Source organism: Sphingobium sp. SYK-6, from assembly GCF_000283515.1.
Lineage (GTDB): Bacteria > Pseudomonadota > Alphaproteobacteria > Sphingomonadales > Sphingomonadaceae > Sphingobium > Sphingobium lignivorans.
Map to the genome: position 1 here is coordinate 1708813 of NC_015976.1, position 111847 is coordinate 1820659.

A 111847-nucleotide genomic window follows, 5' to 3' on the forward strand; every position below is an offset into this window, starting at 1 on the left:
GTCGCCCTCGATCTGGCTGAGCTTGCCGGCCGTGCCGACCGTCATCAGCAGGTCGGCACCGTGACGGGTGTGCAGCCGGGCCGCGGCCTGCCACATAACCGGTGGCGAGGCGGCAGACTGCAAAGCATATGAGGCCCGGTCGTCCCGCCGGATGCTCTACTTGGACAAAGGCTATAAGATGCCAACGCGATCGGTGCCGACCTCGCCAAACGGCAGATCGAACCCGTCATTCCGGGCGCTCAAGCCGCCGGGGCGACGCGGCCTTCGACTGGGGGCTGGCGTTCGGGCCTGCGGATCAGCACCGAGATGGCGATGATCGCGAGGAACAGGATGAACGGACAGATCGCCGCGATGGCATAGGTCCGCACGGCGGGAATGCCGCTGGCGAGGATCGCGCCGCCGATCAGCGGGCCGACGATGCCGCCGATCTTGCCGATCGCCGAGGCCCAGCCGCCCGCGCTCGCGCGGATGGCGCTGGGATAATAGAGCGCCAGCTGGCTGATGATCGCGGCATGGCAGCCGCCCACCAGCATGCCCTGCACCACGATGGTCGGCAGCAGCATCGCGCGGGGGATCCATTCCATGCCGACGGCGACTGCCATGGGCACGATGAGCAGCGTGCAGGTGGCGGCAAACTTGAGACCATAGCGGGCTGACAGGCGCATGATCACCACGCCGGAAATGGCGCCCAGCAGCGCACCGATCGCCGAGACATTGGCGGCCGTCTCGCGCGCCACGTCCATCCGCTCCAGCACCAGCGGGCCAAAAGCGGACTTGAAGAAGATGCCGAGCGCGCTGGCGCCATAGCCGATCCAGATGATCGGCGTGAGCAGCCGCAGATTGCCCACGAACAGATCGCTGAAGCGGAAATTGCGATCCTGCTTCTTCTCGTCGCCGAGCACGAAGCGGTCGCCGGGCTGCACATCCATGGCAGGGTCCAGCCGCTTGAGCGTGGCGCTCACCAGCTCGGGCTTGATGCCCTTGCTCACCAGGAAGCGCGGCGACTCGGGCAGGAAGATGGCGATCGCGATGGCGCAGACCACCGAACCGATGCCGCCGGCGAAATAGACGCCTTCCCAGCCATAAAGCGGGCCGAGCCAGTTGGTGAGCGGGGCCGCGGTCGCACTGCCGATGCTGAAGCCCATCATGATGAAGGCCACCACTGTCGCCCGCATCTTGGGCGGGACGAACTCGACATTGAGCGCCCAGGCCAGCGGCAGCGCGCCGCCGATCGCCAGCCCATCCAGAAAGCGCAGCGTGAGCAGCGCGGGATAATTTGTCGCGAAGCCGGTGAGGAACGTGAGGATGCCGAAGGCAAGCGTGCACATGATGATGGTGGGGCGGCGGCCGATCCGGTCACCGACATATGTGAAGATGAGGCCGCCCACCACCATGCCGAGCGTGCCGGCCGAGAAGGCATTGCCGATCTGCACGTCCGACAGGAGCAGCTCTTCCTGCATATAGGGCGCGGTGAACGACATCATCATCATGTCGAGCCCGTCGAACAGGGTCACGAGCCAGGAGAGGCAAATCAGCAGATAATTGAATGGTGTGAGCTTGCGACCGTCCAGCAATGTCGCCAGATCAATCGTGCGAGCCGGTCTTGTCATGGCTCTCTGGTCTCCCTCTCCGCGCATGGCAGCCTGCGCATCGAAAACGATAACAGGCGGCTCGTGCATTTGGCTACAGAAATAGCTAAGCTTGCTCTAATGATTAGCAAGCTTTCTAATAGGGCTGCAGGCGCGAGTCGAGTCGCGTGATCGGAGGGGAAACGAATGGCCGAGGAACAGACGCCCAAAATCCGTGAAGTCCGCCAGTCGGAGGATCGTTTTCTGGCATCCGACGTCTTCGAGACGGGCGGCCGGGTGCTGCCGCGCGCCAATGGCACGGGAACGTGGATGGAGCCAGCGCGCGAGATCCCCGTCTACCACACATGCGACGTGCTGGTGGTGGGTGGCGGGCCGGCAGGCACGGCGGCGGCCTGGGCGGCGGCGCAGGCGGGCGCGGACGTGGTGCTCATGGAGCGCTATAATCATCTGGGCGGGCTCTCGACCGGCGGGCTGGTGATCTGGATCGACCGGATGACCGACTGGACCGGCCGGCAGGTCATCCAGGGCTTCGCCAATGATGTGCTGGGGCGCTTGCCCACGGCCGGCCTGGCCGGACCGCCGCGCGCCGACTGGGGTTCGCGCGATCCCAGGAAGGCCAGCTACTGGGGCCAGCGCACCGCCGCCTTCCACGGCACGGTCTGCTGGTCACCGACGCTGGACCCCGAGCGGCTCAAGCTCATCAGCCAGGAAATGCTGCTGGGCGCGGGCGTGCGGCTGGTGTTCCATAGCTGGGCCGCCGTGCCGATGGTGGCCGATGGCAAGGTCGAGGGCGTGGTGTTCGAATCCAAGGCCGGGCGTCAGGCCCTGCGCGCCAAGGTGGTGGTGGATACCACTGGCGATGGGGATATCTTCGCGCGCGCCGGGGCCGAGTTCGACACCGACATCGAGGAAGGCGACGTCCATCACAGCGCCAACACCGGCTTCATGCTGGGCGGGGTGGACATGGATCGCTGGCTGGCGTTCCGCGGCAACGAGCCCGAGCAATATGCCGAATTCGCGAAGCTGGGCCGTGAGCGGCTGGGCTTCTTCCAGCCGCCTTATGTCTCGTGGCGCAATGACATCGCGCTGTTCCTGGGCCCCCGCCAGTCCGGCCTTTCGGCGCTCGACGTGGACGACCAGACCGAGCTGGAGATCCGCTCGCACCGCTTCATGCAGACGCATTGCGAGTTCTTCCTGGAGCATGCGCCGGGGTTTGAGCAATGCTACATGCTGCAGAGCGGCTCGCAGCTCGGCGTGCGGCACACGCGGCGTCTGGGCGGGGTCGGCAAGGTGCTTCGCAGCCAGTGGGCCGATGGCATCGCGCTGCCGGACGAGATTGGCGTCAGTCCATCGGTCAGCCTCAAATATCCGGTGATCTCCGTGCCTTATGGCGCGCTGGTGCCGCGCAAGCTGGATGGCCTGCTGGCCGGCGGCAAGCACATCAGCTGCGATGCCAATTCCCACGGCTTCATGCGCGAGATCCCGCAATGCTGGCTCACCGGGCAGGCCGCAGGCGCCGCAGCCGCGCTCTCGGTCGGCGCGGGCGTCCAGCCGCGTGCACTCGATGTGCGGGCCCTCCGCAAGGAATTGCGCCGGCAGGGCGTCTTCCTCCATGATGAACCCGATGCGATGGCGCAGCCCGCGCAAGCGGAAGCCGCGGCCGTCGCGCGCTGAGGCGCGGACAAGAAGAGAGGCGAAGAAGACCATATGGCGGATATCGACGCGGCGATCGAGCGGCCGGGAACGGACTGGACCAGGCTGGGGGAACCCTCCGGCGCCTGGACGTCCGAAAGCGGCGGCGGGGCCGAAGGCCTGACGCGGCGGCTGAGCCCGGCGCAGATCGACGCGCTGGACGCGGCAGTGCGCGCGACCGAGGGCCGCGCCGCGACGGACGTCACGGCCGATGATTTCGGCGCGCCGGAGCTGCGCGCGCTGATGGCGGCGGCGCGCTACGACATCATGGCCGGGCGCGGCGCGGTGCTGCTCTCCGGCATCGACATCGGCCGCTATGACCTGGAGCAGTTCAAGCGCCTGCATTTCGGCCTCGGCACCCATCTGGGCATGGCCGCCGAGCAGAGCCCGCGGCACGACCGCATCGGCCTCGTCCGCAAGGAGCCCAATCCCGACCGGCGCGGCTATCTGACCGACACCGAACTGGGCCCGCACACCGATTATCACGAGATACTGAGCCTTGCCTGCGTGGTCGCATCGGAGGAAGGCGGGGTGAGCGGCTTCGTCAGCGCTGCCGCCGTCTACGAGGCGCTGCGCCGGGAGCGGCCGGACCTGCTCGACGCGCTGCTGGAAGGCTATCATTATCCCACCAGCCTGGAGACGGTGACCGACTACAAGGTGCCGACCTTCTCGGTGGTGGATGGTCATGTCGCCATCTACAATTATGTGATCTACATTGCGCAGGCGGCGCAGATCCGGGGCGAGCCGGTGCCGCCCCGGCTTGTGGAAGCGCTGCGCTGCCTTTTCGCCATCGCCAAGCGACCGGAATTCATGATCTCCTTCACGCTCCAGCCGGGCGAGATCGTGTTCTGGCATAATTTCCGCGTGATGCACTCGCGCACCAGCTTCAGGAACAGCCCGGGCCGGGAGCGGACTCTGCTGCGCCTGTGGCTCCACGCCCACGAGACATTCCCCATGGCGCGGGGCTATCACGAGATCGGCCGCATTCTCGACCGCCAGCATGGCGAGGGCTGGTCGATGCTGGTGAACACGGATGAGAGCCTGCGCGCCGTCTATGAGCTGGTGAACGGCTAAGCGGTTTGCCGGAACGGATGGGTGGCGCGGCCCTGAGGCACCGCGCCGGCCTGGGGTGAACGCGGCAGGAAGTGTGGCAGCGCCGCAGATCGCCCGGTTCAGGCCTGCCTCTCGCGCAGGATATGTTCGAGGTCCTTGAGCGCGGCGGCCGCAGTGGCGCGCGGCGCCGAGCCGCCGCCGCTCACCATCAGCGTGCCCAGATCGTCCGTCTCGACGCGGATCGCCTTCTCGCTGCCCTGCACGCGCGCGAAGGGATCGTCCCCCGGCAGCGCCTGCAGCGTGACGCCGGCGCGCCACATGTCGCCATCCCGCCGGGCATGGCCGATGAGCTTGGGAACGAGCCCGGCCGCGCGCCAGTGGCGGACCTGCGCCTGATCGACATGGCGGATGCCGGTGACTGCCATGTCATCGATCGAGAGGCGGGCATCGAGGCCGAACAGGGCCATGATGAGCAGCTTGGCGGCGGTGTCCCACCCGTCGATGTCGAGGCTGGGATCCGCCTCGGCGATGCCGGCCGCCTGCGCTTCGATCAGCGCCGCCTCCAGGCTGATATCGCGCGCCATCATGGCGCTCAGCAGATGATTGGTCGTCGCGTTCAGGATGCCCTCGATGCGCAGCACGCGCGCCCCGGCCAGCGCATGGCGAATGACGTCGACGGTCGGCAGGGCGGCCGCCGCCGCGCCGCTGACGGCAAGCGCGACACCACGCGATGCCGCAAGATCCCGCAGCGCCACGCCCTCGCGAACCAGCGCGCCCTTGGACACGGCGATGACATGCAGGCCGCGCTCCAGCGCCGTGCGAATATAGGCCAGAGCCGGGCCGCCGGTGCGGATGTCCGAAGGGCTGGCCTCGATCAGAGCATCCGCGCGCGCCGCCGCGAGGAAGGCCGGGAAATCCGGCGCCGGGGCGAAGGTCGCGGGCTGCGCCGGCAACCCCTCGGCATCGATTGCGGCACCCTGCGCGCGCAGGACGCCGGTGAGGCGCACGTCCAGCCCATGACGATCGCGATAATGATCCCGCCGCTCCAGCAGCAGTGCGGCCAGCGCCGCACCCACGGCGCCGAAGCCGGTCATGGCGATGTTGAAGCGTTTCATGGGAGCTCCGGGGGGCAGGGGGATTTTGCTGCGGAATTGGGCGGTTATTCTTGTTGGCCGAGAATGGCGCCTTCCGCCAGATAAGCGTGACGAATATATCTCGCCGTTTGCACAATCGTAGAGCCGCCGCCAAGCGATCGTGGGCGCTAGAACCCGCAATGGGTCGCCACTGCTGTTTCGCGATCGGCCAAGCGAAAGCGACCAACCTCCACGCTGAGGCAGAATGGCTGTTGCGACGGGCATTACTTCGATCCAAGATGTCGCATGGATTTCATGAAGTGGCTCAACTCGATCGGCGAGCTTCTTTACGAAGTGATGAGCTGGCTGGTCTTTTACCCGATCACGCTGTGGCGCACGATCAGAAACCCTGTGACGATGATGAGCTATGCCGATGACGAGCTGCGTGACCGTAAGGACGAGCAGTTCACGGACACACTAAATCCACCACTGTTTCTCGTCCTGTCGCTTGTGCTCGCTCACCTTGCGGAAAATACTTTCGGCGGGGGCACCAATCCGATCATCGTCAAGCAGACGGGGCTCGCTGCGTTGATCAGCGACGACACCAGCCTGTTGGTGTTCCGCATGATCCTGTTTTCGCTATTTCCGCTGATGATGTCCGCCCGTTTCCTGCGCGCGCGCGGCGTTGCGTTGACGCGCCAGCGGCTCAAGCCGCCTTTCTACGCGCAATGCTATGCCTGCGCGCCCTTCGCGCTGTTCCTGGGCCTGGGAACGGCCGTCGGGCACACCGGCTTTGCAGGCGCATCATTCCTGGGGACGGTGCTTTCGGTCGGCGCCGTGCTGAGCTATCTCGTTGCAGAGACACTGTGGTTCTCAAACCATCTGGGCCAAAGCCGCTTGCGGGCATTTCTGAACGCCATGCTTGCTTTCCTCGAGGCCACGGTTGCAGCGCTTGCGATCGGCGCGCTGATCCTCCTTCGATAGCCGCCCGCCAGTCTTCGATAGATCGCATTGTCGGGCCAGCGTATAGTAGCGGCAGCGATAAAGGCATGAGTCTCTACGAAATGGAGTCTCCCAATGCGTTTTACTCGGGCAAGTTTGCTGCTTTTCTTTTCCATCGCACCGATTGATGTCGCGCTGGCACAGTCGACGGGTCTCGATGACCTCGTCGGCGCGCGCGCCGGCCAGGCCGAAGGCGAGCTGCAACGTCGCGGCTATGTTTACGTCGGTGGTTCCGAGGGGGACGACCGCAGCTACACGAATTGGTGGAGCGCCAGCCGACATCAATGCGTGACGATCGCGACGATGGACGGGCGCTATTCCTCGATCACGCCGACGACGGCGCCCGATTGCCGTCAGCCCGCTTCAGGACGACCACGGCCCGATTACGATGCTCCCGCGACAAGACCTCGGCCAGGCTACCAAACCGATCCGGGTTTCGGCCAGGCGTCACCACCGGACTATTCCCGCCCTGACTACCCGCCGCCGACCGTCGATGGCCGGTCCGTGGATCTCGGCCTCGTCTGCTTCGGCGATGGCGCCCGCACCGGCCTGTCAACTGGCACGCGATGGACCTGGAATCGCGATCGGGAGCGCTACGAGTACGGCCAGTATACGGAAACGAGGCCCGAGTTCTTCGATGCAACGCTAATGATTCAGATCTGGGATGGCGGCGGTCGCATCAGGCTGCCACGCAAGCTGATCCCGCCGATCAACTCGCGTGGGGACAATGGATGGTGGGATCTCTACGACGTATCGGTCGGCTCCGATGCCATCCGCGCCACCTACCGCCTGAACGGGCTGAACAAGCCGCGGGTCGACATCGATCGGCGCAGTGGGCGTGTCACCGTCGAGGGCTTAGCTGATTATGGCTTTCGCGGCACCTGTGATCTCATTGGACATGAGCCGCACCGGTTTTGAGGACAGAATGCGCCTGTTGCTGAAGATCGCCGGTCTCTGGCTGTTATAAAACAATAGCTGCCGGCATCGGCTCCGCTGCAACGCCGATGCGCCTAGCAACTGCCCTTGGGCAATGTCCCCACAGCGAACATGCGGCGATGCAGGGAGTTTTAGCAGCCCGTCGCTGTTACGGTCCGGAAACTGGCGCGCCCGGCAGGATTCGAACCTGCGACCATTCGCTTAGAAGGCGAATGCTCTATCCAACTGAGCTACGGGCGCCCGGCCACGCCCTTAGATCATTTTCCGGTCGGATGGAAACATCTGACGGGGTGGAAAGATGCCGGGGGATGAAGTCGGGGCGATGGCGGCAGCAGCGGCGTTTCCTTGAGCTGCGCGTGCCGGGAAACCGCCGCCTGCGCATGATTGCTCCCGGGAGCGAGACGCGGCATAGATGGGGGATGGCTGCCGATCCATCCATGCACCGCCCTGTCCATGTCGATGCCAGCGTGCTGCATGGGCGACAGCTGCGTTATTATGACGTGGTGATGGCGGCGTTCGTCGCCATCCTGCTGCTTTCCAACGTGATCGGCGCGGCCAAGCTTGCCACCCTGGGCGGCTTCACTTTCGGCGCGGGCATCCTCTTCTTTCCGCTCGGCTATGTGATCGGCGACGTGCTGACGGAAGTCTATGGCTATGCGCGCGCGCGGCGCTGCATCTGGGTGGGCTTCGGCGCGATGGTCTTCATGGCGTTCATGAGCTGGGTCGTGGTCTCGCTGCCCCCGGCTGACGGCTGGGAAGGGCAGGGCGCTTATGACGCGGTCTTCGGCCAGGTGCCGCGCATCGTGCTGGCGTCCATCCTCGCCTTCTGGGCCGGCGAGCTCACCAACAGCTTCGTGCTCGCGAAGATGAAGATCCTGACGCGCGGGAAGCATCTGTGGACCCGCACGATCGGCTCGACCATCGTGGGGCAGGGCGTCGACAGCCTGATCTTCTATCCGCTCGCCTTCCTCGGGATCTGGACGAGCGAACAGGTGCTGCTGGTAATGGTGACAAACTGGGCCCTCAAGGTGGGTTGGGAAATCGTGCTGACGCCCGCGACCTATTTCTTCGTCAATCTCTTCAAGCGCGGTGAAGGGCTGGACGTGTTCGACGAGCGCACCGCATTCACGCCGTTCAAGACCGGGGTCTGAGAAGGGCAGGATCAGCCCTCCGCTCACGGACGCTCGGGCAGGCCCCTGGCGAGGACGCGCTCCGAAAGGGCGCGGCAGTTCGAGGGGCCGCTCGCGTCCACCGCCGGCCCGCGCTTGTCGACCAGGCCGAGCGCACCGCCGATCGAGCGGACCACCGCGCCGGCCACGCCCCCGCCGTCGCCCTTCCGTCCAGCAGCGAGATCGAGCGAGGGCGCGGAGAGCGTGCCTTCCAGGCCGAGCGGATCGACCATGGGCAATCCGCTGGACTCGCGGGATGCGCCACCGATCCTCAGCGCGATGCGCTCGCCATCGAGATTGATCGTGCCTTCGCCCCGGCTGCGCGAGACTTCGGTTTCGACAAGGAAGGGCGCCGCGGTCAGCATTCCGCCGCGCGCCCGGAAGCCGATCGCGATGCAGCGCAGCGGCACGGGCGCGTCGCCATCGCCGAGCGCGGCGCCGATCGCCTTGCCCATGTCCTGTGCGAGAACGGCCGCGATGGTGCGGGAAATCCGCCCTTCGCCGGCAGCGAGGCCGACATGCCCCGTGCTCTTCGAGAGCGCGGCGCGGATGGTATCGCCCCGGCCGGAGAGCGCGATCCGCGCATTCACCGGCGCATCGATCTGCTCCGTCATGTCGAGCAGCGCGCCCAGCCGTCCACTACGCAGCCTGAGATCGAGATCGAGCCGGGGGGATTCGCCCTCGCGATGGTCCACGAGCAGGCGCCCGGTCAGGCGGCCACTGCTGAGCCCCGCCTCGACATCATCGAGCCGCAGCACCTTGCCTTGCAGGCTGATCTTGCCGCGCAGGGAGCGGAAGACGGAGGGGGACTTGAACAGCAGCCGAGCGGCCGTGAAGCGGATCGTGCCATCCGTGGGGCCCACCTTGGCGAGATTGATGCGGGTGTTCGGTAGCACGCGCGGGCCGATGCGGGCCTCCAGCGCGGCCTGTGCGGCGAGGCCGGCATCATCGGCGAGATCGTCGAAATCAAACTGGCTGAACGCGATGGTGGCGTCGATCTTCGAGCGGCCCTCGCGCTTCAGAATCTCGGCCCGGCCCGTGAGACGCGAGCGGCCCACGCTGCCGCTCAGCCGATCGAGGAACCAGTCCTGCCCCTGCCGGCGCACGCTGGCGCGCAGGTCGATCGGCTGCGTGCCGAACAGGCCGGCCTCGATGATGTCGTCCAGATATTTGAGCGTCGGCGCGCGCGCGGACATGGTCATGGCCATGTCGCTCGTGTTGAGCGCGCCTTTCATGGTCCCGCGTGCATCGAGTTGCAGCAGGGGAGAGGAGAGAGCGAGCTGGAAGGGATAAGCCGCGCCCGCCGGGCGGCCCGCGATCGCCGCGCCCTTCACGCTCGCCTCGATGGGCTCGCCATGGAAGCGGCCGGTCGCCCGGGCGGCAAGGCCGGTGGTCGCATTTGCCGCGATGGTGCCGGCGATCTCCAGGCCCCGCCTTGCGTCCCGCAGGGTGAAGCGGCTGTCTGTGATGACGAGATCGGCAAGATCGATGGACGATGCGCCGCCGCTGCCCGTGCGCGCGTCATCGCGCTCGCCGCTCCAGTTGCTGCGGCGGTTCTCATCCCGCACCAGTGCGAGCAGAGCGCCCCGGGCGTGAATGCCCCGGATCGCGCGGCCGCTGCCGGTAAGCGCGGGAATGAGCGCGACGCGGACCCGCACATCCTGCGCGCGCAACAGCTCGCCCGGGCCCGCCCAGTCCGGCTGTGCGATCCGCAGGCCGCGCACGACGAGCGTAGGCGAGAAGGAGAAGAAGGGCTCCCGGCCAAGGGACTCGATGCTGACCGGCGCATTCAGCTCACTGGACAGTTTCCGCTCCAGCCAGCCCTTCGCCATGCCGACCGGGAAGGCGCCGAGGAGAAGAACGAGCAGCAGGAGCAGCGATGCCGAGGCGATGGCGATCCATCGCACCCGTCGTGAGCGCGTCATGCGGCGCCAGCCTTCACGCCCGGAAGAGACGAAGCGGGCGGTGAAAGCGTTGAAGTCCATGGCCCTACAATGCCATGTGGGTTCGCATGGTTCCGCGAAGGCTGCGCTTGCCGTGGCGCGGGCCGAAGCTCAGTCGCTCGCGCGGCGTTCGTAAAGCGGTCGGATCTCGATCTCGCTTGGCACCGGCATGGGATTGGGACAGCGCTTCACCCAGGCGACGGCCTCGTCCATGTCCCGGACCTCCCACAGCCAGTAGCCGGCCACCAGCTCGCTCGTCTGCGCGAATGGCCCGTCGATGACGGTGCGGTCCGCGCCGTCGAAGGCGACGCGCTTGCCATGCCGGGAGGGTTGGAGCCCCTCGGCGGCGAGCAGGATGCCGGCTTCGCGCAGGTCATCGTTGAAGCGGCCCATCGCCTGCATCATTTCGGCTGTCCATTCGGGTGGCGCGCTTTCCGCCTCGCTCTCGGTGGTTGCCTTGACCAGCACCATGACACGCATGCTTCCTCTCCCCGATCGCGCTTCCGGCCGGTCCCCTATGTGTCGAGGACGAACCGCGCTCCCGCCTCGGCGTGAATGATCGTGCTGTCATAGATGGGCAGCACATTGGCATGGACGTCGACGACGAGATCCAGCTCGGTGCAGGCAAGGACGACGGCCTGCACATCCTCCTTCGCGATGTCGGTCAGCTCCGACTTCATGTAGCGCTCGGCATCGCGCGTCACCTTGCCGGCGGCCAGCTCCTCATAGACCATGCGGTCGATCCGCTGCGCCAGCTCCGCATCGGCGGGAAGCAGGCTGACGCCGCCCGCAGAGACGAGATGCTGGCGATAATCCCGGTCCATCATCACGTTGCTGGTGCCGACGAGCGCGACGGACTTCGCCGCATCCGCCTTCAGCCGGGCGCCGATCTCGTCGATGATGTGGATGATCGGGATATCGACCATCTCCTGGATCTGCGGCACGACCTTGTGCAGGCTGTTCGCGCAGATCATCAGCGCCTGCGCGCCGCCCGCTTCCAGCCGGCGAGCCGCGCCCACCATATGGCCCGCACCGCAGGCCCAGTCATTGGCCGATGCGCAGCGCGCCACATCGGCGAAATCCAGGCTGTCGATCAGCAAGGTGGCGCTGTGCAGCCCGCCCAGCTCGCGCTGCACGGCGCGGTTGATGAGGTCATAATAGCGGGCGGTGGACGTCCAGGAGATGCCACCGATGAGGCCGAGTTTCTTCATGGCGCCCATTGTTCGACGAAAGCAGGCGGAATGGCAAGCCGCGCGGGCATGCCGCCGGTCGCGCCTGTGCCGGCGTTGGCCGGTCCCTCAGTGGCCCAGCGCTTTCACGATATCCTCGACCATCTTCTTGGCGTCGGCGAGCAGCATCATCGTGTTGTCCATGTAGAAGACGTCATTGTCGACGCCGGCATAGCCGACGCCGCCCATGGACCGCTTCACGAACAGCACGGTTCTGGCATTGGCCACGTCGAGAATCGGCATGCCGTAGATCGGCGAGGACTTGTCCGTACGGGCCGCGGGATTGGTGACGTCGTTCGCGCCGATGACGAAGGCGATGTCGGTCTGGGCGAAAGCGCTGTTGATATCCTCCAGCTCGAAGACTTCGTCATAGGGCACGTTCGCCTCGGCGAGCAGGACGTTCATGTGCCCGGGCATCCGGCCGGCGACCGGGTGGATCGCATAGCGCACGCTCACGCCTTGCGCCTTCAGCATGTCGGCCATTTCCCGCAGCGCATGCTGGGCCTGGCTGACCGCCATGCCATAGCCCGGCACGATGATGACGCTTTCCGCCTGCTTCATGAGGAAAGCGGCATCCTCGGCCGATCCGCGCTTCCAGGGGCGCTGCTCCTTTGCCTCGCCATCGCTGCCGCCGGACGCTTCCGCGCCGAAGCCGCCGGCAATGACGGAGAAGAAGCTGCGGTTCATCGCCCGGCACATGATGTAGCTGAGGATCGCGCCTGAGGAGCCGACCAGCGCGCCGGTGATGATCATCGCGCTGTTTTCCAGCGTGAAGCCCATCGCAGCCGCTGCCCAGCCCGAATAGCTGTTCAGCATGGAGACCACGACCGGCATGTCCGCCCCGCCGATGGGGATGATGAGCAGGAAGCCGATGACGAAGGAGAGCGCGAGCACGAGCCAGAAATCAACCGGATATTGCCCGTGCCAGAAGCCGAAGGCGAAGACGCCGATCGCCAGCAGGATCGCGAGATTGATGAGATGGCGCCCGGGCAGCAGGATCGGCTTGCCGGACATCGTGCCGGCAAGCTTCAGGAAAGCGATGACCGATCCCGAGAAAGTGATCGCGCCGATGGCGACGCCCAGCACCATCTCGATCCGGCTGGCGCTCTGGATCGCGCCTGTCGCCTCGTCGATGATGCCGAAGGACGCGGGGTTGAGAAAAGCGGCGACGCCGACCACCACCGCAGCCAGCCCGACCAGGCTGTGAAAGGCCGCGACGAGCTGAGGCATCGCCGTCATCGCAATCCGTCGCGCAACTACGAAGCCGATGGCGCCGCCGATGACGAGCGCGAGGCCGATGCGGGGCAGGGCGACGGCATCATGCGTGGCGATGGTGGTGCCGACCGCGATGAACATGCCCAGCATGCCGAAGCGATTGCCCGTGCGGCTGGTCTCCGGGCTGGAGAGTCCGCGCAGCGCGAGGATGAACAGAACGCCCGAGATGAGATAAGCGAGCGCGACCAGCGGCTCGATCGGCAATCCGGAGAGCATCACTTGCGCTCCTTCTTCTTGTACATCGCGAGCATGCGCCCGGTGACCGCGAAGCCGCCGAAGATGTTGATCGACGCCAGCACCACCCCGACGAAACCGAGCCATTGCCCGACGGGGCTTTCCGCCTCGGCCGCGGCGATGAGCGCGCCGACGATGATGACCGAGGAAATCGCGTTGGTGACCGCCATCAGCGGCGTGTGAAGCGCGGGCGTGACCGACCAGACCACATAATAGCCCACGAAGCAGGCCAGTACGAAAATGGAGAGGATGGCGATGAAATCCATGGGCAATCTTCTCCTTGCTCGTCCATCGCGCGCCCTTCGCGGCGGCTTGTCTCCTGTCCGGCGGCGCGCGTCAGGCTGCGCCGGCCGGTGAATCCCTCAGTTGCCGGCCGCCGCCGCGCGGTTCAGCCCAACAACCGCTCGTTGACGATCTGGCCGCCTCGCGTCAGGCGGATGCCCTTCACGATCTCGTCCTCGTCCGGCAGGTCCGGCGCATTTCGCTCCTTGTCCCAGTAAGCCGAAAGGAAATTGTAGAGATTGCGCGAGAACAGGGCGGCGGCATCCGCGGCGAGGCGGCTCGGCACGTTGCGATGGCCGACGATCTTCACGCCGTGCCGCTCGACGATCTCGCCCGCCACGGCGCCCTCGACATTGCCGCCTTGCTCGACCGCGAGATCGACGATCACGCTGCCGGGTCGCATCGTGGCGATCTGCGCGTCCGAAACGAGGCGCGGGGCAGGGCGACCGGGGATCAGCGCCGTGGTGATGACGATATCCTGCCGGGCGATATGCGCGGAGACCAGCTCGGCCTGCGCCTTCTGATAGGCGTCCGACATTTCCGAGGCATAGCCGCCCGATCCCTCGCCCTCGATGCCGGCCACCGCGTCCACGAAGACCGGCTTGGCGCCGAGCGATTCGATCTGCTCCCTCGTGGCGGCACGCACGTCCGTTGCACTGACCTGCGCGCCCAGGCGCCGCCCCGTGGCGATCGCCTGCAGACCCGCCACGCCGACGCCCATGACGAACAGCCGGGCGGCCGAGATCGTGCCGGCCGCGGTCATCATCATCGGAAAAGCGCGGCCATATTCGCTCGCGGCATCGAGCACTGCCTTGTAGCCGGCAAGGTTCGACTGGGAGGACAGGATGTCCATGGACTGGGCGCGCGTGATGCGCGGCATGAACTCCATCGCCAGCGCTTCCAGCCCGGTGGCGGCATAGCCATCCACCCGTGCGCGCTCACGAAGCGGATCGAGCGCGCCGACCAGCAGCGCGCCCGGCGCCGCGCCGGTCAGCGTGGCGGCATCCGGCCCCTGCACGCACAGCACGATGCCCGCGCCCGTGACGGTCGCGGCGCGATCGCCGAGCGCGGCCCCGGCCGCCTCATAATCCGCATCGGTGATGGAAGCCTGGAGGCCGGCGCCGGTCTCCACCATGACCTGCGCGCCCAGCGCCGCGAACTTGCGGACGGTTTCCGGGGAAGCGGAGACGCGTTTTTCCCCCGGAGCCGTCTCGCGAAGAACGGCGATCTTCATGAGCGAAGCGGCTGGGCCGACGCGATCAGGAAATGATCAATATGACGAGGAGCGCCAGAATCGCGGTGATGATCGAGCCCCACTTCATCAGGGAGACAAAGCCCGTGAAGGTGGAGTTTGCCTGAGTCATGTCCTGCTGTGCCATATGTTCGGTCATCCCTGTTTCATCTCTCCGGACCTGTCTTAGCGGCAAGAATTCGCGCTCTCAAGCCGATTGAGGAGCCGTTTGCCGGCTGACGAAATGCCCCGATCGGCTTGCGCTTAATCCGCTCTTTACCTGCCGTCTTTATCAGCAGCCCCGGGGCACGTGCAGGAAGAGAGAATGAGCGACGCGGAAAATCCACTTCTCTTGCTGGTCGATGACGAGCCGGCGCAGCGGCGCCTGAACGTCGCGATGGCCGGTCGCGCCGGTTGGCGGACGATCTGCGCGAACAGCGCGGAGGATGCGCTGGCCGCGCTCGGCACGCGCGAAGGCATGCGTCTCTCGGCGGTGATCGTGGACGACTGGACCGAAGGGCTCGAGGCGACGGCACTCATCCGCGCCATTCACGAACGCCGGCCGACGCTCCCCGTGCTCATACTCACCGCCAATGGCTCGGCCGCCAAGGCGGTGGAAGCGATGCGCGCGGGCGCCCATGATTTCCTCATCAAGCCAATCGCGCCGGACAGTCTCCTTGCCGCGCTGCAGGCCGTGCTCAGCCATCCCACCTCGGCCGGCGAGTTGCGCCCGCTCACCGAAAAGATCCGAGCCCCGCTCGGCTTTGACGAGATCGTCGGTTCCTCGCCGACGTTCCGCGCGGCGCTCGCCATCGCGGCCAAGGCAGCGCGCGCCCGCGTGCCGATCCTCATTGAAGGGGAGAGTGGTGTCGGCAAGGAAGTGATCGCGCATGCGATTCATGCCGCAAGTCCGCGCGCGCGGCTGCCGCTCGTCACGGTCAATTGCGGCGCCATTCCGGCAAATCTCGTCGAATCGGACCTGTTCGGCCATGAGCGCGGTGCGTTCACGGGCGCGTTCGACCGGCATGTCGGCAAGTTCAGCGTCGCCAATGGCGGCACCATCTTCCTTGACGAGATCAGCGAACTGCCGCTCGAAGCGCAAGTGAAACTGCTGCGCGCGCTGCAGGATGGCGAGATCCAGCCTGTGGGCGCGCGCATGCCGAGCCAAGTGGACGTGCGCGTGATCGCCGCGACCAACAAGCGCCTGATCGACGAAGTGGAAGCGGGGCGGTTCCGCGAGGACCTCTATTACCGGCTCAACGTCGTCCAGCTCACCATCCCGCCGCTGCGCGAGCGCGCTGGCGACATTCCCGCCCTTGCGCGCCACCTGCTGGACCGCATCGGGGCGCAGCCCGGCATGCGCAGCCTCGGCATCACGAGCGATGCGCTGGGCCTGCTCTCCCGCCATGACTGGCCCGGCAATGTCCGGCAGCTCCACAACACCCTGTTCCGCGCGGCCGTGCTGTGCGAGGGCGATGCGCTGACCGCAGCCGATTTCCCCCAGCTCGCGGGCCAGATCGAGAATGTCGCGGCCCGGAGCGACCGCCGGGGCGTGACGCCCATCGTGCGCAATGCGCAGGAAAACGGCATCGGGGTGACGCTGTACGAGGCCAACGGCCATCTGCGCGCGCTGGCCGATATCGAGGCGGACGTCATCCGGCTCGCCATCGGCCATTATCGCGGCCGCATGACCGAAGTCGCGCGGCGCCTCGGTATCGGACGCTCGACGCTGTACCGCAAGCTCGCCGAACTGGGGATCGACACGGCCGCCTGACGGCCGGCCGGCCGCTCAGGCGTCGATCACGTCCTCGTCGACCTGCGCTGCGTTCTCCTGGATGAAGGCGAAGCGATGGGCCGGGTTGGTGCCCATCAGGCGATCGACCAGATCCTTGACGCCCGCGCGTTCCTCATATTCCTGCGGCAGCGTGATGCGGATGAGGCTGCGCTTTGCCGGGTCCATGGTCGTCTCGCGCAATTGCTGGGGATTCATCTCGCCCAGGCCCTTGAAGCGGCTGACCTCGACCTTCTTGCCCCGGAGCGGCCCGGCAATCAGTGCCTCGCGGGCAGCGTCGTCCGCCGCGTAGACGCTCTTGCCGCCCGAGACGAGCCGGTAGAGCGGGGGCTGCGCCAGATAGAGATGGCCGCGCTTCACCAGATCGGGCATTTCCTGGAAGAAGAAGGTCATGAGCAGCGTGGCGATATGCGCGCCATCCACGTCCGCGTCGGTCATGATGACGATGCGCTCGTAGCGCAGATTGTCCGGATTGCAGTCCTTGCGCGTGCCGCAGCCGATCGCCTGGATGAGATCGGCGATTTCCTGATTGGCGAGGATCTTCGCCGAGGTGGCGGAGGCGACGTTCAGGATCTTGCCGCGGATCGGCAGGATGGCCTGTGTCTTGCGGTCGCGCGCCTGCTTGGCGCTGCCCCCGGCGCTGTCGCCTTCCACGATGAACAGCTCGGTGCCCTCGGGATCGTCGGACGAGCAATCGGTGAGCTTGCCGGGCAAGCGCAGCCTGCGGCCCGAAGTCGCCGTCTTGCGCTTGATCTCCTTCTCTTGCCGGCGTCGCAGCCGCTCGTCCATCCGCTCCAGCACATGGCCGAGCAGCGCCTTGCCGCGATCCATGTTGTCGGTGAGGAAATGGTCGAAATGGTCGCGCATCGCCGCTTCCACGAGGCGCGTCGCTTCCGGACTGGTGAGGCGGTCCTTGGTCTGGCTCTGGAACTGGGGATCGCGGATGAAGACGCTGAGCATCAGCTCGCAGCCCGACATGATGTCGTCGGTCTGGATGTCCTTCGCCTTCTTCTGCCCGACCAGCTCGCCGAAGGCACGGATGCCCCGGGTGAGCGCGGCGCGCAGGCCCGCCTCATGCGTGCCGCCATCCGGCGTGGGAATGGTGTTGCAGTACCAGCTCGTCGAGCCGTCCGACCAGAGCGGCCAGGCCACGGCCCATTCGACGCGCCCGAGGCTGAGGCCATTGGGCCCTTCCGGGAACTCCTGCATGCCCCGGAAGAATTCGGCGGTGGCGCATTCACGCGTGCCGAGCTGCTCGCGCAGATGATCGGACAGGCCGCCGGGAAACTGGAACACCGCCTCGACCGGCGTATCGTCGGTGATGAGAATCGGATCGCATTTCCAGCGGATCTCGACGCCCGCGAACAGATAGGCCTTCGACCGGGCGAGGCGATAAAGCCGCGCCGGCTTGAACTTCAGCTCGTGGAAAATCTCGCTGTCCGGCGTGAAGCTGACGGTGGTGCCACGCCGGTTGGGCGCCGCGCCGACCTTTTCCAGCGGGCCGAGCGGCAGTCCGCGCGAGAAGCGCTGGCGATACAGCTCCCGGGCCCGCGCGACTTCGATCTCGGTATCCACCGATAGCGCATTCACCACGCTGATGCCGACGCCGTGCAGGCCGCCAGACGTGGCATAGGCCTTGTCCGAGAATTTGCCGCCCGAGTGGAGCGTCGTCAGGATCACTTCCAGCGCAGACTTGCCAGGGAATTTCGGATGCGGATCGACCGGGATGCCGCGGCCATTGTCGCTGATCGTCAGGCGATTGCCGGCACCCAGCGTCACCTCGATCCGGGTGGCATGGCCGGCGACGGCCTCGTCCATCGCATTGTCGAGCACTTCGGAAGCGAGATGATGCAGCGCGCGCTCGTCCGTGCCGCCGATATACATTCCGGGGCGGCGGCGGACGGGCTCGAGCCCCTCCAGCACCTCGATCGCGGAAGCATCATAGGTTTCGGGTGTGCGCGCGCCCTGGCCGCCGAACAGATCGTCTGACATGGCCGAGCTATAGGAGGAGCGGAGTCACCAGCGCAAGCGCCGCGGTCATAGAGACGCAAGGAAGGCCGGCGGGTGCGTATCCTCTCTCTCCCGGCAGACCGGGCTACACGTCTCGGCGCAAAACAGCCTCAAAATTGCGTTAAGCGCAAGTTATTGTGTTTCCGGCCGAAACTCTCCGCGCCGATGGTCGTTTCGCTCTCGCCCAACATATGGAGGGAGCATATTATCATGAAGACATCATTGTTTGCGTCATTATCGGCCGTGCTGATCGCTGGCGCGGCCGTGCCGGCGCTTGCACAGCAGGGAGACGCGACCCGGGACTGGACCGGGCCATATGTGGGGGGATCTCTGGGACTAAGCTGGCAACCGAATTTCGACCGTGACACGCTGGAACGCCTGACCTTCGATACGAATGGCGACGGCAATTTCGGCGACACGGTCTTCACGCCCACGGGTGGCGATGCGTTCAGCCCCGGATTCTGCCGCGGCAGGGCCTATGGCGCGACGCCCGGCTCCTGCGGCGGCGACAAGGACAAGCGCGTCGCCTGGTCGATCCATGCCGGCTATGACATGCAGTTCGGCAACATCGTGGTCGGCGGCATCGTCGAAGGTGGCCGCTCCATGATCGGCAATGCCGTCAGCGGCTTCAGCACGACGCCCGCCAGCTATGTGATGGCACGCCGGATCGACTGGGACGCCAATGCCCGGCTGCGCGCCGGCTATGCGCTCGGCACCGGCACGCTCGTCTACGGCACCGGAGGCCTCGCTTATGCCAAGGTGAAGAACAACTTTGCCACCAGCAACACGTTCAACAGCTTCACCGAGAGCAACACCAGCGCGGATGAATGGGGCTGGACGGCCGGCGGCGGCGTGGAACAGCGCATTACCGACAATTTCTCGCTCGGCGTGCTGTATCGCTACACGCGCTTCAACACCGACGGTCACACGGTGCGCGCGGGTCAGGGCTCGCCGGCCTCGACCACCAATCCGTTCGTCATCACGCCGGCGGGTTATACCGACATCCAGCGCACGAACGACGTGTTCGATCACCAGACCGTGCGCGTGACGGCGAGCTATCGCTTCTGAGGCAAGCCGCGCCATGAGGGGCAGGTGGAGGGCTGAGCCTTCCACCTCCTCCAGCCAGGCAAAAGAAAAGGGGCCGTCCAGCGGCCCCTTTTTCATGTTCAGATGCCGTCGCGCATCAACGCACGCGCGGGCCACCATAAGGCAAGGGCGGGGGCGGGCGGCGCGTGCCGCGCGGCAGCTGCGCCTGATAAGCGCGACCGCAATGCTCGACGCAATAAGGGAATCCCGGATTCACCTTTTCGCCGCAGAAATGGAAGTCCGGCTCGCCCGGATGGCCGAGCGGCCATTTGCAGATCCGCTCGTTGAGATCGAGCAGGCTGGTCTTGTCGGCGATCTCGGCGCTGGGCTTGGCCGGCACGAGCCGGCGCGGGGGAGCGGGCGGGATGGGCTGCTGCATGTCGCCCGGGCCCTGACGCAGGAAGCCGCCGGGGCCCACGGACACGATTCGCGGCTGGGGCGGCGGCGGCGGCGCTTCGGCAGCGGCGACCGGCGCGGGGGCAGCAGGCTGCGGCGCAGGCCGCGCTTCCACCACGGGGGGGGCCTTGGGCTGGGGCCGCGCGGCGCGGCTTTCCTCGACCGGCGCGGGCTCGACCTTGGCAGGCGCTGCGGCGGCCTTGCGGGCCTGCGGCGTCGCGGCGGGCTTGGCCGGATCAGTGGCCTTGACCGGGGAGGGGCGGGCCTGAAGCCCCAGGCGATGGGCCTTGCCGATCACGGCGTTGCGGCTCACGCCGCCCAGTTCCTCGGCGATCTGACTGGCGGTCATACCGCGTTCCCACATCTGCCTGAGCTGCTCGATGCGTTCGTCTGTCCAGGACATGACTATTCCTTCTCGTGAAGCAGGCCATATGGGGGCGACCCGCCAAAAGGTCAAATGACCAGTGCATGGCGGATGCCAGAAGGCTCGCGGGACCTGCTCACCACCCAGTGCGCCGCCCGCTGACCGGTTGCCGATCGAAACGGGACGCGATAGGGGCGGTGCATGGCCGACCAGAACCCGCTGCCCCCGTCCGCATCCCTCATCCGGCACGAGCCCGGCGTTCCGGTGATCCGCAACGTCAACTGGGCCGGCATGAACGCGCTCTACATGAAGGAAGTGCGCCGGTTCATGAAGGTGCAGCTGCAGACCGTCTGGGCTCCGGCGCTGACGACACTGCTGTTTCTGGTGATCTTCACGGTGGCTCTGGGACGCGGCGGCATCCAGGTGATGGGCGTGCCCTTCGCCGATTTCGTGGCGCCCGGGCTCATCATCATGGGGATGGTGCAGAACAGCTTCCAGAATTCCACGACTGCCCTGCTCTCCGCGAAAGTGCAGGGCACCATCGTGGATTATCTGATGCCACCCATCTCATCGGGCGAACTACTCTTCGCGCTCGTGGCCTCGTCGGTCACCCGATCGCTGTTCGTGGGCTTCACCATCTGGGTTGCGATGATGTTCTGGCCCGGCGTGCATGTCATGCCCCATCATCTCTGGGCGGTTCTCTTCTTCGGCATCGCCGGATCGGCCATGCTCGCGCTGCTGGGCATCCTGACCGCCATCTGGGCCGAGAAATTCGATCATGCGGCCGCCGTCGGCAATTTCGTGGTGGCGCCGCTCTCGCTGCTGTCCGGCACATTCTATTCCATGGATCATGTGGCGCCGGTCTTCCGCGCCATCAGCCATGTGAACCCGTTCTTCTACGCCATTTCGGGCTTTCGCTACGGCTTCCTGGCAGCGGCCGATTCGCCGCTGCTGGTCGGCGTTGCCGTTATGCTGGGGCTCAATCTCGCGCTGACGCTGATCTGCTATCGCGGGCTGAGTCAGGGCTGGAAGATCAAGGCCTGAGCGCAGCCCGCCATCGCCCGCAGCGGGCGGCGCTTCATCCCTGACGAATCAGTGCCAGCGGCTCGCGCCCAGCGCATAGCCTCCGTCGGCCTTCCGCTCGAACAGCGCATCGATCGCCGGATGATCGATCGGATCCCCGGTCTCGTCCGCCACCAGATTCTGCTGGCTGACATAAGCGACATAGCTGGATTCGCCGTTATCCGCGAACAGATGATAGAAAGGCTGGTCGCGGGGCGGACGGGCGGCCACCGGAATCGCCTCATACCATTCCTCGCTGTTGGCGAAGACCGGATCGATATCGAACACCACACCGCGAAAGCCGAACATGCGGTGCCGCACTGTGTCTCCGATGCGGAAACGGGCATGCGCGATGCGTGGCGCCGCGCCGAGCGCGCCCGGAAGGGCCGCCGCAAGCTCGGGAGGAATGGCGTTGCGCTTGTCGTTGGGCGATTGCTTCATGTGACATGATTTAGTGCGGCTTCGACCAAGCGCAAGTTTTACCGCGCGGGGCGCTTGGCAAAGCGAAGATCATCCGCTAACAGCGCGCGCTCAGCATCCGCCGGACGGGCCGCCAGGCGCGTCATTCACGGCAACATGCCTCTGCGGAGAGGTGGCTGAGTGGTCGAAAGCACCGCACTCGAAATGCGGCATACGGGCAACTGTATCGAGGGTTCGAATCCCTCCCTCTCCGCCAACCTTCTTGTAAATATCTGACATTAAAGGACATGTTCTGCAAAGGCGGGCTTCCGCCCCCTTTTTTCGCTCATTTACACCAGGCGGACAGCCCAATGACGGAATCCTGGCATTCCGGTCCGGTCTTCTCTCCAGGCTTCGTACGTGCTGCCGGATTTTCCAAATGGCGAAAGGCTCGGAAATCAGCGCGCCTTGCGGCGAGCACTGGCTTTTAGGATTTCCTCCATCTCAGTGATGCAGTCCCGCCCCCTGATGCCGTCCCCGGTTTTGCCCTCGGGATCGGCTTCAAAATGCGCCCGCATCTTGTCAGACAGCGCGACGAGAGCCTGATAATTCTCCTCACCCACTTTCTTGCGAATGGATTTCAGACCCTCGTTGAGCGCGAAGAACTCGGTTTCAATGTTGCGATCTGGGAAGTATCCGGTCTTGTCCTTGAATGTCGGCGCTGAGAGCATCATCGCTCCCAGAAAGTCCCATATTTCACTGACGCCCTGAGGAATGTAGGGCTTATCGGATCTGTAGCTCGAGCTAAACATATCACTTCCTCGGCCTGGAAATGGCGTACGTGCTATTCGGACCAAGTTGGGTTGGTCTAACGATCAACACTACGTCCGGCTTGAAATCGCTGTTAAAAAATCCCCGGACTTGTGGAGTCGCGAGAGTCTTGCGACTGATCGTGACATCGAACGCGACATTGCCGACGCGCACATCTGGGATCCTATATGTGGGATCACTCCCGGAGGTGTCATATTCCCTGCCAATCACCCTGATTTGCTGCCCCTTGGAATAATCGATTCCTCGAATGTTATATAAGTCGCGCAGTTCACGCCGTACCGCGCGATCTACATAATTGCCAATCGCCTCCTCGCGAGAAAGGCGCGGCTGCAGGCGCCCGGCATCGAAAAGAGCCTGGCCTTCAATATAGGCACTGTCCGCGCGCTCCTGCATCATACGCAGTGTTTCAACCTGTAACGGCCTCGTCTCGCCCTTCACACTATAAAAGGCCACGGCTCGATCAAGGCGGAGCTGACGTATCAGATTCGTCTGACCTCCGAGCGTTGCCGGGAACGCAAGCGAGTCCACCCGATAGCCGGGATCGATAGTTCTGATCTGCCCTATCAACATGTTGACATGCCCTTCCGCCAACCCGGCGGTCAACCGGTTGGCAGGACCGGTCAGATCGAGGATATTGTCGGCAAGCGCCACCAATGAACCACCTGGTGCAGTGGCCAAACCCGGGAACGTCCGTTCGAGAGTCAGCGGGTCGTTCAGCGGCGGACCGCCGTTGTCGCCCATGCGCGCTCGCGGGTTGGCGCGGTATTGCGCCGGTTGGATAGTTGTCGAAACTTCGTTGGGTCTGTAGACCGCTTCGCTTGGCGAGATGGTCTGACCTGGACGGCTCGGAGAGGACGTAACGCTTGCGTTCTTCGCAACCATGCTTCCAGAAGCATGTTGCCCTGCCCGATGCAAACTTCGGCGATCCGAGATGATGACATGGCTTAGCGAGCGCGGTCCTCCCGGCGCGAAAGTGAAGCGGCCATTGCTCGGGTCATGATAAGGGTTGAACTTGTGCTCAATTCCTTGCCTCCCCGCTTGTGGTGACAAGCGCCGTCCGGTCCGAAGATAATGGTCGAAAGCGAGGCGCTCGGCGGACTTCTTTTCACTGGCGAGCTGTTGATTGGGCATGCTTGCTCCTCGACTGGCATGAAGAACATTTCATGAACATTTCCAACATGTCAACGAAAATGGCAAATAGGTTAGGTGTGATCCCTGCGGTGCCTCGAGATGCAATGGCGAAACAGAAACGACGTCGATGGCTCAATTTTCCGCTCCGTCCCCGGCATCGCCCGAAGGATATAGCTCGATAATATCGCGTGCTGCCGCTCTGAGTTAACGCTCATCGCCATGGCACCGGATCGATTCTCTCAAGCACAAGGCGAACTCTGGGCGTGCGTGGAAGCGCTTTGGGAAATGGCGGCCGCCCAGAATATGGCCTCGGTGACTGATGCGCTTCATCCTGATTATGTCGGATGGGTCACCGGGCAGCCCCGGCCGCATGATCGCGATGCGGCGATCGCCGCCATTGGCCCCTCGACACCGCGCATTCTGGCTTACCGTTTGCAGCCGCTGGGCGTCACCATATTCGAGGAGACCGTCGGCGTCGTTCATTACAGCTACGAGGCAGAGGTCGAAGCCAGTCCGGGCGTTGTCCAGGCGATATCCGGTCGCTGGAGCGAGATATACCTCCGGATGGAAGGGCGATGGACGATGATTTCGGTGAGTGGGGGGCCGGACGGCGAGCGGTAGGGGCTGGATAGCCGTCGGGCCGGCAGAGGCCCGCTGCTGCCGGTTCGGGATCGTCCTCATGACGGCACGCCCTGGCTTGCCGGGCGGGTGGGCGCGGCGGCGCGTGGTCAGTGCCCCATGCAGGGCCGCAATCCGTTAGCGGCTTTGCCGGGCCCGGGTCTTCATCCGTGACGGAAGATGATCGAAATAGGCGGAAATGACTGCCTGCTCATCGAATGAGGCTTCGGCGCGGGCGCGGGCGGCACGGCCCATCGCGATGCGGGCGTCCGGGGAGAGGGCAAGGAAGCGCTCGAGTTCCGCGACAAGCGCGTCCCGGTCCCGAGGCGCGCAGATGAAGCCGGTTCGCCCGGGGTCGACTGCGTCCCGGCAGCCCGGCATGTCGGTGGTGATGACCGGGCGACCGGTGGCGGCTGCTTCCAGCAGGACGCGCGGCGTGCCTTCCCGATACCATGAGGGGAGCACGACGCAGTCGGCCGAAGCGAGCGCCGGGCGGACGTCCTCGGTCTGGCCCAGATAGTCGATCACGCCCTCGCGCACCCAATCCTCGATCTGCGCGAGAGGAATGCCCGATCGACTGGCGGGATCGAGCGGACCCAGGAGCTGGAAACGCGCCTCCGGATGGCGTGCGCGCACGGCGCGGGCGGCCTCGACGAAGAGCCCGACGCCCTTGTCCCACAGCAGCCGGGCGACGAGCAGGAAGACGGTCGACGAGCCGCCCTGGGGCATGGGCTGCTGGGCGAAACGATGCAGGTCCACGCCCGAGCCGGGCAGAAGCCGGGCGCGATCCCCCTCCACCAGCCCGGCATCGAGGAAGATCGCGCGGTCATCGGGATTCTGGAAGAAGACGGCGCGCGCCCGTGCGAAGGCAAGGCCGTACAGGCCGCGCACCAGCCGGTTCAGCGCGCCCGTATCATTGAAGGCGGGGCCCAGCCCGGTGACATTGGGCACGAAGGATATGCCCAGCTGGCGGCAGGCGAGCCCGGCGTAGATATTGTTCTTGATCGTGTAGCCGAAGACGATGTCCGGCCGCTCGCGACGCAGAAAGCGATGGATGCGCCACAAAAGCGCCGTTTCAGCCAGGGGCGACGTGCCGTTGCGGTCCATGGGCAGGGGCTGGACACGGCAGCCCATGGCTTCCAGCCGATCGCGATAGCCATCGGGCGGCGCGAGGACCACCACGTCGCAACCACGCTCCAGCAGGGCATTCAGCAACCCCTGCCGGAAGTTCGCGATCTTGAAGCAGGTATTGCCGGTCAGGACGACGCGCAGCTTCATGTCACGCTCCGTAATGGCCGCGATACCATTCGACGAACTGCGCCACGCCCTCGCGCATGTCCGTGGCGGGCCGATAGCCGGTCAGGCGCTCGAGCAGGCTGCAATCGGCCCAGGTCGCCGGGACATCGCCCGCCTGCATGGGCAGGAGGTTGCGGATCACCTTGCGGCCCGTCGCGGCTTCCACGGCATCGATGAAGTCCGACAGACGCTCCTGGCGGGAATTGCCGATATTGACGATGCGCCATGGCGCCACCGGTGACAGGCTGTCGCCCTCCACGGCCGGCGCCGCCCCGGGCACGGCATCCATGAGCAGGCGGATGCCTCGCACGAGGTCACCAACATAAGTGAAGTCCCGCCACATCTCGCCATGGTTGTAGACGTCGATCGGATCGCCGTTCAGGATCGCCCGCGTGAACTTGAACAAGGCCATGTCTGGCCGGCCCCACGGGCCATAGACCGTGAAGAACCGGAACATGGTGATCGGCAGGCCGTGGATATGGGCCCAGGCATGGCCCATGGCCTCATTGGCCTTCTTGGTGGCGGCGTAGAAGGAGAGGGGCCAATCGGCCTGATGGTCCTCGGCATAGGGCAGGACGCTGTTGGCCCCGTAGACCGAGCTGGTGGATGCCATGAGCAGATGAGCGGGGCGCGCCGCCAGCGCGGCGTCCATCAGGTTGAAGGTGCCCACCATGTTCGCATCGACATAAGCGCGCGGGTTCTCGATCGAATAGCGCACGCCCGCCTGGGCAGCGAGGTGGATGACGACATCCGGCCGCGCGGCAGCCAGGGCCGTGCGCAGCGCCGCTTCATCTTCCAGCAATGCCTCGGTCGCCGTGAAAGCAGGGTGCTGGCGCAGGATGCGGTGGCGGCTCTGCTTGAGCGCGACGTCATAATAGTCCGTCAGCCCGTCATAGCCGCTGACTTCCCAACCTTCCTGCAGCAGCAGTTCCGCGAGATGGAATCCGATGAAGCCGGCGGTCCCGGTGATGAATGCGCGTTTCATGTGGTCTGTTCCGGATTAGTGGAGGGCCTGACGGAAGAGAGGTGCCAGCCGCAGCGAGCCTCTCGTCGAGAGATGATCCTCGTCCGAATACCAGCCCCCCTCGTCATCGCCGGCGGGGCAGTGCCCTTCGCGCTCGCAGAGCAGGGCCGTGGGATCCACCAGCACCACGCCGGTGCGTCCCTGCGTTGCCAGCTGCAGGATGCGGACGGTGTTCTGATACCAGGCGGGATGCCCGAGGCCGCGTTGCGGCAGGCATGCACTTGTGGGATGGCCGAAGCGGAGGGACCGGCCCATGCAGCCGGCGATCTCCGACTGCGCTTCAGGCCGCGGCATCGGCACGACGATGCGATCGGCACGCGGGCCCAGCGTGTCGAGCGTGCGGGAGAGTTCATGGAAGAGGAACGAGCCCCGCAGCTTGTCATCGGAGGCCGGCGACCGCCGCATGTCATCCAGCACCGAGCCATACCAGCGCGCACTGAGCACGACGGTGCTGAACCGCGCGCCGGAGAGGGACGCGGAAACATTGTCCAGAAAATGGCGGCAGAGGATGTTGACGCGTCCGTTGCGGGCGGCGCTGTCCTGCAGGAACGGTGGACAGGAGAGGCGCGCGAACACCTCGAGGTCCACGGCATTCTCTGCGGCGATCTTCCGGAGCGGCGGGATAAGGTCCGTCGCGTGGGAATCCCCCAGAAGAAGCATCGGCCCGGTCTTCCGGACGCCAGCCCCGGGCGCGGGGAAGCGACATGTGCCGCCGGGCGGCGCCGCCGTCGCCAGCACGCCATTGAGGCAATCTCCCACCTCCTCGGGATCGTCGATGCGGGCGATATGCGCGCGGGTCGCGGCATCCTGGCCCATGCGGGCCCCGGGGGCGGAGAGACCGATGATGCAGCCCAACGCAACGATGCCGAGGCCAACGAACGCGACGATGCGCGCGTTTCGCCGCCAGGCATGAGTGACCGGCGTCGTCTGAAAACCGCCCGCCCTGAAGGGCTGCTCCACGAACCGCCAGCTGAGCACCGCGAGGAGGATGGAGGCCAGCACGAGAATGGCGGCTTCCCCGGGCGAAGGGGCGCGCATCGCCACGTAGACGAAGAAGGACAGGAGCGGCCAGTGCCAGAGGTAGAGCGAATAGGAAATCTTGCCGAAGAACACCATCGGCCGCGCCGCCAGCACGGACTTGACCGCTGACTGGATCCTGCCGCCGCCCAGGATGATCATGGCGGTGCCTGCGCAGGCCAGGACGAGATTCGCATTGGGCGTCCGGCCCGCGATGCCCGGACTGAAAACCGCCCAGAGCACCAGTCCAAGGCCGGTGAGCAGCAGGCTGTGCCCAAGCCGGGAAGGAACAGTCCATCGCAAGCCAATCAATGCCATGACGGCGCCGAGGAGCAGCTCCCACGCGCGGAAGGGCAGGAGGAAGAAAGTGTGGCTGGCGCCAAAGGGCACGAACCGCACCACCAGCTCGGCAGCGGCCAGCGAAATCAGCAGGGACCCGACGAAGACCGGCAGGAGCAGGGATGGGAAGCGCCGCTTCAGAAACAGGAAGAGCAGCGGAAAGAAGATATAGAATTGCTCTTCGACCGCGAGCGACCAGGTGTGAAGCAGGGGATTGAGCGCCGCTTCGCTCTCGAAATAGCCCGAGCGCGCCCAGAACACGAAATTGGCAAAGAAAGCGGAGGCGCCGGCCAGGCTCCAGCCATAGTCCTGGAAATCGAGCGGCAGGAGAATGAACCAGGCGGCCAGCGTGGTCGCCAGCAGCACCGCGAAGAGCGCGGGCAGCAGCCGCAGGACACGGCGAAGATAGAATGCGGCGAGCACTTGTCCCGTCGGCCGATCGTCACCCGTCAGAATGCCGGTGATGAGATAACCCGAGATGACGAAGAAGATATCGACGCCGAGATAGCCGGAGGCGAAGCCGGGCAGATGCGCGTGATAGCCAACCACGGCCAGCACCGCGATCGCCCTCAGCCCGTCAATTTCCTTTCTGTACTTCATATCCTCCGCTCCAGGCGCGACGCGCCACGGCTTCCTGACCGGTCGTCCGGGTGATTGTTTCGGGGTGTGATCCGCGCCGCGTCTCGCAGGCTTCGCGGAGGTCCGTCGGGAGCGGACGTGTCGTCAGGCAGTCAGGGGCTTGCGGAAAACCATTTCGAAGCTCTCGCAATAATCCTTGTCCGCGACATATTGGACGGTACCGACAAGCCGCCACAGAAGGTAGAAGGGCAGGAAGAAGCTGAAATAGGTGGACCGGTAGGTCCGACGCTCGGCGATGACTTCCAGCCCTTGCGCGAGCGCTAGCCGGCGGATCTGCGAGGGCAGGCAGCGGTCATAGAAGGCAGGAAAGCCGTCGCCTTTCTTGTGAGGAAACACCGCATGCATCATCCGGCGCTTGGCCTCGTTGGGCAGGCGAAGATTGAGCTGCGCGAAGGCGGCCCTGCGGCACGGAAGCCGGACGAAGCACTTGCCTCCCGGCGCGAGCAAGGCGGCAAGGCCGGCGATGGCGGCGGCGTTGTCGGTCACGTGCTCCAGCGTGCTCCGGCACACGATCAGATCAAAGCGCCCGAACTGTGCCGCGTCCGGCGCGCAGATGTCGAGCACAGCCGTCTCCGAATAAGTCGATGGCGGGGCGTTTTTCAGTTCTTCAGCGTCAAAGTCGAGCCCGACATAGACCTTCCCGCCGGCATCGAGGCCGGCGATATAGGCATAAGGCTTCTTGCCGCCCCCCACATCGGCGACGCTATGGGCTTCCTCGAACATGGGCTTGAGTTCGTTCGGCGCGAGCGTGCCGATCTGGCGCGGTGGGTAAGGAACCAACCGATCGAACTGCCGGGCGAGCCACGAATTTGCCGCGGCAAAACGCGAAATGATGCTTGCCATGGGAATGCTCCTTGAATTCAGGTCCGGTTTCCGGCGGCGCAGGATGCCGCGAACTGCGCCCAGAAGATGGCGCGACGCTCCTCGAGCAGGCCGGCTTCATAATCCTGCGCCGTTTCCCAGTTGGTCCGCGCACTGCGGGCCATCCATGCCGTATCGCCGACGCGGCGGCGCAGAAGGGTGGCGAGTGCCGGGACATCGCCGGGCGCGATGAGGTCTTCACGGGGAAGCAGTTCGGGAATGCCTGCCACGGTCGAGGCCAGCGCCGCGCATCCCCGGCTCATCGCTTCGATCAGCGCTCTCGGCAGGCCTTCCTGCAGTGAGGGCTGCAGGTAGATGTCGATATCGTCCAGCCAGCGCCGGACGGGCTCTCCCGACGGCAGGGTTCCCTCGAAATGCACGATGTCCTGGACGCCGACCCGCGCGGCCTCTGCTCGCCAGGGTGCGGGGTCACCGCCTCCCAGGACATGCAGGGACAGGGGCGGCAAGGCAGTACGCGCCTGGGACAGTGCGGCCATCAGGGTCTGAATGCCCTTGAAGCGCCCGCGCAGGGTGCCGATCAGGCCGAGCCGGAGAGGACGCGTCCCCGCTGCCCCGATGCGGGCCAGCCGCCGTGCCAGCACCTCTTCGGACAGGTCGGTCAGGATCACGTTGGAGGCGGCCACCACATGCGCTGCTCGCGTCGGGTAGCGGCGCTGGAGAAAGTCCCGCGTCACGTAGAGCGCATGGTCGGCCTGCCGGACGACCCGCTTCGTGCGCGCCCAGGCGACCGGGGCATAAGCGCGCCCCGCCAGATTGCCATAGTTCCACAAACCATCCCAGGGACACGCGACCATCTCGACAGCCCAGGGCTTGCCGAGCGCGCGCGCGGCGGCAATGGCCATGAGGCCGATTTCACTCGGCAGCCTCGCGATCACGGCATCGTGGCGAGCGACGAGCGCACGCATGCGCCGGCGCGCGGCGGGCCGTGCCAGAGTCAGGCCCCGGGGGCTCGAGAGGTTCGGAAACAGCTCGAAACCGACGCGCGGAGCGGACGAGAGCTCCAGCTGGGAAAGGGTCTTGCCAGCCGGGATGTCACCTTGCCGTGCAGCCACCGTGAGCATGTGGAAATGCCCCAGATAACGCTGCCAGAGGCTGGCTTCGAACTGGCTCTCCGACCACACGTTCTCATCGGCGACGATGAAGCGGTGATCATGCGCAAAAATGGCTTTCATGCGGTTCGACGCGCGGCAAAGAGATAGACGAGGCAGAGGAGCGCGAGCCGCTGGCTCCCGTCCACCAGGCTGATCGAGTTGGGTTGCGTCATGCTGAAGGCGATCACCACGAGGGTCGTGACCGCGAAGGGATTGCCGGGGTCGCGCATGATCCACCGGGTGAGAGCGTGCAGCATCATGCCGAACAGGAGGTAGACCAACACCACGCCGGGCACGCTGAAGTTCCAGTAAGCCTCGGCGACGCCGTTCACCGGATAACCGACGCCGCTATAGCCCTCCATGCTGCCCTGATTACCGAACAGCAGGGCGGCGGCGTAAGCGCCGGCGCCGCGGGGCTTGTCGGGCCAGATGGCGCGCGGCACCCAGAATGCGGCCGCCGAGACATAGGTCGCGCCCCACAGATGATCCTGGACGGTCGGCACCAGCGCCGCGACCGCGAGATCCGTGTCGCGATCGCGATTCTCCCGCTCCTGCGCGGACATCGCAAAAGCGGTGTCCGGATCGAATTGCGTCAGGGAGGAAAAGTCGACCTCGCCCCGGTTCCCGCTGCGGCGGATCTCGCCAAGCACGCCGAGCAGCAACAGGGCGGCGAGGCCAGCCAGCAGCGCGCCGGTCTTGGGGAGCTTGTGATTGTGATAGATCCAGACGGCAAGCAGCATCGCGACGGGCGCGAAGAGCCCGGACCGGCTTCCCGTGGCGACGAACTGCATGACTGCCGCCAGCGCGAAGGCCGCGATGAACAGCGGCTTGCCCAATGTCTGCGGGCGATAGGCATACCACAGGATGAGGATGATCGGCAAAAAGGCATTGAGCACCAGATAATGGCCGACTTCGCTCCGCATCCCGAAGCGGCCCCCGGCCAGCGTCGACATGTGCGCCACGATCCCGCCCTGCAGCTGGAGGAACAGGAGCACGATCGCCAGGCCCAGGCAGAACAGCAGGGCGATCTTCCATCCCTCGATGCGCAGCGGGCGGGACATGCGAGGCCCGGGCCGTCCCCGCGCCACCAGCGCAAAGCCGGCATAGGCACTGACGATACCCAGCAGGTGGAGAAGGCTCAGCTTTACCCGGGCTTCCATGACATGCGTGTCGGACCAGCCGACCAGCAGGGGATGATCCAGCGCCGTGATGTCCGGAAACCACATGGCGACGGGCGCGAGCAGAGCCTCCGGGCGGCCCAGGATCTCGAAGAGGATCATGACCGTTGCGGTGAGGACAAGCGGGTGCAGCCAGCCGACAGGCGTGCCGGCGAAGCGGCGCACCAGGAAGGGCAGGAGCATCAGGGTCTGGGTCAGGAAGTGCGCGAAGGCGATGGTCAGGGCGAGTGCGGGGAAAGCGATGCTCTGCCCGGCAGGCGCGGCGAGGGCGGGGAGCATTCTCCAGAAGATGAAATAGATCATCACGAGAAGCCGCGCCGTGTTGGAAATTGGCACGAACGGATTCTGCATGGGCGCATGCGCTGCCGCCCCCGGCATGGCCGGCATGGCCAGACTTGTCATGCGCTCCGCACCGCCGGTTTGGCGATGCTCCAGGCCGCAAGGTCGAGGCCGGTCAGTGCCGCGAGGGCGGCGTTGTCAGCGGCGAGCCGGCCCCGCAGGGACTCGATCGCGCGCGCGTCTTCCGCCGGCATCCCGCGCGACGTGCGGTACTGAAGCGCACCATATCCGCGCTTGAGGACGTCCCGGAGCGCGGCGGGGGGGCGTATCCGCGCGTTGAGATAGCGCGCCGCCGCCTGCACCCGCGACATGCGGATGCTCTCGGTGCGATTGCGCGCGGCTTTCTCCATCCGTGGCATCGCCGAGGGATCGAGGCCCAGCCAGTCCAGCAGACCGTCCACCGTGCCATTCGGATCCCTGACCATGTCCTCCATGACCAGCAGCTTCAGCCGGTCCGGGCCGAGCGCTTCGAGCCATGGGGCGACGTGGAGGATGTAGCGGCTGTACGTCACCTCGCGGTCGAGCACATAGGCGCTGCCCGGGTGCCTGCACCAGTCCGGCATCAGGGACGTGCCGGCGTCCATCAGTTCGAGATACCGCGCAAAGGACAAGCCCGGGCGCAGCCGCGCGAGATTGTTCAGCGTATATTGAAAGGAACTGTACACCCGCATCGCCGGCTCGCGCAGGACGATGATGGCGCGCGCGTCCGCCATTCCCGCGATGACGTCCCGTGCCACGGGGTCGAAGACATAATGGGTGGTGCCTTCCATCCGGATCGGGGCGTCCGCGTCCGCAGGGGCGAACAGCGTCTGATAGGCGTCCATGCCGTCCGCCGCCGCATTGGGCCGCCTGGACAGGGGATGGGCGGGATCGGTGAGGAAGAACGGCTCCTTGACGCGGCTTCCGCGCACGTCGGGATGCCGGGCAAGCCAGTCGAACAGGGAGCTGGTGCCGCATTTGGGCGCGCCAAGGATGAACAGATTGGGCCTCATCTCGACGCTCCCTCTCGCCGCGCACGCGCCGCGATGTCCCGGAACAGGCCGGCATAAGCCGCGCCGATCCGGCTCGCGGAGAAATCCTGCGCGCGCGCTTCACCTGCGCTTCCGAGGTGAATGCGCAGGGCGGGATCGTCAACGAGGCGCTGCAGGGCGGCAGCGAGGGCCTCCGCATCTCCCGGCGGCACGAGCAGGCCGTTCCGACCGTCCGTGATGATTTCCGCCGGGCCGTGCGGGCAATCCGTCGACACCACCGGCGTGCCCATTGCCATGGCTTCGACAAGGACATTGCCGAACCCTTCCCACCGCGAGGAGAGGACGAAGATGTCGGCCTGCCGCATGTGGATGAACGGGTCGCGCTGAAAACCGAGGAACGTCACCCGATCGGCGATCCCGAGGTCTCTCGCCATGTTTTCCAGAGTCGCGCGCAGCTCGCCCTGACCGAGCACGTTCAGCTGGATGCCTTCTCCCCGCAGCTGCGCGAAAGCCCGCAGGAGCGTGGGATAATCCTTCTGCCGGGTCAGCCGCCCGCAGGCGAGAATGGTGCATACCGGCCCCGGCGCATGACGCGGCCAGGCCAGCGCGGACGCCATCTGCGCCGGCAGAGGTAAGCCCACATTGGGAACCACATCGATCTTCTGCGCGAGCTGGGGGACGATGCGCCGCAGCTCATCCGCAACGCCCTGCGACAGGGAGATGACGCCATCGAAAGCAGGAAAACGCCGACGGATGAGTGCCAGCTCGAGCCGATCGCGCAAGGCGGCGTCCTGCTCGTGCGAGACGGCGAGGGAGTTCTGGATGGACAGCACGGCCGCCGGGCGATGCCGTGCCCGGCGCAACGCGGCGAGTGCGGACAAAGCAGGGCTGACCATGACCGGGCAGACGACATCGGGCCGCCGCCGGTCGATCAGGTCCGCGAGGGGCCTTGAAGCGCGCACGAGCCGCAAGGTGGAGGAATTGATCCGGCCGGTATCGAGCACGACGACCTCCGCGCCCTCCGGCAGGAACTCGGCATAGCTGCCGGGCCCACGCGCGACGGCATAGACCGGCCTGATGCCGGCCGCGAGCAGCCCCGGCGCGAGACGCACCGCGTTCATCTCCGCCCCGCCGCCGCCGAGCTGCGGGAGGAAGAACAGGACCTCGAAGGGAGTGGTTTGGTGGTTCATGGGATGATTGCTGCCGTTAGCGGGCGAGGCCCAGGTAAAGCTGACGCCAGGCCTGCGCGACCTGAGCGGAGGAGAAGCGGGCTTCGGCTGTCGTACGTCCCGCCTGGCCCATGGCCGTGCGCCTGTCGGGATCAGCGGCAAGCACGCGGAGCGCCTGCGCGAGGCCCTGCCAATCGTCGGCACCGGACACCAGGCCAGCGCCGGTACGTAAGAGCATCTCGTGCGCCGAGGACACATCGACGGACACAACCGGGGTGCCGCAGGCCATCGCCTCGATCATGCAGCGAGCCAATCCCTCGCGCTCAGAAGCGACCAGGACGATGTCGGCGGCCGCAAGCCAGTCGGCGACATCGGGCCTGAAGCCATGGAACAGGACGCGCTCCGAAAAGCCAAGCTCGTCCACCGCTGCGGCGCAGGTCCGGGCGTAAAGCTCGGTTTCGGGCGCAAAGTCGCCGACCATGTGAAAGCGGGCCGGAAGATCCAGGAGCTGCGGAACGACGAGCCTTATCACCTCGAGCTGGCGCTTCTTTGCGAAAATACCGGCCACCATGACGACGGCGATCTCGCCCGGAGCGATGCCCAGCTTTGCTCGCAAGGCTTCCCGTTCCTGAACGGTGGGGGGACTGAACGTGTCGAGATCCACGATACTGCCGATCGTGTGGCGCCGATCCTGGGTAATCGGGAGCCGGTCACCCACGAAGCGGGCCATGTCGTCCGAAAGAGTCACCAGCGCATCCAGCTTGCGCACGGCGCGATGCCAGTGGCTCGGATAGCGCTCCTCGGGAGGCTTGGTGTCGCGGAGCGTGAAAGCGAGGGGGCGGCGGGTCATTTGCGCGACCGGCCTCAATATGCGGAGCGCGCGGATATCGTTTGCATGCAGGACGTCGGCGCGCCACGCCGGCGCCATGGCGCGCGCGGTCGTCAGACCGAGCTGCCACAGCCGGCGGGAAGGCCGCGCTTCTTCATCGAACGCGAAAAGCTTCACCTCGGCCCGCCCCGCGCGCCACCTTGCGGTCCGCGCGGTCTCGCGATTGGTGAGCAAGGTCCAACGGAAATCGTTTGCCAGCGCTTCGAAGATGCGGGTGGCGCTCTCCATGCCGCCATTGGACCCGCGGCCGGACTGATAGGCCGCGAACAGGATGTGTGGGGAATTCACGTCTTGCGATCCGTTATTCGGGATCAGATCCCGGCTTCATCCGGGCGCCGCAACACCGCGATGCTCACCTTGTACGGGCGGAACAACCAGAGAAACCGGTGGGCTCGGGAACGCCATTTCTTCGGGTGATAGAAAGGAAAAAGCGATTTCAGGAAGTTCTTCAGAAGGAGGGACATCTCCGCTTTGGATCGCAGGGATTCCTGGAGATAAGTCATCGACGAGACGACCTCTCCCTCCACGAGCGACAGCTCGGGAAACATCATGGCGATCTGCGCGGGGCTTGGCCGCAGACCGGTGTCGATGGGATCCTTATGGTGCGGATAGCTGTAGGGCACCGTTGCGATCAGATAGCCGCCGGGCGGGACAATGAGGCCACAGGCGCGTGAGAACACAAGTGGGTCCGTTAGATGTTCGAGGATATTGCAGCAGAGCACCACGCTCGCACCCTCGGCCGCGATCTTTTCCCGGAAGGCCTCGGACAGCACGTCGCCGACCAGATCGACGCCGGGTGCCGCCTTCATGTCGCAATGAATGAACCGGAATCCCTTGGCTTCCAGCGGAGCAATCAGGGACTCGTGCACATGCGGCTGCATGACCCTGCGGAAATAGTCAGTGGACGATCCGATGTTCAGTATCGTCCGTTCGCCGACATTCGGGAGCGCTTCGATCAGAGCGCGGACACGGTCTGCTTCTTCCGGGCGCATATCAGTGGCGCCCTTCCAGGGCGACAGATCCGGGCAATGGCGGGCTGGCGTCCAGCACGACGTTGAAATTGTTGCGACGCACGCTCATGGCGCCATGCACAAGCCGCTGGATGGCCGGCACAGGGCTCAGTGCTTTCACCAGCCTCGATCCCGTCGGCATGGGAACCAACCGGACCTGGATATCACGGTAGCCGGCACGTTTCGCCAGATTGCCGAAATTCAGCGGCGTCCATGTGTGAAGATGCTGGTAGTCATTCTCGCGCCACGACCGGTGCATCCTCCCGGTCGGCATCTCGCACGGAACCACGAGCCGAATGCGCCCATTCGGCTTCACCACCCGGGCAATCGCCACAAGCACGTCCAACGGATAATCCACATGCTCGATGGCATGGAAACTGATGGCCAGATCGAAGCTGCCGGGCGCCAGTTCATCCAGTGACGAAACCACGTCGATTCCCCGTGATCGGGCAACTTCCGCGGCGGATTCGCCAATTTCGACACCGGCGCGGTAGGAGGCCGGCAGGCGCTCCAATATGCCGCCCGTGCCGCAGCCAAAATCGACCGTGCGCGCATCGGGGCGGGCGACATCGCCGAACAGGGTGGCGCGTTGCATCTGCACCTTGTCGGTCGCCGCTTCGCCGCGCTGTGCGAGAAAGTGGTCGCCACCTTCGCCGGAATAATGTGCGTTCTTCATATTCATTCCCTTTCAGACCGGTGGTCCTTCAGGCCGCTGATCGGAAGCAGGCCCTGAGCACCAGCCAGCTGGCGCCCCAGATGATTGCGGCAGAAATCACTTGCGCCATCGCGGCGCCGACCATGCCAAGGGACGGCACGGCGACGATCAGGGTCAGCAGGAAGGCGCCGATCGCCCACAGGTAGATCTCGAGCAGCCGCGTCGGAGAAATGAAGGCCTGGACGAAGCCGCCAAATGTGGCTGCGGAGAGCATGATGGTCGAGCCGAGCACCAGGACGAGGAGCGCGGGCCCCCCAGCTGCGAATTCCGGGCCGAAAGCCAGCCCCAGGAGGAAGCTGCCGAGCAGCCAGGTCCCCAGAATGATGACACTGCCCGGCACGAGCCCCATCAGGGCCAGCCGTGTCAGCAATGCGCGGGCGCGTACCAAGTCTCTGGTTGCGGCCAGGCGAGAGGTCTCGGTGAAGGTCGCGCTGGAGATCGCGGCGATCACCTTGCTCATCGGCCCCACGACCTGACGGAGCACGCCGTAAACCCCGACTACGGCCGTGCTCCAGAAATAGCCGAGGACGAAAACGTCCATGCGCGTGCGCAGGCTGTTGATGGTCGAGGTGCCCCAGGTCGTCCAGCTGTACCTGATGAACTCCGCCATCATGGGGCTGCGCTGCAGGTCCCCGAGCCTGAAAGAGGGCAGGACGCCGTTTCGCCGCAGGAGGCGAAAGCCCAGGAAAAAATGGAGAAGGTTGGTCAGGGCCAGATTTGCAGCGAAGGCGACCAGATAGTGTTCCAGCGGCGCATCGTTCATGTAGAAAACGGCCGAGACGATCAGGTTCAGCGTGGCGCCGATCACCTGCAACAGGCTGACCTTCCCGAACGCATCGAACAGCCGAAATACGCCGTTCATGGCGGATATTCCCGAGAGAAACACGGTGAGCGTATAGGCCAGCAGGTAGTGCAGGTAAGGCGTGAGCGCCGGATTGAGTGACACGAACCACGGCAGGGCAATCAGCGCGATGATACCTCCGACCGCTCCAGCCAGAAGATCCAGCGCGATCGCGATTCCGGTCACGATATTCAGCCGCTCCGGCAGGCCATCGGACATCGCCTGCGTGCACAGCCTGATACAGGACTGCTGAGTGCCGAAGGAAACAAATCCGCCCAGGAATGCGACATAGGCCTGAATGAGGGTGAGAACCCCAAGGCCTTCCGCGCCGAGAGCCCGTGCATTCAGCCAGACGGTTGCGAAAGTGATCAGTGTGGCGGAGCCAGTGCCTCCGAGCAGTATGAGCAGATTGCGGCGGATCGTGCGGACGAGCGTCTCAACGGTCATTTGCGGTGTGGCCGGAGGCGTTCTCAGGCATTCTCCACCTCCATGATCCCGGCGAAATAGGCGACTGTCCGCGCCAGTCCTTCGTCCAGCGGGACGCCCGGTTCCCACTGCAGGGCCCGCCGGGCGAGGCCGATGTCCGGGCAGCGCTGGGTCGGATCGTCCTGGGGGAGGGGGTGGAAGGAGAGCGTGGAGCGGGAGTTGGTGAGGGCGATCACTTTCTCGGCAAGTTCGATCATGGTGAACTCGCCCGGATTGCCGAGATTGACCGGGCCGGTGAAGCCCTCCGGACTGTCCATGAGCCGCAGGAAGCCTTCGACCAGATCGTCCACATAGCAGAAGGAACGGGTCTGGGTGCCGTCACCGTAGATGGTGATGTCTTGCCCGCGCAGGGCCTGCACGATGAAGTTCGAGACCACCCGCCCGTCATTGGGATGCATGCGCGGGCCATAAGTGTTGAAGATGCGGGCGACCTTGATGTCGAGCCCGAGCTGGCGATGATAATCGAAGAACAGCGTCTCCGCGCAGCGCTTGCCTTCGTCATAGCAGGAGCGGATGCCGACCGAATTCACATTGCCCCAGTAATCCTCGCGCTGGGGATGGACGGTGGGGTCGCCATAGACTTCCGATGTCGAGGCCTGGAAGATCCGGCAGCCGAGGCGCTTGGCCAGTCCCAGCATGTTGATGGCGCCATGGACGGACGTCTTCGTCGTCTGCACGGGGTCATGCTGGTAATGGATGGGCGCGGCGGGGCAGGCGAGATTGTAGATCTCGTCCACTTCCACATAGAGCGGGAACGTGACGTCATGCCGCAGGAACTCGAAGCGGGGATTGGCATGGAGATGCTCGATGTTCCGCTTGGTGCCGGTGAACAGATTGTCGACGCACAGCACCTCGTCGCCCCGTTCGAGAAGCCGGTCGATAAGATGCGACCCGAGGAAACCGGCGCCGCCGGTCACGAGGATGCGCTTGCGGGAATCGTAAAGGCGTTTCTGGGACATGGCCTGCTCTTTGGTGAGGAGGATGATTGCGTGCGTGGGACGGGGCGGTCGCCGGGGGGCGAGCGCGTCGGTCGTGAAAAGGATGGCCGGTCAGCGGGCTTTCAGCGGCCGATGCCTTCGTAGGCGCGGAAGCCGGCCGCGATCGCGTCTCCCGGCTCATAGATATTGCGCAGGTCGGCCATCAGCGGAGTGGCCATCGTGTCCGCCAGCCGCTTGAGGTCGAGGGCGCGGAATTCGTTCCATTCGGTGAGGATCAGGAGGCAATCCGCCCGCGCCGCGGCGGCATAGGGATCATCGAACCAGGCTGCGCCCGGGAGCATGGCCGCTCCTTCCTTGCGGCCATGCGGGTCGACGATACGTACCGATGCGCCCGCGCCGACGAGGGCCGGCACGATGGTGAGCGATGGCGCGTCCCGCATGTCGTCCGTGCCCGGCTTGAAGGTCACGCCGAGAACCGCCACCGTCTTGCCGTTGACGGAGCCACCGCACAGATCGAGCACCTTGTCGATCATCCGCCGCTTGGTGAGGTCATTGACCGCGATCACCGTCTCGGTGATCCGCTGGGGAACGCCATGTTCCTGGCCGATGCGGGCGAGCGCCGAAGTGTCCTTGGGGAAGCAGGAGCCGCCATAGCCCGGCCCGGCATGGAGGAACTTGTTGCCGATCCGGCCGTCCAGGCCCATCCCGCGGGACACGGCCTTCACGTCCGCGCCGACCCGCTCGCAGAGCGCGGCGATCTCGTTGATGAAACTGATCTTCGCGGCCAGGAAGGCATTGGCGGCATATTTGATCATCTCGGCGGATTCGAGGTCGGTATAGACGATCGGGAAATCGCGCAGATAAAGGGGACGGTAGATGTCGCCCATGATCGCCCGGGCCCGCTCGCTCTCCACGCCGACGACCACCCGATCAGGCTTCATGAAGTCCTCGATGGCAGCGCCCTCGCGAAGGAACTCCGGATTGGATGCCACGTCGAACGCGGCTTGCGGGTTCGCGGCGCGGATCGCTGCCTCGACCTTGCGGTTCGTCCCGACGGGAACGGTGGACTTGGTGACCACCACGGCATAGCCGGTCAGGGCACGCGCGATGTCCTGCGCCGCAGCCATCACATAAGTGAGGTCGGCATGGCCATCGCCGCGCCGGGTGGGGGTGCCCACCGCGATGAAGACCGCATCGGCGCCGTCCACCGCCTCATCGAGATCCGTGGTGAAGCGCAGCCGCCCGGCAGCGACATTGCGGGCCATGACGGCATCGAGGCCCGGCTCGTAGATGGGGACGTCCCCATTCTCCAGCATGGCGATCTTTTCAGGAACCCGGTCCACACAGACGACGTCGTGGCCGAAATCGGAGAAACATACCCCGGAAACGAGACCGACATATCCCGTTCCGATCATCGCAATTTTCATGTCTTACCCTTGTCGTGACGTTCAGTGGCTTCCCGGCACCAGTCCGCCCCGCCGCGTGGCGCAGCGTTCATCGGACCGGGCACGGAGCCGGTGCTGGAGAAACATGTCGTGAGGCGCTCCCGGGCAGGAGAGCCAGGCAGCGGGCTGCCGGAGGGATCGTCCGCCCCTTGGGGGCGGTCTGGCAGGCGTGAAGGTTCAGTCCCCGGAGGACGGGGGTTCGCCGAACTCGCCTTGCAATTGCTCAAGCTCGGCCTTGATCGCTTCATATTCGGTCATCTTGCGCTCGATGAAGCGGACCGCGAGGTTCGCGCGATGCGCGATCCCCTCGGGAGTCAGCACGTAGACATAACCGAGCTTGTTCTTCGACGCCTTGAAGTTGGCGAGCTTGACATGGCCTTTGTCGAGCAGGGCGCGAACACAGTAATTGACCGCGCCAAGGCTGACACCCAGTTCCTCGGCGATCTCGCGTTGCGAGGCATCCGGCCGCTTCTCGATAAGGCGGAGAATCCGGAACTGCGCTTCGTCGCGTTGACGATCAGCTTTGCTATTTGGCATGGTGCGGATCAGCCAGGAGCGGAGCAAAGCTACCGCACGGCGGGTGAATGAGACCCTTCCGCAATCTGTTCGTAAAGCGAGCAGGCTGAGCCCTCTCGTTCATGCGTGAACGCTAATCGATTCGCGCGGATTCGGAAAGCCCTTTTTCGTGTGGGCGACATTTTCTGTCAGCCTGTCTCCCGTTCGCGGTCCTTGCGGTCGCGCGAACGGGGAAAGGAATATTTGCTGCGCCGCCAAAAGCAGGTCGCGGAAAAGGGGGAGCGTGGGGTCAGCGCCCCGTCCAGGTCGGCGGCCGTTTCTCGATGAAGGCGGACATGCCCTCGGCCTTGTCCTGCGTCGAGGCGAGCAACTGGAACAGGCGCCGCTCGTTCACAAGCCCTTGCGAAAGCGAGGTTTCGAAGGCGACATTGACCAGTTCCTTGTTCGCGATCGCCGCGAGTGGCGGCATGGCGGCGATGGCTTTCGCCGTCGACAGCGCTTCGTCGAGCAGATCGGCCGCCGGCACCACGCGGGCGACGAGGCCGGCGCGTTCGGCCTCAGCCGCGTCCATGCGGCGGCCGGTCAGGCACATTTCCATCGCCTTGGCCTTGCCCAGCGCGCGCGTGAGGCGCTGCGATCCGCCCATGCCCGGCGCGACGCCGAGCGTGATTTCCGGCTGGCCGAACTTCGCGGTGTCGGCAGCGATGATGAAGTCCGCCATCATCGCGAGCTCGCACCCGCCGCCGAGCGCGAAGCCGGCGACGGCGGCGATCCAGGGCTTGCGCGTCGCGCAAACGCGCGTGTTCCATTCCGCATAGAGTTCCGCAGCAAACATGTCTGCGCCGGACTTGTCGGCCATCTCCTTGATGTCCGCACCGGCCGCAAATGCCTTCTCGCTGCCCGTGACGACCAGGCAGCGCTGGCCGGGATCGGCATCATAAGCCGCCATGACATCGATCAGATCGGCGAGGACCTGGCTGTTCAGGGCATTGAGGGCTTGCGGACGATTGAGCGTGACCAGCGTGACAGCGTCGTGTCGTTCCACAAGGATCGTTTCGTAGCTCATGACTGCATCTCCCTTGGTGGCATGGGCGAGCCGGTGGCGGGGCATCTTCCTGCGACAAGCGACTGACCGGTCTTGCCCGCCGATGCAAGGAATGGATCGGCAAGGCCGGGGCCGCAAGCCCGGGAATGGATGAGCCGCCCCTGTCCTTGCCCTTGATGGCCGGACCGCGAACGCGCGCTGCCCGGCCAGCCATGAGCCCGAGGAGGCGCCTCGTTACAGGATATATTTGGAGAGGTCGGTGTCCTTCGCGATGCCGGAAAGCTGACGCTCGACATAATCGGCATCGATACGGATGCTCTCGCCCGCGCGGCTGTCCGCCTCGAAGCTCACATCCTCGAACAGTTTCTCCATCACCGTCTGCAGGCGGCGGGCACCGATATTCTCGACCTGCTCGTTCACGCTGGCGGCGATCCGCGCAATGGCCCGGATACCGTCCGGCGCGAGGTCGACCGTGACGCCCTCCGTCGCCAGCAACGCGGCATATTGCTCGGGCAGGGAGGCCTTGGTGTCGGAAAGGATCGCGATGAAATCCTCTTCGGTCAGGCCCTTCAGCTCGACACGGATGGGGAGGCGGCCCTGCAATTCCGGCAGGAGATCGCTCGGCTTGGCGACGTGGAACGCGCCGGACGCGATGAACAGGATATGGTCCGTCTTGAGCGGGCCATATTTGGTGGCGACCGTCGTGCCCTCGATGAGCGGCAGCAGGTCGCGCTGCACGCCCTCGCGGCTCACCGATCCGCCGCGCACGTCGCTGACAGCGATCTTGTCGATCTCGTCGAGGAACACGATGCCGTTCTGCTCCGCCGAGGCGATGGCGACGCGGGCGACGTCATCCTGGTCGAGGCGCTTGTCCTGCTCCTCCTCGACCAGCTTGTCCCAGGCATCGGCCACGCGCATCTTGCGGCGCTTGCGCTGCTGCTGGCCCAGCGCCTTGGACATCATGTCCGAGAGATTGATCATGCCGACATTGCCGCCCATGCCGGGGATTTCCATCGGCATGGAGGGGCTGTCGGCGACCTCGACCTCCACTTCCACGTCGTTCATCTGGTTGCCCTCGATGCGCTGGCGGAAGGAGAGGCGAGTGGCCTCGCTTGCTTCCTTGCCGGTGAGGGCATCGAGCAGGCGGCCCATCGCTGCCTCGGACGCGGCGTCGCGCACGGCCTCCCGGCGGCGCTCGCGCTCCAGGCGCACGGCTTCCTCGACGAGATCGCGCACGATCTGCTCGACGTCGCGGCCGACATAACCCACCTCGGTGAACTTGGTGGCTTCGACCTTGATGAACGGCGCATCCGCGAGCTTCGCGAGACGCCGGCTGATCTCGGTCTTGCCGCAGCCGGTGGGGCCGATCATCAGGATGTTCTTGGGCGTGACCTCGTCGCGCAGCTCGGGCGCCAGCTTCTGCCGGCGCCAGCGATTGCGCAGGGCGACGGCCACGGCGCGCTTGGCGTCGGCCTGACCGATGATGTGGGAATCAAGCGCCGCGACGATGGCTTTGGGCGTGAGATTGTCGTTCATGTCTGTCTCTTGTCTGTCGTCATTCCGACGGGTGCGGGGAGGCGGGGCGGGGATCGCCAAGGCGGCGTCGTCCGGTCCGAATGCCCGCGCACCGGGGATGCGGGGAGGGGTCAGGTGGTGCTGTCCAGCGTCTCGATGGTCAGGCTGCCATTGGTGTAAACGCAGATGTCGGCGGCGATGCCCATGGCCTTGCGCGCCAGCGTCTCGGCATCCGGTTCATATTCCTTGAGCGCGCGGGCGGCAGCGAGCGCGTAGTTTCCGCCCGATCCGATGGCGGCGATGCCCTCCACGGGCTCGAGCACGTCGCCATTGCCGGTGAGGATCAGCGTCGTCTCCTTGTCCGCGACGATCATCATCGCCTCGAGATTGCGCAAGTAGCGGTCGGTCCGCCAGTCTTTCGCCAGCTCCACGGCCGAGCGCATGAGCTGGCCGCCATGGCGCTCCAGCTTGCTTTCCAGCCGCTCGAAGAGCGTGAAGGCGTCAGCGGTGGCGCCCGCGAAACCGCCGATCACGCTGCCATCGTGCAGGCGGCGCACCTTGCGGGCGTTGGGCTTCATCACTGTCTGGCCCATCGAGACCTGGCCGTCGCCGATGACGACGACCTTGCCGGAAGAGCGGACGGAGAGGATGGTGGTGCCATGCCAGACCGGCATGGCGCGGTGGTCGGAAGCGGTCATGGTCGGCGATATGGGTGAGTGATGGCTCCAGCGCAAGCGGCCGGGCATCCGCTATCGAGGGCCGCGCCCGGCGAGCCAGCGAAATCGGGAGAGCCGCTTCGAAGGGGATGACAGGCGCGTGCCCCCACCTTATGGGCCCCGGCCATGCCGCCCGCCGATCCCAATGCGCCTCTGCGCCCCCTGCCGTTCCTGATCTTCAGTTCCCGCTGGCTCCAGCTCCCGCTCTACCTCGGGCTGATCGTGGCGCAGTGCGTCTATGTGTTCCTGTTCCTGAAGGAATTGTGGCACCTGATCCTCCACGCCTTCGAGTTCACCGAGCAGCAGATCATGCTTGTCGTGCTCGGGCTGATCGACGTGGTGATGATCTCCAACCTGCTCATCATGGTGATCGTGGGCGGTTACGAAACCTTCGTCTCGCGGCTCGGCCTGCAGGGCCATCGCGACCAGCCGGAATGGCTCAGCCACGTCAATGCCGGCATCCTCAAGGTGAAGCTCGCCATGGCGATCATCGGCATTTCGTCGATCCACCTGCTGCGGACGTTCATCGAGGCCAATGCCATCGGGACCGCCAATGCACGCGTCACGCCGGAGGGCGTGATGTGGCAGACGATCATCCATGGCATGTTCATCGTCTCGGCGATCGGCATCGCCTATGTCGACCGGATGACCCAGCACAAGCACTGAGACGCGGCGCGGGGAGAAACGAACGCTCCTCGCGACCTGCCGCCTCCATCTTCTACTCAGGCAGGCGCCAGGACAGCCGGACGTCCGTGTTCGCCGCGCTTTCGATGACCAGCCGGTCGGCGGGCACCTGCCGCAGGACCAGCGCATCGCGCACCGCTTCGGCCCGGCCGTTGCGGCCCGCGACGACGATGGTGAGCGCCTGCCTGCGCCCGGCCCAGCCTGCGAGATCGAGGTTGCGGGTGCCGGCTTCATCCGGCTCGTCGCCCGAGAAGCTGATGGCCGGGAGCGGGGCGGGCGGCGGGATAAGCACCAGCGTCCAGTCGGGGATGTCGATCGTGGCGCGCCGCTCCAGCTCCCGATAGAGATCGAGCCCCGCGCCGGCCATCGGCTTCGCGACCGCCGTCGCCCGGCGATTCCCTTGATCGACTGTCACATCCTCGCGCGTGACCCCGGCGACGAGTGCCAGCCGGTCGGCGGCGAGGCTGGCACTGCGATTGAGCGCCTGCGCCCGATCCCGCGCCTGGGCGGCCGCGACCTGGGCCGTCTCGGCATTTCCGGTGCCCACCCGCACCTGATCGATGTTGACGTCTAGATCCCGGCGCAGCCGCTCGTCGAGGCTTTCACGGACCTTCTTGTCGGCGTCGGTCGTGTACTCGGCGGTGAATACGGTCGCGACGACCTTCATGGGATGGGAGCGGAAATCCGTCTCGAGGTCGCTGATCCGCGCGGTGCTTGGAAACTGGCGCTGGATCGCATCGCGGATCTGGCGCTGGGCAAGCGTTTCCCAGGCGATCTGCCGGAGCGTGAGCGCCAGCGGCACCGCGAGCGCCGTCATGCCGACGACCATCAGGATGCTCTGCAGGCGCGTGTGCGCCGGGGAAAGATGCGATCCGAATCCATAAAGCCGGGCCATGAACGCGGCCGTGAGCGCAATCGCCACGAAGTTCGTCATGAACAGCAGGGAGGCGCCGCCGGCAATGGTCCAGTTCATCGTCGCGATGCCGAAGCCGATCGCGGCGAGCGGGGGCATGACGGCGATGGCGATCGCGACGCCGACGACCGTCTCGCCCCGGCCACGGATCAGGGCATAGCTGCCGGCGAGCGAGGACAGAACCGCCACCAGAAGATCGAACAGATTGGGCTGCGCACGCGCCGCGATCTCGGTCGTCACCGTCTGCAGCGGCGAGAAGGAGACGAAGATCGCGGAGAGCAGGATCGCCAGAACCGCGCCCGCCCCGAGCGCGATGCCGGCGCTGCGCATCTCCTTGAAATCGAATGTTGCGAGCGAGAAACCAAGGCCGATGATGGGCATCATCAGCGGGGAGAGCAGCATCGCCCCGATGAGCACGGCGCTGGACGGAAGCAGCAGCCCCAGGATGGAAATGCCCGCCGAAATCACCACCATGAAGGCATAACGCGGCGACCAGCCAGCCTCCTCGGTGATCCGCCGCACGATGGCATCATGCTCCACGGTCGCGATCGACCGCTCACGCCACCAGGTCCAGAGCGGATTGGCAGAGGCGGCATAAATGTCCGACATGCGGGGCAGGCTCCTTACGCCAGGGAAAAATTCGCCGGGCTTCCTAGCAGTGCAGCCGAGGCTTTTGCCAGCGTTCCTGTCGCGCGTCTCCCGATCCGCACAGGAACGGCAAATGCACCGGCTGACGCCGAGGACCCGCTTGACATGACGAACGTCTCTCGCCAAAGCGCTCGCTCCCGCGGTCAAGCGCCGGGCGCGTAGCTCAGTGGTAGAGCACACCCTTCACACGGGTGGGGTCGTAGGTTCAATCCCTACCGCGCCCACCACCTTTCTTCCTGAAAATTGAGTAGGTTAGAACGGTGGATTCCCCGTCTGGCGGGCAGGGATTGGTTCTGAGCAAGGACCGGCAAAGGACGGCTTTCTCTCCGACGAACTGTCCACAGCTTTTTGCGTCATGCCGTCGCGAAGGATGCGATGTTGCTATATGACGAGCCTTCCACCTGTGGCGGACGGCGAGGCAGTATGAAGCTGTATCGGCAAAAAGAATGGAAGGCTTACTGCGAGCAACAAATAAAGCTTGCCGGTGGTCGGTGCGCTCATTGCCTCCGCTCTCGCGACGAAGTTGTCCTTCAAGTTCATCATCGCCATTACGTCAAAGGACGCTTGCCGTGGGAGTATCCCTACGACGAGTGCGACGTTCTTTGCCAAGGATGCCACGCGAAGGAACACGGCATCATCATGCCGTCGAAGGACTGGGAGCTAATTGGCCATGACGATCTTGGCGCACGTGACGGCAAGTGTGACCGATGCGGTCAAGAGCTCCGATATACCCACATGGTGTTTCACCCGAGTTGGGGAACGATAATCGTTGGCGAGAAATGCTGCGATAATCTCACTGAAAGCACCGTGGGGACCGACAGCCATGCTGAATTTCTCAACTATCTGGAGCGACGTAAAACATTTGTTGGTTCGAACCAATGGAGTGTTCGCGATGACGGCGTAAGGTCCATTAAGCGCGCAGGTATAAGAATTGAGATCGCGGCGACCGACGAGGGGAAGTTTCGCGTTCGATTGGGCGGCTTCCAAGGAAAGGTTGACCACGACGCTTTTCTGGACGCTCAAATTTGGGTTTTCAACTACGTCGAGAGCGGCGAGGCCGCGACCGTGCTTCGCGGCCTCCAAGAGAAAGAGAAGAAGCGGTAAAAGGCGCTTCAGGAAGCCAAACCCGCCGCACCGGGGCATCCGATGACGATGCGAGGACGATTGTCGCGACCAACGATAGAACGCCGATGACGACGCCTATGAGCGTTCATGCGTGCGCTCGATTGAGCGCGGCGCAACCGCCTCCGGTCAGAGGGCCTGAACGCGAACAGAGCCAACTTATAATCGTGGGCAATCCGGGGGGTAGGTCGATGCCCTCTCATCCTGAACGCGTGCGTGCGCCTGAAATCTCCGCTATCGCTCTCGCGAACCTCAGCGGCAGGACAGGAGAATTCATGCCCGACGACGTGCGACAGGCCCTTGAGCGGTTCCAGCGTTTCGTGGAGCGGTTTCCCGCGGGCAGCGTCATCGACCAGCAGAGCGGGTTTTCGGTCGCGGACGGCATGTTGCTTGCCGGCGAGATCGAGATGAACGCCCGACGTTGGCGGGAGCCGGACGAGAACCCGATCGACTGACGCAGTCCGGCGCACCTGCCTGCACGGCTTTTCCACGTCGTTGCGCCTGGCGCGGTGTCGTGCCATCACCGCCCGCACATTCCTTCCGGTCCATGAGGTTTCCATGCGTCGAATGCTCCTTGCCCTCGCGTTCACGCTCAGCGGTGCCTCGATGGCGCAGGCGCAGGGCGTGCCGGTGGTGAAGGAAATCCTCATGCGATCGGTCGCCGTGCCGACGGTCGAGGGGCGAGGCAAGGTGCCTGAACTCGCTGAATATTATGCGGGTGTGCTTAAGTCCGCAGGCTATGCGGCGGGTGACCTGGCGTTCGTGCCGATGGGCGAGACCGGCTATTTCACGGCGACCTTGCGGGGCAAGCGCAGCGATAAGCCCACCATCCTGCTCGGGCATATGGATGTGGTCGAGGCGAAGGCTGCGGACTGGGAGCGTGATCCCTTCGTGCCCGTGGAAGAGAATGGCTATATCTTCGGGCGGGGCGCCGAGGACAATAAATATGACGTCGCGATGATGGTGGCCACCATGGCGCGGCTGAAGCAGGAAAAGTTCCGTCCCGCGCAGGACATCGTGCTGGTGCTCACCGGCGACGAGGAAACGCAGATGGCGACGACGCGCGCGGCCGCCCAGGCCTATCGCCATGCGGGGCTGGTGCTGAACGGGGACGCTGGTGGCACGCTGATCGAGGAGGACGGGCGGCCCGGCATGGTGTTCCTGCAGGCGGGCGAGAAGAGCTATGTCGACTTCACCGTCACCATGACCGATCCGGGCGGCCACTCGAGCGCGCCGACCGCCACCAACCCGATCTACCGGATGGCGCGCGCGCTTGCCCGGTTGGACGCGTTCCGCTTCCCCGCCATGCAGAACGAGCTGACGCGCGCCGTTCTGGCGGCGCGGGTGCCTGTCGAGGCGCCGGAGACCAGGGCTGCGATCGAAGCCTTTCTTGCGGACCCGAGCGATACGGCGGCGGCCGACCTGCTGTCGGCGCGGCCCGAACTGATCGGGCAGATCCGCACGACCTGCATCGCCACCATGATCGAGGGCGGCCATGCGCCCAATGCCTTGCCGCAGAAAGCCAGGGCCAATGTGAATTGCCGGGTTTTTCCCGGCGTGGCGATCGAGACGATCCACAAGACTCTCGTGGATGTGCTGGCCGAGCCTGCGATGGAGGTGACGGTGAGCGAGGATGCCACGGCATCGGACGCCTCTCCCTTGCGTCCAGACGTCATGAAGGCGCTGAAGGCGGCGGCTGGCCGGCGTTTTCCCGGCGTGCCGGTCGTCCCGGTGATGTCGGCGGGGGCGACGGACAGCCTGCACTTCCGGGCGCTCGGCATCCCGAGCTACGGCGTCGGCAGCCTCGCCATGCGCACCAGCGACAGTTTCGCGCACGGCCTCAACGAGCGGGTGCCCGTGGCGGGCATGGAGAGCGCGCTCGTTTACTGGCACGACCTGCTGACCGCGCTGACGAAATGAGGGGCGGGCCGTGCCCGCGTCGCGGCCGGAGCGAGACAGCGAGGCGAGCGCGACGATGCGAGGGATGAGCCCGGGGGGCGGGACATGAGCCGGCGTTACGATGCGATCGTCATCGGCGCCGGGCACAATGGGCTCGTCTGTGCTTATTATCTCGCACGCGCCGGCCTTTCGGTGCGGATCGTGGAGCGGCGCGGCGTGGTCGGTGGCGCGGCGGTGACGGAGGAATTCCATCCCGGCTTCCGCAATTCCGTGGCCAGCTACACGGTGGGCCTGCTCCAGCCCAGAGTGATCGCCGACATGGGGCTGGTGGCGCGCGGCTATCGCGTGGTGGAGCGGCCGATCTCCAATTTCCTGCCTCAGGAAGATGGCCGCTATCTCAAAGTTGGCGGCGGCCTCGCACGCACCCAAGCCGAGTTCGGCAAATTCTCGGCCAGCGATGCCGCGGCTCTGCCCGGCTATCAGGCAATGCTGGAAGGCGTCGCGCAGGTCATGCGGGACATGGCGCTGCGGCCGCCGCCCAATGTCGGCGGTGGATGGCGCGCGCTGGTGGACGCCGCGGTGCAGGGGCGTCGGCTGTCCGGCCTGGGACTGGTCCGGCGGCGGGACCTGCTGGCCCTGTTCACCCGGTCGGCGCGCGACATCCTCGACGAATGGTTCGACAGCGACGCGGTGAAAGCCGCATTCGGCTTCGACTCCGTCGTGGGCAACTATGCCTCGCCCGATACGCCGGGCAGCGCCTATGTGCTGCTGCACCATGTGTTCGGCGAGGTGAATGGCCATAAGGGCGCCTGGGGCCATGTGATCGGCGGGATGGGGCGGATCACCCAGCTCATGGCGGAGGCCTGCCGCGAGGCGGGGGTGGAGATCAGCGTTGAAAGCCCCGTCGAGCGCGTGCTGGTCGAGAGCGATGGAAGGGGCGGCGAACGGATCGCCGGCGTGCGGCTGGAGGGCGGGGCGGAGATCGCGGCGCGGCGCGTCATCAGCAATGCCGGGCCGGCCCTGCTTTACAACCGGCTGATGGACCCGGGCGACCTGCCGCCCGATTTCGCGCGGCGGATGAAGCGCTTCAGGACCGCCTCGGGCACGTTCCGGATGAATGTCGCGCTGTCCGCCCTGCCGCGCTTCGCCGCCTTGCCCGAGGAAGGCGAGCATCATCGCAGCGGTATCATCCTGGCTCCCACGCTCGATTACATGGACCGGGCCTTTGCGGACGCGCGGACGCATGGCTGGGCGCGCCGGCCCATCGTGGAGATGCTCATCCCCTCGACGGTGGACGATAGTCTCGCCCCACCCGGCGCCCATGTCGCGAGCCTCTTCTGCCAGCAGTTCGCGCCGGTGCTGCCGGACGGGCGCCGCTGGGATGATCCCGCCGAGGAGCAGGGCGCGATCGATGCCATCTTCGGCGTGATCGAGGCCTTCGCGCCCGGCTTCCGCGCGTCGGTCCTAGGCCATGATGCGCTGTCCCCGCTGGGACTGGAGCGCAGGCTCGGGCTGGTGGGTGGCGATATCATGCATGGCGTCATGTCGCTGGACCAGCTCTGGGCCGCGCGCCCGGTGCTGGGACATGGCCATTATCGCGGGCCGGTGCGCGGTCTCTATATGTGCGGGGCAGGCACGCATCCCGGTGGCGGCGTCACCGGCGCGCCCGGCCACAACTGCGCACGCGAAGTGCTGCGCGACGGCCGCATGCGCCGCTGGCCTGTCGGGGTGTGAGCGCGACCGTTAGCTGGCGGGCCGAGCGCCCATGGTCGGGTTTTCGTCTGCGCCGAGGCCGATGAGGGCGGCAAGGCTGGACGGGCTGATTCGGGCAGCCGTGGCGAGACCGATGGCCCATGCGGAGGGGAGGAGCCACGAGAGGCGCGAGGGCTGTATGACGGCGCCGCGATGCCCGTCCAACATGGCGCTGCAGTCTGGAAGTTTACAAAGATGACGATACGTCCGTGTCATCTTCCGCTTCCGTGAACTTTGCGGCGCCGCAAATCAGGCGGACGCCAGAACCCGTCCCGGCAAGCCTTTGCGGCCTGACCGGACAATGAAGGTCCTCCAATGAGAAACAGCCGTGCCTGCACCTGTCGCTCTCGACGGAAGCAGGCCTCCGGCAGGACTGCCATGGCAGAGGGGGTGTAGGACAGGGGGAAATGGAGGGAGGTGGAGGGGCGGGGGAGGGCCAGATAACAGGCGCGCTATTGCCACCTATGGTGGGATGCGCCAGCATGACAAGGTGAACAGATACCGGACCGCACTTACTGTCTTACTTGTGGGCCTGGTGACGGGGTGCAGCCGCGCGCCACAGACCTATGCTGCAGATTGTCCAATCCCGCTTCCACATTGGGGACGGGAAAAGGATGGCGTCGGTCATCTCATGATGGTGCAGCCGGTCTACCTAACTTCGGACGGCTCGATACTTTGGAACAAGACGATTATCTCGGATGACACGCTCCGGCGCTACATGATGCAGATGAGCGCCATGAAACCGCAGCCGCAGGTCGTTCTTGATGTCGCCCCTTCTGCTGCCTGCAGCCGTGTAGCGGCCGTCCGCGCGATAATGGATGCCGCTCCGATGTGCAGAGGACCCTATTCGCACTGCAGCGAAGGGTGGAACTGGGAACAATGGCCCGAACTTGGGACATGACCTGCTTCCGTATGGCGCCAAACACTGATTTAGTTCGCACATGAGTGATATCGCCACGCGCTAGGACGAACTCGCGGAGACCTTCATTGTCATGGTTCAACCCGCCTCACCACGCCTGTGGCTGCCCGCTTATGAGGCTAGGCCCTAGTGGCTCGAATGATCGCTTTCCGCATCGTCTCCCGCTTTCTGGATCACGGCGTCGGCAATCACCCGGTCGCCGTTGGAGAAAATGAAGGTGAAGCTCATCTTGCCGGCCTCAAGCGCCGTAGGATTGATGGACCAGAGCATGATATGCTTGCCGCCCGGGGCGAGGCTGACGGTGGAGCGGGCAGGGATTTCCATATTCTCGATCGGGCGCATGGAGGCCATGCCGCCCTGCGTCACGCTTTCGTGGATCTCCAGCCGGACCGCCTGCTCGGTCATCACGCCGCGCAGGACGATCGGCTCGTTGCCGGCGTGGATCTTGAAATAGGCGGCCGAGGGGGCCTGCGGATTGGGGTTCAGCCGGACATAGCCGCCATCCACATAGACCGCGGGCGGTGCCTCGCAGCCAGCCAGTGCCAGAGGCATCGCCACTGCCGCCATCGCCAAGAAGCCCGCGCGCATTCTCTCTCTCCTGCTGTCCCGACCCGTAACGCTCTGCTTCATCTATGCTGCGCCATGCCTTGTGCCAAGCGAAAGCCGCCCTATATCCGCCAGCGAAACACGGTTCCCGGGTCGGCGCCAGGCGCGGCACGGGGCGTGTAGACCGCTGAACACATTTGGGGTTGAAGAGGGCTGATATGGGTAAGGTTATCGGGATCGATCTGGGCACGACGAACAGCTGCGTCGCCGTGATGGATGGTGGAAAGCCGAAAGTGATCGAAAATGCGGAAGGCGCGCGCACCACGCCTTCCATCGTCGCCTTCGCCAAGGATGGCGAGCGACTCATCGGCCAGCCGGCCAAGCGGCAGGCCGTGACCAATCCGGACAACACGATCTATGCCGTGAAGCGCCTCATCGGCCGCCGGTTCGACGATCCCATGACCAAGAAGGACATGGAACTGGTTCCCTATTCGATCGCGAAGGGGCCGAATGGCGACGCATGGGTCGCTGCGGGCGGCAAGGAGTACAGCCCGTCGCAGATCAGCGCGTTCATCCTCCAGAAGATGAAGGAAACGGCCGAGGCCTATCTGGGCGAGACGGTCACGCAGGCGGTCATCACCGTGCCGGCCTATTTCAACGACGCGCAGCGCCAGGCGACCAAGGATGCCGGCCAGATCGCGGGCCTTGAAGTGCTGCGCATCATCAACGAGCCGACCGCGGCCGCGCTGGCCTATGGCCTCGAGAAGAGCGACGGCAAGACGATCGCCGTCTACGACCTTGGCGGCGGCACGTTCGACATCTCGATCCTCGAGATCGGCGACGGCGTGTTCGAAGTGAAGTCCACCAATGGCGACACGTTCCTGGGCGGCGAGGACTTCGACTCCAAGCTGGTCGAATATCTGGCCGAGGGCTTCCAGAAGGACGAGGGCATCGACCTCACCAAGGACAAGCTCGCGCTGCAGCGCCTGAAGGAAGCGGCCGAGAAGGCCAAGATCGAGCTTTCCAGCGCGCAGACGACCGAAGTGAACCTGCCCTTCATCACCGCGGACCAGAATGGTCCCAAGCATCTGGTGAAGACCATCACGCGCGCCGATCTGGAGCGTTTGGTGGCCGATCTCATCAAGCGCACGATGGAGCCGTGCAAGAAGGCGCTGGCCGATGCCGGCGTGAGCGCGAGCGAGATCAGCGAAGTGGTGCTGGTGGGCGGCATGACCCGCATGCCCAAGGTGCGCGAGGCCGTGAAGGAATTCTTCGGCAAGGAGCCGCACACGGGCGTGAACCCCGATGAAGTCGTGGCCATGGGCGCCGCCATTCAGGCGGGCGTGCTGCAGGGCGACGTCAAGGATGTGCTGCTGCTCGACGTGACCCCGCTGAGCCTGGGCATCGAGACGCTGGGCGGCGTGTTCACCCGCATGATCGACCGCAACACCACGATCCCCGCGAAGAAGAGCCAGGTCTATTCGACCGCTGACGACAATCAGCAGGCGGTGACCATCCGCGTCTTCCAGGGCGAGCGCGAAATGGCGGCGGACAACAAGCTGCTCGGCCAGTTCGACCTGGTCGGCATTCCCCCGGCGCCGCGCGGCGTGCCGCAGATCGAGGTCACCTTCGACATCGACGCGAACGGCATCGTCAACGTGTCGGCAAAGGACAAGGGCACCGGCAAGGAGCAGCAGATCAAGATCCAGGCTTCTGGCGGTCTATCCGACACGGATATCGACCAGATGGTCCGGGATGCCGAGAAGTTCGCCGAGGAAGACAAGAAGCGTCGTGAGGCGGCCGAGGCCAAGAACAATGCCGAGAGCCTGATCCACACGACCGAACGCCAGATCGCCGAACATGGCGACAAGGTCGACGCGGCGCTCAAGGGCGAGATCGAGGCAGCCGTCGCGGCCGCCAAGAGCGCGGTCGAGATCGGCGACGTCGAGGCCATGAAGACCAAGACGCAGGAGCTTGCGCAGGTCTCGATGAAGCTCGGCCAGGCGATTTACGAGAAGGAGCAGGCTGCGGCCGCTTCCCCGGGCGCCGAAGGCCCCGCGCAGAGCGACGGCGACGATGTCGTCGACGCGGAGTTCTCCGAAGTCGACGAAGACAACAAGGCATAAGAACGAAACATGGAACCGGCCGGCGCATATGATGCCGGCCGGTTCCTGACTTGGGGTCGCTTCGGGGCATGAGTAGCGAAATCGATTATTACGAACTGCTCGAGGTCGAGCGGACGGCAGACGCGGGCACGCTCAAGGCCGCCTATCGCAAGATGGCGATGAAATATCATCCGGATCGAAACCCGGGGTGCCAGGACAGCGAAGCCAAGTTCAAGGCGATCAACGAAGCTTATGATTGCCTGAAGGACGACCAGAAGCGCGCAGCCTATGATCGCGTCGGCCACGAGGCCTATCGCCAGCATATGGGCGGCGGCGGCGGTGGCGCCGGCGGATTTGGCGGCGGCGCGGGCTTCTCCGATTTCAGCGATATTTTCGACACGATCTTCGGTGGCGGTTTCGGCGGCGGCGGGCGTCAGCAGACGCGGCGCGGCGCGGATCTGCGCTATGATCTGGAGATCAGCCTCGAGGACGCTTTCCACGGCCGCGACACGACGATCAACATCGACGTGTCGGCCCCGTGCGATGCCTGCGACGGCAGTGGCGCGGAACCCGGCACGAGCGCCGAGACCTGCCCGACCTGCGCCGGCCACGGCAAGGTGCGCGCGCAGCAGGGCTTCTTCGTCATCGAGCGGACCTGCCCGAGCTGCCATGGCGCGGGCCAGCGCATCAAGTCACCCTGCCGCACCTGCCGGGGCGAAGGACGCGTGGACAAGGCGCGCTCGCTCGACGTCAAGGTGCCGGCGGGCGTGGACGAAGGCACGCGCATCCGCCTTTCCGGGCAAGGCGAGGCAGGACCGCGCGGCGCACCGGCGGGCGACCTCTACATCTTCCTGCATGTGAAGCGGCACCCGATCTTCGAGCGGGAGGGGACGAACCTGTTCTGCCGCGTGCCGATCAGCTTCACCATGGCTGCGCTGGGCGGCGCGATCACCGTGCCGGGGCTCGATGGCGTCGAGCATGAAGTCAGGATCCCGGCCGGCATCCAGTCCGGCAAGCAATTGCGCCAGCGCGGCGCGGGCATGCCCGTGCTCAACGGGCGCGGTCGCGGCGATCTCGTCATGCAGATCGAGGTCGAGACGCCGACGCGGCTCTCTGCCCGCCAGAAGGAACTGCTGGAGGAATTCCGCGCGACCGAGACGGGCGAGGAATGTCCGCAATCGAGCAGTTTCTTCAGCAAGATCAAGGAAGTCTGGAGCGACCTGACCGACTGATCGCAGCGTCGGCGCGGCATTGCCTTGCGGGGATGTCGCGCTGTCGTTCGATCACTGCGGACGGGATCGGCGACCTTGAAGCGCTTTATCGAGGCAGCGTGATCCGCGCGCCATCCGGCGTGTCGCTCGCGACCAGATCGGCAATAGCGCGGCCCACGACATCCGGCGTCTTGAGCGTTGCCGGATCCTCGCCCGGATAGGCGCGGGCCCGCATGACCGTGCGGGTGGGGCCCGGGTCCACGATATGGGTGCGGATGGCGCTCACATTGCGCACTTCCTGTCCATAAGCGGCGATGAGCACGTCAAGCGCGGCCTTGGATGCGCCATAAGCGCCCCAGTAGGCGCGCGGCGCGGCAGCGGCCACACCGGTCGACAGGCCAATGACGCGCGCGTCGCGGCTCGCCCGCAGCATCGGATCGAACGCGGCGATGAGCGCTTGCGGCACGGCGACGTTGAGCGTGAGCTGCCGTGCGAATTCCTTGGCGTCGATGGCGGGCACGGCAGCGAGCGTGCCGAGCGTGGCGGCATTGAGCACGAGGATATCGAGCGCCGGCCAGCGGCCGCTCACGGCCTGCGCCAGCCGGCCGATGCTCTCGCCGTCCGTCAGGTCGAGCGGCGCGATGGTCGCGCTGCCGCCCTCTGCATGGATGCGCTCTTCCACGGCTTCGAGGTCCTGCCCGGTGCGGGCGACGAGCACGACATGAGCGCCATCATGCGACAGCGCGAGGGCCGTGGCAGCCCCGATGCCCCGGCTCGCGCCGGTCACGAGGGCGATCCGCCCGGCGAGGGGACGGGTATCGGTCTGTTCTGTCATGAAGATTCGCTCCGGTTCAGACCACGCGCTCGTGGAGCAGTTCGAGTTGGTCCACCTCGGCCTGATCGTCGAAATCGGTCAGGGTCGTGGGATAATCGCCCGTGAAGCAGGCATCGCAATATTGCGGGCTCTCGCTGCTACGATTGCTCTCGCCGATGGCGCGGTAAAGGCCCTCGATGGAGACGAAGGCGAGGCTCTCGGCATGAATGAAAGCGCACATCTGCGCCACGTCCATCTTGTGGGCCAACAGCTTGCCGCGCTCGGGCGTGTCGACGCCGTAGAAGCAGCTATGCCGGGTCGGCGGGCTGGCGATGCGCATATGCACTTCCTTGGCGCCCGCCTCGCGCATCATCTGCACGATCTTGAGGCTCGTCGTGCCGCGCACGATGGAATCGTCGATCAGCACGATGCGTTTGCCGTCGATCAAGGCCCTGTTCGCATTATGCTTTAGCTTGACGCCCAGATGCCGGACCTTGTCGCCCGGCTGGATGAAAGTGCGGCCGATATAATGCGAGCGGATGATGCCCAGTTCGAACGGGATGCCCGATTGCTGGGCATAGCCGATCGCGGCGGGCACGCCGCTGTCCGGCACGGGAATGACGAGATCCGCATTCACCGGGCTCTCGATGGCGAGCTGCGCGCCGATGCCCTTGCGGACCGAATAGACGCTGTTGCCGTCCATGATGGAATCGGGCCGCGAGAAATAGACATGCTCGAAGATGCAGGGGCGCGGCCGCAGCGAATCCCCGAAGGGCCGGTGCGAGCGGATCTCGCCGCCCTGCGCCACCACGATCAGCTCGCCCGGCTCGACCTGCCGAATGAACTCGGCGCCGACCACGTCGAATGCCACGGTCTCGGAGGCGAAGATGATCGCCTCGCCCAGCCGGCCCATGACCAGCGGGCGGATACCCAGCGGATCGCGGCAGGCGATCAGCCCCTCGCGGGTGAGGCAGATGAGCGAATAGGCGCCTTCCACCTGCTTCAGGGCATCGATGAAGCGATCGAGCAGCGTGCGGTAGCGCGACTTGGCGAGAAGGTGGATGATGACTTCCGTGTCGCTGGTCGACTGGAAGATCGCGCCTTCGCGCACCAGCCGCTTGCGCAGGTTCATCGCGTTGGAGATGTTGCCATTGTGGGCAATGGCGAAGCCGCCGGAGGCCAGCTCGGCATAGAGCGGCTGCACATTGCGCAGGGCCGTCTCGCCAGTGGTGGAATATCGCACATGGCCGCAGGCAACGCCGCCCGCCAGCTTGCGGATGATCTCGTCATTGTCGAAATTGCCGGCGACATGGCCCATGGCCCGGTGCGTGTGGAACTCGAAGCCGTCCCAGCTGGTGATGCCGGCGGCCTCCTGCCCGCGGTGCTGCAGGGCGTGAAGGCCCAGTGCGACCATGGCGGAAGCGCCTTCAGCGCCATGAACACCGAAGATGCCGCACTCCTCGCGCAGCTTGTCGTCGTCGAACGGATGGGTGGTCAGCATGGGGGTACTCGTTGCCAACGGGAGAGGCCGCGGCGGCGCGACTCTCTTCGAACGGCCATATAGGGAGCATGGAGCCCTTTGTCGCCCCATTGTAATAAAATAATGCAGCCGATCCGTGCGGATACGCGTCGAGCCGGGCCATTTATGGCGCGGGAAGCAGCGTTTCCGGGAGCTGGTGGCCCGACCGCTGACCACGGACCTCGTTTGAACCGAAACCGGCGCGGACGCTCTGGCCAGCCCGCACCGACCAATCTAAAGGGGCCGGATGCACGCCTTCGCCAACCCACGCCGATTCCTGGCCATCGCGATGCCCCTGACGCCCTGGTGCTTCTGGGGCGGGATCGCGTTGATCCTCGCCGGATGCTGGGCCGGCCTGTTCCGCGCTCCGGCGGACTATCTGCAGGGCGAGAGCTTCCGCATCATCTATATTCATGTGCCGACCGCCTGGCTGGGCATGGGCGGCTGGAGCGGCATGACCATCGCGGCGATCATGCAGCTGGTCTGGCGGCACCCGCTCGCGGGGATCGCCGGAAAGGCCATCGCCGTGCCCGGGGCCGTGGCGACGGCGCTGTGTCTCGCCACCGGATCGATCTGGGGCCGGCCGACCTGGGGAACATGGTGGGAATGGGACGGGCGCATGACGTCCATGCTCCTGCTGCTCTTTCTCTATATCGGCTATATCGCTCTGGCCCGATCCAGCGCGGATCGCGGCGATGCGGGCGGGGTGAGCCGGGTCACGGCCATCTACGCGCTGGTCGGCGCGCTCAACCTGCCGATCATCCATTATTCGGTGGTCTGGTGGAACAGCCTGCATCAGGGGCGGAGCATCACTCTGTCCGGCAGCAGCATCGCGGGTTCGATGCTCTGGCCGCTGGGCCTGACGGTGGTCGGCTTCACGGCCTGGTTCGCGGCGATCGTGCTGCTGCGCATGCGCGCAATCCTCGCCGAGAACCGCATAGAGGCGCGGCTGCGCCGCATGTCCCGGAGTTGACGGCATGAATCCCTGGCCCTTCATCATCGCCGCTTATGGGCTGACGGCGCTGGCCCTCATCGGCACCAGCCTCTGGGCATGGCTGTCCGCGCGCCGGCTCGAAGCCCGGGCCGCGCAGCTCTCGGGACGGGGAGAATAGCCATGGTCGCGATCGCATCGAACCGGCGCGGGCCGAAACGCAAGCATCAGCGGCTGGTGCTGGTGCTGCTGGCGCTTGCCGCCATGGTCGCCGGCGTGCTGCTGGCGATGTCCGCGCTGCGCGACCAGGCCGCCTATTTCTACACCCCGGCCGAGGCCCGCGCCGCGACGGTCGAGCCCGGCAAGGCCATCCGGCTGGGCGGCATGGTCGAGGCCGGCAGCCTGCAGCGCGACAAGGACGGCGTGACCGTCCACTTCAGACTCACGGACGGAGAGGCGAGCGTGCCGGCCACGTTCAGCGGCATTACGCCCGAACTGTTCCGGGAAGGCTCCGGCGCGGTGGCGGAAGGCGCGTTCGATGCGCAGGGCGTATTCCGCGCCACCAACATCCTCGCCAAGCATGACGAGCGCTACATGCCGCGCGAGATGGAAGGCATCAGCTACAATCCCGAAACCCATGAGGCGAAGGCCGACAGCGCGGCCGCCGGCAAGGGCGACGCGGGCCAGCCATGATCGCCGAGACCGGACTTGCCGCGCTGTGGCTCGCGGCCACGCTGGCGGGTGTGCAGCTGCTGTTGGCCTGGGCCGCAGTCGCGCGGGGCAATGAGGAGGCCCGCCGGCTGATCCGGCCGGTCGCGGTGGCACAGGGCGTGCTCGCCTGCCTCGCCATGGCGCTGCTCATCCTCCTGTTCCTGCGGTCCGACATGTCGGTCTATCTGGTGGCGGCGAACAGCCACTCGATGAAGCCGTTCATCTACAAGTTCGCCGGCGCCTGGGGGAATCACGAGGGCTCGATGCTGCTCTGGGTGGCGGTGATGAGCGCGTCCGGCGCGGCGGTGGCGCTGTTCGAGCGCGCGCTCGACCGGGCCACCCATTATGCCACGCTCGGCGCGCAGGCGGCGATCAGCCTTGGCTTCTATGCCTTCCTGCTGCTGGCCTCCAATCCCTTCACGCGGCTCGATCCGCCAGCCGTGCAAGGGCAGGGCCTCAATCCGCTGCTGCAGGACCCGGGTCTCGCCTTCCATCCGCCCACGCTCTATTTCGGCTATGTCGGGCTCTCGGTGGCGTTCTCCTTCGCGGTGGGCGCGCTGCTGACGCATCAGGTCAATGCCCGCTTCGCTCGCGCCGTCCGGCCCTGGGTGCTGGGCGCCTGGGTGCTGCTCACCTTCGGCATCACAGCCGGTTCCTACTGGGCCTATTATGAGCTGGGCTGGGGCGGCTGGTGGTTCTGGGATCCCGTCGAGAATGCGTCGCTCATGCCCTGGCTGGCAGCGACGGCATTGCTCCACAGCGCTTCCGTGCTGGCCGCGCGCGATGCGCTGCGCGCGTGGACGGTCATGCTCTCGGTGGTGGCCTTTGCTATGTCCATGATCGGCACCTTCCTCGTGCGGTCGGGCATCCTGACAAGCGTCCATGCTTTTGCCGTCGATCCGACACGGGGAAGCTTCATTCTCGCGCTGCTCGGCCTCTACATCGGCGGCGCGCTCGTCCTGTTCGCGCTGCGCGTCCACACGGTGAACGAAGGCGCGCGGTTCGAGCCGGTCAGTCGGGAAGCGGCGCTGGTGGTCAACAATCTGCTGCTGTGCGTGATTCTCGGCCTCGTGCTGGTCGGCACGCTCTATCCGCTGCTCACCGAGATGATGGGCGTGCGGGTCTCGGTGGGCCCGCCCTATTTCAATGCGGTGATCGGCCCGGTCGCGCTGCTGCTCATGGCGCTGCTGGTGGTGGGACCGCTGCTCCGCTGGCGGCGGGACGATGCCGGCGCGGTGCTGCGGCGCGCGCTTCCGGCAGTCGGCCTTGGCGTGCTGGCGCTGATCGCGGCGGTCGCGCTGCCGTCTCCGCCGATCGGCTGGCTGCCGACGCTCGGGCTCGGCCTGGCGGCAGCCGTTGCCCTCGCCAGCCTGGCGCCGCTGTGGAAACGCAACCTGCTGCGCACGCCGCTTTTCACTTATGGCATGGTGATCGCGCATCTGGGGTGCGCGGTGAGCCTTGCCGGCATGGCGAGCGAGAGCGCCTTTTCCGTCGAACGGCTCGCTGCCGCCAAGCCGGGAGACCGTTTCGAGATCGCGGGCCAGACCGTGCGGTTCGACAGCGTGATGCCGGTCGCCGGGCCGAACTGGACCGCCATGGAGGCCACGCTGACGGTGAGCCGCGGCAACCGGGTGATCGGCGTCGCGCGTCCGCAGGCCCGCTTCTTCGCCGATCCGCCCACGCCCACCAATGAATCCGTGCAGATGACGCGCTGGAACGGCCAGCTCTACCTCGTACTCGGCGAGCAGCTCGAGGACGGGCGCTGGCAATTGCGCATCTGGTGGAAGCCGTTCGTCACCCTGATCTGGGCCGGTGGCGGGATGATCGCGCTGGGCGGTCTGCTCGCGCTGGTCGGCCGTGTCCGCCGCGAGCGCAGGCAGGGGCGGGCGCAGGCCCGGGAGGTGACGGCATGAAGAAGGCGATGAAGCGCTCCCTCATCCTCTGGATCCCGCTGGGCGGCTATCTCATCTTCCTGATCGTTGCCTCGCTGGGCCTCAATCGCGAGCAGCAGACGGTCATCCAGTCGCGCATGATCGGCAAGCCGGTGCCGGTCATCGATCTGCCCGAGGCATCCTCGAGCCATCCGGCCTTCTCGACCGGCGACATGGCGGACGGCAAGCCGCGTCTGCTGAACATCTTCGCGAGCTGGTGCGTGCCATGCGCGGCCGAGGCGCCGCAGCTCATGCAGCTCGCCCAGCGCGGCGTACGGATCGACGCGGTGGCCATCCGCGATGCGCGGCCCGACGTCGACGCTTTCCTGCAGCGCCATGGCGATCCGTTCCAGCGCATCGGGCTGGATGCCCGCAGTGCCCTGCAATTCCACCTCGGCTCCTCGGGCGTGCCCGAGACCTTCGTGATCGATGGCAAGGGCATCATCCGCTACCAGCATATCGGCTATATCGGCCCGCAGGACATGGAGACGATCCTGCAGAAGCTGAAGGATGCGGAATCATGAGGCGGTTCCTGCCGATAGCCCTGCTGCTGGCGATGACGATGGCGATACCGGCGCCGTCATTCGCGCAGACGGCGCTCCCGCCCGCGCCTTACGCCAACCGCCAGCTCGACGACCCGGCGCTGGAAGCGAAGGCGACGGACCTCATGCACACGATTCGCTGCCTGACCTGCCAGAGCCAGTCGATCGCCGACAGCGACGCCAGCATGGCGGCGGACATGCGCTCGGAGATCCGCGAGCGCATCGCGCGTGGGGAAGACCCGGAAGCGATCCGCGCCTGGCTGATCGAGCGCTATGGCGACTGGATCAGCTACAAGCCGACCGCCGAGCCGATTCTCTGGCCGCTCTGGGCAGCGCCGATATTGATGCTGGGCGCCGGGGGCCTGCTGGTGCGAAGCCGGATGAAGCGCCGCCGCGGGAGCCAGCCATGACCGGTCTCATCATTGCCTTGCTGCTGGCGACGCTGACGGCAGCCACGATCCTCCTGTCCGCCCGCATCTCCCTCCGCGCGGTCGCGCCGGTTGCGGCCGCGCTGCTGCTCGGGCTCGCCGGCTATGCCTGGCAGGGTCATCCGGGCCTGTTCGGCAAGCCGGTGTCGGCCGACACCGGGCAAGTGAAGTTCGACGAGGCTCTTGCCGAGAAGCGGCGCGAGATCGGCGAGCGGATTTCCTCGGCGACGAAATGGCTGGTCGTCTCGGACGCGCTGGCGCGCAGCGGCAATACCAAGGATGCAGCCAATGTGCTGCAGTCCGGGCTGCGCGAGAACCCCAGGGACCCCAATCTCTGGGTCGGCTTGGGCAACGCGCTGCTCGCGCATGGCAATGGCACGCTGTCGCCCGCCAGCGACTATGCGTTCCGCCAGGCGCTGACGATCGACCCGCAAAGCGTTTCCGCGAACTATTTCTATGGGCTGGCGCTTGCCGAATCGGGACAGTTCGAGCGTTCCAGGGACATGTGGCTGAAGCTGGCCGCCCGCTTGCCGGAAGACATGGAGCTGCGCGAGGAGCTGATCCGCAACGTGGCGCTCATCAATGCCCTGATCGAGCGTCGCGAAGCGATGTCCCGGGGTGGCGAGCAGGCGCCGTGATTGTGCGTTGCACCATGGGAGTCGAAATGGTAGGGCGCCGCGCGATCAGGCAGAGGCCTGGCGAGGGGAATGACCGATGACTGCGGTTCAGGCGGGCCAGTGACCACGCCCGATCAAGGGACGCCGGCCGACGGCGCTGGCTCCGACGACTCTGCGGCGCTGGGTCAAGAAACCGGCCATGCGGCCGATGGACTGACCAAGCTTGCGCTTGCGGCCATGGGCATCGTCTTTGGCGACATCGGCACAAGCCCGATCTACGCCTTTCGCGAGACGTTCGCCGGCCATCATCCGCTCGAGCCCGACCGGCTGCACATCTATGGCGTGCTCAGCCTGATCTTCTGGTCGATGATGATCGTGGTGACACTGAAATATGTCAGCATCATCATGCGCGCCGACAACAAGGGCGAAGGCGGCAGCCTCGCGCTGCTCGCCCTCATCAACCGGCAGAGCGGTCACAAACGCTGGACCGGGCCGATCGTGATGCTGGGCGTCTTCGCGACGGCGCTGTTCTACGGCGATTCGATGATTACCCCGGCCATGTCGGTGCTCTCCGCATCAGAAGGCCTGACGACGGTGGACCCGCGGCTTGGGCCCCTCGTCCTGCCGGCAGCCGTCGCCATTCTCGTCGGGCTCTTTGCTATCCAGGCGCGGGGGACGGCGCGGGTCGGGCAGCTTTTCGGCCCGATCATGCTCGTCTATTTCCTCACCCTGGCGACGCTGGGCCTCTTTCATATCGCCAGCAATCCGGCGATCCTGCTCGCGCTCAATCCCTGGTATGCCATCCAGTTCTTCCTGACCGACGGCGGCGTCGCTTTCCTGGCGCTCGGCTCGGTGGTGCTGGCCGTGACGGGGGCGGAAGCGCTTTACGCGGACATGGGGCATTTCGGCCGCAATCCCATCCGCGTCTCCTGGCTGTTCTTCGTGCTGCCCGGGCTCATGCTCAATTATCTGGGTCAGGGCGCCATGATCCTCTCGCTGCCGCCCGGCGCGGCAGCAGAGGCGATCCAGAATCCCTTCTTCCTTCTGGCGTCCGAGCCCCTGCGTCTGCCGCTCGTGATCCTCGCGATCCTCGCGACGATCATCGCGAGCCAGGCCGTGATTTCCGGGGCCTTCTCGCTGACCCAGCAGGCGATCCAGCTCGGCTTCATGCCCCGTCTCAAGATCACCCACACCAGCGCGAGCGCGCAGGGGCAGATCTATATTCCAGTCATCAACTGGGGCCTCATGGTGATGGTCATCGCGCTGGTGCTGTCCTTCCGCTCCTCCAGCAATCTGGCGGCTGCTTATGGGATCGCGGTCACGGGTGCGATGTTCATCGACAGCTGCCTGCTCGCCGTCCTGCTTTTCTCGCTGTGGAAATGGAACCGGCTGCTCTCCGTGGCGGTGCTGGCCCTGTTCTTCCTGGTGGATACCGCCTATTTCGCCGCCAATCTCACCAAGGTGCCCGATGGTGGCTGGTTCCCGCTGATGGTCGGGCTCGTCATCTTCACGCTGCTGACCACATGGTCGAAGGGCAGGGGGCTGATGATGGAGCGGCTGCGCGAATCGGCGATGCCGATCCCGGTGTTCGTCGCCTCCGCAGCGAACAGCGCGGTTCGCGTCCCGGGCACCGCCGTGTTCCTCACGTCCACGCCGGATGGCGTGCCGCACGCGCTGCTCCACAATCTCAAGCACAACAAGGTGCTGCACGAGCGGGTGGTGCTGCTCACCGTGAAGGTCGCTGACCTGCCGACCGTCGGCCCGGCCAAGCGCTATCAGGTGGAGGATCTCGGGCGCGGTTTCTTCCGCCTGATCCTGAACTACGGCTTCATGGAGGAAGTGGACGTGCCGGCCGCGCTGGCGGGGGCCTCCGGTTGCGGCGTGCCGTTCAAGATGATGGAGACGAGCTTCTTCCTCGCGCGCCAGACGCTCCTGCCGTCCGCGCGGCCGGGGATGCGCATCTGGCGGGAGAAGCTGTTCGCCTGGATGCTGCGCAACGCGGAAAGCGCGATGGAGTTCTTCCGCCTGCCCACCAATCGCGTGATCGAGCTGGGGAGCCAGGTCGAGATCTGAGCCCGTCCCCCGGGACCGAAATGGCGCGGGCCGAATCGCTGGCCAGCGTATCGCCACGGTGCCAGAGTGCCGACAGGCCGGCTTTCCCGGCGGGGGGCGGGGCATGACGGCTGGGCAGGGAATGATTGCGACGATTTCCGCGACGCTTGACCAGCGGCCGGTCAGTGCCCGGCAGATCACGATCCTGCTCATCGTCCAGTTCATCCTGATGATCGACGGGCTGGACATCCAGCTCCTCGGGCTCGTCGCGCCGGTGATCCTCGCGGAATGGGGCATCGAGCGTGCCGCCTTCGGTCCGGCGCTGGCGGCGTCCCTGCTGGGGCTCGCGCTCGGTGCGGGCGGCGGCGGGCGGCTCGGCGACCTGTTCGGGCGCAAGCGCGTCCTGTGCGTGGCGACCTTCCTGTTCGGCCTGGCGACGGTGGTCGCGGCCTTCGCGCAGGATGTGACGCAGATGACGATCATCCGCTTCATCAGTGGCCTCGGCTTCGGCGCGGCGACGCCCTCGTCCGTCGCGCTGGTCGCCGAATGGCTGCCCCGCCGGGCGCAGGCGAAAGCGATTGCGTTCCTGTCGGTCGGCACGCCGCTCGGCGGCATGGTCGGGGCGCTGGCGCTGCAGCTCTTCCTACCCATGCTCGGCTGGCGAGGCTGCTTCGTCGCATGCGGTCTGCTGACGCTCGCGGTTGCCTTCGTCGTGCTGGTGGCGCTGCCGGAGTCCGCCGCTTATCTGGCCGGAAAGGGCGAGAGCCAGCGCGCCGCCGACCTGCTGAAGCGCCACGCGGGCATCGAGTCGATCGCGCTCGCGACGCCTGCGTCCGCGCGCGAGATGCCGACCTCGCAAGCCCGACAGGACAGCATGTTCGCGCGCCATTATCTCCGCCTCAATGTGGGGGCATGGCTGCTGTTCTTCTCCGCCCAGCTCATCGTCTACGCCTTCATTTCATGGATGCCGACGATGCTCACCACGGCCGGCTTTCCACTCGCGCAGGCGCTTCAGGCGATCTTCGCCTTCAATCTCCTGTCTGTCATGGCCGCGCTGCTTGCCGGCTTCCTCGTCAATGCGCTCGGCTCGCGGATGGTGGTGATGTCGGCCGCCCTGCTGGCGGCAGGATGCATCCTGCTGCTGGGGCTGCGGCTGCATGGGCTCAGCGGCCTGCCGGATGCCGCGACTTATTGGGTGGTGATGGGCGCGGTCGGAGGCGTCGGCATTTTCGCCAGTACCGTCATCGCGACCGGCTATTCCGTGATCGCGCTCGGCTATTCCGAACAGGTGCGCGCGACCGGCATCGGGGTCGGGCTGATGATCGGCCGCTCGGGCGGCGTGATCATGGGGCTGATCGGCGGCGTGCTGCTGAGCGTGGCCAATGACCAGAGCTGGCCGTTCTTCGCGGTCGTCCTGTTCTTCGCGTTCACCATCCTCGCCGCCGCGCTCGTCATCAACCGGCATATCCCGCCGCTGCGCTGAGAGCCTGGCCGGTCAGGCCTGCTCGCCCGGATCGAGTGCCCGCAGATAGTTCGCGGCACGGGCCAGATCCGCAGGCGTATCGATGTCGATCATGCGGTCTGCCGGTGCTTCGACGATGAGCGCATCCCCGGCCAATGCGCGCGCGCCGCGATCGCCCTGCAAGGTCTCGATCATCGGCAGGAAAGCGGCGGGGAACAGCGCGGGTGGCTGAGGCGGCCCGCCGGGCGCGCGGGAGAAGAGGGGCTGGCTCCCGTCCTGATCCCACTGAGTGACCAGTCCGGCCAGATGCCCCGCATCGACGAAGGGCATGTCCGCCAGCAGGATCAGCAGGGCCGTCGCCCCCAGGCCGCGCGCGGCGCCCGCCGCGATGCGCAGGGAGGACGCCAGACCGTCTTCGGGATGCGGATTGGGGAGCAGGACATAGCCGGGGCAAGCCGCCGACAGCCGCGCGTCCGGACCCGCGATGACGAGATGACGCGCCGCCGGAATGCCCAGCCCCGCCTGCGCCGCCCATGCGATCAGCGGGCGACCCCCGAGCGTGGCCAGCAGCTTGTCCTCGCGCCCGAAGCGCGACGAACGACCGGCGCCGAGCAGCGCGACGACCAGGCCGTCATTGCCCGGCACGCAGCGCCTTCACGATGCCCGCCGCGATCGACAGGGCGATTTCCTGGGGCCCCATGCCGCCGATCGGGACACCGGCCGGGCCATCGATGCGCGCCAGCGCCGCCCGGTCGATGCCGAGGGCTTCGAGCCGCTCCAGCCGGCGCGCCTGATTGGCCCGCGAGCCCAGCGCGCCGACATAGCCGGTAGGGTGGAGCAGGGCGGCGGCGAGGGCCGGATCGTCGATCTTGACGTCATGGCTGAGCGTCACCACCGCCGCGCTGGCATCCGGCGCGAAGGCGTGCACGGCCTCATCCGGCCAGGCATCGGTCAGGGTGGCATCGGGGAAGCGCGCGGCGCTCAGGAAGCGCTCGCGCGGGTCGTTGACGGTCACGCTGAAGCCGGTCGCGCGGGCAATGGCGGACAGGGTCTGCGCGATCTGAACCCCGCCGACGATGAGCAGGCGGCGCGCCGGCTCGTAGACGTTGACGAAATGGCCGGGCAGGTCGCCCGTGACGGTGCGGCCGGTTGCAAGATCGGTGGAAAGAGCAAGAGGCCTTGCCGCCTTGCGCGCCGCCTCGATCGCGCCGAACAGGGCTGGCGGAAAGCCGTCTTCGCTCACCGGCTGCACGAGGACGCCGATCTGCCCGCCGCAGGGCAGGCCGGGCAGCCACACGCCGGGATCGCTGCTGCCATAATGATGAACGCTGGCCGGCGCGCCGGCGATCACCCCTTCGGCAAGGGCGAACACTTCATATTCGACACAGCCGCCGGAGATCGATCCGGCAAAGCGCCCATCGCCTGCCACGAGCAGATGCCCGCCCCGGGGGCGCGGGGCCGAGCCCGATGCCTCGATCACGGTGGCAAGCGCCATGGGCTGGCCGGCCCAGTCGCGGGCGGCCGCGACGATCTCGTCAATGTCGTTCAATGTCTGTCCAGTGGCTCTCGGATTCAGGCGGGGTGTCGCGCTCCGGGGGTGGGCTGCAAAACAGATTATTGCAAGGCTATGGACATTGACAACCGCCCACGCGCATCGGCATTCTCGATCATCAGCAAGGACGGGCAGGAGAGCGGGCATGGCCACCACATTGTCGATCAACGGCGAGACGCGGGAAGTGGACACCGATCCGCGCAAACCCCTGCTCTGGGTGCTGCGCGAGGATCTCGACATGCCCGGCACCAAGTTCGGCTGCGGCATGGCGCTGTGCGGCGCCTGCACCGTGCATGTCGACGGCAAGGCGGTGCGCTCCTGCACCACGCCGATCAGCACCGTGGCCGGCAAGCAGGTCACTACCATCGAGCATGTCGCCACCTTGCCGGTCGGCCGGAAAGTGAGCGAAGCCTGGACGGAGCTGGACGTGCCGCAATGCGGCTACTGCCAGGCCGGCCAGATCATGAGCGCGACCGCGCTGCTCAGCGCCAAGCCGTCGCCGAGCGACGAGGAGATCGATCAGGCCATGAGCGGCAACATCTGCCGTTGCGCGACATATCTGCGAATTCGAGCGGCGATCAAGAAAGCGGCCGCCAGCGAAGGAGCCAGCGCATGACCGCCCCGGTGATGCTCGGCCGCCGGGCGCTCCTCAAGGCGACGCTGGTCGGCGGCGCGGTGCTTGCCTTCGACGCGCGGATCGCCTTTGCGGCCAATCCGGGGGACAAGGCCACGGTCATCAATGCCTATATCCGCGTCAACCCGGACAACAGCTTCATCATCGGGGCGAAGAACCCGGAGATCGGGCAGGGCGTCAAGACGATGCTGCCGATGCTCATTGCCGAGGAACTGGACGTCGACTGGGCGCAGGTGACGCCCGAGACGACGATTGCCGACGACAAGGTCTATGGCTTCCAGATCGCGGGCGGCAGCTTCACGACGCCGATGAACTACATCCCCATGCGCCAGGTGGGCGCGGCGGCGCGCGCGATGTTCGTGAAGGCAGCGGCGGCACAATGGAACGTGCCGGAGAATGCCCTCACCACGGCGGGCGGCACGGTGACGCATGCGGCCAGCAAGCGCAGCGCCACTTATGCGCAGCTCGCGGCTGCGGCGGCGAAAGTCACCGCGCCGGCGCTGGACAAGGTGCCCCTCAAGGAACCGGCCGCTTTCCGCATCATCGGCCGGTCGAAGATCGGGATCGATACGCCCGCCATCGTCGCGGGCAAGCCGCTGTTCGGCATAGACGTGGTGAAGCCGGGGATGGTGCAGGCCGCGATCGAGGCCTGCCCGACTTATGGCGGCACGCTGGTGAGCTTCGACGAGGCGGTGGTTAAGGCCCTGCCGGGCATCATCGCGGTCATCCCGATGAACAGCAGCTATGACCTCAAGGGCGGCCATGACGCCGTCGCCATCGTGGCGGAAAGCTGGTGGGTGGCCAATCAGGCGCGCGCCGCGCTCAAGCCGGTCTGGTCGGTCGATGCGCAGAAGGGCTATTCCACGGCATCCTTCGCCCGGCAGGCGAAGGAGAAGATGGACGGCAAGGCTGAGACCACGTTGTTCAGCAAGGGCGATGCGACGCAGGCGCTGGCCGGCGCGGCGAAGACCGTCTCGGCCCGCTATGACTATCCCTTCCTCGCCCATGCGACGCTGGAACCCCAGAACTGCACGGCGGAATTCAGGGACGGCAAGATCGAGTTCTGGGCGCCGACGCAATTCCCCGCCGATGGCCGCAGGATCGTGGCCGAAGCGATCGGCATCGCGCCCGAGAACATCACGATCCACATGACGCGGATCGGCGGCGGCTTCGGGCGGCGGCTGTCCAACGATTATATGGCGCAGGTCGCGCAGATCGCGAAGGCGCTGCCTGGCCGGCCGGTCAAGCTCATCTGGAACCGCACGGACGATCTGCGGCACGATTTCTATCGGCCCGGGGGCTGGCATAGCCTGAGTGCCGGGCTGGATGGCGAGGGCCGCCTCACGGCGCTGACGGATCATTTCGTGACCTATGGCAAGGAGGGCAAGCCTGCCACCGGCGCGGGCATGCACGACACGGAATTCCCGGTGCGCTTGCTGGGCGATGTCGCTCTGGGCGTGTCGTTCATCGAGAGCAATGTGCCGACCGGCTATCTGCGGGCACCGACGTCCAATGCCATGGCCTTCGTCTTCCAGAGCTTCCTCGATGAAGTGGCACTGGCGGCGGGCACGGATTTGCCGGAAATGCTCCGGCGCATCCTGGGCGAGCCGCGCGTGCTCAAGTTCGAAGGCGGCTCGCCGGACGGCAGCACGCCCGAGTTCAACACCGGCCGCGCCCGGACGATCATCGACAAGGTCTGCCAGATGGCCGGCTGGAAAGGGCGCGAAGGCGGCAATGGCAAGGGCCGTGGCTTCGGTTTCTACTACAGCCACCGGGGCTATTTCGCGGAAGTGGTGGATATCTCGGTGAGCGAGAAGGGCGCCGTGCAGGTCGAGAAGGTCTGGGTCGCCGGCGATGTCGGCGCGCAGATCATCAATCCGATCAATGCCGTGCACCAGGTGCAGGGATCGGTGATCGACGGCATCGGCCAGATCCTCTCGGGGCAGAAGGTCGAGATCGTGAATGGCGCGGCGAACCGCACGAACTTCCACGATTATCCACTCCCCCGCATAGGGGCTGCACCGGAGGATGTCGTGGTGGAATTCGTCCTCTCCGACGCGCCGGTGACGGGCCTTGGCGAACCGGCGCTTCCGCCGGTGGTGCCGGCCATCGCCAACGCGATCTTCGCGGCGACGGGCAAGCGGGTTCGCTCGCTCCCGGTGGTGCCGGCGGACCTGACGGCCTGAGGAACGGGCGGGGAAGGAGAGCCGTCATTCTCCTGTTCCCCGCCGCCGCTTGAACCCGAGGAGAGGCAATATGGTCGAAGCCCGCTGGAACGGCACCGTCATCGCCCGCAGCGATGATATAGTGGTCGTCGAAGGCAATCACTATTTCCCCGCCGAAGCGGTCGATCCGGCGGTGCTGCGCCCCAGCGACACCACGACGATCTGCTCCTGGAAAGGCACGGCGCATTATTACGGCCTGCACGTCGACGGCGCCGACAACCCGGATGCCGCCTGGTATTATCCCGACCCCAAGCCCGAGGCGGAAGCCGTCCGGGGGCGGATTGCTTTCTGGAAAGGCGTCGAGGTCGGCTGAGAGGGCGGGGAGATCGGGCCTGAGCGCGGCGTATGGATCATTGATCCTGGCCGGGGCTTGCCCCGATTTCGTGTAAAGGAGCGTCCCCTGATCGCTCAGAGGATTTCCCGTACTCGTTCCGGCGGACGCCCCAGTCGCACGCCCTTGTCGGTCTCGACCAGCGGGCGCTCGATGAGGATCGGATCGGCGGCCATGGCGTCGAGGATGGCGGCGTCATCGGCATCCCTGAGGGCCTTCGCGCCGTCCTCGCCTTTGCGCAGGCCATCGCGCGGCGTCATGCCGGCCCGCGCGTAAAGCCCGGCCAGCGTCTCGCGACTCGGCGGGGTCTTGAGATATTCGACGATCTCGACGTCGATGCCGGGAGTGCTCTCGAGGATCGCCAGCGTCTCGCGCGATTTGGAGCAGCGCGGATTGTGATAGATCGTGGCTTTCATGGCTCGTCCTTCCGGTTTGGCTCTGGTCGATCGGCGGGCGCCTCGTCGCCCAATGCCCGCTGCATGTAGACGGTGTCCAGCCATTGCCCGAACTTGCGGCCGACTTTCTCCATCCGGCCCGCGTGGCGAAAGCCCAGCCGGCCGTGAAGCGCGACCGAGCCGGGCTCTCCGCCGCCGATCACCGCCAGCATCTGCGTGAAGCCGCGCGCGGCGGCAGCGGCGACCAGTGCGGCGAGCAGGGCGCGGCCGACACCCTGCCCGGTCCGGTCGGCGCGGACATAGATGCTGTCCTCGCAGGCATGGGCATAGGCCGGGCGATCGCGGAACTGCGTGGCATAGGCATAGCCCAGAATCGTGCCTGCCTCGTCGAGCGCCACGAGGAATGGCCACTGCCGCCCGAGACATTGGCTGATCTTCTCGCGCCAGTGTTCCGCGCCCGGCGGATCGGTGTCGAAGGTCGCCGTGCCGTGCAGGACGTGATGGGCATAGAGGGCGGCGATCTGCCCCGCATCTGCGGGCTCGACGGGGCGGATGGCGAGGACGGGCGCGGCGCTCATCGTTCGGATGATACGCGAGCGGTCCCGGCGTTCGGGAGCCGGCCCGAGGCCCGTGCTCCCGATGCCAGCCTCACGCCTCCTTCTGGCGCTCCAGCCATTCTTCCAGCCACTTGATGCTATAGTCCCCGTTCTGGACGTCCGGGTCCTCGATCAGCTTCTGGTGGAGGGGGATGGTCGTCTTCATGCCCTCGATGACATATTCCTCGAGCGCGCGCTTGAGGCGCATCAGGCAGCCCTCGCGGGTGCGCCCGTAGACGATCAGCTTGCCGATCATGCTGTCGTAATAAGGCGGGACATTGTAGCCCTGATAGAGCGCGCTCTCGACGCGGACATGCATGCCGCCCGGCACATGGAGCATCTGCACCTTGCCCGGCGAAGGCATGAAGGTCGCCGGGTCTTCCGCGTTGATGCGGCACTCGATGGCGTGGCCGTGGAATTCCAGCTCGTCCTGCGTGACGGACAGGGGAAGCCCCTCCGCGATGCGGATCTGCTCGCGCACGAGATCGAAGCCGGTGATCATCTCCGTGACGGGATGCTCGACCTGGATGCGCGTGTTCATCTCGATGAAGTAGAAGGCGCCATTCTCGTAAAGGAACTCGATGGTGCCCGCGCCGCGATAGCCCATGTCCGCCATGGCCTTCGCGACGAGATTGCCCATGCGTGCCCGCTCGGCCGCCGAAATGACGGGGGAGGGCGCCTCCTCCAGCACTTTCTGGTGGCGGCGCTGGAGCGAGCAGTCCCGCTCGCCCAGATGGATGGCATTGCCATTGCCGTCACCGAAAATCTGGAATTCGATGTGGCGCGGATTGCCGAGATATTTCTCCATGTAGACGGTGTCGTCACCGAACGCCGCCTTGGCCTCGCTCTTGGCCTGGGACATGAGGCTGTCGAACTGCTCCTCGTCCGGCACCACTTTCATGCCGCGTCCGCCGCCGCCCGAGGCTGCCTTGATGAGCACGGGATAGCCGACCTCGCGCGCCAGGGCCTTGGCGGCGGCGACATCCTCGATCGCGCCGTCCGAGCCCGGCACCAGCGGCAGGCCGAGCGCCCCGGCGGTGCGCTTGGCTTCCACCTTGTCGCCCATGATGCGGATATGCTCGGGCTTGGGGCCGACGAAGATCAGCCCGTGCGCTTCCACGATCTCGGCGAAGCGGGCATTTTCCGACAGGAAGCCGTAGCCCGGATGAATGGCATCCGCGCCCGAGATCTCCGCTGCCGAGATGATGGCGGGAATGTTGAGATAGCTATCCTTGGCGGCGGGCGGCCCGATGCAGATCGCCTGATCGGCCAGGCGCACATGCATGGCCTCGGCATCGGCAGTGGAATGGACCGCGACCGTCTTGATGCCCATCTCATGGCAGGCGCGATGGATGCGCAGGGCGATCTCGCCGCGATTGGCGATCAGCAGCTTCTCGATGCTCATGGGTGGGCCGCCTTCACGCGACCACGATCAGCGGCTGGTCATATTCGACCGGCTGGCCGCTCTCGACGAGCACGGCCTTGACCGTGCCGGCGCTGGCGGCCGTGATCGGGTTCATGACCTTCATCGCTTCCACGATGAGCAGGGTCTGCCCCGCCTTCACGCTGTCGCCCACCTTCACGAAGGGCTCGGCCCCCGGCTCGGGGGAAAGATAGCATGTGCCCACCATGGGGGATTTGATCGTGCCGGGCTGCGCGCCCGCCGGGGCGGCCGCAGCCTCCGCGAGCGGGGCGGCGGCGACCGGCGCGGCAGGCGCCGGGGCTGCGACGGGTGCGCCATAGCTCACTGTCTGCGCGGCGGGCTTGCGCACGACGCGAATGCGGCGCTCGCCGTCCTCGACCTCGATCTCGGTCAGGTTGGTCGCATCGAGCATCTCGGCGAGTTCGCGTACGAGGTTAACGTCCACCTGCATCGCGCTTTCGCCACCGTTGGTCTTGTCGGCCATGATTGTCCTTGGAACCCTGTTATGTCTTGGAATGGGCGCAGGGCCTATTGCCCTTCGCTGCATAAGGCAACAGATTCAGTCCATCTCCAGCGCCGCTTCCAGCGCCAGCATGTAGGAAAGCGGGCCGAAACCCGCGATCGAGCCCCTGGCCGCCATGCCGACATAGCTGTGGTGACGGAAGCTTTCCCGCGCCGCCGGATTCGAGATATGAACCTCGATCACCGGCACGGAGATCGACTTGATCGCGTCATGGAGCGCAAGGGATGTATGCGTGAGAGCGCCGGCATTGAGGATCACCGCCGTGGCGCTTTCCGCATTGGCCTCGTGCAGCCAGTCGACGAGATGACCTTCATGGTTCGACTGGCGGAAATCGATCTCGGTGTTCGCGCGGCGCGCCTCGTCCTCCATCCGGTCGGCGATGTCGTCGAGCGTGTCGAAGCCGTAGATCTCCGGCTCGCGGGTGCCGAGCAGATTGAGATTCGGGCCGTTCAGAACATAGATTTTTCTCTGGGACGTCATCGGCCATCCGGTCCTTTTGGTTGCGAGCCTCTGACCCCTCCCTATATGGCGGCCTCAACGGCTCTCAAAGCGAAAGGTGCGCGATACTCATGAGCGTGGACGGGACGATCGGCATCGTGGTGAATGGCGAGCATCGCCGGGTGCGCGCGGGCCTGACGCTCGCGGGGCTGGCGACGGAGCTCGGCCTTGTGCCGGAGAAAGTCGCTGTCGAGCGCAATCTGGAGGTCGTGCCCCGCGCGACGCTGGGGCAAGTGGTGCTGGAGGACGGCGACGAGCTGGAGATCGTCCACTTCGTCGGCGGGGGCGACGGCTCCCCGGTGCTGGCGGACGACAGCTGGAGCGTCGCGGGGCGGACCTTCCGCTCCCGCCTGATCGTGGGCACCGGCAAGTACAAGGACTTCGCGGAGAATGCCGCGGCGGTGGAAGCCTCCGGTGCGGAGATCGTCACCGTGGCGGTGCGCCGGGTGAATGTGTCCGACCCCAAGGCGCCGATGCTGACGGATTTCATCGATCCGAAGAAAGTCACCTATCTCCCCAATACCGCCGGCTGCTTCACGGCCGAGGACGCGATTCGCACGCTGCGGCTGGCGCGCGAGGCAGGCGGCTGGGACCTGGTGAAGCTGGAAGTGCTGGGCGAGGCGCGCACGCTCTACCCCAATATGGTGGAGACCATCCGCGCGACCGAAGTGCTCGCGAAGGAAGGCTTCAAGCCGATGGTCTATTGCACGGACGACCCCATCGCGGCGCAGCAGCTGGAGAATGCGGGCGCCGTGGCGATCATGCCGCTGGGCGCGCCGATCGGCTCGGGCCTCGGCCTCCAGAACCGGGTGACGATCCGCCTGATCGTCGAGGGCACGAAGCTGCCGGTGCTGGTGGACGCGGGCGTGGGGACTGCCTCGGACGCTGCCGTGGCGATGGAACTGGGCTGCACCGGTGTGCTCATGAACACCGCCATTGCCGAGGCGAAGAACCCGCTGCTGATGGCCGGCGCGATGAAGGCGGCGGTGGAAGCCGGGCGCATGGCCTATCTGGCCGGGCGCATGGGCCGGCGCATGTATGCCGATCCCTCGAGTCCGCTGGCCGGCCTGATCTGACCTGACAGCGGCCCGCCGGTCATAGGGCCTGCCCGACATGCGGTGAACCGAGGCGCGCGGCGCCCCGTCCGCCGGAACCTGCCCCATGCTCATCCGTTCTCTCTTCGACGCGCCGGACAGGCCGGCGCCCCGACAGATGGAGAGTATGATGGGTGAATTCGTCGACAAGGCGAAAGGAACCGCCAACGAAGCCGCGGGCCGGGTCAAGCAAGGCGTGGGCCGCGCACGGAACGATCCCGACCAGGAAGCCGAAGGCGTAGGCCAGGAGCTGAAGGGCAAGGCCCAGAAGGTCGGCGGCGCCATCAAGGGCGCGCTCGGCGACAAGGTCTGATCTCACGGCTTTCCGGTGGGGTAGACTGAACCACCCCACCGGAGGACCGGCCCCTATCGGAGGCTGGCGAAAAGCAGCATTCTCTCCGGCAAAACCGGACACTTCAGGACACATAAAAGCGATGTCGCGAAACGAAGGGTCTTGCGGGCCCTTTTTTGTTGTCCCGGACGGGCTGCGCAAGCGTGGCGCTTTCGATGTAGAATATAAATCATTGAAATATAATATTTTCTGATTCCGGCGGAACTTTCCCCCCTGCGGCTGGTTGCTTCCTCTTGACGAAGGCCGACGGCAGGAGAGTGCTGTGCCGGATCAACAATTACAGGACAGTCGCGCCTGCTGGCCGCCAGGGCTGGACGCGCGCGCCATGAGTGGCCGGGACGCGTCCCGCCGCTGGCCTGCGCCGTGATGGCCGCGCGCCGATGACCAGCGCGACCGGCTATGCCGCCGACCCCGTTCGCCGCACACCGGCGCAAGGGCCCGGCGATGCACCGGCCGGCGCGCCCCGCAAGATCCTTTCCGACAGACATGTGCTTGCGCTGACCATCGGCATCGTGGTCGGCGCCGGCATTTTCCGCACGCCCGCGCTCGTCGCCGAATTTTCGAGCAGCGAGGCGATGCTCATCGGCGCGTGGATCGCCGGCGGGCTGCTCTCGATCCTCGGCGCGCTCTGCTATGCGGAGCTGGCGGCATCCTACCCGCATTTCGGCGGCGACTATCATTTCCTCCAGCGCGCTTATGGGGTGCGCACCGCTTTCCTCTACGGATGGGCGCGCTTCTCGGTCATCCAGACCGGCTCGCTGGCGCTGCTGGCCTATGTGTTCGGCGATTATGTGGCGATGGTCGCGCCCATCGGCCCCTATTCCTCCGCCATCTATGCCGCGCTGGTCGTCATCGCGGTGAGCGGCGCCAACTGGGTGGGCGTGAAAGTCGGCGCGCAGGCGCAGACGCTGCTGACGATCGCCGAAGTGCTCGGCCTTATCGCGGTGATCGCCGCCGCTTTCCTGCTCGCCCCGGCGGCGCCCGTCGAGACGGTGGCTGCGGCGGAAGCGGGCGGGGCGGGCGGCGGCGCGCTCGGCCTTGTCATGGTCTTCGTGCTGCTCACTTATGGCGGCTGGAATGAAGCGGTGTATCTCTCCGCCGAAGTGAAGGATGCGCCGCGCAGGCTCGGCCGGCTGATGGTGATCGGCCTCGGCATCGTGACGGTGCTGTACGTGCTGGCCAATCTCGCTTTCCTGCGCGTGCTCGGCCTTGCCGGCATGGCGAGCGCGGAAGCGGTGGCGGCCGAGGCAATGCAGCGCGCGCTCGGCGGCACCGGCGCCGTGCTCATCAGCCTCATCGTCGCGCTGGCCGCGCTCACCTCCGCCAATGCCACGGTCATCACGGGTGCGCGCAGCCTGTGCGCGCTGGCCCGGGCCTTTCCCGCGCTGCGCTGGGCCGGCCGCTGGAGGACCGATCGCGATACGCCCGGCAATGCCATCCTCGCGCAGGGCGCGGTGGCGCTGCTGCTGGTGTTCGCCGGGGTCTTCGCGCTGGACGGCTTCCGCCTCGCGCTCGAATATACCGCCCCGGTCTTCTGGGTGTTCCTGTTCCTCGTCGGCCTCGCCCTGTTCGTGCTGCGCTGGCGGGAGCCGCAGCGGGCGCGGCCGTTCCGCGTGCCGCTCTATCCGCTGGTGCCCGCCATCTTCTGCGCCACCAGCCTCTACCTGCTCTATTCGAGCCTCGTCTACGCCGGGACCGGCGCCTGGGTCGGCGTCGCCGTCCTCGCGCTCGGGGGCATTCTCCTGGTCTTCCTGAAACCGCATGAAACAGAGGAGATGGACTGATGAAAAGCCTGATGATCGGTGCCGCCCTCGCGCTCGGCGCGAGCGTGACGGTCGCGACGCTTCACGCGCAGGACGCCGCGCAGGAAAGCGCCCAGCGTCCCGACGTGATCTACGTGCCCACGCCCCAGCCGGTGGTGGAGGCCATGCTGGCCATGGCCAAGGTGGGCGACGGGGACATTCTCTATGATCTCGGCTCGGGCGATGGCCGCATTCCCGTGACCGCCGCCAAGACCTTCAACATCCGCGCCATGGGCATCGACATCGATCCCCAGCGCATCCGGGAAGCGCGGGAGAACGCGCAGAAGGCCGGCGTGACCGACAAGGTGACCTTCAAGCAGGAGGATCTCTTCAAGACCGACTTCTCCGAGGCGACGGTCGTCACGCTCTACCTGCTGCCCACGCTCAACGAGAAGCTGCGGCCCCGGCTGCTGAAGGACCTCAAGCCCGGCACCCGGATCGTCAGCCATGATTTCCTCATGGGCGACTGGGAACCCGAGCGCAGCGAGGAAGTGGCGGGCAAGATGATCTATATGTGGACCGTGCCCGAGCGGGGATAGGCGCGGGCGGGAAGGTGGGGCCGGGTGACGTGCGAGGCGTGCGTCGTTCCCTGACAGTGGCCAGCCGAGCTCGCGCGCCTTCTTTGAGGGATGGGTGAGGACAGTCCATCGCTTGGCGGTCGATCGACGTGCCGGCCCGTATCCCAACCCAACCTTTCCTCTGAAGGGGAGGGGCTTAGGGCTGATTGACATTGTCCTGCGGACGCCTTCGGCTCCAGCGCTGGCGGCCTGCAAATGGCGGTTTCCCGGTCTTCCGGTGCTCACCTACTTTGAGTACGCTGCGCGCCGGGTCCCGAAAAACCACCATTTTCGCCACGCCATCATCTGAATGTCGATCCGCCCTAGGGCGCGTGGATCCGCGCCAAAGGCACGACAGCTATCCGTGCTTCCCGTCCCACATTGGTCGTTCCGGATACGACGACGTTGCGGACATTCGCGAGACCGTCGTAAGACGCGTTCGTGCCGTATGAAGACAAAACATTCGAAGTTTTCTTTAATTGGGTTTTGCCCGCTCTCGTGCTTCTCGCAATTGTTACGGGACCACTTTTTTTTAGCCAGAAGCCGGATCAGGCACCCCTTGCATCACACGCTTATGGTTGCTTCGTGGACGCTACTGGCGAGCGGATTGTCATCGATAATTCAGGCTTCCGGTGGGCGTATTCACAAATGAAACCGGCAGCTTTCGAACTTGCCGCAACAAAGTCAGGACTGCGGCTTCAATTCCATAAACCGTTGGCGATGCCTCAGGAAAGCAACACAGTTCCAAATAATCGAAGATTATCTATCTGGAGTCTCGCGGTTCAAACCAAATTAGATACTCCCGAGCTTGTAGACGGCGTTTGGATTACGGATGCGGAAGGTCGCAGACGTCTTTTCGAGCGAAGATCTCTAGAACGTTGTGCGGAAGGTCCTCTCCCCACAACATTTCGGCCGTAGCAGGGCTGAGACACGGCTTCTGATAGCGGTCGGTCGTTCACGTTTGGAATTTCTCCACGCAGCCTAGGTTGTGAGCGTGGCGCTGCCTTGCGCATCCGTCGCCCCGGGCTTGCCCCGGGGTCCCGCTGTCTTCTGGCGTCCGGGATGTGCGTGGCGGACGCGTGGGCTGGCTGTGCTGCCTGGGTTCTGTTGGCGATCGGTTGAAAGGAAGCGGGACCCCGGGGCGAGCCCGGGGTGACGAGGGGGTGGTATGGGTTGGGGTGGCGATGGAGGCGATGGCGGGTCCGTCCGCCCATTTTCGCCCTGCGGAATTTCCGTCTCCGTTTCATATTGCTGCCGCTTTCCGCAAGGCTGCGGGTTTGACCGGAAAGCGGGCGCATCTTATGGGCTGGCGTGCGCTGGTTCGGTTGCGGAGAGGGAGATACCGATGAAGAAACTCTACCCCGATGCGAAGGCTGCCCTGGACGGGCTGCTGTTCGACGGGATGTTGCTTTGCGCGGGCGGCTTTGGCCTTTGCGGGATTCCGGAGCGGCTGATCGACGCCATTCGCGATTCCGGCGTGAAGGACCTTACGGTCGCGTCCAACAATGCCGGCATCGACAATGAAGGGCTCGGCAAGCTGCTGCGCACGCGCCAGATCAGGAAGATGATCTCGTCCTATGTCGGCGAGAACAAGGAATTCGAGCGGCAGTATCTCTCCGGCGAGCTGGAGGTGGAGTTCTGCCCGCAAGGCACGCTCGCCGAGCGCTGCCGGGCCGGAGGCGCGGGCATTCCCGGCTTCTACACCAAGACGGGCGTGGGCACGCAGGTGGCCGAGGGCAAGGAGACCAAGGTCTTCGACGGGCAGGACTATGTGCTCGAGCGCGGCATCTATGCGGACCTGTGCATCATCAAGGGCTGGAAGGCGGACGAGAGCGGCAATCTCATCTTCCGCAAGACCGCCCGCAACTTCAACCAGCCCATGGCGACTGCCGGCAAGATCTGCGTCGCCGAAGTGGAGGAAGTGGTGCCGACCGGCAGCCTCGATCCCGACTGCATCCATCTGCCGGGCATCTATGTGAAGCGCATGATCGTGGGCGCGCCCTACGACAAGAAGATCGAGTTCCGCACCGTTCGGCCGCGTGAAGAGAAGATGGGGGAGACCGCATAATGCCCTGGACCCGCGATGAAATGGCGGCGCGCGCCGCGAAGGAGTTGAAGGACGGCTTCTACGTCAATCTGGGCATTGGCATCCCGACGCTGGTGGCCAACCACATCCCGCCCGGCGTGGAAGTGACGCTGCAATCCGAGAACGGCATGCTCGGCATCGGGCCGTTCCCCTATGAGGACGAGGTTGACCCCGATCTCATCAATGCCGGCAAGCAGACGATCAGCGAGCTGCCCAGCTCGGTCTATTTCTCCAGCGCGGACAGCTTTGCGATGATCCGCGGCGGGCACATCGACCTGACCGTGCTCGGCGCGATGGAAGTCTCCGAGGGCGGCGACATCGCCAACTGGATGATCCCGGGCAAGATGATCAAGGGCATGGGCGGCGCCATGGACCTGGTCGCGGGCGTCAAGAAGATCATCGTGGTGATGGAACACACCAGCAAGCATGGCGAGCCCAAGTTCATCCCCGCCTGCACGCTGCCGCTGACGGGGAAGAATGTCGTCGACATGATCGTGACCGATATCGCCGCGTTCCAGCGGACGAGCCATGACGAGCCCTTCCGGCTCATCGAGCTTGCCCCGGGCGTGACGGCGGAGGAAGTCGCGCAGAAGACCACCGCGAAATATGAGGTCGCCCTGGCCACGGCCTGAGCGGGCGTCGCAGTGCCGTAAAAGGCGGTCCGGCATTGCGCCGGGCCGCCTTTTTCGTGCGCCGCGTCTTTTCTGTTGCTCCGGCATGCGCAGGTCCGGCAAAGGGCGCGCGATAACAGGGGAGGGTGAATGGCCATCGGGACCATCAAGGAGCGCCCATATCTGGCGCTCGTGCTGCTGACGTCGATCGGCGTGGTCGGCTTTGTCGACCGGATCATCATGAATGTGCTGGCCGAGCCGCTCAAGCAGGAGTTTTCGCTGAGCGACACGCAGCTCGGCATCGTGACGGGCCTTGCCTTCGCGGTGCTGAATGTGGGCCTCGGCCTCGTCGTCGCGCGGATCGCCGAGCGGCGGCGGCGCATCGCGCTGATCTGGGTGGGCACGGTGCTCTGGTCCGCCGCCACCGCCGTCTGCGGGCTCGCGGCGAGCTATGTCCAGCTCCTGCTCGCGCGGATCGGCGTGGGCGTGGGCGAGGCCGTGGGGCTCCCGGCCACCTATTCGGTCGTCTCCGACTATTTCCCGCGCGAGAAGCGGGCGACGATGATGGCGGCGCTCAATCTGGCGCCGCCGCTCGGCGCTTTCATCGGGGCCAGCGGCGGCGCGCTGATCGCGCAGCTCTACGGCTGGCGCGCGGCGCTGTTCGTGGCGGCGGTGCCGGGGCTGATCCTCGCGCTGCTGCTCGCGCTGTTCGTCGCCGAGCCGCGGCGCGGGCGGCATGACGGCCCGGCCGGCGCGAGCGACACGGTGCCGCCGCTCGGTGCGGTGATCGGCCGCTATCTGCGCTGGCCGACCATGCGCAACATGCTGATGGGCTCCAGCCTTGCCGGGATGGTCGGCTTCGGGCTCAATGCCTTCCTGGCGGCCTATCTCATCCGGCGCTTCGACTTCACGCTGGTGGAGGCGGGGCTGGTCGCGGGGCTCGTTGCCAGCCTGCCGGCGACGCTCAGCATCCTGGGCTCGGGCTGGCTCGCCGACCGGCTGGCCTCGCGCGGCAATCCGCGCGCCTATGCGCTGATGCCGGCGATCACCCTGTGCCTCGTCGGGCCGCTCTATGCCTTCGCCATCACGCGCGACGAGCCGGCGCTGATCGTGGTGCTGGTGGGCCTGTGCGGCATCATCCAGTATACCTATCTGGGCCCGACGCAGGGCACGTTCCAGAACATGCTCAGCCCCCGCATGCGCGCGACAGGCACGGCCTTCACGTCCATGATCTACACGCTGGTCGGCGGTGGCTTCGGCCCGTTGCTGCTCGGCGCGGTGAGCGACGGCTATGCGGCGCGCGGCACCGACCCGGGACTGGCGCTGGGCTTTGCCATGGCGAGCATGGCGGCGGTCTATCTCTGGGCGTCCGCGCACTACTGGCTGGCGTCGCGCACCATTGAAGCGGATCTCGCGCGGCCAATATAGGGCTTTCGCCGCGATGCCCGCGGCGCTAGGGAAGCGGCGAAATGACCGAGAAACCGCGCACGCTCTACGAGAAGATCTGGGACGCGCATGTCGTCGAGACACGCGACGACGGCACGTCCCTCATCTATATCGACCGCCATCTCGTCCATGAAGTGACGAGCCCGCAGGCCTTCGAGGGGCTTCGCCTCGCCGGGCGCAAGCTGCGCCGGCCGGACCTGACGCTCGCGGTGCCGGACCATAATGTGCCGACCACGGCGCGCGTGGACGCGCAGGGCCATCGCCTGCCGATCGAGGACCCGCAGAGCGCCCAGCAGCTCGCGGCGCTGGAGCGCAATGCGCCGGAATTCGGCGTGCGCTACTTTGACGCGGTGGCGCCCGAGCAGGGCATCGTGCATGTCGTGGGCCCGGAGCAGGGCTTCACGCTGCCCGGCACCACGCTGGTCTGCGGAGACAGCCACACGGCCGCGCACGGCGCGCTCGGCGCGCTGGCCTTCGGCATCGGCACCAGCGAGGTCGAGCATGTGATGGCCACGCAGACGCTGCAGCTCAAGCGCTCGAAGACCTTCGCCATCGAGGTGGAAGGCACGCTCGGCTATGGCGTGACGCCCAAGGACGTGGTGCTGGCGATCATCGGCCGCACCGGCACGGCCGGGGGCACGGGGCATGTCGTGGAATATCGCGGCTCGACCTTCCGCGAGATGAGCATCGAGGGGCGCCTGACCGTCGCCAATATGGCAATCGAGGGCGGGGCGCGCTCCGGCCTGTTCGCGCCGGACGAGAGGACCTTCGCTTATCTCGAGGGCCGGCCGATGGCGCCGCACGGCGAGGACTGGGAACGCGCGCTGGCCTGGTGGCGCACGCTGGTGACCGACGAAGGCGCGCGGTTCGACAAGACGCTGCGGCTCGCCGCGAGCGACATCGCGCCCAACGTCACCTGGGGCACGAGCCCCGAGGATGTCGTGCCGATCACCGGCATGGTGCCCGATCCCGAGAGCTTCGAGGACCCCGCCAAGCGCGCGGCCGCGGCGCGATCGCTGGAATATATGGGCCTCTCCGCCGGCCAGCGGATGGAGGACGTCAGCGTCGAGCATATCTTCATCGGCAGCTGCACGAACAGCCGGATCGAGGACCTGCGCGCCGCCGCCGCGGTGCTGAAGGGCCACAGGATCGCCGACCGCATCCGGCAGGCGCTGGTCGTCCCGGGCTCCGGGCTCGTCAAGCGCCAGGCCGAAGCGGAAGGGCTCGATCGCATCTTCATCGAGGCCGGGTTCGAGTGGCGCGAACCGGGCTGCTCGATGTGCCTGGGCATGAACCCCGACCGCGTGCCGAGCGGCGAGCGCTGCGCCTCGACCAGCAACCGCAACTTCATGGGGCGGCAGGGCCCCGGATCGCGCACCCACCTGGTCTCGCCCGTCATGGCCGCCGCCGCGGCGATTAAGGGTCGACTTGCCGACGTCCGTGACCTAATGGGGAACGAACAAGGTTAAGGGGCGCAATGAAAAAGATTTTCTGGATCCTGGTGCTCGGCGCCATCGGCAGTGCCGCCATGGCCGTCGGGCTCGGTAACGCCAAGCCGGAGGTCGGCACGCCCCGCTGACCTTCCGCATTCGGAAGGGAGAGGGACGATGCGCGACCTGACGCTGGCCGGACCCGCATGCGCCGCGATGGCGGCGCTGCTGCTTATGACGCCAGCCATCGCGCAGGCGCAGACACAGACACAGACATCATCGCCCGCGCGTACCAAGCCGCCCGCTTCCTCCCCGGCGACCATCACGCTCACCCGGCTCGATTGCGGCGAATATCGCCAGCCGCGCGATGTCAGCGCCTTCTCGGACGCGTTCGCTTATACTGATCCGCCGCTCAGGATGCCGTTCGTCGCGAGCTGCTACCTCATCCGCCATGGCGACCAGCTCATGCTGTGGGATGCCGGCTTCGCGGGCTCCACCGAGACCATCCTGCTGCGCCGCACGCTGCCCGAACAGCTTGCCGAGATCGGCGTCGATCCGGCGAAGGTCGCGTTCGTCGGGATCAGCCATTATCATGGCGACCATATCGGGCAGGCAAGCCGCTTCCCGCAGGCCAAGCTGCTGATCGGCGCCGGCGACTGGGCGGTGCTGACCGCGACGCCGCCCCGCTATGCCAATGCCGATCCCGCGCCGCTGGCGCACTGGATCAGCGGCGGCGGCACGGTTGAGCAGCTGACGGGCGACAAGGACGTGTTCGGCGATGGCAGCGTGACCATCCTGAATCTGCCGGGCCATACGCCGGGCCATCACGGCCTGCTGGTACGGCTGCCGAAGACAGGGCCGGTGCTGATCTCCGGCGATGCCGTGCATTTCCGCGAGAATTACGAGCATGACCGGGTGCCGGGCTTCAATATCGACCGCGCGGATTCGCTGGCCTCGATCGACCGGCTCAAGGCCATCGCCAAGGCGCTGGGCGCGAAACTCATCATCCAGCATGACCATCGCGATGTCGCCAGCCTGCCGGCCTTCCCCAAGGCCGCGGAATGAGCGGGCCGAATGCGCGGCGCAGGGGCGGCGGCCTTGACGGCTCCGGCCCGATCGGTCACCAGCGCGCTATCTGACGTTTGGAGGCAGTTTTCATGGAACCGGTCAAGGAGGTCGAGGGCCGCGCCTATCCCTTCGGCATGAAGAATGTCGACACCGACATCATCATCCCGGCCAAGTGGCTCAAGACGATCAGCCGCAGCGGGCTGGGGCAGGGCGCGTTCGAGGCGCTGCGCAAGGAGCCGGGCAATGTGTTCGACGATCCGCGCTACGCCGGCGCGCCGATCATCGTGGCGGGCGACAATTTCGGCTGCGGGTCGAGCCGCGAACATGCCGCCTGGGCGCTCATCGACATGGGCGTCACGGCCGTGATCGCGCCGAGCTTCTCGGACATTTTCTCGGGCAATGCCTTCAAGAACGGCATCCTGACCGTCGTGCTGCCGCAGGAGGCAGTCGACCGGCTGCTGGAGGTCGCGAAGACCGACACCATCACCATCGACCTGGAGAACCAGACCGTCACCACGCCGTTCCAGGATCGCTTCACCTTCGAGATCGATCCGTTCCGCAAGGCCTGCCTGCTCGGCGGGCTCGACGAGATCGGCCTCACCATCCGCAGCGACGACGCGATTGCCGCCTTCGAGCGGATGGACGCGGCGCGGCGCCCCTGGCTGGTGCCGGCGGCGGCGTGAAACGATGACCGGGCGCCACCCTCCCGGGACCGGCGCGGCGAAGCGCGTTGCCATGAGCGTGGCGGGTTCCTAAACAGGCAGCGAATCCGCACGCTGCACAAGAGACACAAGAGACAAGGGCTTTTCATCCATGAATGGATTTGACGATCGCGAGAAGGCGTTCGAGACCAAGTTCGCCAAGGACCAGGAACTGGCATTCCGGGTGACGGCGCGCCGCAATCGCCTGTTGGGCGAATGGGCCGCATCCCTGATGGGGCTGACCAAGGAAGAGACCGACGCTTATGCCAAGGCCGTCGTCCAGGCCGACTTCGAGGAAGCCGGTGACGAGGACGTGATCCGCAAGGTGCTCGGCGATCTGGTGTCGGCCGGCGTCGACATGGACGATGCCCGCATCCGCGCCGCGCTCGGCGACAAGATGGCCGAGGCGCGCCGCCAGTTCATGCAGGAAGGCTGAGGCACCTGTCATGGCGATGGCTGCCGATGAAATCGAGGCCCTGATTCGCGCGGCGATCCCCGACGCGACCGTGGAGATCACCGATCTGGCGGGCGACGGCGATCATTATGCCGCGCATGTCACGTCCGAGAGTTTCCGGGGCAAGACCCGCATCGCCCAGCAGCGCGCCGTCTATGACGCGCTCGGCGGGCGGATGGGCGGCGTGCTCCATGCCTTGCAACTGACGACTGCCGTCCCCAATTGACAGGTGAAGAGCGCGGGGCGCGCCATTCACCGCTGCCCGGAGACCGATGATGACCGAGACCGTCCAGAACCGCATTGCCGACATCGTCAGCAAGAATGATGTCGTGCTGTTCATGAAGGGCACGCCGCTGTTTCCGCAGTGCGGCTTCTCCAGCCGCGCGGTGGCCATCCTGGAGCGCCTCGGCGCGCCGTTCGAGAGCGTGGACGTGCTGCAGGATCAGGAGATCCGGCAGGGCATCAAGAGCTTCTCCGACTGGCCGACCATTCCCCAGCTCTATGTGAAGGGCGAGTTCCTCGGCGGCTCGGACATCATGATGGAAATGTACGAAGCCGGCGAACTGCAGCAGGTCCTCGTCGAGCGCGGCGTCATCGCCGCCTGATCCCGCCGGCCCGGATTTTCCGGCCGAGCCTCATCGAGCGCTATCTCCAGTACGCGCGCCGTGCGCGTGCGAACCACGTGACGGGGCAGGGCGGCCCTGCAGTCGCCTGCCTTTGCCATGGATGGGATGATGCCGGACCGCGTCGAGCATGGCGATCGGGGGAGCGCTCGCGTTTCCGGATGGATCGGAAAAATGTGGGGGATGGGCGAGGAGACCAGCCGCATCCCCCAGTTTGCGGGTGCATCCCCTGATACGCAAGCGCCGTGCCAGCCTGCCCGACCGGGCTTTTCCGGCGGCATCCGGCAGTTAAGCGCGCGTTATCCAAGGGTGCGGCTGTAAAGTTTCCCGACAGGGCGATCGTTCATCGGGCGTGCAGCTTTTCCTTCCTATTGACTACAGTCGTAGATGTCGATTACAGTTGTAATCAGTCGAGTCTGCCAAGGGAGGACAAGACATGGGTGAACGCATCAGTGATGCCGAACATGCGGTGATGGAGGTGCTCTGGCGCCGATCCCCGCTGACGGCGATCGAAGTCAGCGAGGCGCTGGCGGACGAGCGGGACTGGAGCTTGCAGACCGTGAAGACGCTGCTCGCGCGGCTCGTCAGCAAGGACGTGATCGCGCATGAGGCCGATGGGCGGCGCTATCTCTATCGCCCGCTCGTCGAGCGCGAATCCTATGTGACGCATGAATCCCGGCGGCTCGTCGACCGGCTGTTCGGCGGCCAGATCTCGCCGCTGGTGGCGCATCTCGCCGAGACGCAGCAGCTCTCCGACAAGGACATTGCCGAGATCGAGGCCCTGCTCAAGGCGCTCAAGCCATGATCGCCTGGCTCGTCGAAACGCTGATCGCCACCAGCGGCCTCATGCTGCTCGTGCTGGTCATCCGCGATCCCGTGCGGCAGCTGTTCGGGGCGCGGGTCGCTTATGCGCTCTGGCTGCTCCCGGCGCTGCGCATGGTCATGCCGCCCTTGTCCCTGCTGCCGATCTCCATGGTCGTGCCCGCGGACCTGCCGGTCGCCGGACTGGGCGCCACCGGAGCGCTCACCGAGCTGGTGCGCACCCGCATGACGGACCTGCAGGTCGCCCAGGCGCTGCCCGCGCAAGGGACGGACGGTTTCCCGGTCGTGGCGGTGCTCGCCGGGCTCTGGCTTGCCGGGGCGGCAGTGTTCGCTCTCTGGCAGATGCTGAGCTATCGCCGATTCTGCCGGCAAGTGCTGGCCCATGCTGCGCGGCGGCGCTCGCCCGCGCGGGGCATCAACCTCATGGCCAGCCCGCATGTGCAGGGACCGGTCGCCTTCGGCCTGCGGCGCCGCTTCATCGTCTTCCCCAAGGACGCGATGACGCGCTTCGACGTCGAGGAACATGCCATGGCGCTGGCGCATGAGCTGGCCCACCACCGGCGCGGCGACCTGATCGCCAACAGCCTCGCGCTGGGCTTCCTCGCGCTGCACTGGTGCAATCCCATTGCGTGGTACGCCTATCGCGCCTTCCGCGCCGACCAGGAAATGGCGTGCGATGCGGACGTGATCGGCGCCATTCGCGACCGGGGGCTGGGCCATGCCTATGGCCGCGCGCTGGTCAAATGCGCGAGCGGCGGGGCGCTCTCCGCCGTCTGCCATCTCAATAGCGTCAACCGACTGAAACGGAGACTATCCATGTTGTCCAGGAAAAGCCCCAGCATGCGCCGGCGCCTCGCGGGCGTCACACTGACCGGCGCGGTCATGATCGCGGGACTTGCCCTTACGGCGTCCGGCGAAGGCATGGCCGCCCAGGTCGGAGCGAAGGTGAGCGAGGCTCTGCCGATCCCTCGCAAGGCGGACCTTCTGCCTTCGCTTCCGGCCGTCTCGCAGGCCGTCGCGGCCGTCTCCCATGACGCTGCGCGTGAAGCCGCGAGCGCCGAGCAGGATGCGCGGGCAGCGCAGCTGGAGGCCCGCGCGGTCGCCCAGCAGGCCCGTGCCGCCAAGGTCGAGGCGCGCGCCGCCCAGGCCGAGGCCCGTGCTGCCGCCGCAGAGGCGCGCGCCGCCCGCGTCGCCATGGCGCCCGATATGCCGGCACCGCCGCTGCCGCCGGCCCCGCCCGAGCCGCCGCTGCCGCCCGCTCATCCCTCCATGCGCACGCCGCCGTCACCCCCGACGCCGCCGTCGCCCCCCGCGCCCTATGTCGCGCGCAGCGGGACCGACAAATATCGCCACATCCGGGTCGCCGTGCCGACGCGGGCCGAGATCGACGCGACCGTCCCGATCGTGGAAGTGCGCCAGGGATCGGGCTGCTCGGACAGCAAGAGCTATGTCGACACGCACGAAAGCACGGTGCGGGTGGACGGCCGCGAGCGCAAGAAGATCAGCATCCGCATTTGCGGGGAGGACATGGAGCGGCATGCGCGGATGAGCGCGGTGCGCGGGCTGCAGCAGGCCCGGGCCGACATCGCCCGCAACCCGAGCATCCCGGAGCAGTCCCGCGCGCGGATGATGCGCGATCTCGACCGACAGGTGGATCGCCTGCGGGCGCGCGACTGATAGATCGGCGGGCGCGGCGCCGGCCGCGCCCGACGGGACTTGCATTCGCGGCGCGGGGTGACACATGGGGAGCATGGCCGAGCCCGCTTCCCCCGTCATGTCCAAGCCCGAGCCGGGGAGCGCGCCGCAGACCGGCCCGCAAGCCGGTGTCCTCATGGCGCTTTCCCTGCTGGTGGGCCGGCTGCTCGCGCCCAATCCCTCGCCTTTCACTTATGAAGGCACGCAGACCTATCTGGTGGGAACGGACGATCTGGCGATCATCGATCCCGGTCCGGCGGACGAGCGGCATCTGGGCGCGATCCTCGCCGCAATCGACGGGCGGCCGGTGCGGGCGATCCTGTGCACGCATACGCATCGCGACCACAGCCCGGCCGCCGCGCCACTGGCAGCGCTGACCGGCGCGCCCATCATCGGATGCGCGCCGCTCACCCTCGATGACGAGGGCCCGCGCGCCGACGCTGCCTTCGATGCCGATTATGCGCCGGACCGGGTGCTGGCCGATGGCGAGCAACTCTCGGGCGAGGGCTGGACGCTCACCGCGCTGGCGACGCCGGGCCACACCTCCAATCATCTCTGCTTCGCGCTGGCGGAGGAAGCCGTGCTGTTCACCGGCGACCATGTGATGGGCTGGTCGACCAGCGTGGTCTCGCCGCCCGATGGCGACATGACCGCCTATCTCGCCTCGCTGGAGCGGCTGATGGCGCGCGCCGACCGCTTCTATTATCCCGCGCATGGCGAGCCGGTCGCCGAGCCGCAGCGCTTCGTGCGCCATCTGCTGGGCCATAGGCGGATGCGCGAGGGGCAGATCCTGCGCCATCTCGGGCGGGAAGGTCCCAGCGCGATTCCCGCGATGGTCGCCGCCATGTATGCCGGGCTCGATCCGCGCCTGCACGGCGCGGCGGGGCGGTCCGTGCTGGCGCATCTCATCGACCTGGAACGCCGGGCACTCGTCCGGTCCGCAGGAGCCCTCTGGTCGGCGCGGGAGACCGGCGCGGCTGCTTGACGGCGCCCACCGCGCGGCGCATCCTCCCGGCATTCGAGGCATGCTGGGGGACGGTGGCATGGCGACGATACTGACTCCGGCTCCGGCCGGCATCGACAGGGAACGGACTTTCTTCCTCGCCATGGCCATTGCCATCGCCGTGACGGCGGTGGGCGGCTTCGGCTTCTTCATCCTCATCGGCCAGTCGAGCTTCGGGGCGCCATGGTGGGTGCATGTCCATGCGCTCACGATGATGGGCTGGGTGACGCTCTACCTCGTGCAGAACCTGCTCGTGTGGCAGGGCAATCTCGCGCTGCATCGCCGGCTCGGCATGGTCGGCGCGGCGTGGAGCGTGTGGATGGTGCTGGTCGGCTTCACGGTCACCGCGCTCTCGCTGGCGGCGGGCCGCGCACCGCCCTTCTTCGATCCGGTGTTCTTCCTCGCCATGGACTGGCTCAATATCTTCGCCTTCGCGGGGCTGGTCTGGGCCGGCATCCGCCTGCGCCGGCGGACCGACTGGCACCGGCGACTGATGCTGGGCGGGACGCTGGTGGCGCTCGGCCCGGCCTGGGGACGGCTGCTGCCGCTGCCGCTGCTGGGCGAAACCGTGGTCTGGTGGATCGCGGGGGTGCTGCTGCTCTATTTCGCGGCGGGGATGATCTATGACTGGCGGACCCGCGGACGAGTCCACCCGGCCTATCGCTGGGGCGTGGGCGTGATGCTCGCCTTCGTGCTGCTCATCCGCCCGCTTGCCGGATTTCCGCCGTTCGTCGCGCTGGCCCGCTCGATTACAGGTTGAACCCGCGCGCTCCCGGGGCCATCTGCGAAGGGTGAGCAAGCGGGAGAATCGATGATGGACGCACGTGGCGGGATCGGCGGAAGCCTGGCGGGGATCGACCTGCTCGCCGAGATCAACCGGCTGCGCAAGGAGCGGAATGCCGTCATCCTCGGCCATTATTACCAGAGGCCGGAAATCCAGGACCTGGCCGATTTCGTCGGCGACAGCCTGGAACTCTCGCGCAAGGCGGCGGAAACGGACGCCGACGTGATCGCCTTTTGCGGCGTGCGCTTCATGGCCGAGACGGCCAAGATCCTCTCGCCCGAGAAGATCGTCGTGCTGCCGGACATGGACGCCGGCTGCTCGCTGGAGGACAGCTGCCCGCCCGCGCAGTTCAAGGCCTTCCGCGAGGCGCATCCCGATCACATCGCGCTCAGCTACATCAACTGCTCGGCGGAAGTGAAGGCGCTGAGCGACATCATCGTCACCAGCTCATCGGCCGAGACGATCCTGAGCCAGATTCCCCGGGAACAGAAGATCATCTTCGGCCCCGACAAGCATCTGGGCGGCTATCTGGCGCGCAAGTTCGATCGGGAGATGCTGCTCTGGCCGGGCGTGTGCATCGTCCATGAGAGCTTCAGCGAGACGGAGCTCATCAAGCTCAAGGCACAGCATCCCGGCGCGCCGGTCGCCGCGCATCCCGAATGCCCGCCCTCGATCATCGACCATGCCGATTATGTCGGCTCGACGAGCGGCATCCTGCAATATGCCCGCACGATGGAAACCGACACGCTGATCGTCGCCACCGAGCCGCACATCATCCACCAGATGGAACTGGCGGTGCCGGACAAGACGTTCATCGGTGCGCCGGGCGCGGACGGCAACTGCGCTTGCAACATCTGCCCCTATATGGCGCTCAACACTCTGGAAAAGCTGTATATTTCCCTGCGCGACCTGCAGCCGCGCATCGAGATGGACGAGACGCTGCGGCTTGCGGCCCGCAAGAGCCTCGACCGCATGCTGGAAATGGCGAGCGGCACGGTGGGGCAGGGCGACATCGGGACTGTGGGCTCGCAATAAAGGGGCGCGCCGTCATGGCCAGGCTGCGCGCCTTCTGGTTCAGTCTCAACGCGAGCTACTGGTTCTTCCCGGCCCTCTTCTCCGTGCTGGCGGTGCTGACGGCCATCTTCACCATCGCGCTCGATCACGCCGGCGGCAGTGACTGGATGGCGCGCACGGGCTGGATCGTGCCTGCCCGCCCGGAAGGCGCAAGCAACATCCTCACGGTCATCGCGGGATCGATGATCGGCGTCGCCTCGACCGTCTTCTCGATCACGATCGCCGCCGTCGCCTATGCCAGCGGGAACTACGGCCCCCGGCTGCTCACCAACTTCATGGAGGACAAGGGCAACCAGCTCGCGCTGGGGAGCTTCATCTCCACCTTCGTCTATGCGGTGCTGGTGCTTCGCGCGGTGCGCATGCCCGGGGAGGGCGCGGACGCACATGGCTTCGTGCCGCAGATCTCCCTGTTTGTCGCCACTTTGCTCATGGCGCTCTCCGTCGCGGTGCTGGTCTATTTCCTGCATCATATTCCGGCGAGCATCCGCATCAACACCGTGCTGGAGCGTGTCGGCAAGCGGCTGATCGCGCAGATCGAGGACCGCTTCCCGAAGGACGGGCAGGACGATGAGCCGGCGGCACCCGCAGGCGGCGCGCCGGTGCCGGCAAGGGCGACCGGCTATGTCACGCTGATCGATTTCGATCGGCTGCAATCCTTCGCCTGCGACCATGATCTCATTCTCGCGCTCAGCCTGCGGACAGGGGATTTCGTGCATCCGGACGTGCCGCTGCTCAGGGTGCATGGCGCGCTCCCGGATGACGGCGCGGAGACCCTGCGGGGCGCGTTCATGTTCGGCGCCTTGCGCACGCCCGAGCAGGACCCCGATTTCCTGATCGACGAACTGGCGGAAATCGCCTTGCGGGCCCTCTCGCCGGGCATCAACGATCCGTTCACGGCCGTCACGGCGCTGCACTGGCTCGCCGCTGCGACGGCGTCGCTCGCGCGGCGCAATCTCGGCGTCAGCGCGCTGCTGCCGTCCGATGGCAGGCGCCGTGTCCATCCCTGGCCGGACGATTTCGCTCATTATCTGGGGCGCGGCTTCGGTGCCGTGCGCCTCGCCGCGGCCGGCAGCCCGATCGCGGCATGCAAGTTCCTCGAATGCCTCGCCAGCGTGGCGCATGGCTGCCGGGGACCGCGTCGCCGGGCGATGCTGGCGCGGGAAGCGGAACAGTTGATGGAGCAGGCCCGCCTTGCCCTGGACGGGCCTGCGCTGGCCCAAGTCGAGGCGGCGTTTGCCGCGACGCGCGAGACCTTCGACCGGCCATGAGCGCGACAACGGCCCTGGCCGGTTGATGCAGGTCGGCGGCCCGTCTAATCGAGGGGCATGACCAACAGCCTGTCCATCGGAGTCGTGCGCTCCGCTTTCGCCGCCATCCTCCTCACCGGCACCGCCGGCACCGCGCTCCTCGCGCAGACCAGCGAAACGGAGGATCCGTTCCTCTGGCTCGAGGAGATAGAGGGGCCGCGCGCCATCGCGCAGGTGGAGGCGTGGAATGCCGAGACCGACAGGCTGCTGCGCGCCACGCCGACCTTCGAGAGCGACCGGGCCCGTGCGAGGGCTATTCTCGACGATGAAGCGCAGATCGCGACGCCGGACCGGATCATGGGCGACCGCGTCGTCAATCTCTGGCGCGACGCGAAGAACCCGCGCGGCATCTGGCGCTCCAGCCCGCTCGACGCCTATGTCGCGGGCAAGCCGGTATGGACGACGCTGATCGACGTCGATGCACTGGGCAAGGCGGAAGGGCAGAGCTGGGTCTGGCATGGCGCGGACTGCCTCGCGCCCGCCTACAAGCGCTGCCTCGTCTCGCTCTCGCCGGGCGGCACCGATGCCGATGTGGTGCGCGAATGGGACATGGAGACCCGCAGCTTCGTGAAGAACGGCTTCACGCTGCCGGAAGCCAAGAGCAACATCGCCTGGGTGGATGCCGACACGCTGCTGGTCGGCACCGATTACGGCGCCGGATCGATGACCGATTCGGGCTATGCGCGGATCGTCAAGGAATGGAAGCGCGGCACGCCGCTGTCCGCCGCGCGCACCGTGCTGGAAGGCCAGAAGCAGGATGTGAGCATGAGCGCGGGCGCGGCCATGGACGGCGACCGGCGCTGGGTGTTCGGTTATCGCGCGAAGGACTTCTACACTTCCGACATGCTGCTGCGGCGGGCTGACGGGCGCTTCGTGCCGATGCCCATTCCCGATAGCGCCGACATGCGCGGCATCATCGGCGGGCGCGCGGTCGTCTTCCTCAACCGGCCGCTCGGGGACATTCCGGCAGGATCGCTGGTGGCCTGGTCGCTGGCCGACATCGAGGCCGGGCGCGAGACCAAGCCGGAGCTGATCTTCACGCCGACCGCCGCGCAGGCCGTCCAGGATGTCGAGACGACCGACAATCTGGTGTGGATCAGCCTGCTCGACGATGTGCAGGGCCGGTTGCTCGCCCTGACGCGCGACGCGAAGACGGGGCGCTGGGCGAGCCGGGCCGTGCCGCTCGCGGAGAATGCGACCGTCCATCTGCTCAATGGCGCGGGCAAGCGCGATCTCGCCTTCGTCACGGTCGAGGGCATGCTCCAGCCGCCCACGCTGATGGCCGTGCCCGCCAGCGGCGCGCCGGTGCGGGTGCAGAGCCTGCCCGACCGGTTCGACGCCAGCCAGTTCACCGTGGAGCAGCGCTTCGCGACATCGAAGGACGGCACGCGCGTGCCCTATTTCCTCGTGCGCAAGAAAGGCACGAGTGGGCCGGTGCCCGCGCTCATCCATGCCTATGGCGGGTTCCGCGCGGCGCAGCTGCCCGGCTATCTCACCGGCCAGCCCTATCGCGCCGGGCCGCTCGGCTTGTTCTGGGTGGAGGACGGCAATGCCTATGTGCTCGCCAACATCCGCGGCGGCGGCGAATATGGCCCGGCCTGGCATGATGCGGCGCTGCGCGAGAAGCGCCAGAACAGCTTCGATGATCTCCATGCCGTGGCGGAGGACCTGGTGAAGGCCGGGATCAGCCCCAAGGGGAAGATCGGCATTTCCGGCCGCTCCAATGGCGGCGTGCTGGTCGGCGCGGCGCTCACGCAGCGGCCGGACCTCTATGGCGCGGTGATTTCCGGATCGCCGCTCCACGACATGAAGCGCTACTCGAAGCTGCTGGCGGGCGCATCCTGGATGGCCGAATATGGCGACCCGGACAAGCCGGAGGACTGGGCCTTCATCAAGCTCTATTCGCCCTATCAGAATGTGAAGCGGGGCGTGACCTATCCGCCGACCTTCTTCTATCTCTCGACCAAGGACGACCGCGTGCATCCGGGCCATGCCCGCAAGCTGGCGGCGCGGCTGCGCGATTATGGCAACACCGTCTATTATCACGAATATCGCGAGGGCGGCCATTCGGTGGGCGCCGACCATGCCGAGGACGCGATCCGCGCCGCGATGCTCCATGCCTTCCTCAAGCGGGAACTGATGGGCGAAGGCCAGTGAGCGTCGCGACATCGTCGGCGCATGACGCCTTCGCCATCGAGGGGTTCGATCTCTCGGGCTTCGTCGCGGCCACGCTGGCGGAGGACTTAGGGCCCACCGGGCGCGACGTGACGTCCGAGAGCGTGATCCCCGCCGATGCGATGTTCGAAGGCGTGATGGACAGCCGGGACGCAGTGAGCGTCGCGGGCCTGCCGATCGCGGCGGCCTTCTTCCGCGCGCTCGACCCGCAGGTGGAGATCGAGATTCTGGTGGCGGAAGGCGCGCAGGTGACGCCGGGCACTGACCTCATGCGCCTGCGCGGCAAGGCCCGGGCGATGCTCACGGCCGAGCGATCCGCGCTCAACACCGTGCAGCACCTCACCGGCATCGCCACGCTGACGCGCAGCTATGTCGACCGGATCGCCGGCACGGGCGCCATCCTGCTGGATACCCGCAAGACCATCCCGGGCCTGCGCCTGCTGGACAAATATGCCACGCGCATGGGCGGCGCGCAGAACCATCGCATGGGCCTGTGGGACGCGGCGATGATCAAGGACAACCATATCGCCGTCGCCGGATCGGTCGACGCGGCGGTGGGCGCGGCGAAGGCGGCGGGCGTGGCGCGCATCATCGTGGAAGTGGACCGGATCGACCAGATCGAGCCCGCCATCGCCGCAGGCGCGACGCATCTGCTGCTCGACAATATGAGCCCCGCCGTACTGCGCGGGGCGGTGACGCTGGTCGGCAAGCGTGTGCCCACTGAGGCATCGGGCGGCATCCGCCTCGAGAATATCCGCGACTTCGCCGTGACGGGGGTGGACTTCATCAGCGTGGGGCGGCTGACGCAATCGGCCCCGGCGGCGGACATCGGCCTCGATTTTCGGGCATGACCGGCCGGGTGCAGCGGGGCGTCCGGGGACTGGCGCATGTCCTGCCGGTTCTGGGCGCGCTGCATCTCGCCAGCGCGCCGGCGCAGGCCCAGCTCGCTGCCTGCGCGCTGCCCGAACAGATCGAGGCGCCGCGTCAGGAATCCCCGACGGGGCAGGCGCAGCCCCGGATCATGCCGATCGGCGGCTATCTGCTCGCGCTGAGCTGGTCGCCGCAGCATTGCGCGGAGGCGCGGGATTCGACGAGTTTCCAGTGCGCGGGCAAGGACAATCGCTTCGGCTTCGTGCTGCACGGGCTCTGGCCGCAGGGCACGGGACGGGACTGGCCGCAATATTGCCGCCCTGCCGAGCGGCTGAGCACGCCGGTGCTGCGCGCCAGCCTGTGTGCGACGCCTTCGGTGGACCTGCTCCAGCATGAATGGGCGCGGCACGGCACCTGCATGGCGCGCGCGCCCGAGCCCTATTTCGCGGCCGCCCGGCGGCATTATGCGCGCGTGCGCTTCCCCGACATGACGCGTCTGGCGGCGGACGGGACGCTGACGGTCGCGCGCTTCACGCAAGCCTTCGTCGCGGCCAACCGGGCACGGCTCCCGGCGCTCGACGCCCGCGCGATCCGCGTGCGGATGACGCAGGACGGGTGGCTCGATGAACTATGGCTGTGCATGGACCGGCAGCAGCGCTTCGCGGCCTGCCGACCCGACTGGAACAAGGGCGCGGCGCCCGGGCGGCGGCTGCGCATCCGCCAGCGCTGAAGGCCGATCAGCGCCCGCGCGCGCTCAGCCCTCGATGATTGCCGCCTGCGGGTGATGCCGGTCCAGATGCTTGCGGATGATCCGCAGGTTGCGCGTGTTGGACCGGAAGAACAGATCGAACGCATCGCCGACCAGCGGGATCGCGCCGATCGCGGTATCGATGCCGACATTGGCGCTCATGCGCATGAGCTGCCAGCGCGACATGCCCAGATTGCGCGCTTCCCAGACGATCCAGGCGCCCATCGCGGCCGCCAGCAGATCGCCCACGATCGGGACGACGCCGAGGACGGCATCCAGCCCGACGCGCATGCGCGTACCGGGCAGGGTGAAGACGTTCTCGAGGATCTGCTCCATCGCTTCCACGCGCTGGCGCACCGCGCGCGGATCGCGGCCGAGACCGGGCATGCGGTCCAGCCCGGACATCATGTCTTCGAAACGGGGATTGCTGCCAGCCATGGGCCGAATGATCCTCACAAGATGCCGGCGAGGGGTGCCGGCATCTCATTAATTGGGGATGGCGATCAGCCGGTTCAATGGATGGATGCCGCGCGGCGAGGGCTGGAAGCCGGTGAGGCGGCGCGCCGCCATTGCCCAGCGGACGGGCTGGCCAAGCGGGATATAGCCGGCATGGGCCACGATCAGCGCTTCCGCCTCGGCCAGCAGACGGGCCTGCTCGGCAGGATCGCTCGCCTCACGCGCGCCCGAGAGCAGCTTGGTCGCGCGGGGATCGCAGGCGATGCGGGCCGGGCAATCGAGCCGGCTCAGATACCACAAGGCACTGTCGAACGGCGCGACCTCGTCGATGAGGCGCAGATCGGCCGAGGCATCCAGCGCTACCCGATCGAGCCGCACGCCAAGCTGCCCCAGATCGCGCGCAAGAGCGATGAACAGCACCGAGCCACCGGGGCCCTCGGGCAGGGCAATGCGCAGCACCGGCGGATCGCTGTCGTCATGGGCTGCGCGCCACGCCTCGATCACGCGTCGCGCCGAGGCGACGCGCTCCTCGACCGGGCGATCATGCCAGCCGGGGGCGCTGGGCTGCCGTCCCAGATCGAGCGGGCCGGGCAGGGGGAAGACCGCCGTGCGCCAGCCGGGAGGCCCCAGCGTCGCGGCCAGCCGCTCCCTGTCGATCGTGCGCGAGAGCGCATCGCGGACGGACAGATCCGCCAGGAAGTCCGACTTGCCGACAAAGGCCAGACCGAACAGGCCGGTGACGGGATCGGCGCGCAGATCCCGCATCTCGAAGCCCGCGGCGGACACGAGCGGCAGATGCTGGAAGCGTCCACCCAGGACGAGATCGGTCCTGCCCTCGCGATACCGGACAAGGGCCAGGGCGGCGCGATGGACTCGCAGGCTGCGCTGGAGAATCGGCGCGGGGGCCGGCTCGGGCTCAGCCTCGGGGTCCGTCACGGCCGGCATCGGTTCGAGCGCGATGACGCCATTGGCAAGCGTGGCGCGATAGGGGCCGGTGCCGCCGGCCCGCGAGAAAATGGCGAATTGCGGCTGTGCGAGCAGTTGCAGGAAGACCGGGAGCGGCGCGTCCAGCCGGATCTCGATCACCCGGTCGGTCATGGCGCGCAGGCGCGGGCTCAGGCCCGCCAGCGAGAGCGGGTTGGCGCGCATCCGCTCCTGCAGCAGGCGGACGACCTGATCCGCCTTTACCGGCTCGCCATCCGGCCAGCTGGTACGCCTCAGGCGGAAGATGTAGCTCTGCCCGCCATCCTCGACGATCCAGCTCTCCGCGAGCGCGCTCACAACCTCGCCGCGCGCGTCATAGGCAAGCAAGCCCTGCGCAGTCGCGCCCAGAATGGCCTTGGCGGCGGGTGAGACGCTGTCGCGCAGCGGATTGACCGTCTGTTCCGCCACACCGATGACATCGACCTGGACGGCACTGTCATCGCCCCGGCCACGGCCGCAGGAAACGAGCGCCAGCATGAGACACGCCAGCGCCAGATGGGCCTTCCGCCCCCGGGCAGGGACGCGCCGCTTCGGCCTTGCGGGCGGGAGAGGGGCGTGGAGCATGGCAGAGGCTCTAGAGATTTTCCGGCCGGGTGGAAACATCTCGTGACCCGGGAAATGCGCCGGATCAGAAAGAACGCGCGGCGCGGGGTTGGGGCGTCGAAGGGGCCGGGCCTGTAGGGAAAGCGCATCGTCGCGCGGCGGGCGGGAACCGGCCGCCGGGAACTGGTGCGGACGGCGGGACTCGAACCCGCACTCTCACAGGAGAAGCAGATTTTAAGTCTGCTGCGTCTACCGATTTCGCCACGTCCGCGCGGCCCGGCCGGCTATGGCGCGCCCGGGCGGCGGCGTCCATGACCTTTTGCGCGATTCCGCATGGCTCCGGCCATCGCCTGTGTCGGGCGGCCGCAAGAAGGGCGTGCGCTCAGTCCGTCGTGTTGAGGCGCGTGCGCATTTCCTTGCCGGGCTTGAAGTGCGGCACCCGCTTGGCCGGAACGACCACGGCGGCGCCGGTGCGGGGATTGCGGCCGGTGCGTCCCTGACGCCCGCGCGTCGTGAAGGCGCCGAATCCGCGCAGTTCCACCCGGCCGCCTTCGGCGAGGCGCGTGCCGATCGACTCGAAGACGATGTCGACGATCCGGTCGACTTCCTGAAGACTGAGATCGGGATGAAGTACGGCGAGTTTCTGCACGAGCTGCGAACGAATCATCTGCGCGGTCTTTCCGATGTAGGCCGAAGCCTTCCCCTTATCATCGCGGTTCGCTGTCCGTTCCCCGAATTCTGCGCCCCCGCAATCGCCCGGATTTGCCACAGGCCATGCCCAAATCAAGAAGAATCGCGGGAAAACCGACGGAATGACGAAAACGGCCGGCCGATACGAGATCGGCCGACCGGCTTTTCAGCGCCATGGGCGCCGTGTTTTTTCAGGCTGGATCAGTTCTTGGCCTTCAGCGCCTCGCCCAGGATGTCGCCCAGCGACGCACCGCTGTCGGACGAACCATACTGCGCGACCGCCGCCTTTTCCTCGGCGATCTGGAGAGCCTTGACCGAGAAGTTCGGCTTCTTCGAACGATCGAAGCCGATGACCAGGGCGTCGAACTTCTGGCCGGGCTGGAAACGCTCCGGACGCTGCTCGTCGCGGTCGCGGCCAAGGTCGCTGCGCTTGATGAAGCCGGTGACGCCATCGTCGCCCGCCTGCACTTCCAGGCCGCCGTCGCGAACCTCAAGCACGGTGACCGTGACGGTCTCGTTCTTGTTGAGGCCCGAGCCGCCGCGCGAGGCACCGCTGGTGGGCGCGCCCTTCTCAAGCTGCTTCATGCCGAGGCTGATACGCTCCTTCTCGACATCGACATCGAGCACCACGGCCTGAACGACCTCGCCCTTGCGATGCAGGTTGAGCGCGTCCTCGCCGGAAATGCCCCAGGCGATGTCCGACATGTGGACCATGCCGTCCACATCGCCGTCGAGGCCGATGAACAGGCCGAACTCGGTGGCGTTCTTGACTTCGCCCTCGACCGTCGAACCGACCGGGTGACGCTCGGCGAAGCTCTCCCAGGGGTTGGACTGCGCCTGCTTGAGGCCCAGCGAGATGCGACGCTTCTCGGCATCGACCTCGAGCACGAGCACTTCCACTTCCTGCGAGGTGGAGACGATCTTGCCGGGATGGACGTTCTTCTTGGTCCAGCTCATCTCGGAGACGTGGACGAGGCCCTCGATGCCCGGCTCCAGCTCGACGAACGCACCATATTCGGTGATGTTCGTGACGCGGCCGGTCAGCTTCGCGCCGATCGGATACTTGGCGGCGGCGCCTTCCCACGGATCGCTCTCGAGCTGCTTCATGCCGAGGCTGATGCGCTGTGTGTCGCGATTGATGCGGATGATCTGGACACGGACGGTGTCGCCGATGTTGATCATCTCGCTCGGGTGGTTGATGCGCTTGTAGCTCAGATCCGTGACGTGCAGCAGGCCGTCGATGCCGCCCAGGTCAACGAACGCACCATAATCGGTGATGTTCTTGACGACGCCGTCGATGATCTGGCCTTCCGACAGGGTCTGGATGAGGCCGCTGCGCTGCTCGGCGCGAGTCTCTTCCAGGATGGCGCGACGCGACACGACGATGTTGCCGCGGCGACGATCCATCTTGAGGATCTGGAAAGGCTGGGGGATGTCCATGAGCGGCGTGACGTCGCGGACCGGGCGGATATCGACCTGCGAGCCGGGCAGGAACGCCACGGCGCCGTCGAGATCGACGGTGAAGCCACCCTTGACGCGGCCGAAGATGACGCCTTCGACGCGGGCGCTTTCGGAGAACTCGGCTTCCAGCTTGTCCCACGCGGCTTCGCGGCGGGCGCGGTCGCGGCTGAGCATGGCCTCGCCATTGCTGTTCTCGACGCGGTCGACAAAGACCTCGACTTCGTCACCGACCTTCAGATCGGCCTTCTGGCCCGGCGCGGCGAACTCGCGCAGCGGCACGCGGCCTTCGCTCTTGAGGCCGACGTCGATGACGGCGAGATCATTTTCGATGCCGGTGACGGTGCCCTTGACGACGCGGCCTTCAAAGCCGCCGTCGGCGCCGCCGAGAGATTCATTGAGAAGCGCGGCGAAATCGTCGCGCGAGGGGTTTGCCGTTGAGGCCATGAATAAGGTTCCTTCGGTTCGTTGCTGGCCAGCCGGTTGTCTCCGGCGGTCTTTGGCCATAGTGCCCGGACGGCCTCATGCCGGACCGGGCATCCGGCGCGTGCCGTGCCGATGGATACAAGAGCTTCGAAAAAGCAAAAGGGCGCCTCGCGAAGCGAAGCGCCTCGTCCGGGCCGTTATGCGCGGTCCTTCAGGCGAGCATCCACCAGCGCGATCGCGCGCTGAACGGACGCGCCTATACTCAAATCGCTCGTGTCGAGCAAGTCCGCATCGTCAGCCTGCCGGAGCGGGGCATCCGCCCGCGCCATGTCCCGCGCGTCGCGCGCTTCAAGCTCCGCCGCGATCTCCGCGAGCGAGACCGGCTCGCCCCGCGCAACGAGCTCCCGGTGGCGCCGCTCGGCACGCACCGCGACGCTGGCGGTGACGAACAGCTTGGCATCGGCATCGGGCGCGATCACCGTGCCGATGTCCCGCCCGTCCAGCACCGCGCCGCCGGCCTGCCGGGCGAAGGCGCGCTGCCGCTCGAACAGGGCGGCGCGCACTTGCGGATGGCGCGAGGCACGGCTCGCCAGCGGCCCGGCTTCCTCCGAGCGGAGGGCGGGATCGGCCAGCAGGCTGTCCGGAAAGACGCAGGCGGCGGCGGCATCTGCGGGATCGTCGGGATCGCCGCCGTTGCGCGCGACCGTCACGCCCACGGCGCGGTAGAGCAGCCCGGTATCGAGATGGGGCAGGCCATAATGCGCGGCGAGCGCGCGGGCGATGGTGCCCTTGCCCGAGGCGGCGGGGCCGTCGACGGCAATGATCATGCGCCTTTCCTCATGGCGCGCGCGAGCCCAAGCGTGGCGATGATCGCCCAGACCACCTCGAGCGTCATGGCGGCGAGATTGAAATGGACGGTCAGCGAGGCAATGAGCAGCAGCGCGCCGGCCAGATTAAGGCCATTGAACAGCCGGAAATCCATGGTCCGCGCGAGGTTGGAATAGCCATAGGCGCCGACCACCAGCGCGCTGCCGAGCAAGCCGACGATGTTCGCCAGAATGTCCTGCGTCATGCCGTGCCTCGCAGCGTCGCCAGCATGGTTGCGAAACCCGGGAAGCTGGTCGCCACGGGACTCATGTCGTCGATGACGAGGCCCCCGCGCGTGTTGAGCCCCGCAACGGCGAAGCTCATCGCGATGCGATGATCCAGCTCGGCGTCGATGGTAGGCGCGCCATGGCCGCCGCCCAGCGGATCGCCGCCGCTGCCGGTGATGACCAGCCCGTCCTCCTGCTCCTCCACCATGGCGCCGATGCGGGCGAGGCCACGCGCCATGAGGGCCAGCCGGTCCGATTCCTTGACGCGCAGCTCGTCCAGCCCGCTGGTGCGGGTGATGCCCTGCGCATGGGCGGCCGCGACGAAGAAGACCGGGAACTCGTCGATCATGCTGGGCGCGACTTCCGGCGGCACGTCGATGCCGGTGAGCGCGCTGTGCCGCGCCACCAGATCGGCGACCGGCTCGCCGCCCACTTCGCGCTCATTGGTGATCGCGAGATCCGCGCCCATCGCCTGGAGCATGCGGAAGAGCCCGGCGCGCGTCGGGTTCATGCCGACATTGGTGACGGTGACGTCCGAACCGGGGGTGATCAGCGCCGCGACGACGGGGAAGGCGGCGGAGGACGGATCGCCCGGGACGACAAGCGTCTGCGGGTTCAGCTCGGCCTCGCCATGGATGCTGATGATCCGCGCGCCGTCGGGCCCCGCCTCCACGGTCAGGGTCGCGCCGAAGCCCCTGAGCATCCGCTCGCTATGATCGCGCGTGGGCACCGGCTCGATGACGCGGGTGATGCCCGGCGCGTTGAGCCCGGCAAGCAGCACGGCCGACTTCACCTGCGCGGACGCGACGGGCAGGCGATATTCGATCGGCACCGCCGGGACGATGCCGCGCATCGTGAGCGGCAGGCAGACGCTCCCGCCAGCGCCGGACGTGCCCATGAACTGCGCGCCCATGAGGCCGAGCGGGGTGGTGACGCGGCCCATCGGGCGCTTGCTGAGGCTCGCGTCGCCCACGAAGGTGGCAGTGAGCGCGTGGCTCGCGAGCAGGCCCATCAGCAGGCGCGTCGAGGTGCCGCTGTTGCCCATCTCGAGCGCGGTCGTGGGCTGGACGAGACTGCCCACGCCGACGCCATGGACGCGCCACACGCCATCCGCGCCGCGCTCGATCTGTGCGCCGAGCGCCCGCATGGCGGCGGCCGTCGCCAGCACATCCTCGCCTTCGAGCAGGCCGGAGATGCGGCTCTCGCCCACCGCCAGCGCCGAAAGCATGAGTGCGCGATGGGAAATGCTCTTGTCGCCCGGCACCGTCACGGTGCCGCGCAGCGGGGCCCCAGGCTCGAAGAGCGTGTTGCGCGCTTGATCTGTCATTATGCAAACCCGGAATTCTGGCCGGGGCGCATGGCGCTCGACCGGCGGACGGAAAAAAATGGCGCGCCGCTTTTGACAGCGCCGATCTGCTATGGCAAGGCGCGCGGCACTTCGCGGCGACATTGCTTCGCTGCGCACGATTTTCATCTCATCTGGAAGGACAGAGGCGGCACATGGTGAAGCCTGAATGGGGAACGAAGCGGACCTGCCCCAAATGCGCCACGCGTTTCTACGACCTGGGCAACAGCGAGCCCGTGACCTGCATCGAGTGCGGCAACGTCTGGACGCCCGAGCCGGTGCTCAAGTCCAAGCAGCCGCTGCCCTTCGAGGAGCTGCCGCAGAAGGCCGCCGCCGGCGCTGAAGCCGAGACGGGGGCCGATGACGATCTCGACATCGACGTGGACGTCGATGAAGAGGAAGGCTCGCCCGACAATGATGTCGACCTTGGCGGCGACGACGATCTCGGCGTCGAAGCCGGGGACGATGGCGACGAGGAAAACTGAGCCATTCCGCCGCGCGCATTTTTACTGACGCGCGGCAATAAATTGGACTTGCAGCGGGGCGAAGCCTGACATAAAGGCAGCGCCTCGCAGCGACGGACCCACCCGTCGCACCGCAGAATCGGGGCCGTAGCTCAGCTGGGAGAGCGCTACACTGGCAGTGTAGAGGTCAGGGGTTCGATCCCCCTCGGCTCCACCAATCTTCGTAGCCGCTGTGACGGCAGGAAAATGCTGAAACTAGGAATTTTCAAGTTTCTGTCACATTGGTGGCAGTGATGGAAAACCCGTGGGGGCTATCGCCTATTAATCCATCCAGAGACGGCAATAGAGATAACTCCAAGTGGCACTAAAAGCAGCGAAAAAGTTGATCGCAGGAAATCGTAAAATTGCTGGCTTCCTTTGTTCACAAGATCGATGGCTTTCAGTTTGTCAACGGATGACATCGTGGGATCGTTGGCAATAGCGGATATAGCGCGCACCGTTTCATCGGTTCCAAACAGACGCTGAGCTATTACTGTACCGACAACACCGATTATCGTGGCAGCGATTGGAACTACCCCATAAAGAATAACGCGCTCACGCTTTGATGCTTGCATATTCCCTCCAGTTTGGGGGCGGCCCGACCGAACCGCCCCGCCTGCAAGTTTAACGGGTTAAGTCAGCGGGCCTGCATCATTACGGCGCAGGCCAACTCATAATCTTTCTTCGCGTCTTCAAATTTGAAGAACGAATTAGTGGATATGGATACCGTCTTTCCATCGCCGTCGATGAGATACCATCGCCAGTTATAGTCGACGTCCATATGGCACATCAGATTTTGGTTGGGCATTGCACACACTCCTTATAGAAGTGAGCCAATCACAGAGGTCCGCTCATGAGGAATGCATGGCGCTGTGATCATTGCTCGATCTGGCAGTTCGACCAAATGGTTGTTCCTGCCGCCCCGAGTGCCGATCAAAAATCCTGCAAACCTTGGCCCTACCTCGTGTCACTTGCGTGCGGGCCTTTACCTCTAGCTCATGTTCACCTCCTTTTCCGGTCGGCCTTTCTTGCAGGCGCGGGTGAGATTATGGAACAAGAAGGGAACAGCGCAAGTGCCTTTCTGACTTGTCCACAGGGTTGTCACCGCATTTTGCCGACACTGGTACGTTCGGCTATTTTACGTGCCCCGGAATAGAAAAATAAAATGCGTCGTTTCAATATTGTAGAAGATGGATCGGTAATCCCCCCCCGGCTCCGCCAGCCTTCATTCGCTCCCCGATATTGGATCATTCCGCTTCTCCGGGATATTTGATCGCGGGTTTTTCGACCGTACGCGGTGGCGCGAACTTGAGAGCGCTTCCTTCCTTCGCGAGCGTATGGAACCCCGGCGCACACCAGCGCGGCGGCCCGATGTTTCTGGCCGTGAAATCGCATGCGGGCGCGCGCATCCGGCCGTTTGCGGGGCGGGGCGGTGCCGGGGGACGGCCGGGCGCGTTCAGCTTTTGGTGGAAATCGGGTGGCGCATGACCTATTGAATCCTCAACAACTTGTCGCATCCTGCGACCGGATGAAGGAGAGCGATTCGTGACCAGGCTCAGCGCCCTCATCGACAGTCGGCCGGACGAGGGGATCTTCCGCGTCAACCGCGCCATGTTCGATGATCCCGCTGTCTTCGAGCTGGAGATGCGGCATATTTTCGAGGCCGGATGGCTGTTCCTCGGGCTCGCGGCGCAGGCGCCGGACGCGCACGACTATTTCACCGTGAATGCCGGGCGCGTGCCCGTGCTGGTGATGCGCGGCGGGGATGGCGTGCTGCGCGGCTTCGTGAATTCCTGCCCGCACAAGGGCGCGCGCGTGGCGCATGCCGGCTGCGGCCATGCCCGCCAGCTCATCTGCCCTTATCATAGCTGGAGTTTCGACAGCTCGGGCAAGAACAAGGCGGTGAAGTGGAAGGCCGGCGGCGCCTACACGCCCGGCTTCGACGCGGACAGCCACGACCTGCCGGCCCTGCCTGCCTTCGGCGTCTACAAGGGCTTCGTGTTCGGCAGCGTGAGCGCGGACGTTCCACCGCTGCTCGACTGGCTGGGCGATGCCGCGAAGCTGCTCGATCTGGTCGCGGACCAGAGCGAGGAGGGCGTGGAGATGATCCCGGGCGGCGTGAGCTTCACTTATGACGCGAACTGGAAGCTGCAGCTGGAGAATTGCTCGGACAATTATCACTTCACGTCCGCGCATCCCTCCTACATCCGGCTTCTGGAGCGGCGCAAGGCGGCGGAAGCGGCCTCCGGCAAGGCCTTCACCTCCGCGATGGATTCGCAGCGCCACTGGAGCGGCGAGGACGACGAGATCGTCTCGGGCACGTTCAGCTTCCCTTATGGCCATGTGCTCAATTTCGGCCTCGGCGCGCCGACGCCGGCCTCGCCGCTGTTCGACCGTGCCGACCTGCTCGCGCAGCGGCTCGGCGCGGCGAAGCGGGACTGGATCTTCAACATGCGCAACCTGACGATCTTCCCCAATCTCCAGGTGGCCGAGAATGCCTCCAGCCAGTTGCGCGTGATCGAGCCGCTCAGCGCGGGGCGCACCCGCATGCGCACATGGTGCATCGGCCCCAAGGGCGAAGCGCCGGCCGCGCGGCGCCAGCGCATCCGCCAATATGAGGATTTCTTCAATCCCTCGGGCATGGCGACGCCCGACGACACGGTCGCCTATGAGGATTGCCAGCGGGGCTTCGCCGGCAAGGTGGAGCCCTGGCTGCAGGGCTATGCGCGCGGCATGGATCGCCGGCAGGCGGGGCCCAACGACCTCGCCGGGGAGATCGGCCTTGAGCCGGAGTTCAGCGTGGCAGGCAATTCGCGCCTGTGCGACGAGACGATCTACCAGAGCTATTATCGCGAATGGGCGCGGCGGATGGCCGGCGCGCTGGAGACGGCGGCATGAGCACCATCATCGAGCGCGTGATGACGCGGAGCGACGCGGAGGACCTGCTGTATCGCGAGGCGCGGCTGCTGGACGAGCGGCGGTTCGATGAGTGGCTGGCGATGTATCATGACGATGTCGTGTTCTGGATGCCTGCCTGGCGCGACGAGACCACGCTCACGACCGATCCGGACAGCGAACTTTCGCTGATCTACTATGAGGGCAAGCAGAACCTGGCCGATCGCGTCTGGCGCCTGGGATCGGGGCTGTCCAATGCCTCGGTGATCCCGGCGCGGGTGTCGCATCTGGTCGGCAATGTCATCGTCGACTCCTGCACGGGCGAGGAAGCCGTGGTGCTCGCGGCATTCACGGCCCATCATCACGACCCGCGCAGCGACCGGACGCATGTCTTCTTCGGCCATTACCGGCATGTATTCCGCCGGTCGGGCGATGAATGGCTGATCGCCGCCAAGACGATCAACCTGATGAACGACTGCATTCCGACGGTGGCCGACCTCTACATGCTCTGAGCGGGGCGGCCCGGGCGAGCGGGCGCCGCAGCCCTGAGCCCGGGAGCCTGCCGGAAAAATCGACGTAGGCAGCACCTGCCATGGTCCGGTTTTCCTGATTGTCGCGCTTAAGGAAGTGAAGACGATCATGAACCACCGGATCGAGGGGGGTGTCCGGTCATTCCGCATCCGCAGCAGGGCGGGGGGCTTTCGGGGCACCGGCCATTGCCCTGTCGCGGAAGGATGACCTGTCTCCCGCCTCTTCCGGACTGGTGCCGCAGGTGTTTCGTGCGACCCGTGCCTGCGGACCTCGAGCGGCGGCGGCCCTGTGGCCACCGCCGCTTTTTTTTGAGCGATACGAGAGGTGAGGGGCGGGGGCTCAGGGGCCCCGTCCCGCCCGTCCGATCAGGCCTGCGTGTCGTCGGCGAGCGGCGCGCCGCCTTCCGCGTCCGGATTGTCCTCCGTGCTTTCCTCGATCCGCGCCGCGCCCACGACATGCTCGTCCTGTGCCACGTCGAACAGGCGGACGCCCGCCGAGCCGCGGCCGATGACGCGCAGGCTGTCGAGCCCGATGCGGATCAGCTTGGCCTGATCGGTCACCAGCATGAGCTGATGGCGGCGCGTCGCGGGGAAGCTCGCCACGACCGGGCCATTGCGATCGATATTATCGATGTTGGTGATGCCCTGGCCGCCGCGCCCGGTGCGCCGATATTCATAAGCGGACGAGAGCTTGCCATAGCCGTTCGCGCAGACGGTGAGGATGAACTGCTCGCGCGCCTTGAGCTCCTCGTAGCGCGCCGGGTCCAGCGAGCTGGTGGCGCCATCCTCGCGCTCGCCCTTCCAGGGCGCGAAGCGGAGATAATCCTCGCGCTCGTCCTGGCCGGTGCCCACGCGGTGGAGGATGGAGAGGGAAATCACCTCGTCGCCTTCGCGCAGCGTCATGCCGCGCACGCCGGTGGAGTTGCGGCTCTGGAAAGCGCGCACATCGTCCGCGCGGAAGCGGATCGCCTTGCCCTGGCGGGAGGCGAGCAGCACGTCGTCATCCTCGGTGAGAAGCGCGACGCCGATGAGCCGGTCGTCGGCATCCTCGCCCTCGAACTTCATGGCGATCTTGCCGTTCGACGGGATGTTCGAGAAGGCATCCATGGCGTTGCGGCGCACATTGCCGCGCGCCGTGGCGAACATGACGTGCAGGTTCGCCCATTCCGCCTCGTCTTCCGGCAGCGGGAGCACGGTCTGGATCGCCTCGCCATTGGCGAGCGGCAGGAGATTGACCATCGGCCGCCCGCGCGTCGCCGGCCCGCCCTCGGGCAGGCGCCAGACCTTGAGGCGGTAGACCTTGCCATGGGTCGAGAAGAACAGCACCGGCGTGTGCGTGCTCGTCACGAACAGCTCGGTGATGACGTCCTCTTCCTTCGTCGCCATGCCCGCGCGGCCCTTGCCGCCCCGGTTCTGCGCGCGGAAAGTGTCGAGCGGCGTGCGCTTGATATAGCCCTGCATGGTCACGGTGACGACCATGTCCTCGCGCTCGATCAGGTCCTCGTCCTCGATGCCGTCGGCGGCAGGCGCGATGATGGACCGGCGCGGCGTGGCGAACTCCGCCTCGATCGCGTCGAATTCCTCGCGCATGACCTCATAGAGCCGCACGCGGCTGCCGAGAATCTCGAGGAAGCCCTCGATCGCGGTGGCGAGGCCCTGGAGCTCGCTGCCCACCTCGTCCCGGCCAAGCGCGGTCAGGCGATGCAGGCGCAGATCGAGGATGGCGCGCACCTGCGCATCCGAGAGGCGATAGGTGTCGCCGGTCGGGTCGGCTTCCGCCGCTTCCACGAGCCGCAGATACGGCGCGATGTCGGCGATCGGCCACTCGCGGGCCAGCAGCGCCTCGCGCGCGGCGACCGGGCTGGCCGAAGCGCGGATGGTCCGCACCACCTCGTCGAGATGGGAGACCGCAATGACGAGCCCGAGCAGGATGTGGGCCCGCTCGCGCGCCTTCGCGAGCTCGAACTTGGTGCGCCGCGTGATGACTTCCTCGCGGAAGCGCACGAACGCCTCGATGATCTCGCGCAGGTTGAGCAGTTCCGGCCGGCCGCCACGGATGGCGAGCATGTTGGCGGGGAAGCTCGACTGGGCCGGCGTGTGGCGCCAGAGCTGGTTCAGCACCACGTCCGCCGTCGCGTCGCGCTTGAGCTCCATGACGATGCGCACGCCTTCGCGGTTCGATTCGTCGCGGATGTCGCTGATGCCCTCGATCCGCTTGTCCTTCGCGGCCTCGGCGATCTTCTCGACCAGCCCGGACTTGCCGACCTGATAGGGGATCTCGGTGAGCACGATCTGCTGCCGGTCGCCCCGCAGCGTCTCGATCTCGTGGCGCGAGCGCATGATGATCGAGCCGCGCCCGGTGGTGTAGGCGTTGCGTGCCCCGCCCTGGCCCAGGATCAGCGCGCCGGTCGGGAAATCCGGGCCGGGGATATACTCCATGAGCTCTTCGGTGGTGATGGCGCCATTGTCCATATAGGCCTTGCAGGCGCGCAGCACCTCGCCGAGATTGTGCGGCGGGATGTTGGTCGCCATGCCCACGGCGATGCCGCCCGCGCCATTGACCAGCAGGTTCGGGAAGCGGGCGGGCAGGACGGTCGGCTCGCGATGCGCGCCGTCATAATTGTCCTGGAAGTCGACGGTGTCCTTGTCGATATCGGCCAGCAGCGCCGTCGTCGCCACCTTGGCGAGCCGCGCTTCGGTATAACGCATGGAGGCCGGCGGATCCGGGTCCATCGAGCCGAAATTGCCCTGGCCGTCGATCAGCATGACGCGCATCGACC

General features: G+C 66.3%; 109 protein-coding genes and 5 tRNA genes (2 of these 114 running past the window's edge). 58 read left to right on the forward strand and 56 right to left on the reverse strand.

Going from position 1 to position 111847, the window contains the following annotated elements; all coding sequences use genetic code 11:
- Together SLG_RS07675 and SLG_RS07680 are read right to left on the reverse strand one after the other, a co-directional pair.
- A protein-coding gene (locus SLG_RS07675) for a 5'-methylthioadenosine/S-adenosylhomocysteine nucleosidase family protein (RefSeq protein WP_014075885.1) crosses the window boundary here: on the reverse strand, window positions 1-96 show its 5' end (the start). Its footprint begins 411 nt before the window's first position; the window shows 96 of its 507 coding nt (coding positions 1-96); its start codon is at window positions 94-96; its stop codon lies off the left edge, out of view.
- 143 nt (window positions 97-239) lie between these two features.
- Window positions 240-1610, reverse strand: coding sequence for an MFS transporter (locus SLG_RS07680; RefSeq protein ID WP_014075886.1), 1371 nt, complete (start codon window positions 1608-1610; stop codon window positions 240-242).
- 165 nt (window positions 1611-1775) lie between these two features.
- On the opposite strand from SLG_RS07680, the gene SLG_RS07685 reads away from it, so the two are divergent.
- The gene (locus SLG_RS07685) at window positions 1776-3263 is read left to right on the forward strand and encodes an FAD-dependent oxidoreductase (protein WP_148276525.1); all 1488 of its coding nucleotides are present in this window, start codon (window positions 1776-1778) and stop codon (window positions 3261-3263) included.
- 33 nt (window positions 3264-3296) lie between these two features.
- The gene (locus SLG_RS07690) at window positions 3297-4355 is read left to right on the forward strand and encodes a TauD/TfdA family dioxygenase (RefSeq protein ID WP_014075888.1); all 1059 of its coding nucleotides are present in this window, start codon (window positions 3297-3299) and stop codon (window positions 4353-4355) included.
- Between the two features lie 98 nt (window positions 4356-4453).
- Here the strand turns inward: SLG_RS07690 and SLG_RS07695 are convergent, their stop codons facing one another.
- Window positions 4454-5449: a homoserine dehydrogenase gene (locus tag SLG_RS07695; protein WP_014075889.1), complete on the reverse strand. Its 996-nt coding sequence runs from the start codon at window positions 5447-5449 to the stop codon at window positions 4454-4456.
- A 264-nt stretch (window positions 5450-5713) separates the two neighbouring features.
- On the opposite strand from SLG_RS07695, the gene SLG_RS07700 reads away from it, so the two are divergent.
- On the forward strand, window positions 5714-6391 hold the full coding sequence (locus SLG_RS07700) for a hypothetical protein (protein ID WP_014075890.1): 678 nt from the start codon (window positions 5714-5716) through the stop codon (window positions 6389-6391).
- 93 nt (window positions 6392-6484) lie between these two features.
- The gene (locus SLG_RS07705; RefSeq protein WP_014075891.1) at window positions 6485-7327 is read left to right on the forward strand and encodes a hypothetical protein; all 843 of its coding nucleotides are present in this window, start codon (window positions 6485-6487) and stop codon (window positions 7325-7327) included.
- Window positions 7328-7508: 181 nt separating this feature from the next.
- On the opposite strand, the gene SLG_RS07710 is transcribed toward SLG_RS07705, so the two are convergent.
- Window positions 7509-7585 (reverse strand) — tRNA-Arg (locus SLG_RS07710).
- Between the two features lie 179 nt (window positions 7586-7764).
- Between SLG_RS07710 and SLG_RS07715 the strand changes: the two genes are divergently transcribed.
- Window positions 7765-8496: a queuosine precursor transporter gene (locus SLG_RS07715; protein ID WP_014075893.1), complete on the forward strand. Its 732-nt coding sequence runs from the start codon at window positions 7765-7767 to the stop codon at window positions 8494-8496.
- Between the two features lie 23 nt (window positions 8497-8519).
- Here SLG_RS07715 and SLG_RS07720 read toward each other — a convergent pair whose 3' ends face one another.
- From SLG_RS07720 to SLG_RS20840, 7 genes are all read right to left on the reverse strand, one after another.
- Entirely contained in the window at window positions 8520-10499 is a 1980-nt protein-coding gene (locus SLG_RS07720) for an AsmA family protein (RefSeq protein ID WP_014075894.1), read from the reverse strand.
- Between the two features lie 69 nt (window positions 10500-10568).
- Window positions 10569-10937 (reverse strand): YciI family protein, encoded by a 369-nt coding sequence (locus SLG_RS07725; RefSeq protein ID WP_014075895.1) that lies wholly within the window; start codon window positions 10935-10937, stop codon window positions 10569-10571.
- Between the two features lie 35 nt (window positions 10938-10972).
- Entirely contained in the window at window positions 10973-11668 is a 696-nt protein-coding gene (locus SLG_RS07730) for an aspartate/glutamate racemase family protein (protein WP_041392896.1), read from the reverse strand.
- Between the two features lie 87 nt (window positions 11669-11755).
- A complete protein-coding gene (locus tag SLG_RS07735; protein WP_014075897.1) occupies window positions 11756-13177 on the reverse strand; it encodes an NAD(P)(+) transhydrogenase (Re/Si-specific) subunit beta in 1422 nt (473 codons plus the stop codon).
- Window positions 13177-13461 carry an NAD(P) transhydrogenase subunit alpha gene (locus tag SLG_RS07740; protein WP_014075898.1) on the reverse strand — a complete coding sequence of 95 codons (285 nt, stop codon included), beginning with the start codon at window positions 13459-13461 and terminating at the stop codon, window positions 13177-13179. The genes SLG_RS07735 and SLG_RS07740 overlap by 1 nt, the downstream gene beginning before the upstream one ends.
- 122 nt (window positions 13462-13583) lie before the next feature.
- Complete coding sequence (locus SLG_RS07745) at window positions 13584-14711, reverse strand: NAD(P) transhydrogenase subunit alpha (protein ID WP_014075899.1); 1128 nt, start codon at window positions 14709-14711, stop codon at window positions 13584-13586.
- 25 nt (window positions 14712-14736) lie between these two features.
- Window positions 14737-14868 carry an aa3-type cytochrome c oxidase subunit IV gene (locus SLG_RS20840; RefSeq protein ID WP_083853345.1) on the reverse strand — a complete coding sequence of 44 codons (132 nt, stop codon included), beginning with the start codon at window positions 14866-14868 and terminating at the stop codon, window positions 14737-14739.
- 165 nt (window positions 14869-15033) lie between these two features.
- Between SLG_RS20840 and SLG_RS07750 the strand changes: the two genes are divergently transcribed.
- A complete protein-coding gene (locus tag SLG_RS07750; RefSeq protein ID WP_014075900.1) occupies window positions 15034-16482 on the forward strand; it encodes a sigma-54-dependent transcriptional regulator in 1449 nt (482 codons plus the stop codon).
- 15 nt (window positions 16483-16497) lie between these two features.
- Here the strand turns inward: SLG_RS07750 and parE are convergent, their stop codons facing one another.
- Entirely contained in the window at window positions 16498-18492 is a 1995-nt protein-coding gene (parE, locus tag SLG_RS07755) for a DNA topoisomerase IV subunit B (protein WP_014075901.1), read from the reverse strand.
- A 228-nt stretch (window positions 18493-18720) separates the two neighbouring features.
- On the opposite strand from parE, the gene SLG_RS07760 reads away from it, so the two are divergent.
- Entirely contained in the window at window positions 18721-19578 is an 858-nt protein-coding gene (locus SLG_RS07760) for an outer membrane protein (RefSeq protein WP_014075902.1), read from the forward strand.
- A 115-nt stretch (window positions 19579-19693) separates the two neighbouring features.
- Here SLG_RS07760 and SLG_RS07765 read toward each other — a convergent pair whose 3' ends face one another.
- A complete protein-coding gene (locus SLG_RS07765; RefSeq protein ID WP_014075903.1) occupies window positions 19694-20395 on the reverse strand; it encodes a GcrA family cell cycle regulator in 702 nt (233 codons plus the stop codon).
- Between the two features lie 162 nt (window positions 20396-20557).
- On the opposite strand from SLG_RS07765, the gene SLG_RS07770 reads away from it, so the two are divergent.
- Complete coding sequence (locus SLG_RS07770) at window positions 20558-21400, forward strand: ABC transporter permease (protein ID WP_014075904.1); 843 nt, start codon at window positions 20558-20560, stop codon at window positions 21398-21400.
- 48 nt (window positions 21401-21448) lie between these two features.
- Here the strand turns inward: SLG_RS07770 and hspQ are convergent, their stop codons facing one another.
- A complete protein-coding gene (hspQ, locus tag SLG_RS07775) occupies window positions 21449-21859 on the reverse strand; it encodes a heat shock protein HspQ (protein ID WP_014075905.1) in 411 nt (136 codons plus the stop codon).
- Window positions 21860-22004: 145 nt separating this feature from the next.
- On the opposite strand from hspQ, the gene SLG_RS07780 reads away from it, so the two are divergent.
- A tRNA-Ser gene (locus SLG_RS07780) sits at window positions 22005-22094 on the forward strand.
- A gap of 181 nt (window positions 22095-22275) precedes the next feature.
- On the opposite strand, the gene SLG_RS07785 is transcribed toward SLG_RS07780, so the two are convergent.
- Window positions 22276-22629, reverse strand: coding sequence for a hypothetical protein (locus SLG_RS07785; RefSeq protein ID WP_014075906.1), 354 nt, complete (start codon window positions 22627-22629; stop codon window positions 22276-22278).
- Between the two features lies 1 nt (window position 22630).
- Complete coding sequence (locus SLG_RS21925) at window positions 22631-23779, reverse strand: hypothetical protein (protein WP_014075907.1); 1149 nt, start codon at window positions 23777-23779, stop codon at window positions 22631-22633.
- Between the two features lie 219 nt (window positions 23780-23998).
- On the opposite strand from SLG_RS21925, the gene SLG_RS07795 reads away from it, so the two are divergent.
- A complete protein-coding gene (locus tag SLG_RS07795; protein ID WP_014075908.1) occupies window positions 23999-24400 on the forward strand; it encodes a nuclear transport factor 2 family protein in 402 nt (133 codons plus the stop codon).
- A gap of 135 nt (window positions 24401-24535) precedes the next feature.
- On the opposite strand, the gene SLG_RS07800 is transcribed toward SLG_RS07795, so the two are convergent.
- The 18 genes from SLG_RS07800 to hslV form a co-directional block, all read right to left on the reverse strand.
- The gene (locus tag SLG_RS07800) at window positions 24536-25675 is read right to left on the reverse strand and encodes a glycosyltransferase family 4 protein (RefSeq protein WP_014075909.1); all 1140 of its coding nucleotides are present in this window, start codon (window positions 25673-25675) and stop codon (window positions 24536-24538) included.
- 1 nt (window position 25676) lies between these two features.
- Window positions 25677-26678: an NAD-dependent epimerase/dehydratase family protein gene (locus SLG_RS07805; RefSeq protein ID WP_014075910.1), complete on the reverse strand. Its 1002-nt coding sequence runs from the start codon at window positions 26676-26678 to the stop codon at window positions 25677-25679.
- Window positions 26679-26693: 15 nt separating this feature from the next.
- Window positions 26694-28673: an acyltransferase family protein gene (locus tag SLG_RS20325; protein ID WP_014075911.1), complete on the reverse strand. Its 1980-nt coding sequence runs from the start codon at window positions 28671-28673 to the stop codon at window positions 26694-26696.
- Between the two features lie 123 nt (window positions 28674-28796).
- Window positions 28797-29555 (reverse strand): methyltransferase domain-containing protein, encoded by a 759-nt coding sequence (locus SLG_RS20330; protein WP_014075912.1) that lies wholly within the window; start codon window positions 29553-29555, stop codon window positions 28797-28799.
- Window positions 29556-29572: 17 nt separating this feature from the next.
- Entirely contained in the window at window positions 29573-30766 is a 1194-nt protein-coding gene (locus SLG_RS07820; RefSeq protein WP_014075913.1) for a glycosyltransferase family 4 protein, read from the reverse strand.
- Window positions 30763-32265, reverse strand: coding sequence for a hypothetical protein (locus tag SLG_RS07825; protein WP_014075914.1), 1503 nt, complete (start codon window positions 32263-32265; stop codon window positions 30763-30765). Before SLG_RS07825 ends, SLG_RS07820 begins: the two co-directional genes overlap by 4 nt.
- On the reverse strand, window positions 32262-33194 hold the full coding sequence (locus SLG_RS07830; RefSeq protein ID WP_014075915.1) for a sulfotransferase family protein: 933 nt from the start codon (window positions 33192-33194) through the stop codon (window positions 32262-32264). The genes SLG_RS07825 and SLG_RS07830 overlap by 4 nt, the downstream gene beginning before the upstream one ends.
- Entirely contained in the window at window positions 33191-34363 is a 1173-nt protein-coding gene (locus tag SLG_RS07835; RefSeq protein WP_014075916.1) for a glycosyltransferase, read from the reverse strand. The genes SLG_RS07830 and SLG_RS07835 overlap by 4 nt, the downstream gene beginning before the upstream one ends.
- A gap of 16 nt (window positions 34364-34379) precedes the next feature.
- Window positions 34380-35519 carry a glycosyltransferase family 4 protein gene (locus SLG_RS07840; RefSeq protein WP_014075917.1) on the reverse strand — a complete coding sequence of 380 codons (1140 nt, stop codon included), beginning with the start codon at window positions 35517-35519 and terminating at the stop codon, window positions 34380-34382.
- 23 nt (window positions 35520-35542) lie between these two features.
- On the reverse strand, window positions 35543-36223 hold the full coding sequence (locus SLG_RS07845; protein ID WP_014075918.1) for a hypothetical protein: 681 nt from the start codon (window positions 36221-36223) through the stop codon (window positions 35543-35545).
- Window position 36224: 1 nt separating this feature from the next.
- Entirely contained in the window at window positions 36225-36917 is a 693-nt protein-coding gene (locus SLG_RS07850) for a class I SAM-dependent methyltransferase (RefSeq protein WP_158512694.1), read from the reverse strand.
- Between the two features lie 28 nt (window positions 36918-36945).
- Window positions 36946-38244 (reverse strand): oligosaccharide flippase family protein, encoded by a 1299-nt coding sequence (locus SLG_RS07855; RefSeq protein WP_014075920.1) that lies wholly within the window; start codon window positions 38242-38244, stop codon window positions 36946-36948.
- 23 nt (window positions 38245-38267) lie between these two features.
- Window positions 38268-39242 (reverse strand): UDP-glucuronic acid decarboxylase family protein, encoded by a 975-nt coding sequence (locus SLG_RS07860; RefSeq protein ID WP_014075921.1) that lies wholly within the window; start codon window positions 39240-39242, stop codon window positions 38268-38270.
- Between the two features lie 101 nt (window positions 39243-39343).
- Entirely contained in the window at window positions 39344-40648 is a 1305-nt protein-coding gene (locus SLG_RS07865) for a UDP-glucose dehydrogenase family protein (RefSeq protein ID WP_014075922.1), read from the reverse strand.
- 195 nt (window positions 40649-40843) lie between these two features.
- Entirely contained in the window at window positions 40844-41203 is a 360-nt protein-coding gene (locus tag SLG_RS07870) for a MarR family EPS-associated transcriptional regulator (protein ID WP_014075923.1), read from the reverse strand.
- Between the two features lie 268 nt (window positions 41204-41471).
- Entirely contained in the window at window positions 41472-42248 is a 777-nt protein-coding gene (locus SLG_RS07875; RefSeq protein WP_014075924.1) for an enoyl-CoA hydratase-related protein, read from the reverse strand.
- A 213-nt stretch (window positions 42249-42461) separates the two neighbouring features.
- Window positions 42462-43763, reverse strand: a complete 1302-nt coding sequence (gene hslU, locus SLG_RS07880) for an ATP-dependent protease ATPase subunit HslU (protein ID WP_014075925.1) — start codon at window positions 43761-43763, stop codon at window positions 42462-42464.
- Between the two features lie 110 nt (window positions 43764-43873).
- Window positions 43874-44416: an ATP-dependent protease subunit HslV gene (gene hslV, locus SLG_RS07885; RefSeq protein ID WP_148276706.1), complete on the reverse strand. Its 543-nt coding sequence runs from the start codon at window positions 44414-44416 to the stop codon at window positions 43874-43876.
- A gap of 168 nt (window positions 44417-44584) precedes the next feature.
- On the opposite strand from hslV, the gene SLG_RS07890 reads away from it, so the two are divergent.
- Window positions 44585-45124, forward strand: a complete 540-nt coding sequence (locus SLG_RS07890; RefSeq protein WP_014075927.1) for a TIGR00645 family protein — start codon at window positions 44585-44587, stop codon at window positions 45122-45124.
- Between the two features lie 52 nt (window positions 45125-45176).
- Here the strand turns inward: SLG_RS07890 and SLG_RS07895 are convergent, their stop codons facing one another.
- Window positions 45177-46664, reverse strand: coding sequence for a DUF389 domain-containing protein (locus tag SLG_RS07895; RefSeq protein WP_014075928.1), 1488 nt, complete (start codon window positions 46662-46664; stop codon window positions 45177-45179).
- 191 nt (window positions 46665-46855) lie between these two features.
- Here SLG_RS07895 and SLG_RS07900 point away from each other — a divergent pair.
- From SLG_RS07900 to SLG_RS21280, 6 genes are all read left to right on the forward strand, one after another.
- Window positions 46856-46930 (forward strand) — tRNA-Val (locus SLG_RS07900).
- Between the two features lie 196 nt (window positions 46931-47126).
- Window positions 47127-47807 (forward strand): hypothetical protein, encoded by a 681-nt coding sequence (locus SLG_RS07910; protein WP_148276526.1) that lies wholly within the window; start codon window positions 47127-47129, stop codon window positions 47805-47807.
- Between the two features lie 293 nt (window positions 47808-48100).
- Entirely contained in the window at window positions 48101-48280 is a 180-nt protein-coding gene (locus SLG_RS07915) for a hypothetical protein (RefSeq protein ID WP_014075929.1), read from the forward strand.
- A gap of 103 nt (window positions 48281-48383) precedes the next feature.
- A complete protein-coding gene (locus SLG_RS07920) occupies window positions 48384-49745 on the forward strand; it encodes a M20/M25/M40 family metallo-hydrolase (RefSeq protein ID WP_014075930.1) in 1362 nt (453 codons plus the stop codon).
- An 84-nt stretch (window positions 49746-49829) separates the two neighbouring features.
- Window positions 49830-51458 (forward strand): phytoene desaturase family protein, encoded by a 1629-nt coding sequence (locus SLG_RS07925; protein WP_014075931.1) that lies wholly within the window; start codon window positions 49830-49832, stop codon window positions 51456-51458.
- A gap of 490 nt (window positions 51459-51948) precedes the next feature.
- Complete coding sequence (locus SLG_RS21280) at window positions 51949-52377, forward strand: ExbD/TolR family protein (protein WP_148276527.1); 429 nt, start codon at window positions 51949-51951, stop codon at window positions 52375-52377.
- A gap of 144 nt (window positions 52378-52521) precedes the next feature.
- On the opposite strand, the gene SLG_RS07935 is transcribed toward SLG_RS21280, so the two are convergent.
- Window positions 52522-52983, reverse strand: coding sequence for a copper chaperone PCu(A)C (locus SLG_RS07935; RefSeq protein ID WP_014075933.1), 462 nt, complete (start codon window positions 52981-52983; stop codon window positions 52522-52524).
- A 176-nt stretch (window positions 52984-53159) separates the two neighbouring features.
- On the opposite strand from SLG_RS07935, the gene dnaK reads away from it, so the two are divergent.
- Both dnaK and dnaJ read left to right on the forward strand, forming a co-directional pair.
- Window positions 53160-55067 (forward strand): molecular chaperone DnaK, encoded by a 1908-nt coding sequence (gene dnaK, locus SLG_RS07940; protein ID WP_014075934.1) that lies wholly within the window; start codon window positions 53160-53162, stop codon window positions 55065-55067.
- A 68-nt stretch (window positions 55068-55135) separates the two neighbouring features.
- Window positions 55136-56278, forward strand: coding sequence for a molecular chaperone DnaJ (dnaJ, locus tag SLG_RS07945; RefSeq protein WP_014075935.1), 1143 nt, complete (start codon window positions 55136-55138; stop codon window positions 56276-56278).
- A gap of 85 nt (window positions 56279-56363) precedes the next feature.
- Here the strand turns inward: dnaJ and SLG_RS07950 are convergent, their stop codons facing one another.
- Together SLG_RS07950 and purF are read right to left on the reverse strand one after the other, a co-directional pair.
- Window positions 56364-57092 (reverse strand): SDR family NAD(P)-dependent oxidoreductase, encoded by a 729-nt coding sequence (locus SLG_RS07950; protein ID WP_014075936.1) that lies wholly within the window; start codon window positions 57090-57092, stop codon window positions 56364-56366.
- Window positions 57093-57108: 16 nt separating this feature from the next.
- The gene (gene purF, locus SLG_RS07955; protein WP_014075937.1) at window positions 57109-58572 is read right to left on the reverse strand and encodes an amidophosphoribosyltransferase; all 1464 of its coding nucleotides are present in this window, start codon (window positions 58570-58572) and stop codon (window positions 57109-57111) included.
- Between the two features lie 265 nt (window positions 58573-58837).
- Here purF and ccmC point away from each other — a divergent pair, with 265 nt between their 5' ends.
- The 9 genes from ccmC (at window position 58838) to SLG_RS07995 (ending at window position 67285) form a co-directional block, all read left to right on the forward strand.
- Window positions 58838-59563 (forward strand): heme ABC transporter permease CcmC, encoded by a 726-nt coding sequence (ccmC, locus tag SLG_RS07960; RefSeq protein WP_014075938.1) that lies wholly within the window; start codon window positions 58838-58840, stop codon window positions 59561-59563.
- 4 nt (window positions 59564-59567) lie between these two features.
- Entirely contained in the window at window positions 59568-59702 is a 135-nt protein-coding gene (locus tag SLG_RS20845; RefSeq protein ID WP_083853346.1) for a heme exporter protein CcmD, read from the forward strand.
- Window positions 59703-59704: 2 nt separating this feature from the next.
- Complete coding sequence (ccmE, locus tag SLG_RS07965) at window positions 59705-60214, forward strand: cytochrome c maturation protein CcmE (protein WP_014075939.1); 510 nt, start codon at window positions 59705-59707, stop codon at window positions 60212-60214.
- Complete coding sequence (locus SLG_RS07970) at window positions 60211-62145, forward strand: heme lyase CcmF/NrfE family subunit (protein WP_014075940.1); 1935 nt, start codon at window positions 60211-60213, stop codon at window positions 62143-62145. The genes ccmE and SLG_RS07970 overlap by 4 nt, the downstream gene beginning before the upstream one ends.
- The gene (locus tag SLG_RS07975; protein WP_014075941.1) at window positions 62142-62687 is read left to right on the forward strand and encodes a DsbE family thiol:disulfide interchange protein; all 546 of its coding nucleotides are present in this window, start codon (window positions 62142-62144) and stop codon (window positions 62685-62687) included. The genes SLG_RS07970 and SLG_RS07975 overlap by 4 nt, the downstream gene beginning before the upstream one ends.
- Complete coding sequence (locus SLG_RS07980; RefSeq protein WP_014075942.1) at window positions 62684-63115, forward strand: cytochrome c-type biogenesis protein; 432 nt, start codon at window positions 62684-62686, stop codon at window positions 63113-63115. Before SLG_RS07975 ends, SLG_RS07980 begins: the two co-directional genes overlap by 4 nt.
- Window positions 63112-63771, forward strand: coding sequence for a tetratricopeptide repeat protein (locus tag SLG_RS07985; protein ID WP_014075943.1), 660 nt, complete (start codon window positions 63112-63114; stop codon window positions 63769-63771). Before SLG_RS07980 ends, SLG_RS07985 begins: the two co-directional genes overlap by 4 nt.
- A 69-nt stretch (window positions 63772-63840) precedes the next feature.
- Window positions 63841-65823 carry a potassium transporter Kup gene (locus SLG_RS07990; protein WP_014075944.1) on the forward strand — a complete coding sequence of 661 codons (1983 nt, stop codon included), beginning with the start codon at window positions 63841-63843 and terminating at the stop codon, window positions 65821-65823.
- A gap of 103 nt (window positions 65824-65926) precedes the next feature.
- Window positions 65927-67285: an MFS transporter gene (locus tag SLG_RS07995; protein WP_014075945.1), complete on the forward strand. Its 1359-nt coding sequence runs from the start codon at window positions 65927-65929 to the stop codon at window positions 67283-67285.
- 12 nt (window positions 67286-67297) lie between these two features.
- Here SLG_RS07995 and SLG_RS08000 read toward each other — a convergent pair whose 3' ends face one another.
- Together SLG_RS08000 and SLG_RS08005 are read right to left on the reverse strand one after the other, a co-directional pair.
- A complete protein-coding gene (locus SLG_RS08000) occupies window positions 67298-67909 on the reverse strand; it encodes an NTP transferase domain-containing protein (RefSeq protein WP_014075946.1) in 612 nt (203 codons plus the stop codon).
- On the reverse strand, window positions 67896-68813 hold the full coding sequence (locus SLG_RS08005) for an XdhC family protein (protein WP_014075947.1): 918 nt from the start codon (window positions 68811-68813) through the stop codon (window positions 67896-67898). The genes SLG_RS08000 and SLG_RS08005 overlap by 14 nt, the downstream gene beginning before the upstream one ends.
- Before the next feature lie 148 nt (window positions 68814-68961).
- Between SLG_RS08005 and SLG_RS08010 the strand changes: the two genes are divergently transcribed.
- The 3 genes from SLG_RS08010 to SLG_RS08020 all read left to right on the forward strand — a co-directional run bounded on the left by SLG_RS08010 (window position 68962) and on the right by SLG_RS08020 (window position 71988).
- Window positions 68962-69432, forward strand: coding sequence for a (2Fe-2S)-binding protein (locus SLG_RS08010; protein ID WP_014075948.1), 471 nt, complete (start codon window positions 68962-68964; stop codon window positions 69430-69432).
- Window positions 69429-71636 (forward strand): xanthine dehydrogenase family protein molybdopterin-binding subunit, encoded by a 2208-nt coding sequence (locus SLG_RS08015; protein WP_014075949.1) that lies wholly within the window; start codon window positions 69429-69431, stop codon window positions 71634-71636. The genes SLG_RS08010 and SLG_RS08015 overlap by 4 nt, the downstream gene beginning before the upstream one ends.
- Window positions 71637-71706: 70 nt before the next feature.
- Window positions 71707-71988, forward strand: coding sequence for a DUF427 domain-containing protein (locus SLG_RS08020; RefSeq protein WP_014075950.1), 282 nt, complete (start codon window positions 71707-71709; stop codon window positions 71986-71988).
- Window positions 71989-72083: 95 nt separating this feature from the next.
- Here SLG_RS08020 and arsC read toward each other — a convergent pair whose 3' ends face one another.
- The 5 genes from arsC to aroQ form a co-directional block, all read right to left on the reverse strand.
- Window positions 72084-72422: an arsenate reductase (glutaredoxin) gene (gene arsC, locus SLG_RS08025; protein ID WP_014075951.1), complete on the reverse strand. Its 339-nt coding sequence runs from the start codon at window positions 72420-72422 to the stop codon at window positions 72084-72086.
- Window positions 72419-72979 carry a GNAT family N-acetyltransferase gene (locus tag SLG_RS08030; protein WP_014075952.1) on the reverse strand — a complete coding sequence of 187 codons (561 nt, stop codon included), beginning with the start codon at window positions 72977-72979 and terminating at the stop codon, window positions 72419-72421. Before SLG_RS08030 ends, arsC begins: the two co-directional genes overlap by 4 nt.
- A gap of 70 nt (window positions 72980-73049) precedes the next feature.
- The gene (gene accC, locus SLG_RS08035; RefSeq protein WP_014075953.1) at window positions 73050-74402 is read right to left on the reverse strand and encodes an acetyl-CoA carboxylase biotin carboxylase subunit; all 1353 of its coding nucleotides are present in this window, start codon (window positions 74400-74402) and stop codon (window positions 73050-73052) included.
- Between the two features lie 13 nt (window positions 74403-74415).
- Entirely contained in the window at window positions 74416-74904 is a 489-nt protein-coding gene (gene accB, locus SLG_RS08040) for an acetyl-CoA carboxylase biotin carboxyl carrier protein (RefSeq protein WP_014075954.1), read from the reverse strand.
- 75 nt (window positions 74905-74979) lie between these two features.
- Complete coding sequence (aroQ, locus tag SLG_RS08045; protein ID WP_014075955.1) at window positions 74980-75423, reverse strand: type II 3-dehydroquinate dehydratase; 444 nt, start codon at window positions 75421-75423, stop codon at window positions 74980-74982.
- An 89-nt stretch (window positions 75424-75512) separates the two neighbouring features.
- Between aroQ and thiS the strand changes: the two genes are divergently transcribed.
- From thiS to SLG_RS08155, 22 genes are all read left to right on the forward strand, one after another.
- Window positions 75513-76517: a sulfur carrier protein ThiS gene (thiS, locus tag SLG_RS08050; RefSeq protein WP_014075956.1), complete on the forward strand. Its 1005-nt coding sequence runs from the start codon at window positions 75513-75515 to the stop codon at window positions 76515-76517.
- A 148-nt stretch (window positions 76518-76665) separates the two neighbouring features.
- The gene (locus tag SLG_RS08055) at window positions 76666-76848 is read left to right on the forward strand and encodes a CsbD family protein (protein ID WP_014075957.1); all 183 of its coding nucleotides are present in this window, start codon (window positions 76666-76668) and stop codon (window positions 76846-76848) included.
- A 419-nt stretch (window positions 76849-77267) separates the two neighbouring features.
- Window positions 77268-78671, forward strand: a complete 1404-nt coding sequence (locus tag SLG_RS08060; protein WP_014075959.1) for an APC family permease — start codon at window positions 77268-77270, stop codon at window positions 78669-78671.
- On the forward strand, window positions 78671-79228 hold the full coding sequence (locus SLG_RS08065) for an SAM-dependent methyltransferase (RefSeq protein WP_014075960.1): 558 nt from the start codon (window positions 78671-78673) through the stop codon (window positions 79226-79228). The genes SLG_RS08060 and SLG_RS08065 overlap by 1 nt, the downstream gene beginning before the upstream one ends.
- Before the next feature lie 1363 nt (window positions 79229-80591).
- Entirely contained in the window at window positions 80592-81314 is a 723-nt protein-coding gene (locus SLG_RS08070; RefSeq protein WP_014075961.1) for a CoA transferase subunit A, read from the forward strand.
- Window positions 81314-81964 (forward strand): CoA transferase subunit B, encoded by a 651-nt coding sequence (locus SLG_RS08075; RefSeq protein ID WP_014075962.1) that lies wholly within the window; start codon window positions 81314-81316, stop codon window positions 81962-81964. The genes SLG_RS08070 and SLG_RS08075 overlap by 1 nt, the downstream gene beginning before the upstream one ends.
- A 129-nt stretch (window positions 81965-82093) precedes the next feature.
- Window positions 82094-83371, forward strand: coding sequence for an MFS transporter (locus tag SLG_RS08080; RefSeq protein ID WP_014075963.1), 1278 nt, complete (start codon window positions 82094-82096; stop codon window positions 83369-83371).
- A 41-nt stretch (window positions 83372-83412) separates the two neighbouring features.
- Entirely contained in the window at window positions 83413-84858 is a 1446-nt protein-coding gene (leuC, locus tag SLG_RS08085) for a 3-isopropylmalate dehydratase large subunit (RefSeq protein WP_014075964.1), read from the forward strand.
- Between the two features lie 138 nt (window positions 84859-84996).
- Complete coding sequence (locus tag SLG_RS08090; RefSeq protein WP_014075965.1) at window positions 84997-85884, forward strand: N-acyl homoserine lactonase family protein; 888 nt, start codon at window positions 84997-84999, stop codon at window positions 85882-85884.
- Between the two features lie 92 nt (window positions 85885-85976).
- On the forward strand, window positions 85977-86570 hold the full coding sequence (leuD, locus tag SLG_RS08095) for a 3-isopropylmalate dehydratase small subunit (RefSeq protein WP_014075966.1): 594 nt from the start codon (window positions 85977-85979) through the stop codon (window positions 86568-86570).
- 130 nt (window positions 86571-86700) lie between these two features.
- On the forward strand, window positions 86701-87024 hold the full coding sequence (locus tag SLG_RS08100; RefSeq protein WP_014075967.1) for a DUF1476 domain-containing protein: 324 nt from the start codon (window positions 86701-86703) through the stop codon (window positions 87022-87024).
- 10 nt (window positions 87025-87034) lie between these two features.
- Window positions 87035-87268, forward strand: coding sequence for a BolA/IbaG family iron-sulfur metabolism protein (locus SLG_RS08105; protein ID WP_014075968.1), 234 nt, complete (start codon window positions 87035-87037; stop codon window positions 87266-87268).
- A 49-nt stretch (window positions 87269-87317) separates the two neighbouring features.
- Entirely contained in the window at window positions 87318-87647 is a 330-nt protein-coding gene (grxD, locus tag SLG_RS08110) for a Grx4 family monothiol glutaredoxin (RefSeq protein ID WP_041392922.1), read from the forward strand.
- 454 nt (window positions 87648-88101) lie between these two features.
- Window positions 88102-88470: a BlaI/MecI/CopY family transcriptional regulator gene (locus SLG_RS08115; RefSeq protein WP_014075970.1), complete on the forward strand. Its 369-nt coding sequence runs from the start codon at window positions 88102-88104 to the stop codon at window positions 88468-88470.
- A complete protein-coding gene (locus tag SLG_RS20335) occupies window positions 88467-90164 on the forward strand; it encodes a peptidase M56 family protein (protein ID WP_014075971.1) in 1698 nt (565 codons plus the stop codon). The genes SLG_RS08115 and SLG_RS20335 overlap by 4 nt, the downstream gene beginning before the upstream one ends.
- A gap of 97 nt (window positions 90165-90261) precedes the next feature.
- On the forward strand, window positions 90262-91167 hold the full coding sequence (locus tag SLG_RS08125) for an MBL fold metallo-hydrolase (protein WP_041392926.1): 906 nt from the start codon (window positions 90262-90264) through the stop codon (window positions 91165-91167).
- 58 nt (window positions 91168-91225) lie between these two features.
- Window positions 91226-91945, forward strand: coding sequence for a hypothetical protein (locus tag SLG_RS08130; RefSeq protein WP_041392928.1), 720 nt, complete (start codon window positions 91226-91228; stop codon window positions 91943-91945).
- A gap of 54 nt (window positions 91946-91999) precedes the next feature.
- The gene (nadA, locus tag SLG_RS08135) at window positions 92000-93004 is read left to right on the forward strand and encodes a quinolinate synthase NadA (RefSeq protein ID WP_051003852.1); all 1005 of its coding nucleotides are present in this window, start codon (window positions 92000-92002) and stop codon (window positions 93002-93004) included.
- Window positions 93005-93018: 14 nt separating this feature from the next.
- Window positions 93019-94311 (forward strand): DUF2254 domain-containing protein, encoded by a 1293-nt coding sequence (locus tag SLG_RS08140; RefSeq protein ID WP_014075975.1) that lies wholly within the window; start codon window positions 93019-93021, stop codon window positions 94309-94311.
- A gap of 57 nt (window positions 94312-94368) precedes the next feature.
- Window positions 94369-96507: a prolyl oligopeptidase family serine peptidase gene (locus SLG_RS08145; RefSeq protein ID WP_014075976.1), complete on the forward strand. Its 2139-nt coding sequence runs from the start codon at window positions 94369-94371 to the stop codon at window positions 96505-96507.
- Window positions 96504-97376 carry a carboxylating nicotinate-nucleotide diphosphorylase gene (gene nadC / locus SLG_RS08150; RefSeq protein ID WP_014075977.1) on the forward strand — a complete coding sequence of 291 codons (873 nt, stop codon included), beginning with the start codon at window positions 96504-96506 and terminating at the stop codon, window positions 97374-97376. Before SLG_RS08145 ends, nadC begins: the two co-directional genes overlap by 4 nt.
- Window positions 97373-98125, forward strand: a complete 753-nt coding sequence (locus tag SLG_RS08155) for a ribonuclease T2 family protein (protein ID WP_014075978.1) — start codon at window positions 97373-97375, stop codon at window positions 98123-98125. The genes nadC and SLG_RS08155 overlap by 4 nt, the downstream gene beginning before the upstream one ends.
- A gap of 24 nt (window positions 98126-98149) precedes the next feature.
- Here the strand turns inward: SLG_RS08155 and SLG_RS08160 are convergent, their stop codons facing one another.
- The 8 genes from SLG_RS08160 to aroA form a co-directional block, all read right to left on the reverse strand.
- On the reverse strand, window positions 98150-98581 hold the full coding sequence (locus SLG_RS08160; RefSeq protein WP_014075979.1) for a DUF4112 domain-containing protein: 432 nt from the start codon (window positions 98579-98581) through the stop codon (window positions 98150-98152).
- Between the two features lie 48 nt (window positions 98582-98629).
- On the reverse strand, window positions 98630-100060 hold the full coding sequence (locus SLG_RS08165) for an ABC transporter substrate-binding protein (protein WP_014075980.1): 1431 nt from the start codon (window positions 100058-100060) through the stop codon (window positions 98630-98632).
- Between the two features lie 250 nt (window positions 100061-100310).
- Window positions 100311-100397: transfer RNA gene (locus SLG_RS08170), tRNA-Leu, on the reverse strand.
- A 111-nt stretch (window positions 100398-100508) separates the two neighbouring features.
- On the reverse strand, window positions 100509-100793 hold the full coding sequence (locus SLG_RS08175) for an integration host factor subunit beta (RefSeq protein WP_014075981.1): 285 nt from the start codon (window positions 100791-100793) through the stop codon (window positions 100509-100511).
- Between the two features lie 224 nt (window positions 100794-101017).
- Complete coding sequence (gene rpsA, locus SLG_RS08180) at window positions 101018-102721, reverse strand: 30S ribosomal protein S1 (RefSeq protein WP_014075982.1); 1704 nt, start codon at window positions 102719-102721, stop codon at window positions 101018-101020.
- A 176-nt stretch (window positions 102722-102897) separates the two neighbouring features.
- The gene (locus SLG_RS08185) at window positions 102898-103527 is read right to left on the reverse strand and encodes a (d)CMP kinase (RefSeq protein ID WP_014075983.1); all 630 of its coding nucleotides are present in this window, start codon (window positions 103525-103527) and stop codon (window positions 102898-102900) included.
- Window positions 103524-103772 carry a CBU_0592 family membrane protein gene (locus tag SLG_RS08190; protein ID WP_014075984.1) on the reverse strand — a complete coding sequence of 83 codons (249 nt, stop codon included), beginning with the start codon at window positions 103770-103772 and terminating at the stop codon, window positions 103524-103526. The genes SLG_RS08185 and SLG_RS08190 overlap by 4 nt, the downstream gene beginning before the upstream one ends.
- Window positions 103769-105121 (reverse strand): 3-phosphoshikimate 1-carboxyvinyltransferase, encoded by a 1353-nt coding sequence (aroA, locus tag SLG_RS08195; protein WP_014075985.1) that lies wholly within the window; start codon window positions 105119-105121, stop codon window positions 103769-103771. Before aroA ends, SLG_RS08190 begins: the two co-directional genes overlap by 4 nt.
- A gap of 30 nt (window positions 105122-105151) precedes the next feature.
- On the opposite strand from aroA, the gene SLG_RS22135 reads away from it, so the two are divergent.
- From SLG_RS22135 to SLG_RS08205, 3 genes are all read left to right on the forward strand, one after another.
- Window positions 105152-105301: a hypothetical protein gene (locus SLG_RS22135; RefSeq protein WP_231848772.1), complete on the forward strand. Its 150-nt coding sequence runs from the start codon at window positions 105152-105154 to the stop codon at window positions 105299-105301.
- Complete coding sequence (locus SLG_RS08200) at window positions 105295-105624, forward strand: TIGR02300 family protein (protein ID WP_014075987.1); 330 nt, start codon at window positions 105295-105297, stop codon at window positions 105622-105624. The genes SLG_RS22135 and SLG_RS08200 overlap by 7 nt, the downstream gene beginning before the upstream one ends.
- Window positions 105625-105744: 120 nt before the next feature.
- Window positions 105745-105820 (forward strand) — tRNA-Ala (locus tag SLG_RS08205).
- A gap of 94 nt (window positions 105821-105914) precedes the next feature.
- On the opposite strand, the gene SLG_RS21285 is transcribed toward SLG_RS08205, so the two are convergent.
- Together SLG_RS21285 and SLG_RS21665 are read right to left on the reverse strand one after the other, a co-directional pair.
- Window positions 105915-106217, reverse strand: a complete 303-nt coding sequence (locus SLG_RS21285; protein ID WP_148276529.1) for a hypothetical protein — start codon at window positions 106215-106217, stop codon at window positions 105915-105917.
- Between the two features lie 62 nt (window positions 106218-106279).
- Window positions 106280-106450, reverse strand: coding sequence for a hypothetical protein (locus tag SLG_RS21665; RefSeq protein WP_014075988.1), 171 nt, complete (start codon window positions 106448-106450; stop codon window positions 106280-106282).
- Window positions 106451-107187: 737 nt separating this feature from the next.
- On the opposite strand from SLG_RS21665, the gene SLG_RS08210 reads away from it, so the two are divergent.
- Together SLG_RS08210 and SLG_RS08215 are read left to right on the forward strand one after the other, a co-directional pair.
- The gene (locus tag SLG_RS08210; protein WP_014075990.1) at window positions 107188-108540 is read left to right on the forward strand and encodes an aromatic ring-hydroxylating oxygenase subunit alpha; all 1353 of its coding nucleotides are present in this window, start codon (window positions 107188-107190) and stop codon (window positions 108538-108540) included.
- A complete protein-coding gene (locus SLG_RS08215; RefSeq protein ID WP_014075991.1) occupies window positions 108537-109049 on the forward strand; it encodes an aromatic-ring-hydroxylating dioxygenase subunit beta in 513 nt (170 codons plus the stop codon). Before SLG_RS08210 ends, SLG_RS08215 begins: the two co-directional genes overlap by 4 nt.
- A 384-nt stretch (window positions 109050-109433) precedes the next feature.
- On the opposite strand, the gene gyrA is transcribed toward SLG_RS08215, so the two are convergent.
- Window positions 109434-111847, reverse strand: partial view of a DNA gyrase subunit A gene (gyrA, locus tag SLG_RS08220; RefSeq protein WP_014075992.1) — the 3' portion only. The gene runs 304 nt beyond the window's last position; 2414 of the gene's 2718 nt are visible here — the last part of the coding sequence; its start codon lies off the right edge, out of view; the stop codon is at window positions 109434-109436.

What these genes read in the sequence shown, in the direction of transcription:
- SLG_RS07680 (WP_014075886.1), bottom strand. Translation starts at nt 1,610, where the DNA reads ATGACAAGACCGGCTCGCACGATTGATCTGGCGACATTGCTGGACGGT.
- SLG_RS07685 (WP_148276525.1), top strand. Translation starts at nt 1,776, where the DNA reads ATGGCCGAGGAACAGACGCCCAAAATCCGTGAAGTCCGCCAGTCGGAG.
- SLG_RS07690 (WP_014075888.1), top strand. Translation starts at nt 3,297, where the DNA reads ATGGCGGATATCGACGCGGCGATCGAGCGGCCGGGAACGGACTGGACC.
- SLG_RS07695 (WP_014075889.1), bottom strand. Translation starts at nt 5,449, where the DNA reads ATGAAACGCTTCAACATCGCCATGACCGGCTTCGGCGCCGTGGGTGCG.
- SLG_RS07700 (WP_014075890.1), top strand. Translation starts at nt 5,714, where the DNA reads ATGGATTTCATGAAGTGGCTCAACTCGATCGGCGAGCTTCTTTACGAA.
- SLG_RS07705 (WP_014075891.1), top strand. Translation starts at nt 6,485, where the DNA reads ATGCGTTTTACTCGGGCAAGTTTGCTGCTTTTCTTTTCCATCGCACCG.
- SLG_RS07715 (WP_014075893.1), top strand. Translation starts at nt 7,765, where the DNA reads ATGGCTGCCGATCCATCCATGCACCGCCCTGTCCATGTCGATGCCAGC.
- SLG_RS07720 (WP_014075894.1), bottom strand. Translation starts at nt 10,499, where the DNA reads ATGGACTTCAACGCTTTCACCGCCCGCTTCGTCTCTTCCGGGCGTGAA.
- SLG_RS07725 (WP_014075895.1), bottom strand. Translation starts at nt 10,937, where the DNA reads ATGCGTGTCATGGTGCTGGTCAAGGCAACCACCGAGAGCGAGGCGGAA.
- SLG_RS07730 (WP_041392896.1), bottom strand. Translation starts at nt 11,668, where the DNA reads ATGAAGAAACTCGGCCTCATCGGTGGCATCTCCTGGACGTCCACCGCC.
- SLG_RS07735 (WP_014075897.1), bottom strand. Translation starts at nt 13,177, where the DNA reads ATGCTCTCCGGATTGCCGATCGAGCCGCTGGTCGCGCTCGCTTATCTC.
- SLG_RS07740 (WP_014075898.1), bottom strand. Translation starts at nt 13,461, where the DNA reads ATGGATTTCATCGCCATCCTCTCCATTTTCGTACTGGCCTGCTTCGTG.
- SLG_RS07745 (WP_014075899.1), bottom strand. Translation starts at nt 14,711, where the DNA reads ATGAAGATCGCCGTTCTTCGCGAGACGGCTCCGGGGGAAAAACGCGTC.
- SLG_RS20840 (WP_083853345.1), bottom strand. Translation starts at nt 14,868, where the DNA reads ATGACCGAACATATGGCACAGCAGGACATGACTCAGGCAAACTCCACC.
- SLG_RS07750 (WP_014075900.1), top strand. Translation starts at nt 15,034, where the DNA reads ATGAGCGACGCGGAAAATCCACTTCTCTTGCTGGTCGATGACGAGCCG.
- parE (WP_014075901.1), bottom strand. Translation starts at nt 18,492, where the DNA reads ATGTCAGACGATCTGTTCGGCGGCCAGGGCGCGCGCACACCCGAAACC.
- SLG_RS07760 (WP_014075902.1), top strand. Translation starts at nt 18,721, where the DNA reads ATGAAGACATCATTGTTTGCGTCATTATCGGCCGTGCTGATCGCTGGC.
- SLG_RS07765 (WP_014075903.1), bottom strand. Translation starts at nt 20,395, where the DNA reads ATGTCCTGGACAGACGAACGCATCGAGCAGCTCAGGCAGATGTGGGAA.
- SLG_RS07770 (WP_014075904.1), top strand. Translation starts at nt 20,558, where the DNA reads ATGGCCGACCAGAACCCGCTGCCCCCGTCCGCATCCCTCATCCGGCAC.
- hspQ (WP_014075905.1), bottom strand. Translation starts at nt 21,859, where the DNA reads ATGAAGCAATCGCCCAACGACAAGCGCAACGCCATTCCTCCCGAGCTT.
- SLG_RS07785 (WP_014075906.1), bottom strand. Translation starts at nt 22,629, where the DNA reads ATGTTTAGCTCGAGCTACAGATCCGATAAGCCCTACATTCCTCAGGGC.
- SLG_RS21925 (WP_014075907.1), bottom strand. Translation starts at nt 23,779, where the DNA reads ATGCCCAATCAACAGCTCGCCAGTGAAAAGAAGTCCGCCGAGCGCCTC.
- SLG_RS07795 (WP_014075908.1), top strand. Translation starts at nt 23,999, where the DNA reads ATGGCACCGGATCGATTCTCTCAAGCACAAGGCGAACTCTGGGCGTGC.
- SLG_RS07800 (WP_014075909.1), bottom strand. Translation starts at nt 25,675, where the DNA reads ATGAAGCTGCGCGTCGTCCTGACCGGCAATACCTGCTTCAAGATCGCG.
- SLG_RS07805 (WP_014075910.1), bottom strand. Translation starts at nt 26,678, where the DNA reads ATGAAACGCGCATTCATCACCGGGACCGCCGGCTTCATCGGATTCCAT.
- SLG_RS20325 (WP_014075911.1), bottom strand. Translation starts at nt 28,673, where the DNA reads ATGAAGTACAGAAAGGAAATTGACGGGCTGAGGGCGATCGCGGTGCTG.
- SLG_RS20330 (WP_014075912.1), bottom strand. Translation starts at nt 29,555, where the DNA reads ATGGCAAGCATCATTTCGCGTTTTGCCGCGGCAAATTCGTGGCTCGCC.
- SLG_RS07820 (WP_014075913.1), bottom strand. Translation starts at nt 30,766, where the DNA reads ATGAAAGCCATTTTTGCGCATGATCACCGCTTCATCGTCGCCGATGAG.
- SLG_RS07825 (WP_014075914.1), bottom strand. Translation starts at nt 32,265, where the DNA reads ATGACAAGTCTGGCCATGCCGGCCATGCCGGGGGCGGCAGCGCATGCG.
- SLG_RS07830 (WP_014075915.1), bottom strand. Translation starts at nt 33,194, where the DNA reads ATGAGGCCCAATCTGTTCATCCTTGGCGCGCCCAAATGCGGCACCAGC.
- SLG_RS07835 (WP_014075916.1), bottom strand. Translation starts at nt 34,363, where the DNA reads ATGAACCACCAAACCACTCCCTTCGAGGTCCTGTTCTTCCTCCCGCAG.
- SLG_RS07845 (WP_014075918.1), bottom strand. Translation starts at nt 36,223, where the DNA reads ATGCGCCCGGAAGAAGCAGACCGTGTCCGCGCTCTGATCGAAGCGCTC.
- SLG_RS07850 (WP_158512694.1), bottom strand. Translation starts at nt 36,917, where the DNA reads ATGAAGAACGCACATTATTCCGGCGAAGGTGGCGACCACTTTCTCGCA.
- SLG_RS07855 (WP_014075920.1), bottom strand. Translation starts at nt 38,244, where the DNA reads ATGACCGTTGAGACGCTCGTCCGCACGATCCGCCGCAATCTGCTCATA.
- SLG_RS07860 (WP_014075921.1), bottom strand. Translation starts at nt 39,242, where the DNA reads ATGTCCCAGAAACGCCTTTACGATTCCCGCAAGCGCATCCTCGTGACC.
- SLG_RS07865 (WP_014075922.1), bottom strand. Translation starts at nt 40,648, where the DNA reads ATGAAAATTGCGATGATCGGAACGGGATATGTCGGTCTCGTTTCCGGG.
- SLG_RS07870 (WP_014075923.1), bottom strand. Translation starts at nt 41,203, where the DNA reads ATGCCAAATAGCAAAGCTGATCGTCAACGCGACGAAGCGCAGTTCCGG.
- SLG_RS07875 (WP_014075924.1), bottom strand. Translation starts at nt 42,248, where the DNA reads ATGAGCTACGAAACGATCCTTGTGGAACGACACGACGCTGTCACGCTG.
- hslU (WP_014075925.1), bottom strand. Translation starts at nt 43,763, where the DNA reads ATGAACGACAATCTCACGCCCAAAGCCATCGTCGCGGCGCTTGATTCC.
- hslV (WP_148276706.1), bottom strand. Translation starts at nt 44,416, where the DNA reads ATGCCGGTCTGGCATGGCACCACCATCCTCTCCGTCCGCTCTTCCGGC.
- SLG_RS07890 (WP_014075927.1), top strand. Translation starts at nt 44,585, where the DNA reads ATGCCGCCCGCCGATCCCAATGCGCCTCTGCGCCCCCTGCCGTTCCTG.
- SLG_RS07895 (WP_014075928.1), bottom strand. Translation starts at nt 46,664, where the DNA reads ATGTCGGACATTTATGCCGCCTCTGCCAATCCGCTCTGGACCTGGTGG.
- SLG_RS07910 (WP_148276526.1), top strand. Translation starts at nt 47,127, where the DNA reads ATGAAGCTGTATCGGCAAAAAGAATGGAAGGCTTACTGCGAGCAACAA.
- SLG_RS07915 (WP_014075929.1), top strand. Translation starts at nt 48,101, where the DNA reads ATGCCCGACGACGTGCGACAGGCCCTTGAGCGGTTCCAGCGTTTCGTG.
- SLG_RS07920 (WP_014075930.1), top strand. Translation starts at nt 48,384, where the DNA reads ATGCGTCGAATGCTCCTTGCCCTCGCGTTCACGCTCAGCGGTGCCTCG.
- SLG_RS07925 (WP_014075931.1), top strand. Translation starts at nt 49,830, where the DNA reads ATGAGCCGGCGTTACGATGCGATCGTCATCGGCGCCGGGCACAATGGG.
- SLG_RS21280 (WP_148276527.1), top strand. Translation starts at nt 51,949, where the DNA reads ATGCGCCAGCATGACAAGGTGAACAGATACCGGACCGCACTTACTGTC.
- SLG_RS07935 (WP_014075933.1), bottom strand. Translation starts at nt 52,983, where the DNA reads ATGCGCGCGGGCTTCTTGGCGATGGCGGCAGTGGCGATGCCTCTGGCA.
- dnaK (WP_014075934.1), top strand. Translation starts at nt 53,160, where the DNA reads ATGGGTAAGGTTATCGGGATCGATCTGGGCACGACGAACAGCTGCGTC.
- dnaJ (WP_014075935.1), top strand. Translation starts at nt 55,136, where the DNA reads ATGAGTAGCGAAATCGATTATTACGAACTGCTCGAGGTCGAGCGGACG.
- SLG_RS07950 (WP_014075936.1), bottom strand. Translation starts at nt 57,092, where the DNA reads ATGACAGAACAGACCGATACCCGTCCCCTCGCCGGGCGGATCGCCCTC.
- purF (WP_014075937.1), bottom strand. Translation starts at nt 58,572, where the DNA reads ATGCTGACCACCCATCCGTTCGACGACGACAAGCTGCGCGAGGAGTGC.
- ccmC (WP_014075938.1), top strand. Translation starts at nt 58,838, where the DNA reads ATGCACGCCTTCGCCAACCCACGCCGATTCCTGGCCATCGCGATGCCC.
- SLG_RS20845 (WP_083853346.1), top strand. Translation starts at nt 59,568, where the DNA reads ATGAATCCCTGGCCCTTCATCATCGCCGCTTATGGGCTGACGGCGCTG.
- ccmE (WP_014075939.1), top strand. Translation starts at nt 59,705, where the DNA reads ATGGTCGCGATCGCATCGAACCGGCGCGGGCCGAAACGCAAGCATCAG.
- SLG_RS07970 (WP_014075940.1), top strand. Translation starts at nt 60,211, where the DNA reads ATGATCGCCGAGACCGGACTTGCCGCGCTGTGGCTCGCGGCCACGCTG.
- SLG_RS07975 (WP_014075941.1), top strand. Translation starts at nt 62,142, where the DNA reads ATGAAGAAGGCGATGAAGCGCTCCCTCATCCTCTGGATCCCGCTGGGC.
- SLG_RS07980 (WP_014075942.1), top strand. Translation starts at nt 62,684, where the DNA reads ATGAGGCGGTTCCTGCCGATAGCCCTGCTGCTGGCGATGACGATGGCG.
- SLG_RS07985 (WP_014075943.1), top strand. Translation starts at nt 63,112, where the DNA reads ATGACCGGTCTCATCATTGCCTTGCTGCTGGCGACGCTGACGGCAGCC.
- SLG_RS07990 (WP_014075944.1), top strand. Translation starts at nt 63,841, where the DNA reads ATGACCGATGACTGCGGTTCAGGCGGGCCAGTGACCACGCCCGATCAA.
- SLG_RS07995 (WP_014075945.1), top strand. Translation starts at nt 65,927, where the DNA reads ATGACGGCTGGGCAGGGAATGATTGCGACGATTTCCGCGACGCTTGAC.
- SLG_RS08010 (WP_014075948.1), top strand. Translation starts at nt 68,962, where the DNA reads ATGGCCACCACATTGTCGATCAACGGCGAGACGCGGGAAGTGGACACC.
- SLG_RS08015 (WP_014075949.1), top strand. Translation starts at nt 69,429, where the DNA reads ATGACCGCCCCGGTGATGCTCGGCCGCCGGGCGCTCCTCAAGGCGACG.
- SLG_RS08020 (WP_014075950.1), top strand. Translation starts at nt 71,707, where the DNA reads ATGGTCGAAGCCCGCTGGAACGGCACCGTCATCGCCCGCAGCGATGAT.
- arsC (WP_014075951.1), bottom strand. Translation starts at nt 72,422, where the DNA reads ATGAAAGCCACGATCTATCACAATCCGCGCTGCTCCAAATCGCGCGAG.
- SLG_RS08030 (WP_014075952.1), bottom strand. Translation starts at nt 72,979, where the DNA reads ATGAGCGCCGCGCCCGTCCTCGCCATCCGCCCCGTCGAGCCCGCAGAT.
- accC (WP_014075953.1), bottom strand. Translation starts at nt 74,402, where the DNA reads ATGAGCATCGAGAAGCTGCTGATCGCCAATCGCGGCGAGATCGCCCTG.
- accB (WP_014075954.1), bottom strand. Translation starts at nt 74,904, where the DNA reads ATGGCCGACAAGACCAACGGTGGCGAAAGCGCGATGCAGGTGGACGTT.
- aroQ (WP_014075955.1), bottom strand. Translation starts at nt 75,423, where the DNA reads ATGACGTCCCAGAGAAAAATCTATGTTCTGAACGGCCCGAATCTCAAT.
- thiS (WP_014075956.1), top strand. Translation starts at nt 75,513, where the DNA reads ATGAGCGTGGACGGGACGATCGGCATCGTGGTGAATGGCGAGCATCGC.
- SLG_RS08055 (WP_014075957.1), top strand. Translation starts at nt 76,666, where the DNA reads ATGGGTGAATTCGTCGACAAGGCGAAAGGAACCGCCAACGAAGCCGCG.
- SLG_RS08060 (WP_014075959.1), top strand. Translation starts at nt 77,268, where the DNA reads ATGACCAGCGCGACCGGCTATGCCGCCGACCCCGTTCGCCGCACACCG.
- SLG_RS08065 (WP_014075960.1), top strand. Translation starts at nt 78,671, where the DNA reads ATGAAAAGCCTGATGATCGGTGCCGCCCTCGCGCTCGGCGCGAGCGTG.
- SLG_RS08070 (WP_014075961.1), top strand. Translation starts at nt 80,592, where the DNA reads ATGAAGAAACTCTACCCCGATGCGAAGGCTGCCCTGGACGGGCTGCTG.
- SLG_RS08075 (WP_014075962.1), top strand. Translation starts at nt 81,314, where the DNA reads ATGCCCTGGACCCGCGATGAAATGGCGGCGCGCGCCGCGAAGGAGTTG.
- SLG_RS08080 (WP_014075963.1), top strand. Translation starts at nt 82,094, where the DNA reads ATGGCCATCGGGACCATCAAGGAGCGCCCATATCTGGCGCTCGTGCTG.
- leuC (WP_014075964.1), top strand. Translation starts at nt 83,413, where the DNA reads ATGACCGAGAAACCGCGCACGCTCTACGAGAAGATCTGGGACGCGCAT.
- SLG_RS08090 (WP_014075965.1), top strand. Translation starts at nt 84,997, where the DNA reads ATGCGCGACCTGACGCTGGCCGGACCCGCATGCGCCGCGATGGCGGCG.
- leuD (WP_014075966.1), top strand. Translation starts at nt 85,977, where the DNA reads ATGGAACCGGTCAAGGAGGTCGAGGGCCGCGCCTATCCCTTCGGCATG.
- SLG_RS08100 (WP_014075967.1), top strand. Translation starts at nt 86,701, where the DNA reads ATGAATGGATTTGACGATCGCGAGAAGGCGTTCGAGACCAAGTTCGCC.
- SLG_RS08105 (WP_014075968.1), top strand. Translation starts at nt 87,035, where the DNA reads ATGGCGATGGCTGCCGATGAAATCGAGGCCCTGATTCGCGCGGCGATC.
- grxD (WP_041392922.1), top strand. Translation starts at nt 87,318, where the DNA reads ATGACCGAGACCGTCCAGAACCGCATTGCCGACATCGTCAGCAAGAAT.
- SLG_RS08115 (WP_014075970.1), top strand. Translation starts at nt 88,102, where the DNA reads ATGGGTGAACGCATCAGTGATGCCGAACATGCGGTGATGGAGGTGCTC.
- SLG_RS20335 (WP_014075971.1), top strand. Translation starts at nt 88,467, where the DNA reads ATGATCGCCTGGCTCGTCGAAACGCTGATCGCCACCAGCGGCCTCATG.
- SLG_RS08125 (WP_041392926.1), top strand. Translation starts at nt 90,262, where the DNA reads ATGTCCAAGCCCGAGCCGGGGAGCGCGCCGCAGACCGGCCCGCAAGCC.
- SLG_RS08130 (WP_041392928.1), top strand. Translation starts at nt 91,226, where the DNA reads ATGGCGACGATACTGACTCCGGCTCCGGCCGGCATCGACAGGGAACGG.
- nadA (WP_051003852.1), top strand. Translation starts at nt 92,000, where the DNA reads ATGGACGCACGTGGCGGGATCGGCGGAAGCCTGGCGGGGATCGACCTG.
- SLG_RS08140 (WP_014075975.1), top strand. Translation starts at nt 93,019, where the DNA reads ATGGCCAGGCTGCGCGCCTTCTGGTTCAGTCTCAACGCGAGCTACTGG.
- SLG_RS08145 (WP_014075976.1), top strand. Translation starts at nt 94,369, where the DNA reads ATGACCAACAGCCTGTCCATCGGAGTCGTGCGCTCCGCTTTCGCCGCC.
- SLG_RS08155 (WP_014075978.1), top strand. Translation starts at nt 97,373, where the DNA reads ATGACCGGCCGGGTGCAGCGGGGCGTCCGGGGACTGGCGCATGTCCTG.
- SLG_RS08160 (WP_014075979.1), bottom strand. Translation starts at nt 98,581, where the DNA reads ATGGCTGGCAGCAATCCCCGTTTCGAAGACATGATGTCCGGGCTGGAC.
- SLG_RS08165 (WP_014075980.1), bottom strand. Translation starts at nt 100,060, where the DNA reads ATGCTGGCGCTCGTTTCCTGCGGCCGTGGCCGGGGCGATGACAGTGCC.
- SLG_RS08175 (WP_014075981.1), bottom strand. Translation starts at nt 100,793, where the DNA reads ATGATTCGTTCGCAGCTCGTGCAGAAACTCGCCGTACTTCATCCCGAT.
- rpsA (WP_014075982.1), bottom strand. Translation starts at nt 102,721, where the DNA reads ATGGCCTCAACGGCAAACCCCTCGCGCGACGATTTCGCCGCGCTTCTC.
- SLG_RS08185 (WP_014075983.1), bottom strand. Translation starts at nt 103,527, where the DNA reads ATGATCATTGCCGTCGACGGCCCCGCCGCCTCGGGCAAGGGCACCATC.
- SLG_RS08190 (WP_014075984.1), bottom strand. Translation starts at nt 103,772, where the DNA reads ATGACGCAGGACATTCTGGCGAACATCGTCGGCTTGCTCGGCAGCGCG.
- aroA (WP_014075985.1), bottom strand. Translation starts at nt 105,121, where the DNA reads ATGACAGATCAAGCGCGCAACACGCTCTTCGAGCCTGGGGCCCCGCTG.
- SLG_RS22135 (WP_231848772.1), top strand. Translation starts at nt 105,152, where the DNA reads ATGGCGCTCGACCGGCGGACGGAAAAAAATGGCGCGCCGCTTTTGACA.
- SLG_RS08200 (WP_014075987.1), top strand. Translation starts at nt 105,295, where the DNA reads ATGGTGAAGCCTGAATGGGGAACGAAGCGGACCTGCCCCAAATGCGCC.
- SLG_RS21285 (WP_148276529.1), bottom strand. Translation starts at nt 106,217, where the DNA reads ATGCAAGCATCAAAGCGTGAGCGCGTTATTCTTTATGGGGTAGTTCCA.
- SLG_RS21665 (WP_014075988.1), bottom strand. Translation starts at nt 106,450, where the DNA reads ATGCCCAACCAAAATCTGATGTGCCATATGGACGTCGACTATAACTGG.
- SLG_RS08215 (WP_014075991.1), top strand. Translation starts at nt 108,537, where the DNA reads ATGAGCACCATCATCGAGCGCGTGATGACGCGGAGCGACGCGGAGGAC.